99 protein-coding genes (1 of these 99 only partly in view) are annotated in these 114,153 nt (G+C 66.1%); 46 read left to right on the plus strand and 53 right to left on the minus strand.

Translation table 11 applies throughout. The features are described from left to right. From CXZ10_RS19135 to CXZ10_RS19145, 3 genes are all read right to left on the minus strand, one after another. Positions 1–304: HAS-barrel domain-containing protein (locus tag CXZ10_RS19135; RefSeq protein WP_342587954.1), on the minus strand; the 304-nt coding region annotated here is incomplete at its 3' end. Beyond that, the gene (locus CXZ10_RS19140; RefSeq protein WP_425298918.1) at positions 304–864 is read right to left on the minus strand and encodes a F0F1 ATP synthase subunit delta; all 561 of its coding nucleotides are present in this window, start codon (positions 862–864) and stop codon (positions 304–306) included. The genes CXZ10_RS19135 and CXZ10_RS19140, both read right to left, overlap by 1 nt. A 297-nt stretch (positions 865–1,161) precedes the next feature. Next, a complete protein-coding gene (locus CXZ10_RS19145; protein ID WP_180336080.1) occupies positions 1,162–3,396 on the minus strand; it encodes a primosomal protein N' in 2,235 nt (744 codons plus the stop codon). 90 nt (positions 3,397–3,486) lie between these two features. On the opposite strand from CXZ10_RS19145, the gene pdxY reads away from it, so the two are divergent. The 5 genes from pdxY (at position 3,487) to leuC (ending at position 8,303) form a co-directional block, all read left to right on the plus strand. Continuing rightward, on the plus strand, positions 3,487–4,386 hold the full coding sequence (gene pdxY, locus CXZ10_RS19150) for a pyridoxal kinase (protein WP_101291076.1): 900 nt from the start codon (positions 3,487–3,489) through the stop codon (positions 4,384–4,386). Between the two features lie 90 nt (positions 4,387–4,476). Beyond that, a complete protein-coding gene (locus tag CXZ10_RS19155; protein WP_101290976.1) occupies positions 4,477–5,163 on the plus strand; it encodes a carbonic anhydrase in 687 nt (228 codons plus the stop codon). Between the two features lie 88 nt (positions 5,164–5,251). Beyond that, positions 5,252–6,364: a 3-isopropylmalate dehydrogenase gene (gene leuB / locus CXZ10_RS19160; RefSeq protein WP_101291077.1), complete on the plus strand. Its 1,113-nt coding sequence runs from the start codon at positions 5,252–5,254 to the stop codon at positions 6,362–6,364. Between the two features lie 307 nt (positions 6,365–6,671). Further along, positions 6,672–6,797, plus strand: a complete 126-nt coding sequence (locus tag CXZ10_RS21935) for a hypothetical protein (protein ID WP_280178916.1) — start codon at positions 6,672–6,674, stop codon at positions 6,795–6,797. 93 nt (positions 6,798–6,890) lie between these two features. Then, on the plus strand, positions 6,891–8,303 hold the full coding sequence (gene leuC / locus CXZ10_RS19165; RefSeq protein WP_101290977.1) for a 3-isopropylmalate dehydratase large subunit: 1,413 nt from the start codon (positions 6,891–6,893) through the stop codon (positions 8,301–8,303). A gap of 58 nt (positions 8,304–8,361) precedes the next feature. Here the strand turns inward: leuC and CXZ10_RS19170 are convergent, their stop codons facing one another. Next, a complete protein-coding gene (locus tag CXZ10_RS19170) occupies positions 8,362–9,390 on the minus strand; it encodes a DUF2332 domain-containing protein (protein WP_101290978.1) in 1,029 nt (342 codons plus the stop codon). A gap of 212 nt (positions 9,391–9,602) precedes the next feature. Here CXZ10_RS19170 and CXZ10_RS19175 point away from each other — a divergent pair, with 212 nt between their 5' ends. The 4 genes from CXZ10_RS19175 (at position 9,603) to CXZ10_RS19190 (ending at position 17,008) form a co-directional block, all read left to right on the plus strand. After that, entirely contained in the window at positions 9,603–10,085 is a 483-nt protein-coding gene (locus tag CXZ10_RS19175; RefSeq protein WP_101290979.1) for a GNAT family N-acetyltransferase, read from the plus strand. A gap of 106 nt (positions 10,086–10,191) precedes the next feature. Next, positions 10,192–13,503: a transglutaminase family protein gene (locus CXZ10_RS19180; protein ID WP_101291078.1), complete on the plus strand. Its 3,312-nt coding sequence runs from the start codon at positions 10,192–10,194 to the stop codon at positions 13,501–13,503. A gap of 89 nt (positions 13,504–13,592) precedes the next feature. Next, a complete protein-coding gene (locus CXZ10_RS19185) occupies positions 13,593–16,097 on the plus strand; it encodes a circularly permuted type 2 ATP-grasp protein (RefSeq protein ID WP_244617121.1) in 2,505 nt (834 codons plus the stop codon). Beyond that, positions 16,094–17,008 carry a transglutaminase family protein gene (locus CXZ10_RS19190; protein WP_101290980.1) on the plus strand — a complete coding sequence of 305 codons (915 nt, stop codon included), beginning with the start codon at positions 16,094–16,096 and terminating at the stop codon, positions 17,006–17,008. Before CXZ10_RS19185 ends, CXZ10_RS19190 begins: the two co-directional genes overlap by 4 nt. Before the next feature lie 3 nt (positions 17,009–17,011). Here the strand turns inward: CXZ10_RS19190 and hutG are convergent, their stop codons facing one another. The 3 genes from hutG to hutI are packed head-to-tail and all read right to left on the minus strand — an operon-like array spanning position 17,012 to position 20,579. Then, the gene (hutG, locus tag CXZ10_RS19195) at positions 17,012–17,833 is read right to left on the minus strand and encodes an N-formylglutamate deformylase (RefSeq protein WP_101290981.1); all 822 of its coding nucleotides are present in this window, start codon (positions 17,831–17,833) and stop codon (positions 17,012–17,014) included. Next, on the minus strand, positions 17,830–19,380 hold the full coding sequence (gene hutH / locus CXZ10_RS19200; protein WP_101290982.1) for a histidine ammonia-lyase: 1,551 nt from the start codon (positions 19,378–19,380) through the stop codon (positions 17,830–17,832). Before hutH ends, hutG begins: the two co-directional genes overlap by 4 nt. Beyond that, positions 19,377–20,579: an imidazolonepropionase gene (hutI, locus tag CXZ10_RS19205; RefSeq protein WP_101290983.1), complete on the minus strand. Its 1,203-nt coding sequence runs from the start codon at positions 20,577–20,579 to the stop codon at positions 19,377–19,379. Before hutI ends, hutH begins: the two co-directional genes overlap by 4 nt. 246 nt (positions 20,580–20,825) lie before the next feature. On the opposite strand from hutI, the gene CXZ10_RS19210 reads away from it, so the two are divergent. From CXZ10_RS19210 to CXZ10_RS19245, 8 genes are all read left to right on the plus strand, one after another. Then, on the plus strand, positions 20,826–21,596 hold the full coding sequence (locus tag CXZ10_RS19210; protein WP_101290984.1) for an SDR family NAD(P)-dependent oxidoreductase: 771 nt from the start codon (positions 20,826–20,828) through the stop codon (positions 21,594–21,596). 111 nt (positions 21,597–21,707) lie between these two features. Beyond that, a complete protein-coding gene (locus tag CXZ10_RS19215; RefSeq protein ID WP_244617120.1) occupies positions 21,708–22,820 on the plus strand; it encodes an ABC transporter ATP-binding protein in 1,113 nt (370 codons plus the stop codon). A gap of 89 nt (positions 22,821–22,909) precedes the next feature. After that, a complete protein-coding gene (locus CXZ10_RS19220) occupies positions 22,910–24,022 on the plus strand; it encodes an ABC transporter substrate-binding protein (RefSeq protein ID WP_101290985.1) in 1,113 nt (370 codons plus the stop codon). 70 nt (positions 24,023–24,092) lie between these two features. Next, positions 24,093–25,046 carry an ABC transporter permease gene (locus CXZ10_RS19225; protein WP_101290986.1) on the plus strand — a complete coding sequence of 318 codons (954 nt, stop codon included), beginning with the start codon at positions 24,093–24,095 and terminating at the stop codon, positions 25,044–25,046. After that, entirely contained in the window at positions 25,043–25,843 is an 801-nt protein-coding gene (locus CXZ10_RS19230; protein WP_101290987.1) for an ABC transporter permease, read from the plus strand. Before CXZ10_RS19225 ends, CXZ10_RS19230 begins: the two co-directional genes overlap by 4 nt. Before the next feature lie 37 nt (positions 25,844–25,880). Further along, positions 25,881–27,203, plus strand: coding sequence for a histidinol dehydrogenase (gene hisD / locus CXZ10_RS19235; RefSeq protein ID WP_101290988.1), 1,323 nt, complete (start codon positions 25,881–25,883; stop codon positions 27,201–27,203). Between the two features lie 3 nt (positions 27,204–27,206). Next, the gene (locus tag CXZ10_RS19240; protein WP_101290989.1) at positions 27,207–28,499 is read left to right on the plus strand and encodes a hypothetical protein; all 1,293 of its coding nucleotides are present in this window, start codon (positions 27,207–27,209) and stop codon (positions 28,497–28,499) included. Between the two features lie 119 nt (positions 28,500–28,618). Continuing rightward, complete coding sequence (locus CXZ10_RS19245) at positions 28,619–30,292, plus strand: carboxylesterase family protein (RefSeq protein ID WP_180336082.1); 1,674 nt, start codon at positions 28,619–28,621, stop codon at positions 30,290–30,292. Positions 30,293–30,387: 95 nt separating this feature from the next. Here the strand turns inward: CXZ10_RS19245 and CXZ10_RS19250 are convergent, their stop codons facing one another. The 7 genes from CXZ10_RS19250 to CXZ10_RS19280 all read right to left on the minus strand — a co-directional run bounded on the left by CXZ10_RS19250 (position 30,388) and on the right by CXZ10_RS19280 (position 38,208). After that, on the minus strand, positions 30,388–30,585 hold the full coding sequence (locus CXZ10_RS19250) for a 4Fe-4S dicluster domain-containing protein (protein ID WP_101290991.1): 198 nt from the start codon (positions 30,583–30,585) through the stop codon (positions 30,388–30,390). Between the two features lie 162 nt (positions 30,586–30,747). Further along, the gene (locus CXZ10_RS19255) at positions 30,748–31,848 is read right to left on the minus strand and encodes a hydrogenase large subunit (protein ID WP_101290992.1); all 1,101 of its coding nucleotides are present in this window, start codon (positions 31,846–31,848) and stop codon (positions 30,748–30,750) included. Next, positions 31,845–32,471 (minus strand): NADH-quinone oxidoreductase subunit C, encoded by a 627-nt coding sequence (locus tag CXZ10_RS19260; RefSeq protein ID WP_101290993.1) that lies wholly within the window; start codon positions 32,469–32,471, stop codon positions 31,845–31,847. Before CXZ10_RS19260 ends, CXZ10_RS19255 begins: the two co-directional genes overlap by 4 nt. Beyond that, positions 32,468–32,971: a 4Fe-4S binding protein gene (locus CXZ10_RS19265; protein ID WP_101290994.1), complete on the minus strand. Its 504-nt coding sequence runs from the start codon at positions 32,969–32,971 to the stop codon at positions 32,468–32,470. The genes CXZ10_RS19260 and CXZ10_RS19265 overlap by 4 nt, the downstream gene beginning before the upstream one ends. Positions 32,972–32,985: 14 nt before the next feature. Next, positions 32,986–33,423, minus strand: a complete 438-nt coding sequence (locus CXZ10_RS19270) for an NADH-quinone oxidoreductase subunit B family protein (RefSeq protein WP_026790607.1) — start codon at positions 33,421–33,423, stop codon at positions 32,986–32,988. A 10-nt stretch (positions 33,424–33,433) separates the two neighbouring features. Beyond that, positions 33,434–34,393, minus strand: a complete 960-nt coding sequence (locus CXZ10_RS19275) for a respiratory chain complex I subunit 1 family protein (protein WP_101290995.1) — start codon at positions 34,391–34,393, stop codon at positions 33,434–33,436. 20 nt (positions 34,394–34,413) lie between these two features. After that, a complete protein-coding gene (locus tag CXZ10_RS19280) occupies positions 34,414–38,208 on the minus strand; it encodes a proton-conducting transporter transmembrane domain-containing protein (RefSeq protein ID WP_101290996.1) in 3,795 nt (1,264 codons plus the stop codon). 443 nt (positions 38,209–38,651) lie between these two features. Here CXZ10_RS19280 and hypA point away from each other — a divergent pair, with 443 nt between their 5' ends. From hypA to CXZ10_RS19295, 3 genes are read left to right on the plus strand one after another with little or no spacing between them, the layout of a single operon-like run. After that, positions 38,652–38,999 carry a hydrogenase maturation nickel metallochaperone HypA gene (gene hypA, locus CXZ10_RS19285; protein ID WP_101290997.1) on the plus strand — a complete coding sequence of 116 codons (348 nt, stop codon included), beginning with the start codon at positions 38,652–38,654 and terminating at the stop codon, positions 38,997–38,999. A gap of 51 nt (positions 39,000–39,050) precedes the next feature. Further along, positions 39,051–39,305 (plus strand): type II toxin-antitoxin system HicA family toxin, encoded by a 255-nt coding sequence (locus CXZ10_RS19290; RefSeq protein ID WP_101290998.1) that lies wholly within the window; start codon positions 39,051–39,053, stop codon positions 39,303–39,305. Further along, complete coding sequence (locus CXZ10_RS19295; RefSeq protein WP_101290999.1) at positions 39,302–39,643, plus strand: type II toxin-antitoxin system HicB family antitoxin; 342 nt, start codon at positions 39,302–39,304, stop codon at positions 39,641–39,643. The genes CXZ10_RS19290 and CXZ10_RS19295 overlap by 4 nt, the downstream gene beginning before the upstream one ends. A 16-nt stretch (positions 39,644–39,659) precedes the next feature. Here the strand turns inward: CXZ10_RS19295 and hypB are convergent, their stop codons facing one another. The 6 genes from hypB to ubiT all read right to left on the minus strand — a co-directional run bounded on the left by hypB (position 39,660) and on the right by ubiT (position 44,765). Then, positions 39,660–40,373: a hydrogenase nickel incorporation protein HypB gene (gene hypB / locus CXZ10_RS19300; protein WP_101291000.1), complete on the minus strand. Its 714-nt coding sequence runs from the start codon at positions 40,371–40,373 to the stop codon at positions 39,660–39,662. A 23-nt stretch (positions 40,374–40,396) separates the two neighbouring features. Further along, positions 40,397–41,053 carry a Crp/Fnr family transcriptional regulator gene (locus CXZ10_RS19305; protein ID WP_101291001.1) on the minus strand — a complete coding sequence of 219 codons (657 nt, stop codon included), beginning with the start codon at positions 41,051–41,053 and terminating at the stop codon, positions 40,397–40,399. Positions 41,054–41,253: 200 nt separating this feature from the next. Continuing rightward, positions 41,254–42,330: an NnrS family protein gene (locus tag CXZ10_RS19310; RefSeq protein ID WP_101291002.1), complete on the minus strand. Its 1,077-nt coding sequence runs from the start codon at positions 42,328–42,330 to the stop codon at positions 41,254–41,256. Further along, entirely contained in the window at positions 42,327–43,226 is a 900-nt protein-coding gene (gene ubiV / locus CXZ10_RS19315; RefSeq protein ID WP_101291003.1) for a ubiquinone anaerobic biosynthesis protein UbiV, read from the minus strand. The genes CXZ10_RS19310 and ubiV overlap by 4 nt, the downstream gene beginning before the upstream one ends. Before the next feature lie 13 nt (positions 43,227–43,239). Then, positions 43,240–44,229, minus strand: a complete 990-nt coding sequence (gene ubiU, locus CXZ10_RS19320; protein WP_101291004.1) for a ubiquinone anaerobic biosynthesis protein UbiU — start codon at positions 44,227–44,229, stop codon at positions 43,240–43,242. Further along, positions 44,226–44,765: a ubiquinone anaerobic biosynthesis accessory factor UbiT gene (gene ubiT / locus CXZ10_RS19325; protein WP_101291005.1), complete on the minus strand. Its 540-nt coding sequence runs from the start codon at positions 44,763–44,765 to the stop codon at positions 44,226–44,228. The genes ubiU and ubiT overlap by 4 nt, the downstream gene beginning before the upstream one ends. A 196-nt stretch (positions 44,766–44,961) precedes the next feature. Between ubiT and CXZ10_RS19330 the strand changes: the two genes are divergently transcribed. From CXZ10_RS19330 to fabF, 5 genes are all read left to right on the plus strand, one after another. Next, positions 44,962–46,452 carry a UbiD family decarboxylase gene (locus tag CXZ10_RS19330; RefSeq protein ID WP_101291006.1) on the plus strand — a complete coding sequence of 497 codons (1,491 nt, stop codon included), beginning with the start codon at positions 44,962–44,964 and terminating at the stop codon, positions 46,450–46,452. Then, complete coding sequence (locus tag CXZ10_RS19335) at positions 46,449–47,012, plus strand: UbiX family flavin prenyltransferase (RefSeq protein ID WP_101291007.1); 564 nt, start codon at positions 46,449–46,451, stop codon at positions 47,010–47,012. Before CXZ10_RS19330 ends, CXZ10_RS19335 begins: the two co-directional genes overlap by 4 nt. Positions 47,013–47,325: 313 nt before the next feature. Next, the gene (gene leuA / locus CXZ10_RS19340; RefSeq protein WP_244617119.1) at positions 47,326–49,047 is read left to right on the plus strand and encodes a 2-isopropylmalate synthase; all 1,722 of its coding nucleotides are present in this window, start codon (positions 47,326–47,328) and stop codon (positions 49,045–49,047) included. Between the two features lie 108 nt (positions 49,048–49,155). Continuing rightward, entirely contained in the window at positions 49,156–49,575 is a 420-nt protein-coding gene (locus CXZ10_RS19345; protein WP_180336083.1) for a MarR family winged helix-turn-helix transcriptional regulator, read from the plus strand. A gap of 68 nt (positions 49,576–49,643) precedes the next feature. Then, positions 49,644–50,906: a beta-ketoacyl-ACP synthase II gene (gene fabF / locus CXZ10_RS19350; RefSeq protein ID WP_101291009.1), complete on the plus strand. Its 1,263-nt coding sequence runs from the start codon at positions 49,644–49,646 to the stop codon at positions 50,904–50,906. 72 nt (positions 50,907–50,978) lie between these two features. On the opposite strand, the gene CXZ10_RS19355 is transcribed toward fabF, so the two are convergent. Continuing rightward, a complete protein-coding gene (locus CXZ10_RS19355; protein WP_101291010.1) occupies positions 50,979–52,829 on the minus strand; it encodes a [FeFe] hydrogenase, group A in 1,851 nt (616 codons plus the stop codon). A 4-nt stretch (positions 52,830–52,833) separates the two neighbouring features. Next, positions 52,834–54,834 carry an FAD-dependent oxidoreductase gene (locus CXZ10_RS19360; RefSeq protein WP_101291011.1) on the minus strand — a complete coding sequence of 667 codons (2,001 nt, stop codon included), beginning with the start codon at positions 54,832–54,834 and terminating at the stop codon, positions 52,834–52,836. Positions 54,835–55,211: 377 nt separating this feature from the next. On the opposite strand from CXZ10_RS19360, the gene CXZ10_RS19365 reads away from it, so the two are divergent. From CXZ10_RS19365 to CXZ10_RS19375, 3 genes are read left to right on the plus strand one after another with little or no spacing between them, the layout of a single operon-like run. Beyond that, on the plus strand, positions 55,212–56,231 hold the full coding sequence (locus CXZ10_RS19365; protein WP_244617118.1) for an ABC transporter substrate-binding protein: 1,020 nt from the start codon (positions 55,212–55,214) through the stop codon (positions 56,229–56,231). A gap of 3 nt (positions 56,232–56,234) precedes the next feature. Further along, positions 56,235–57,029 carry an ABC transporter permease gene (locus tag CXZ10_RS19370; RefSeq protein WP_101291013.1) on the plus strand — a complete coding sequence of 265 codons (795 nt, stop codon included), beginning with the start codon at positions 56,235–56,237 and terminating at the stop codon, positions 57,027–57,029. Further along, the gene (locus CXZ10_RS19375) at positions 57,026–57,772 is read left to right on the plus strand and encodes an ABC transporter ATP-binding protein (RefSeq protein ID WP_101291014.1); all 747 of its coding nucleotides are present in this window, start codon (positions 57,026–57,028) and stop codon (positions 57,770–57,772) included. Before CXZ10_RS19370 ends, CXZ10_RS19375 begins: the two co-directional genes overlap by 4 nt. A 1-nt stretch (position 57,773) precedes the next feature. On the opposite strand, the gene CXZ10_RS19380 is transcribed toward CXZ10_RS19375, so the two are convergent. From CXZ10_RS19380 to CXZ10_RS19400, 5 genes are all read right to left on the minus strand, one after another. Continuing rightward, complete coding sequence (locus CXZ10_RS19380; RefSeq protein WP_101291015.1) at positions 57,774–60,845, minus strand: efflux RND transporter permease subunit; 3,072 nt, start codon at positions 60,843–60,845, stop codon at positions 57,774–57,776. After that, a complete protein-coding gene (locus CXZ10_RS19385) occupies positions 60,842–61,954 on the minus strand; it encodes an efflux RND transporter periplasmic adaptor subunit (protein ID WP_101291016.1) in 1,113 nt (370 codons plus the stop codon). Before CXZ10_RS19385 ends, CXZ10_RS19380 begins: the two co-directional genes overlap by 4 nt. After that, positions 61,951–63,030 carry an efflux RND transporter periplasmic adaptor subunit gene (locus tag CXZ10_RS19390; RefSeq protein WP_180336084.1) on the minus strand — a complete coding sequence of 360 codons (1,080 nt, stop codon included), beginning with the start codon at positions 63,028–63,030 and terminating at the stop codon, positions 61,951–61,953. Before CXZ10_RS19390 ends, CXZ10_RS19385 begins: the two co-directional genes overlap by 4 nt. A gap of 171 nt (positions 63,031–63,201) precedes the next feature. Then, a complete protein-coding gene (locus CXZ10_RS19395) occupies positions 63,202–65,358 on the minus strand; it encodes a GumC family protein (RefSeq protein ID WP_101291018.1) in 2,157 nt (718 codons plus the stop codon). A 286-nt stretch (positions 65,359–65,644) separates the two neighbouring features. Continuing rightward, positions 65,645–66,076 (minus strand): hypothetical protein, encoded by a 432-nt coding sequence (locus tag CXZ10_RS19400; RefSeq protein WP_101291019.1) that lies wholly within the window; start codon positions 66,074–66,076, stop codon positions 65,645–65,647. Positions 66,077–66,522: 446 nt separating this feature from the next. Between CXZ10_RS19400 and CXZ10_RS19405 the strand changes: the two genes are divergently transcribed. After that, on the plus strand, positions 66,523–67,128 hold the full coding sequence (locus CXZ10_RS19405) for a transglutaminase-like cysteine peptidase (protein WP_101291020.1): 606 nt from the start codon (positions 66,523–66,525) through the stop codon (positions 67,126–67,128). An 80-nt stretch (positions 67,129–67,208) separates the two neighbouring features. Here the strand turns inward: CXZ10_RS19405 and CXZ10_RS19410 are convergent, their stop codons facing one another. Next, on the minus strand, positions 67,209–68,033 hold the full coding sequence (locus tag CXZ10_RS19410; protein WP_101291021.1) for a sugar transferase: 825 nt from the start codon (positions 68,031–68,033) through the stop codon (positions 67,209–67,211). Positions 68,034–68,419: 386 nt separating this feature from the next. Next, positions 68,420–68,932: a bifunctional adenosylcobinamide kinase/adenosylcobinamide-phosphate guanylyltransferase gene (gene cobU, locus CXZ10_RS19415; RefSeq protein WP_101291022.1), complete on the minus strand. Its 513-nt coding sequence runs from the start codon at positions 68,930–68,932 to the stop codon at positions 68,420–68,422. 218 nt (positions 68,933–69,150) lie between these two features. Here cobU and CXZ10_RS19420 point away from each other — a divergent pair, with 218 nt between their 5' ends. From CXZ10_RS19420 to CXZ10_RS19455, 8 genes are all read left to right on the plus strand, one after another. Then, positions 69,151–70,677, plus strand: a complete 1,527-nt coding sequence (locus CXZ10_RS19420) for an amino acid permease (protein WP_101291023.1) — start codon at positions 69,151–69,153, stop codon at positions 70,675–70,677. Positions 70,678–70,832: 155 nt separating this feature from the next. Next, the gene (locus CXZ10_RS19425) at positions 70,833–72,236 is read left to right on the plus strand and encodes an aldehyde dehydrogenase family protein (RefSeq protein WP_101291024.1); all 1,404 of its coding nucleotides are present in this window, start codon (positions 70,833–70,835) and stop codon (positions 72,234–72,236) included. Between the two features lie 84 nt (positions 72,237–72,320). Continuing rightward, positions 72,321–73,172, plus strand: coding sequence for an orotidine-5'-phosphate decarboxylase (gene pyrF / locus CXZ10_RS19430; RefSeq protein ID WP_101291025.1), 852 nt, complete (start codon positions 72,321–72,323; stop codon positions 73,170–73,172). 17 nt (positions 73,173–73,189) lie between these two features. Beyond that, entirely contained in the window at positions 73,190–75,004 is a 1,815-nt protein-coding gene (locus CXZ10_RS19435) for an ABC-F family ATP-binding cassette domain-containing protein (protein WP_101291026.1), read from the plus strand. Between the two features lie 84 nt (positions 75,005–75,088). Beyond that, positions 75,089–77,269 carry a mechanosensitive ion channel domain-containing protein gene (locus tag CXZ10_RS19440; RefSeq protein ID WP_180336085.1) on the plus strand — a complete coding sequence of 727 codons (2,181 nt, stop codon included), beginning with the start codon at positions 75,089–75,091 and terminating at the stop codon, positions 77,267–77,269. A 138-nt stretch (positions 77,270–77,407) separates the two neighbouring features. Then, entirely contained in the window at positions 77,408–78,412 is a 1,005-nt protein-coding gene (locus CXZ10_RS19445; RefSeq protein ID WP_143741569.1) for a putative bifunctional lysylphosphatidylglycerol flippase/synthetase, read from the plus strand. Between the two features lie 118 nt (positions 78,413–78,530). Then, on the plus strand, positions 78,531–79,751 hold the full coding sequence (locus CXZ10_RS19450) for an MFS transporter (protein ID WP_101291029.1): 1,221 nt from the start codon (positions 78,531–78,533) through the stop codon (positions 79,749–79,751). A 46-nt stretch (positions 79,752–79,797) separates the two neighbouring features. Next, positions 79,798–80,727, plus strand: a complete 930-nt coding sequence (locus tag CXZ10_RS19455; RefSeq protein WP_101291030.1) for an ROK family protein — start codon at positions 79,798–79,800, stop codon at positions 80,725–80,727. A 19-nt stretch (positions 80,728–80,746) separates the two neighbouring features. Here CXZ10_RS19455 and CXZ10_RS19460 read toward each other — a convergent pair whose 3' ends face one another. From CXZ10_RS19460 to nifB, 4 genes are read right to left on the minus strand one after another with little or no spacing between them, the layout of a single operon-like run. Continuing rightward, the gene (locus tag CXZ10_RS19460; RefSeq protein WP_101291031.1) at positions 80,747–81,754 is read right to left on the minus strand and encodes a Gfo/Idh/MocA family protein; all 1,008 of its coding nucleotides are present in this window, start codon (positions 81,752–81,754) and stop codon (positions 80,747–80,749) included. 59 nt (positions 81,755–81,813) lie between these two features. Then, the gene (gene nifV, locus CXZ10_RS19465; RefSeq protein WP_101291032.1) at positions 81,814–82,959 is read right to left on the minus strand and encodes a homocitrate synthase; all 1,146 of its coding nucleotides are present in this window, start codon (positions 82,957–82,959) and stop codon (positions 81,814–81,816) included. Further along, positions 82,956–84,113 (minus strand): cysteine desulfurase family protein, encoded by a 1,158-nt coding sequence (locus CXZ10_RS19470; protein WP_101291033.1) that lies wholly within the window; start codon positions 84,111–84,113, stop codon positions 82,956–82,958. The genes nifV and CXZ10_RS19470 overlap by 4 nt, the downstream gene beginning before the upstream one ends. A 15-nt stretch (positions 84,114–84,128) precedes the next feature. Beyond that, entirely contained in the window at positions 84,129–85,583 is a 1,455-nt protein-coding gene (gene nifB, locus CXZ10_RS19475; RefSeq protein ID WP_101291034.1) for a nitrogenase cofactor biosynthesis protein NifB, read from the minus strand. Between the two features lie 357 nt (positions 85,584–85,940). On the opposite strand from nifB, the gene CXZ10_RS19480 reads away from it, so the two are divergent. Together CXZ10_RS19480 and ahpD are read left to right on the plus strand one after the other, a co-directional pair. Continuing rightward, positions 85,941–86,495, plus strand: a complete 555-nt coding sequence (locus CXZ10_RS19480) for a peroxiredoxin (RefSeq protein ID WP_101291035.1) — start codon at positions 85,941–85,943, stop codon at positions 86,493–86,495. After that, on the plus strand, positions 86,495–87,028 hold the full coding sequence (gene ahpD / locus CXZ10_RS19485) for an alkylhydroperoxidase, AhpD family (RefSeq protein ID WP_101291036.1): 534 nt from the start codon (positions 86,495–86,497) through the stop codon (positions 87,026–87,028). The genes CXZ10_RS19480 and ahpD overlap by 1 nt, the downstream gene beginning before the upstream one ends. Positions 87,029–87,087: 59 nt before the next feature. Here the strand turns inward: ahpD and CXZ10_RS19490 are convergent, their stop codons facing one another. Beyond that, positions 87,088–87,567 (minus strand): NUDIX domain-containing protein, encoded by a 480-nt coding sequence (locus tag CXZ10_RS19490; protein WP_101291037.1) that lies wholly within the window; start codon positions 87,565–87,567, stop codon positions 87,088–87,090. A gap of 479 nt (positions 87,568–88,046) precedes the next feature. On the opposite strand from CXZ10_RS19490, the gene CXZ10_RS19495 reads away from it, so the two are divergent. Beyond that, complete coding sequence (locus CXZ10_RS19495) at positions 88,047–88,943, plus strand: metallophosphoesterase family protein (RefSeq protein WP_101291038.1); 897 nt, start codon at positions 88,047–88,049, stop codon at positions 88,941–88,943. Here CXZ10_RS19495 and CXZ10_RS19500 read toward each other — a convergent pair. Next, positions 88,927–89,532, minus strand: a complete 606-nt coding sequence (locus tag CXZ10_RS19500) for a hypothetical protein (RefSeq protein WP_101291039.1) — start codon at positions 89,530–89,532, stop codon at positions 88,927–88,929. The genes CXZ10_RS19495 and CXZ10_RS19500 overlap by 17 nt on opposite strands. Positions 89,533–89,806: 274 nt before the next feature. Between CXZ10_RS19500 and CXZ10_RS19505 the strand changes: the two genes are divergently transcribed. Then, positions 89,807–90,049: an Lrp/AsnC ligand binding domain-containing protein gene (locus tag CXZ10_RS19505; RefSeq protein ID WP_101291040.1), complete on the plus strand. Its 243-nt coding sequence runs from the start codon at positions 89,807–89,809 to the stop codon at positions 90,047–90,049. A 19-nt stretch (positions 90,050–90,068) separates the two neighbouring features. Here CXZ10_RS19505 and CXZ10_RS19510 read toward each other — a convergent pair whose 3' ends face one another. The 5 genes from CXZ10_RS19510 to CXZ10_RS21635 form a co-directional block, all read right to left on the minus strand. After that, positions 90,069–90,746 carry a DUF1223 domain-containing protein gene (locus CXZ10_RS19510; protein ID WP_180336086.1) on the minus strand — a complete coding sequence of 226 codons (678 nt, stop codon included), beginning with the start codon at positions 90,744–90,746 and terminating at the stop codon, positions 90,069–90,071. 220 nt (positions 90,747–90,966) lie between these two features. After that, positions 90,967–91,350 (minus strand): RidA family protein, encoded by a 384-nt coding sequence (locus tag CXZ10_RS19515; protein ID WP_101291042.1) that lies wholly within the window; start codon positions 91,348–91,350, stop codon positions 90,967–90,969. Positions 91,351–91,402: 52 nt separating this feature from the next. Beyond that, positions 91,403–92,008 (minus strand): 3-isopropylmalate dehydratase small subunit, encoded by a 606-nt coding sequence (gene leuD, locus CXZ10_RS19520; RefSeq protein WP_101291043.1) that lies wholly within the window; start codon positions 92,006–92,008, stop codon positions 91,403–91,405. A gap of 26 nt (positions 92,009–92,034) precedes the next feature. After that, positions 92,035–92,982, minus strand: a complete 948-nt coding sequence (argC, locus tag CXZ10_RS19525; protein ID WP_101291044.1) for an N-acetyl-gamma-glutamyl-phosphate reductase — start codon at positions 92,980–92,982, stop codon at positions 92,035–92,037. 147 nt (positions 92,983–93,129) lie between these two features. Beyond that, positions 93,130–93,267, minus strand: a complete 138-nt coding sequence (locus CXZ10_RS21635) for a hypothetical protein (RefSeq protein WP_180336087.1) — start codon at positions 93,265–93,267, stop codon at positions 93,130–93,132. Positions 93,268–93,444: 177 nt separating this feature from the next. On the opposite strand from CXZ10_RS21635, the gene thpR reads away from it, so the two are divergent. After that, on the plus strand, positions 93,445–93,984 hold the full coding sequence (thpR, locus tag CXZ10_RS19530; RefSeq protein WP_101291082.1) for an RNA 2',3'-cyclic phosphodiesterase: 540 nt from the start codon (positions 93,445–93,447) through the stop codon (positions 93,982–93,984). Here the strand turns inward: thpR and CXZ10_RS19535 are convergent. Next, on the minus strand, positions 93,966–94,322 hold the full coding sequence (locus CXZ10_RS19535) for a low molecular weight protein-tyrosine-phosphatase (RefSeq protein ID WP_342212714.1): 357 nt from the start codon (positions 94,320–94,322) through the stop codon (positions 93,966–93,968). The genes thpR and CXZ10_RS19535 overlap by 19 nt on opposite strands. Positions 94,323–94,426: 104 nt before the next feature. Between CXZ10_RS19535 and CXZ10_RS19540 the strand changes: the two genes are divergently transcribed. After that, positions 94,427–95,065, plus strand: coding sequence for a LysE family translocator (locus tag CXZ10_RS19540; RefSeq protein WP_101291046.1), 639 nt, complete (start codon positions 94,427–94,429; stop codon positions 95,063–95,065). Here the strand turns inward: CXZ10_RS19540 and CXZ10_RS19545 are convergent. The 5 genes from CXZ10_RS19545 to CXZ10_RS19565 all read right to left on the minus strand — a co-directional run bounded on the left by CXZ10_RS19545 (position 95,049) and on the right by CXZ10_RS19565 (position 99,736). Then, positions 95,049–95,507: a hypothetical protein gene (locus tag CXZ10_RS19545; RefSeq protein WP_101291047.1), complete on the minus strand. Its 459-nt coding sequence runs from the start codon at positions 95,505–95,507 to the stop codon at positions 95,049–95,051. The two genes, CXZ10_RS19540 and CXZ10_RS19545, sit on opposite strands and share 17 nt — an antisense overlap. Beyond that, on the minus strand, positions 95,507–96,754 hold the full coding sequence (rlmN, locus tag CXZ10_RS19550) for a dual-specificity RNA methyltransferase RlmN (RefSeq protein ID WP_101291048.1): 1,248 nt from the start codon (positions 96,752–96,754) through the stop codon (positions 95,507–95,509). Before rlmN ends, CXZ10_RS19545 begins: the two co-directional genes overlap by 1 nt. A gap of 367 nt (positions 96,755–97,121) precedes the next feature. Then, entirely contained in the window at positions 97,122–97,646 is a 525-nt protein-coding gene (locus CXZ10_RS19555; protein ID WP_244617117.1) for an invasion associated locus B family protein, read from the minus strand. Positions 97,647–97,872: 226 nt separating this feature from the next. Next, a complete protein-coding gene (locus tag CXZ10_RS19560; protein WP_101291049.1) occupies positions 97,873–98,250 on the minus strand; it encodes a YkvA family protein in 378 nt (125 codons plus the stop codon). Positions 98,251–98,281: 31 nt separating this feature from the next. Next, positions 98,282–99,736, minus strand: coding sequence for an ArnT family glycosyltransferase (locus CXZ10_RS19565; protein ID WP_101291050.1), 1,455 nt, complete (start codon positions 99,734–99,736; stop codon positions 98,282–98,284). 175 nt (positions 99,737–99,911) lie between these two features. On the opposite strand from CXZ10_RS19565, the gene CXZ10_RS19570 reads away from it, so the two are divergent. Then, the gene (locus CXZ10_RS19570) at positions 99,912–101,132 is read left to right on the plus strand and encodes an argininosuccinate synthase (protein ID WP_101291051.1); all 1,221 of its coding nucleotides are present in this window, start codon (positions 99,912–99,914) and stop codon (positions 101,130–101,132) included. A gap of 83 nt (positions 101,133–101,215) precedes the next feature. On the opposite strand, the gene CXZ10_RS21640 is transcribed toward CXZ10_RS19570, so the two are convergent. After that, a complete protein-coding gene (locus CXZ10_RS21640; RefSeq protein ID WP_180336088.1) occupies positions 101,216–103,210 on the minus strand; it encodes a methyl-accepting chemotaxis protein in 1,995 nt (664 codons plus the stop codon). A 289-nt stretch (positions 103,211–103,499) separates the two neighbouring features. Here CXZ10_RS21640 and CXZ10_RS19580 point away from each other — a divergent pair, with 289 nt between their 5' ends. Continuing rightward, the gene (locus CXZ10_RS19580) at positions 103,500–104,141 is read left to right on the plus strand and encodes a LysE family translocator (protein WP_101291084.1); all 642 of its coding nucleotides are present in this window, start codon (positions 103,500–103,502) and stop codon (positions 104,139–104,141) included. 5 nt (positions 104,142–104,146) lie between these two features. On the opposite strand, the gene CXZ10_RS19585 is transcribed toward CXZ10_RS19580, so the two are convergent. Beyond that, positions 104,147–105,331, minus strand: coding sequence for a multidrug effflux MFS transporter (locus CXZ10_RS19585; protein ID WP_101291053.1), 1,185 nt, complete (start codon positions 105,329–105,331; stop codon positions 104,147–104,149). Between the two features lie 208 nt (positions 105,332–105,539). On the opposite strand from CXZ10_RS19585, the gene typA reads away from it, so the two are divergent. After that, complete coding sequence (typA, locus tag CXZ10_RS19590) at positions 105,540–107,366, plus strand: translational GTPase TypA (protein WP_101291054.1); 1,827 nt, start codon at positions 105,540–105,542, stop codon at positions 107,364–107,366. Between the two features lie 141 nt (positions 107,367–107,507). Here typA and CXZ10_RS19595 read toward each other — a convergent pair whose 3' ends face one another. The 5 genes from CXZ10_RS19595 to CXZ10_RS19615 form a co-directional block, all read right to left on the minus strand. Further along, entirely contained in the window at positions 107,508–108,632 is a 1,125-nt protein-coding gene (locus CXZ10_RS19595; RefSeq protein ID WP_101291055.1) for a DUF4167 domain-containing protein, read from the minus strand. 432 nt (positions 108,633–109,064) lie between these two features. Continuing rightward, positions 109,065–109,958, minus strand: a complete 894-nt coding sequence (gene prmC, locus CXZ10_RS19600) for a peptide chain release factor N(5)-glutamine methyltransferase (protein WP_101291056.1) — start codon at positions 109,956–109,958, stop codon at positions 109,065–109,067. Then, positions 109,955–111,028: a peptide chain release factor 1 gene (prfA, locus tag CXZ10_RS19605; RefSeq protein WP_101291057.1), complete on the minus strand. Its 1,074-nt coding sequence runs from the start codon at positions 111,026–111,028 to the stop codon at positions 109,955–109,957. The genes prmC and prfA overlap by 4 nt, the downstream gene beginning before the upstream one ends. 19 nt (positions 111,029–111,047) lie before the next feature. Continuing rightward, positions 111,048–113,315: a phosphoenolpyruvate--protein phosphotransferase gene (ptsP, locus tag CXZ10_RS19610; RefSeq protein ID WP_101291058.1), complete on the minus strand. Its 2,268-nt coding sequence runs from the start codon at positions 113,313–113,315 to the stop codon at positions 111,048–111,050. A 287-nt stretch (positions 113,316–113,602) separates the two neighbouring features. Beyond that, a protein-coding gene (locus CXZ10_RS19615) for an aspartate kinase (protein ID WP_101291059.1) crosses the window boundary here: on the minus strand, positions 113,603–114,153 show its 3' end. The gene runs 703 nt beyond the window's last position; only the last 551 of its 1,254 coding nucleotides appear in the window; its start codon lies beyond the right edge, outside the window — the gene reads right to left on this strand; its stop codon occupies positions 113,603–113,605.

Consider the following 114,153-nt stretch of genomic DNA (forward strand, 5'->3'; position numbering starts at 1 on the left):
CGCGGCCGACCGGCACGTCAACGATGGCACCGGTGCGCTTGACCGTATCGCCTTCCTTGATGTCGCGGTCGGAGCCGAAGATGACGACGCCGACGTTGTCGCTCTCGAGGTTGAGCGCCATGCCGCGGATGCCGCCGGGGAACTCGACCATCTCGCCCGCCTGGACGTTGTCGAGACCGTAGACGCGGGCGATGCCGTCACCGACGGAGAGTACCTGGCCGACCTCGGATACCTCGGCATTGCGGCCGAAGTTCTTGATCTGCTCCTTGAGGATTGCGGAAATTTCCGCGGCGCGGATATCCATCAGCCGACCTCTTTCAATGCGATCTTGAGTGCGTCGAGTTTCGTTTTGAGCGACGTGTCGATCATGCGCGAGCCGAGCTTGACGACGAGACCGCCGATCAGCGACGGGTCGACGTCGAGTTCAACATGAACCGACTTGCCGGATATGTCGGCCAGCGCACGCTTGATGTCGGTGAGCTGACCGTCGGAAAGGGGGATCGCCGAGACGATGCCGGCCGTCACCTCGCCACGGCGGTCAGCCAGAAGCTGACGGTAGCGGCGGAACATGTCGGACAGCGCCGAAAGGCGGTTATTGGCGGCGACGAGCTTGATGAAGTTGCCCACCGTGTGGCCGAGGCCGGCGGCCTCGATGACGGCGGTGATGGCCCTCAACTGATCCTCGGTAGAGAAGACCAGCGACTTCATCAGGCGGCGAAGGTCGGCGCTTTCGCGGTGAAGGGTCTCGAAACGGGCGATGTCCGCCTCGACGATTTCGAGCTCGCCGGTCTCGCTCGCCAGTTCAAACAGGGCCGTTGCATACCGTTCGGCGACCCCGAAGACCATCGTTTCCGCTTCGCTCACGTAAGAACCCCTCATCGGTGCGAACCATCAAAGGTTCACCCGTTTGAACGCTTTGAAGAAATTCGCAGAATAGAATACGACGGCGGCACGGCGCACGGCCCCGCAGCGAACTTGGCTCCGTCTATCACAGGACTTTCCCTCACGCAACGCGTTCACTGGATTCAGGAATTCCGTTTTTTGCGCGGATATCCTTAGGTAATTGGCCGCTTGGGACATCCCCTTAAAAAATGCTCATCCTAAAGTCGAATAGTTTATCGTTTTAGATGGACTTTGGCCGGCATTTTCGAGTCGTCGGCCTCATAGGAAGTTCTGCGGATCGACGTCGACATAGGCCTCGACGCCGCGCGTCGGCCGGTCGGCGGCGGCGATCCAGGCCCGCATATAGGCGGAAAGGTCGGTATCGCGCCCTGAATGGGCGATCAGGCGGAAGCGGTGGCGACCACGCACCACGGCGAGCGCCGCCTCGGCCGGCCCCAGCACCTCCACCGCCGGATCGCGCGGTGCCATGCGGGCAAGGTGCCGGGCGTGATCTTCGGCAAGCTCACGGCTCGGGCCGGATACCAGGATTGCCGCGAGGCGACCGAAGGGCGGCATGGCCGATCGCTCGCGCTCGGCAAGCTCGGTACGATAGAAGCGCTCGGCATCGCCCGATATCAGCGCCTCGATCACCGGGCTTTCCGGCGCATAGGTCTGGAGCAGGCCAAGGCCCTTGCCGATGACGCGGCCGGCGCGGCCGGTGACCTGGGCGAGCAGTTGGAAGGTTCGCTCGGCGGCGCGAGGGTCGCCCTGGGACAGGCTGAGATCGGCATCGACCACGCCGACCAGCGTCAGCTTGGGGAAGGTGTGACCTTTCGCGACCATCTGCGTGCCGACGACGATGTCGCACTCGCCCTTGGCCACCGCCTCGAACTCCGCCCTCAAGCGCTGGATGCCGCCCCCGATATCGGACGACAGCACCACGGTCCGTTTGTCGGGCAGCAGTGTCTGCATCTCCTCGGCGATGCGCTCGACGCCGGGGCCGCAGGCGACGAGGCTGTCGAGCGTGCCGCAAGAGGGGCAAGCCTCGGGACGGGGCACCGTGTGGCCGCAGTGATGGCAGACGAGACGCCCCCGGAACCGGTGCTCCACCAGCCAGGCCGAGCATTGGGGGCACTGAAAGCGATGGCCGCAGGAGCGGCAGAGGGTGAGCGGCGCATAGCCGCGCCGGTTGAGGAACAGCATCGCCTGTTCGCCACGCTCGGTCACTTCGCGAATGGCGGCGACGAGGCCTGGTGCCAGGAAGCGGCCGCGCGGCGGACCGGCCTTGCGCATGTCGATGGCATAGAGGCTGGGCAGGTCGCGGCCGGTGGCGCGGGCCGGCAACACGATATGCCGGTAGCGGCCGCGTTCGGCATTGACGCGGCTTTCGAGCGACGGTGTCGCCGAGGCGAGGATGACCGGGATGTTTTCCAGCCGGCCGCGCACCACCGCCATGTCGCGGGCGTGATAGCTCGCCCATTCCTCCTGTTTGTAGGCTGTGTCGTGCTCCTCGTCGACGACGATCAGGCCGAGGTCGGAGAAGGGCAGGAACAGGGCCGAGCGGGCGCCGACAACGACGCGTGCCTCGCCGAGCGCCACGGCCCGCCAGGTCCGGGCGCGCATCTTCGGGCCGACATCGGAGTGCCATTCGGCCGGCAACGCGCCGAAGCGTTCGGAGAAGCGATCGAGGAAGGCACGGGTCAAGGCGATCTCCGGCACCAGGATTAGTGCCTGCCGACCGGCGCGGAGCGCGTCGGCCACCGCTTCGAGGTAGACCTCGGTCTTGCCCGAGCCGGTGACGCCGTCGATCAGAGTCACGCCGTCGTCGCGCGCCTCGCGCAGCTTGGCGACAGCGGCCGACTGATCGGGCGTCAGATCGATGGGATTGAAATCGGGGTCGGGCGTCCGGAACGGCCGCCCAGGCGCAAGTTCCACCTCCGCCAGCGCGCCGGCTGTCACCAGCCCCTCGACAACCGAAGGGGAAACGCCGGCCGCCGCCGCGAGACCGGCGCGTGTCCAGGCCTGGCCTTCGTTCTCCGCGAGCAGCGCCAGCACACGGCGGCGGGCATCGGTGAGACGCTCAGCCGTGGCTCCGGTCGCGACGAGGCCGCGCAAGGGCGGCTCCGGTTCGAGCGCGTCCGGCGCCCGCAGCACCATGCGCATCACCATGCCGCGCGGCGTCAGCGTATAGCGGGCGACCCAGTCGACGAAGGAAAGCATCTCGGGCGTCAGCGGTGGCGCGTCGAAGGCTGCTTCGATGGGGCGGAGCCGGTTCGACGAGGCGGAAAGCTCGGCCGGCTCGGCGGTGACGACGCCCACCACCTTGCGCGGGCCGAGCGGCACCTGGACGATCGACCCCGGCACGACGGCCATGCCGTGCGGCACCCGATAGGAATAGGAGAGATCGAGGCCGACCGGCGTCAATACCTGCACCACCTCGCCGCCGGATGCCGGGCGGACGCTGGCGTCTCCGAACAGATCATGGAGCGAGGAGGTGGGTTTTTCGGTCGGCATCGGCTGATTCGAGATGTACGGAGAACAATCATAGGCTAAACGGAGGGCCGTCGCCTCGCCAAGCCATTGTCCGTATGGAAGCCGCCGACCATGAGCCGTCCCGCCGTCATCGTTCTCTCGTCCTTCGTTGCCCGCGGATCGGTGGGCGCCCGCGCCGCCTTCGCGCTGGAACGGCTCGGCCATCGTGTCTGGACGCTGCCGACGGTCATCCTGCCCTGGCATCCCGGTCACGGACGCGCTCATCGCCTGGCCTTGCCGGAAGCCGACTTCGCAGCGCTCTGCGCTGATCTCGCCCGCGCGCCCTGGCTTTCCGAGGTGGGTGGCATCATCACCGGCTATCTCGGCTCGGCCGGACAGGCGGACGCCGCTGCCGCACTGGTGGCCGCCGTCAGGGCGGCCAACCCCGAGGCCCTGCATCTCGCCGATCCGGTCATCGGCGACATCGGCGCCGGCGGTACCGGCAGTCTTTATGTACCAGAACCGGTGGCCGTCGCCCAACGCGACCGTCTCGTCGCCATCGCCGACATCGCGACGCCCAACCGCTTCGAGCTCGGTTGGCTGACCGGCCGACCGGTCGAGACGCTGACCGAGATTGCCGCCGCGGCGCGGGCGCTGGGTCCGAAACGGGTCGTCGTCACCTCGGCGCCGGCGCTTATGGCCGGCAAGATCGCGGCCGCCCTCGTCACCGCGAGCGAGACCATCGTCGCCGAGAACCAGATGGTCGAGGGCGCCCCCAATGGCACCGGCGACCTGTTCGCGGCGCTGTTCCTGTCGCGGCTGATCGGTGGCGCCTCCGACGAGGCGGCGCTCGCCGCGGCATCGGCCTCCACCTTCGAGGTGATCGCCCGGTCGGTGAAGGCCGGCGCGCGCGAGCTGGAACTGGTGGACCAGCAGGAGGCGCTGGTCCGGCCGATGGCCATGGTCGACATTCGCCGGCTCGCCACGCCGCGTCGACCGGTTCCGCGCCCTTCGGGGATCGAGACCCTGTGAAGCCCGCCTTGATTGACGCTTATAAGTAGACTTCCGTATAACGCGCCGGGTGGGCTCGCCACACCCGTCCCTCCAGCCGGACCTGTAGCCATGACCGAAACGCAAGCTCCCTTCCGCCCGAAGCTGCCCGCCTCCTTCCCGGGGCGCCTGACGACCGGCTACGAAGCCTTCCGAGACGGCCGCTATCCGACCGAAAACGAGCGCTACAAGCGCCTCGCTGCCGAGGGACAGAAGCCGCAGATCATGATCATCGGCTGCTCGGACAGCCGGGTGTCGCCGGAAGTGATCTTCGACGCCGGGCCGGGCGAGATCTTCGTCGTCCGTAACGTCGCCAACATCGTGCCGCCCTACACGCCGGACGGCGAGACGCACGGCACCTCCGCCGCCCTGGAGTTCGCGGTCATGGCGCTCAACGTGCGCCACATCGTGGTGATGGGCCATGGTCGTTGCGGCGGCATCATGGCGGCGCTCGACAGCCGCGACCCGCTGACGCCCACCGACTTCATCGGCAAGTGGGTGTCGGTGCTGGACGAGACGGCCGAGCGGGTGCGCTGCGACCATGCCATCGCCCCCGGCCTGCGCTATACCGCCCTCGAGCATGAGGCGATCAAGTCGTCACTGAAGAACCTCCTCGCCTATCCCTTCGTCAAGACCCGGGTCGAGGCCGGTGCGCTGGCGTTGCATGGCGCCTGGTTCGACGTCGCCGAGGGCGAACTTCACGTGCTCGATCGCGACAGCGGCGATTTCACCGTCCTCTCCGGTACGCTTGCCCCTTGAACCTTGCCGGCAAGGCGATTACGGCTAGCGGCCGATGTTTCGGCCGGAGGAGACCGGCTGCCTTCTTTCAAGCTTCGAGGATGCGACGATGGCAAAGAATTCGCTGTTCCTGCTGCCCGGCGACGGCATCGGCCCGGAAATCATGGCCGAGGTCGAGACGATCATCGCCTTCCTGAACCGCAAGGGCCTCACCGACTTCTCGCTCGATCGCGGTCTGGTCGGCGGTTCGGCCTATGACGCCCATGGCGTCGCCATCTCGGAAGCGGACATGGCCAAGGCGCTCGCCGCCGATGCCGTGCTGTTCGGTGCGGTCGGCGGTCCGAAGTGGGACGGCGTGCCCTATGACTGCCGGCCCGAAGCTGGCCTCCTGCGTCTCCGCAAGGATCTCGGCCTGTTCGCCAACCTGCGACCGGCCATCTGCTACCCGGCGCTGGCCGATGCCTCGTCGCTGAAGCGCGACGTGGTGGAAGGCCTCGATATCCTGATCGTCCGCGAGCTGACCGGCGGCGTCTACTTCGGCGAGCCGAAGGAGATCGTCACGCTGGAGAATGGCGAGAAGCGCGCCGTCGACACGCAGGTCTACACCACGCACGAGATCGAGCGCATCGCCCGCGTTGCCTTCGATCTCGCCAAGGCACGCAACGGCCGCGTTTCCTCGGCCGAGAAGCGCAACGTCATGAAGTCGGGCGTGCTTTGGAACCAGGTGGTGACCAAGATCGGCAGGGAAGAATACGCCGACGTCAAGCTCGACCACATCCTCGCCGACAACTGCGCCATGCAGCTGGTCCGCTACCCCAAGCAGTTCGACGTCATCCTGACCGACAACCTGTTCGGCGACGTGCTCTCCGACATCGGCGCCATGCTGACTGGTTCGCTCGGCATGCTGCCGTCGGCCTCGCTCGGTGCGCCGGACGCTGCCACCGGCAAGCGCAAGGCGCTCTACGAGCCCGTCCACGGTTCGGCGCCGGATATCGCCGGCACGGGCGCGGCCAACCCGATCGCCATGATCGCCTCCTTCGGCATGGCGTTGCGCTATTCCTTCGGCCTGATCGACCTTGCCGGCAAGCTGGACGAAGCCATCGCCCGCGTTCTCGGCAAGGGTCTCCGCACCAAGGACATCGCCCAGAAGGGCGAGGCCACCGTCGACACCCGCGCCATGGGTGCCGCCATCCTGGCCGAGTTCGAGGCGCTGGTCGGCTGACCCTTCGACTTTCGGCGATCGGAGCGGCGCTCACGGGGTTGTTAACTCCGCCGCTCTTGTTTTCCGGGGGTGCCGCACCAAATCATGATCATGACGGCACCGCCCATCAGGCACTGCCCCCCGTCTCGCCAGCGGCGGTGACCGTCGGCCGGGCTCCCCTCCCGGCCCGCGCTGATCCCTAGCGCCGCGCCCAGCCTTCCCCCGAGGCTGGGCGCTTTCATATTCAAGCGATGGGAATGCGGCCCGCAGATCGATGCCCACAGATCGGCGATTGTCGGCGGGCCGGTTTTTCAGTATAGAGCGGGTCATGTACGCGAAGCCGCAGATCACGCGCCTGCCGACGTCGGTCGACTATTTCCCGGCCCACGATCACGCGCGCCTGCCGTGGCGGTTTCTGGCGCGGCAGACCGGCGACAGCCGACTCCGGGCCTGAGATACCGGCCGATACCGTCGGCCTGTTCCATGATTTCCTACATATGTCAGGGCGCGGTTCGCCCGCACCCCTGGAATCGAAAGTCCGATCATCATGACCGCCAAGCCTCGTACCCTCTACGACAAGATCTTCGACGACCACGTGGTCGAGACCCAGGCCGACGGCACTTCGCTGCTCTACATCGATCGCCACCTCGTGCATGAGGTGACCAGCCCGCAGGCCTTCGAGGGCCTGAGGACAGCCGGTCGCAAGGTGCACCAGCCGGGCAAGACGCTCGCCGTCGTCGATCACAACGTGCCGACCACCGACCGCACCAAGGGCATCGAAGACCCCGAGAGCCGCGAGCAGGTGGCCCAGCTCGCCATCAACGCCGCCGAGTTCGGTGTCGAATACTACAACGAGCTCGACCGCCGGCAGGGCGTCGTCCATGTCGTCGGTCCCGAGCAGGGCTTCACGCTGCCCGGCATGACCATCGTCTGCGGCGACAGCCATACCTCGACGCATGGCGCCTTCGGCGCGCTCGCCCACGGCATCGGCACCTCCGAGGTCGAGCATGTGCTCGCCACGCAGACGCTGATCCAGAAGAAGGCGAAGAACATGCTGGTGCGCGTCGATGGCAAGGCGCCGGCCGGCGTCACTGCCAAGGACATCGTGCTGGCGATCATCGGCGAGATCGGCACGGCCGGCGGTACCGGCTACGTCATCGAATATGCCGGCGAGGCGATCCGCGCCCTTTCCATGGAAGGCCGCATGACCGTCTGCAACATGTCGATCGAGGGTGGCGCCCGTGCCGGCCTGATCGCGCCGGACGAGACGACCTATGCCTATATCGCCGGCCGGCCCAAGGCGCCGACGGGTGAGGCTCTGGAACGCGCCATGGCCTACTGGCAGACGCTCTACACCGACGAAGGGGCGCATTTCGACAAGGTGGTGACGCTCGACGCGGCCAGCCTGCCGCCGATCGTCACCTGGGGCACCAGCCCGGAGGACGTGGTGGCGATCACTGGCGCTGTCCCCAACCCCGACGACATCCAGGACGAGACCAAGCGCGCCTCCAAGTGGCGGGCTCTCGACTACATGGGCCTCAAGCCGGGCCAGCAGATGACCGACATCGCCATCGACAAGGTGTTCGTCGGCTCCTGCACCAACGGCCGCATCGAGGATCTCCGGGCTGCCGCCGCGGTCGCCAAGGGCCGCAAGGTGGCATCGTCGGTCAAGCTCGCGATGGTCGTGCCGGGGTCGGGCCTTGTCAAGGAGCAGGCGGAAGCCGAGGGCCTCGACAAGATCTTCATCGAGGCGGGCTTCGAGTGGCGTGAGCCGGGTTGCTCGATGTGCCTTGCCATGAACCCCGACAAGCTGGCGCCGGGCGAGCGTTGCGCCTCCACCTCGAACCGCAATTTCGAGGGCCGGCAGGGTTACATGGGCCGTACGCATCTGGTGTCGCCGGCCATGGCGGCGGCGGCGGCCATCGCCGGCCACTTCGTGGACATCCGTCAGTTCAAGTGACCTAGCGCCTTGGCGCCGTAAAAATATCAAGGGCCGGAGCCAGTCGCTCCGGCCTTTTTCATTCGTCGCCCAGCCAGCGCAGCCATCGACCGTGGAAATCGCCGCGTGCCAGGACGTGATGTTCGCCAGAAGGAAACAGCGTCACCAAAAGGCCGGCGCCTGGCGTCTGGCCGTCCGCCTCGAGCCGCAGCCAGGCCAGCGGCTCCTTTTCGGCGGCCCGCAGCATGGCCGTCTGGATGCGGAGACGAACGGGATCGGCGAGATATTGCCAGAAGATCGAATGGACCACGACGCGCAGCGTTCCTTCTTCCGGCGGCGCGGCCAGTTCGCGGGCGAGGAAGTCGGCCGCGTCGGCTGCTTCCACCCGTTCCGGCCGGGCGGCGGCGTGGGTGAGGGCGGCGGTGAGGCGCGCCTTGCGCTCTGTCTGGTCGGCCCAGACGTAGGAGAGAAGGCGCGTCCGGTGCTCGGCGTCATCGGGGTCGAGGGGCGCCAGGTCGCAGGCCCGGCGGCGTACCACCTCGACGGCGCCATCAAGTGGCGGCGGCGCGTCGCATTCGGGAGCGAGCTCGATGGGCGCCTTCTTGTTCCCCCAATGGGCGGAGCCGTAGCGATAGGCGTAAGCATCCCAGTGAAGGTTGAGGCCGGCGCTGGCGCCGATTTCCAGGATGTCGAGCTTGGGGCCGAAGCGCCGGGCCAGCCACAGGAAGCCGGGCAGAAGCATGGCCGAGCGGCCGACCTCGTTGGTCTGCGGCGGGCTCATCAGGATGTCGTGGAGATCGTGGTCGTGCCGGGCGATGGCGGCAGTCACGGCGGCCACCAGCGTTTCGTCCGAGGCGTCGATCGGCGGATAGGCGGCGGCGAGCCCGGCGTCGCGCCGGGTCAGTACCAGCCGATGCAGGCCGCCGAACAGGCGGAGCGGCACGGCGTCTTCGCCGGCGTGGCCGTTCCAGGCGAGAATGCGGCGGCCGGTCAGGGTCGTCCCATCGAGAAAGCGCGGCGCGAGATCGGCGAGGCGGGCAGTGAAGGAGGAGCCCATGGCACGGCAGGCCTCGGCCTGGCGGCGGAAATGGTCGAAGATGTCGCTCATCGCTTGTCCCCCGGCGTTCCCGTTTCTTTCGACGATAGCGGTGGCGGGGGGCGATGACCAGCCCGGCGGTCGTCACTCCAGTGTGAGCGGACTGCCGTCCGGCGGTTCAAAAAAGAACGCCACCTGTCGTCTCAGCCTTGCCCCGACCGGCCGCATGGGGCAAGTAATGGTAATGTCACGCGTAAGCGTTGCTTTCCGGGGGACTTTTGACCATGTCGCTGACGATTGCCGCCGTCACCCAGGCCGACGCCCACAAGCTGGCGCCGATCATCGCCGCCTATGCCCAGGCGATGAAGCGCGGGGCTCCGCGCCGTCCGGACGAGTATTACGCCGAGCTTCTCGCCGTCGACCCGGCAACGGAAGTGCTGGGTGCCTTCGTCGATGAGGAACTGGTGGGGTTCGCGGTGTTCTTCGACCTGCCCGACACCATGTCCGGGCACCGCGTCGGTCATCTCGAAGACATCTACGTCCTGCCTGCCTTCCGCAATCGCGGCATTGGCCGCAAGTTCGTCGAGGTCCTGAAGATCGAGGGCCAGAGCCGCGGCTGGGATCGTCTGCGCTGGGTGGTGCCGCCGCCGGTCGACGCCGCCGCCACCGGTCTGCCCACCGACAGCGCGCTCTATGAAGAGATCGCCACGCCGTCGACCTCCAAGCTCTACGACATCATCATCGACCCGCTGTCGCGCAAGTCCTGACGGACTGCCCATAAAGCGGGCAGGTGACGCCCAAGCTCAGGGCTTTCCCGGATGGCTGTTTCGCCCTTAAATGCGGTCGCGCTCGACGCGACCGCAGGGAGAGATGATGGCCGTCCTGACCAAGCTGACGCACGTCACCCGCTATGTCTATGACAAGCCGGTCGTTCTCTCTCCGCAACTGGTGCGCCTGAGGCCGGCGCCGCACAGCCGCACCGCCGTGCCGGCCTATGCGCTCAAGGTCACGCCCGAGAACCATTTCGTCAACTGGCAGCAGGACCCGCACGGCAACTGGCTGGCCCGCTTCGTCTTTCCCGAACCGACCAGTGAGTTCTCGGTCAGCGTCGACCTGCTTGCGGAAATGGCCGTCTACAATCCCTTCGATTTCTTCATCGAAGACTATGCCGAGCACTGGCCGTTCACCTATGCGCCGGAGCTGGCCAAGGATCTCGCGCCTTTCCTCGAATGCGAGGGGGAAGGGGAGCTCTTCGAGTCCTATCTCGCAACGATCCCCCGGGACCGCAGGCAGACGACCGATTTCGTGGTGGCGGTGAACCAGGCGCTGCAACAGCACATCGCCTATGAGATCCGGCTCGAACCGGGCGTCCAGAGCCCGGAGGAGACGCTGTCCCGCCGCGCCGGCTCCTGCCGCGACAGCGGCTGGCTGCTTGTGCAGCTCCTGCGCCGGCTCGGCCTCGCCGCCCGCTTCGTCTCCGGCTACCTCATCCAGCTCAAGCCCGACGTCAAGGCGCTCGACGGCCCCTCCGGCACCGAGGTCGACTTCACCGACCTTCACGCCTGGGCGGAGGTCTATATTCCCGGGGCCGGCTGGATCGGCCTCGACCCCACCTCCGGTCTCTTGACTGGGGAGAGCCATATCCCGCTCGCGGCCACACCGCATTACCGCTCGGCAGCACCGATCGTCGGCTCCTACAGCGCGCCGCCGGACACGAAAGCCGAATTCTTCTTCGACATGAAGATTGCTCGGATCGACGAGCGGCCGCGCGTCACCTGGCCGTTCTCGGACGAGGCCTGGGCGCGGCTCGACCGGTTGGGCGAACTGGTGGATGGCGACCTCCAGGCGGGCGACGTTCGGCTGACCATGGGCGGCGAGCCGACGTTTGTTTCCATCGACGACTATCAGTCGGACGAGTGGAACACCGCCGCCGTCGGTCCCACCAAGCGTGGCCGCGCCGATGATCTGATCCGCCGCCTCGCCGCCCGTTTCGCGCCGGGCGGCTTCCTGCATTACGGGCAAGGCAAGTGGTATCCGGGCGAGAGCCTGCCGCGCTGGACCTTTTCCCTCTATTGGCGCAAGGACGGCAAGCCGATCTGGCGCAACCTCGACCTCGTTGCACCCGAGCAAATGCCGACGCCGGCCGATGCGGAGGCCGCCTGCGCCCTGGTGCGCGGCGTCGCCCGCCGGCTCGGCGTATCGGGCCGCTGCGCCGTTCCCGCTTATGAGGATCCGGCCCATTGGATCCTCAAGGAAGCCGAACTGCCAGATAACGTCACCGCCGAGGACAACAAGCTCGACGATCCGGAAGCGCGCGCCCGCATCGCCAGAGTGTTCGAGCGCGGCCTCGGCACGCCGAGCGCCTATGTGCTGCCGATCCAGCGCTGGCAGGGCGCCGCCGCCGGCAACTGGCTATCGGAGGTCTGGAATCTTCGGCGCGGCAAGCTCTACCTCATCCCCGGCGACTCGCCGGCCGGTTTTCGCCTGCCGCTCGCCTCGTTGCCCTGGGTACCGCCGGCCGCCTATCCCTTCCATGTCGACCGCGACCTGATGGGCGAGTTGCCGCCGCTTCCGGACCCGGATCAACTCGCCACTGCCTATGAGCATTCGCGCGAACCGGCGGCCGATGATCCGCGCGTCGATCAGTGGATGACCGAAGGCGGCGCTGTGCGTACGGCCATGAGCGTCGAGCCCAGGGGTGGCCGGCTCTGCGTGTTCATGCCGCCGGTCGCCGGTGCCGACGACTATCTGGAGCTGCTCGCCGCTGTCGAATCCACAGCCGAGGACCTCGGCCTGCCCGTTCATATCGAAGGCTATCCGCCGCCGCATGATCCGCGCCTCAACGTCATTCGTGTGGCGCCGGATCCGGGTGTCATCGAGGTCAACATCCATCCGGCGGCAAGCTGGAAGGATTGTGTCGCCATCACCTCCGCCGTCTACGAGGAGGCGCGGCTGTCCCGCCTCGGCACCGACAAGTTCATGATCGACGGTCGCCACACCGGCACCGGCGGCGGCAACCATGTGGTAGTCGGCGGCGAGACGCCCCACGACAGTCCGTTCCTGCGCCGGCCGGATCTTCTCAAAAGCCTCGTGCTCTACTGGCAGCGTCACCCCTCGCTGAGCTACCTGTTCTCGGGCCTGTTCATTGGGCCGACCAGTCAGGCGCCGCGCATCGACGAGGCGCGGCACGACAGCCTCTACGAGCTGGAGATCGCACTCGCCCAGGTGCCGTCACAGGGCGAGGGATCGGCTCCCTTGCCCTGGCTGGTCGACCGGTTGTTCCGCAATCTTCTGACCGACGTCACCGGAAACACCCACCGCTCGGAAATCTGCATCGACAAGCTGTTCTCGCCGGACGGCCCCACCGGCCGCCTCGGCCTCGTGGAGTTCCGCTCCTTCGAGATGCCGCCGGACGCCCGAATGTCGCTCGCCCAGCAGCTCCTGCTCAGGGCGCTGATCGCCTGGTTCTGGAACGAACCGCAGCAGGGCAGCTTCACCCGCCACGGCACGGCGCTGTTCGACCGCTTCATGCTGGAGCACTTCGTCTGGCAGGACTTCATGGAGGTGATCGCCGACCTCAACAGGGCCGGCTATCCGATCGAGTCAGTCTGGTACGACGCCCAGCGTGAGTTCCGCTTCCCCTATTTCGGCACCGTCACCCGCCAGGGCGTGTCGCTGGAACTGAGGGGCGCGCTGGAACCCTGGCATGTCACCGGAGAGCAGGGGGCGGTTGGCGGCACGGTGCGTTTCGTCGACAGTTCGGTGGAGCGATTGCAGGCGCGCGTTTCCGGCTTCGATCCGGCTCGCCATGTGCTCGCCTGCAACGGCCGGCGCGTGCCGGTGGCGGCGACCGAGCGCAACGGCAGTTATGTCGGCGGCGTCCGCTTCAAGGCCTGGCAGCCGGCCAGCGGTATTCACCCTGTACTGCCGGTCAACGCGCCGCTCACCTTCGAGATCATCGATCGCTGGTCGAAGCGCTCACTGGGTGGCGCCACCTATTTTGTCGCGCACCCCGGAGGCCGCAACTATGAGACCTTCCCGGTCAATGCCTATGAGGCGGAGGCGCGACGTCTGGCCCGCTTCCAGGATTTCGGCCATTCGCAAGGGTTGGTGAACCTGCCGGCCGAGGAGACGCCGGGCGAGTTCCCGGTAACGCTCGACCTGCGCCGGCCGGCCGGTATCTGAACAGACGCCGACCGGCGGCCATCTTGGCGATGCCGCGCCGGTCTGCTTAACTTGGGGCGGTGATGCCCGTCCCTCATGCCGGAAAGCCGATGAGCCAGCTCCAGTCCGATCCGCCTCCTGCCGGACAGAAAGCCGGGTATGGTTTGCTGACGCGCGGTTATAAGCCGCTTGCCGGCACCTATGACGAGATGATGGCGCCGGACGGCACGTTGCGCGGCCCCTGGTCCGCGTTTTTGCAGCGCCTTGCCGCACTGGGCGAGGAGGGCGTGCGCGAAGCCTTCGCCGGCGCCGAACAGCAGCTCAAGAACTCCGGTGTCTTCTTTCGCGTCTATGACGATCCGGCCGGCGCCGAACGGCCGTGGCCGCTGACGCCGGTGCCGCTTCTGATCTCCTCGTCGGAATGGGCGGCGCTGTCGGCTGGCGTCGTCCAGCGGGCGCGTCTCGCCGAGGCGCTGCTTGCCGATGTCTACGGTTCGGGGCGGCTTGCCCGCGACGGGGTGCTGCCGGCGGCCGCCATTGCCGGCAGCCCGGATTTCCTGCGGCCACTGGTCGGCGTTACCCCTAAGGGCGGCCGTTTTCTGCGCTTCTTCGCGGTCGACCTCGGTCGCGGCCCGGATGGCCGCTGGTGGGTGCTCTCCGACCGTGCCCAGGCGCCGTCGGGTGCCGGTTATGCGCTGGAAAACCGCCTGGCGGTAACGCGGGCGCTGCCGGAAGTGGCACGCGGCCTCAACGTCGAGCGTCTCGCTTCGTTCTTCCAAGCTTTCCGCGATGACCTCGCCGCCCTCAACGCCGGCGCCGAGGCACGCGTGGGGTTGCTCACCCCCGGGCGCCTCAACGAGACCTATTTCGAGCACGCCTATCTCGCTCGCTACCTTGGCTTCCTGCTGGTGGAAGGCGGCGATCTGACGGTGCGGGACGATGCGGTTTATGTCCGCACCGTTTCCGGCCTCAAGCGCATCGACGCGCTGTGGCGGCGCCTCGACGGTGACTTTGCCGACCCCCTGGAGCTCCGCACCGCCTCGGCGCTTGGCGTGCCGGGCCTTGTGCAAGCCATCAGAGCGGGGCGCGTCGACGTCACCAATGCGCTCGGCTCCGGCCTTGCCGAATCGCGGGCGCTGATGGGCTTCATGCCGGCGCTCTGCCGGCATCTCCTCGGCGAGGAGCTGACGCTGCCCAACCTTGCCACCTGGTGGTGCGGACAGGAGGCGGAGCGGCGGATGGTGCTCGACGGTTTCGACCGCATGGCGATCGCTTCGGCCTTCTCGGGCCCGCTGCCGGGGCTGCCCTTCTGGAGCAAGCTCGGCGCGGCGATGAACAAGAGCGAGCGGCAGACGGTTAGGACCTTGATCGAAACGCGCGGCCTCGACGTGGTCGGCCAGGAAAATGTCGGCCTCTCCACCATGCCGGTGTGGGACGGCAGTCGCCTCGTGCCCAAACCCTTCGTGTTGCGCCTCTTCGTGGCGGCGGTCGGTGACCAGGATTGGGTGGTAATGCCCGGCGGCTTCTGTCGCATCTCCGGGTCGAGCGACGCCCGTCTCGTGTCCATGCAGCAAGGCGCCGAGACGGCCGATGTCTGGGTGCTGTCCAACGCGCCGGTCAGAGAGGTTTCGCTGCTGCCGCAGCCGGACCGTGCCTCCATCCGCCGGTCCACCGGCACGCTGCCGTCGCGCTCGGCCGACAATCTCTATTGGCTGGCCCGCTATCTCGAACGGGCGGAAGGCACGCTGCGTCTCCTGAGGGCGCTGATCAACCGCTTGGTGGAGGCTGGCGGCGATGCCGAGCAGCCGATTATCAGGGCGCTCATCGACCATCTGCGGTTCATCGGCGCCATCGACCTCGATCGCCAGGGAACGCCGGCCGAACTCGTTGCCGCCGCCCTCGGCGACCCTGCCTCGCCCTCCGGGCTGCCGGCACTGACCGGCGCGGCGCGCGCCGCTGGCTCGGCCATCCGCGACCGTCTGGCACCGGACGCCTTCCGGGCGGTGACGGAAATCGCCGTCCTGTTCGAGAGCTTCGGTCGGCGCCGCCTCACGCCCGGCCAGATGCTTGACGAGGTCAATCACGGTCTCCGCCGCATCGCCGCCTTCGCCGGGCTCGCCGCCGAAAACATGAACCGCGCCATGGGCTGGCGCTTCCTCGATCTCGGCCGCCGTATCGAGCGGGCGCTGGCGACCGCAGCCATTGTCCGCCGCTTTGCGCTGGACATGACCTCAACCGAGGGGCTCGACCTTGCCCTTGAGGCGGGCGACAGCCAGATCACCTATCGCTGGCGCTACGTCATGCGGCCGGCCCCACTGCCGGTCATCGACCTCCTGATGCTCGATGACGCCAACCCGCGCTCCGTCGCCTTCCAGATGGCGCGCATCGTCGAGCACCTTGAGGCGCTGCCGGCCACCCGCCTCGACGGCCGACCTGTGGACCTCCTGCGCCTTGCCCGCAAGCTCGACGCGCGTCTCGCCAACAGCGCTGCCGAGAAGATCGAGGCGCGGGACATCGACAAGATCACCGGCCGGCTGTTGCGGCTGTCCGGCCTCGTCAGCGATCGCTTCTTCACCCAGCGCCCCAGTGAGGCGCGGCCGGAGGAGCTCGAATGATCTACGAACTCAGTCAGGAAACGCGCTACGCCTACACGGCGGCGGTTCCCTATTCGAGCCACGTTGCCCGTCTCTTGCCTGTGGACCGCAAGGGACAGACGGTGCGGCGAGCGACGCTTTCCATTACGCCGGCACCGGCCGAACGACGCGAGACCATCGACTTCTTCGGCAATCGCATCTGCCATTTCGCCTTGGACCGGCCGCATGACCAGCTGATCGTCCGTCTTGGCGCAGAAGTGGAAGTGGCGCCGGCCGAGCCTTATCTCGCCGCGCTGACGCCGCCCGCCGAGGAGGTGCAAGCGCTGGCGGCCGCGAGCGGCGATCCCGGTGCCGACTCGCCCGTGCATGGCCTGTTCCCCTCGCCGTCGGTGCCGCTCGATCCGGCCATCACCCGCTATGCCGCGCTGTCCTTTCCGGCGCGACGGCCGGTGCTGGAAGGGGCGATCGAGCTCATGACGCGGATCAAGGGCGACTTTGCCTATGTGCTGGGCGCCACCGATGCCGACACCAGTCCTTCCGACGCTTTCGTGGCGAAGAAGGGGGTCTGCCAGGACTTCGCCCATGTGATGATCGCCGGCCTGCGCGGCCTGGCGCTGCCGGCCCGCTACGTTTCCGGCTATCTCCGCACCGAGCCGCCGCCCGGCCAGCCGCGGCTCGAAGGTGCCGACGCCACCCATGCCTGGGTCGAGGTATGGTGTGGCGGCGAGACCGGCTGGGTGGGGCTCGACCCGACCAACGGCATCGTAGCCGGCGAGGATCACTTGGTGCTCGCCATCGGCCGCGACTATTCCGACGTGTCGCCGCTCGACGGCGTCATCGTCGCCTCCGGAGCCCACAGCCTGACGGTGGCGGTGGATGTCATTCCCTTGATCGGGGCGTCCGGAAACCGGCCCCTTCGCGTGGTGGAGTGATCCTCACCCTCTCGCGAAGGCGAGGCAGGCGGCGAGTACGGCTCGCAGCGTCAGCCGCGTCGGTCCGGCGAACACCGGGTCAAAGGCGACAGGCCAGTTCGCCTCGCTGACCGGCCCAAGGCTCTCGCGGATATAGCCACGGCAGGCAAGTTCCATCTGCAGCGCGTAAACCCCCGTCTCCGGCTGGCCGTAATGGCGGGTGATGTAGCCACCCTTGAAACGACCGTCGACCACATGGCTGCGACCAGAGCCGGCAAGGATGTCGGATAGGCGCTTTATCAGGTCCGAAGCGGCCGAGGCGCCGCTGTTGGTCCCAAGATTGAACACGGGAAGTTTGCCGGCAAACAATCTGGGAATGGCGGAACGGATGGAGTGGCAATCATAGACGACCACCCGTTCGTTGATGTTGCATAGCCGGCTAATTTCCGCGGTCAAGGCCTCATGATAGGGACGATAGTAGACGTCGGTGCGCGCCTCGATTTCGTCGGCATCGGGTTCAAGGCTTGGGCGATAGAGCGGTTCACCATCGAAGGTTTCGACCGGGCAAAGACCCGTGGTGGCCTGTCCCGGATAGAGCGAGACGCCCGAGGGGTCGCGATTGAGGTCGATGACCGTGCGCGACCAGTGAGCGCGGACGATGGTGGCGTCCATCTCGCTTGCGAAGTCGTAGAGCTGGTCGATCCACCAGTCGGCGTCTTTTCTCGCCAGCCAGGGCGATACGAGCCGCTTCTCGATGTCCTCGGGAATCGCCGTGCCGACATGCGGCAGCGAGAGAAGGAGCGGCGCCTGGCCGCGTCGGATGACCGGGTTCGTCGCCTCGCTCATTCTTGCACCAGGGTCGGCAGGAGGTCGTTACCAAGGGCGGCGATGAGCCGACCGGAGGTGACGAGGCGGGTGGCCGCCTCCATGTCCGGTGCGAAATGTCGGTCATCGGCCAGCGCTGGCACGTCGGCGCGCAGCAGGTCGATGGCTGCGGTGAGCGGCGTCGATGTGCCGAGCGGAGCATGAAAGCCGATGCCCTGGGCGGCGGCGAGATACTCGATGCCGATGACGTTGGCGGCATTCTTTGCCATGGCGAGGAGGCGGCGGGCGCCGTGGGCGGCCATGGAGACGTGATCTTCCTGGTTGGCCGACGTCGGGATGGAGTCGACCGAGGCCGGATGGGCCATCTGCTTGTTTTCGGAAACAAGCGCCGCTGCCGTCACCTGCGGGATCATGAAGCCCGAGTTGAGGCCGGGTTTGGGCGTCAGGAAGGCCGGCAGGCCGGAGAGAGCCGGGTCGACCAGCATGGCGATGCGCCGCTCGGCGATCGAGCCGATCTCGCAGATGGCGAGGGCGATGATGTCAGCGGCAAAGGCCACCGGTTCGGCGTGGAAGTTGCCGCCTGAGATCACTTCGCCGGTGTCGGTGAACACCAGCGGGTTGTCGGAGACGCCGTTGGCCTCATCACTCAGCGTGGTGGCCGCTTGCCTGAGCAGGTCGAGGCTGGCGCCCATTACCTGGGGCTGGCAACGCAGGCAGTAGGGATCCTGGACGCGGCCATGATCATCGAGATGCGAGGCGCGGATGGCCGAGCCCGACAAGAGAGCGCGCAGGCTGGCGGCGACGTCGATCTGGCCCTTGTGGCGGCGCAGGAGGTGAATGCGCGGATCGAAGGGCCCGTCGGAGCCCTTGGCGGCATCGACCGACAGTGCGCCTGTAACCAGTGCCGCCTGGAACACGCGCTCGGTCTCGAACAGGCCGGCCAGTGCCAGCGCCGTCGACACCTGCGTACCGTTGAGAAGCGCTAATCCCTCCTTGGGACCAAGCACGAGCGGCTTGAGACCGTTTGCTTCCAGCGCGGCAGCGGCATCGACCGGCCGTCCCTCGACGAACATCTGGCCGACGCCCATCAGTGCGGCGGTCATATGGGCGAGCGGAGCGAGATCACCGGAGGCGCCGACCGAACCCTGACCGGGGATGACAGGGATGAGGCTGCGTTCAAGGCATGTGCCGAGATGTTCGAGCGTTTCCCAGCGCACGCCGGACGCACCCTGGGCGAGGCTCGCCAGCTTCAGCGCCATGATCAGCCTGATGACGGCGATCGGCAGTGGTTCGCCGACGCCGGCGGCGTGCGACAGCACGATGTTGCGCTGGAGCGTTTCGAGGTCGGCGGCATCGATGCGCACCGAGGCGAGCTTGCCGAAGCCGGTGTTGACGCCATAGACCGGGTCGCCCTTGCCAATGATCGCTTCGATGGCGGCGGCGGCCTTGTCGACCGGGCCGCGTGCGGCGGCGTCGATGGTGGCGCCATCGCCGAAGTAGATGGCGCGCCAGACCGACAGCGGCACCTCGCCGGGCACGAGGCGGTGGAGGATCGGGGTGTCTTTCATTCACCTCTCCAATAGCGGGCGGCGAGCGGGTTGAATCCCATGCGGTAGACGAGTTCGGCAGGGCGATCGACGTCCCAGACGGCGAGGTCGCACCATTTGCCTCTTTCGATCGACCCGGTCTCCCCGGCAAGGCCGAGGGCGGCGGCGGCGTGGATGGTCATGCCGGCAAGGCATTCGGTGACCGTCAGCCGGAACAGGGTCGCCGCCATGTTCATGACGAGAAGCGGCGAGGTCAGTGGAGATGTGCCGGGATTGCAGTCGGTGGCGATGGCGATGCGGGTGCCATGCTGGCGGAACAGGTCGACCGGCGGCAGCTTGGTCTCGCGGATGAAATAGAAGGCGCCGGGCAGCAGCACGGCGACGGTGCCGGCGGCGGCCATGGAGGCGGCTCCAGCCTCGTCGGTGTGTTCGAGATGGTCGGCCGACAGCGCGCCGTGGCGGGCGGCAAGAGCCGCGCCGCCGAGGTTGGACAGTTGATCGGCGTGGAGCCGCACCTTGAGACCGAGGCGCCGGGCGGCGGAGAAAAGGTCGTCCACCTCCTCCGGCGAGAAGGCGATTGTCTCGCAGAAGGCGTCGACGCAATCGGCTACCCCCTCGGCGGCAATGGCGGGCAGCATCTTGTCGCGGAGAAGCGCCAGATAGCCGGCGCGGTCGCCCTTGAACTCGGGCGGCAGGGCATGGGCGCCGAGGAAGCTGGTGCTTACCGTCACCTTCCGTTCGCCGGCGAGGCGGCGGGCGGCGCGCAACTGGGCGCGCTCGCTGTCGAGATCGAGGCCGTAGCCGGACTTCACCTCGACGGTGGTGACGCCCTCGGCAATCAGGTGGTCGAGGCGGGGCAGGGCGCTGGCCACGAGGCCGTCCTCGCCGGCGACCCGGGTGGCGGTGACGGTCGAGACGATGCCGCCGCCGGCTCGGGCGATTTCCTCGTAGCTGGCGCCGGCCAGGCGCAGCTCGAACTCGTGGGCACGATTGCCGCCGTGGACGAGGTGGGTATGGCAGTCGATGAGCCCCGGCGTCACCAGCCGCCCCCCGAGATCGACGACCTCGCCGTCGGGCGGGATTGCCGGCGCGCCGGTCTCGGCGCCGGCATAGACGACGCGGCCGTTGGTGGAGATGATCGCCGCCCGCTCCACCGGCGTGATGTCGAGGGGATCGGCCATCGTGACGAGGCGGGCGTTGCGGAACAGGCGGGTGGCCATCGCGATACCTGATGTGGGTGTTGGTTTATATGTATAGACAACCTCGATCCCGATGCAAGCCATTCGCAGGCCAGGGCCTGCTTGCGGGCGACAGTCGGCTTGCGCAAGACAGCTCGGCAGAATCCGAATGGGCCATCGAATTTCGGCATTACGTCTCTGGACATCATAGCCTGGAAATGATGCATTGCCCGCCGCCGGTCGCTCTCTAGCAGCGTCGGCGCGTCCCCTTGTTGACCGGAGCCTCAGATGTCGCCGCTTGCCCTTTTCAGCCTTGAAGGTCGCAAGGCGCTGGTGACTGGGGCGAGCCGGGGCATCGGCCAGGTCTTGGCCGCCGCGCTCGCGGGAGCCGGTGCCGACGTGGCCGTCACGGCCCGCGATGCGGCCTCGCTCGAGGAGACTGTTGCCGCCATCGACGCCCTAGGGCGGAAAGCCGTGCCGCTTGCCCAGGATGTGCGCGACGTGGCCGGCAGTCGCATTGCCGTGGCGCGGGCCGCCGACGCGCTGGGTGGCCTGGACATTCTCGTCAACAACGCCGGCTACGAGGAAGTGACGCCATCGCTGGATATCGAGGAAGCGGTTTGGGACCGGGTGGTCGACACCAACCTCAAGGGCGCCTTCTTCATGGCGCAGGCGGCGGCGCGGCAGATGCAGGCCGGAAGGGGTGGGGCGATCATCAACCTTGCCTCCCTGACCAGTTACGTCGGCGTGCCCACGGCCGTACCCTATGGCGCCTCGAAGGCCGGCATCATCGGCATGACCAATGCGCTCGCTACCGAGTGGGCGGGCCTCGGCATCCGCGTCAATGCCGTGGCGCCCGGCTATTTTCGCACGGCGATGACCGACGTCTTCTACCGCGACAGTGCCTGGCAGGCGTCCATGCTGGCCAAGATTCCGCTCGGCCGCTTCGGGGCGTTGGGCGATCTCGCCGGCGCGGTGATTTTTCTGGCATCGGATGCATCTGCCTACATTACAGGACAGTGCATTCCGGTTGATGGTGGCTATCTTGCCTCGATTTAAGGCATGCATAGAAACAGCGCTAAAGGCGGGTGACGGCCTGTCTAGGGATGTATATGGTACCGCGGTGCTTGGGGTGGCAGCGCTGGGATTTTGAGGACAGAGAGCAAGGGGATGACGGAAACGACAGCAGCCGATGCGCCGTTCGCGGTGTCGGTCCGCGACGTCAACATGGTGTTCGACGGCGTGCATGCGGTGCGCGACGCAACGTTCGATCTGGAAAAGGGTCGCTTTCTCACGATCCTCGGCCCGTCGGGGTCGGGCAAGACGACGCTGCTCCGGATGATCGCCGGCTTTGGCCGCCCGACCTCGGGGGAGGTGTTCATCAACGGCCTCGCCGTCGGCAGCGTTCCGCCGCACAAGCGGTCGATCGGCATGGTGTTCCAGAAGCTCGCCCTGTTCCCGCACATGACGGCGGCCGAGAACGTCGCCTTCCCCCTGCGGATGCGCCGTTTCGACGCTCGCACCATTCCCGATCGCGTCCAGCGCTATCTCGACCTCGTCAAGCTCGGAAAGCTCGGCGACCGCCGCATCCACGAGCTCTCCGGCGGCCAGCAGCAGCGCGTCGCCATTGCCCGCGCCCTGGTCTTCGAGCCGGACCTGTTGCTGCTCGACGAACCGCTCGCCGCGCTCGACCGCAAGCTGCGCGAGGAGATGCAGCTGGAGTTCCGTCGCATCCAGCGGGAGCTCGACGTCACCACCATCAACGTCACCCACGACCAGCGCGAAGCCCTTGTGGTGTCGGACGAGATCATCGTCATGGACCACGGCCGCATCCAGCAGAAGGCACGGCCGGAGGCGACCTACCGCCAGCCGAAGAATGCCTTCGTCGCCAACTTCATCGGTGTCACCAACTTCATCGACGGCGTGGTGGCGAGCATCGACGGAGAGCGGATCGTCTTCGATCGTCCGGGCTTCATCGGCCGGTCCGGCAATGGCTTCCGTCCCACGTCGGGTGTGGCAGCGCGTGGCGCACTTCGGGCCGAGCAGATCCGGATCGGTAGCGGCCGGGAAGCGCTCGGGGATGTCGACACAGTGTTCGGCGGTACCGTCACCGATGCGATCTTCGAGGGCGAGCGGGTGGTCTACGAGGTGACGGTGGCCGACCTCGGGGATACGACGCTCCGCGTCTTCGACCATGACCCCGTAGCCCATAATCAGCACGACATCGGATCGACCGTCGCGCTGGGATGGAACGTGAAGGATGTGCTGGTCTTCGGGGATTGAGAACCGGCACGACAGCATCGGACCGAAAAGTGGAGTTCGGTTTTCGGTCCGATGAGCAAGACAAGAAACAGAGCCAGAGGAGAACGACAATGAATGGACCGAGCAAGCCCTTCCTCAACCTCGACCGTCGCCGTTTCCTGCAAGGCGTCAGCCTTGCCGGCGCCGCCGGCCTCGTCGGCATGCCGTTCGGCCGCGCCTTCGCCGCCGAACCGGAGAAGCCGAAGGAGATCATCGTCCGGGCCTGGGGCGGCTCCTGGGTCGACAGCCTGAAGAAGGGTGTCTCCGACCCCTTCACTGAGGCGACCGGGATTGCCGTCCGTCACGACCTCACCGAGGATAACGAGATCCAGCCCAAGGTCTGGGCTGCCGTGGCGCAGAAGCGCGTGCCGCCGATCCACATCAACTGGGATACCACCACCAACGCCACCAAGTCGGCGCTGCGCGGCGTGACCGAGGACCTGTCCGATCTCTCCAACCTTGCGGGCGTGACCGAGCTCGCCAAGCCGGTCGGCCTCGACGGCTATCCGATCGTCAACACCTACGGCTACGTCTACGTGCTGGCCTACCGCCCGAGCGCCTTCCCCAATGGCGCGCCCAAGTCGTGGAAGGATCTGCTCGACCCGAAGTTCAAGGGTCGCATCGCTCTCTACAACGACGGCATCGGCTTCCACTTCCCGGCCCAGGTGGCCGGCGGCGGCAAGCTGGAGGACATTCCCGGCAACATGCAGCCGGCCTGGGACTTCATTGCCAAGATCAAGGAGCAGGAGCCGCTGCTGGGTGAGGACCCGGATTTCACCGCCTGGTTCCAGAAGGGTGAGATCGACGCGGCCTGCACCATCTCCACCAACGCCCGCGAAGCCAAGGCCAACGGCGTCGACATCGCCTGGACGGTGCCGGAAGAGGGCGCCAAGTATGACACCGATGGCCTGTGGATCCCCAAGGGCCTGCCGGAGAACGAGCTCTACTGGGCCAAGCAATACATCAACTTCGCCATCACCAAGGATGCGCAGCAGGTGTGGCTCGACGGTCTCGGCCTGCCGGGCGTGGTGCCGGGCGTCAACCCGCCGGCCGATCTGGTCGGCGATCCGTCCTATCCGACCACCGAAGCCGACTTCAAGAAGCTGATCCGCATCTCCTCCAAGGTGCAGGTCGAGCACGAGAGCGAGTGGTTCGGCAAGTTCAAGGAAATCATGCAGGGCTGATTGCCGCTGTTCCCCTGAGGTCCGCCACCTTTTGGGTGGCGGGCCACTCCTCGAAGAACTCGACTGAACGATGCGTCCGAGCCGTACCTCCTACCCCCTCTCCTACCCCCTCTCCTGGCGCCTGATGGATGCCCTCGAAGCGGTGGCCGCCGCCATCTGGCCGAGGAGCTTCTCCGCGGCCGTGCCCTGGCTGATGCTGCTGCCGGCCGTCGTCCTGGTGGGACTTCTTGTCCTCGGCCTCTGGGATATGGCCGACGGCTCGTTCCGGACGCTCGACACCGCGACCTTCCTGCCGTCCGACGACTATTCGCTCGCCAACTACGATCGCGCCTTCAGCGAGAAACTGTTCTTCACGGTGGCAAGCCGCAGCCTGATCGGCTCGCTGATCGTGACGGTGGTCACGCTCGTCTTCGCCTTCCCCTATTCCTACGTCATGGTGCGGACGCGCTCGGCGGCCCTGCGCAAGTTCCTGCTGATCGCCCTGTTCCTGCCCTTCTTCATCGGCCAGGTGGTCCGCGCCTACGGCTGGCTGATCATTCTGGGCTCGCAGGGCATGGTCAACGAGGCGCTCGGCCTCGTCGGAGTGGCGCCGATACGCCTTCTCTACAACTACCCGGCCGTGCTGTTCGGGCTCGTGCAATACATGCTGCCCTTCGCCGTGCTGATGCTGGCGCCGGCTTTGACGGCCATTCCCGAGGAGATGGAGTCGGCGGCCGGCTCGCTGGGCGCCAACTGGGTGCGGACCTTCATCCACGTGGTGCTGCCGCTCGCCAAGCCCGGCTTCATCGGCGCTGGCCTCGTGGTGCTGACGCTGTCGCTCACCGATTTCGCCATACCCGCCATTCTCGGCGGCGGTTCGCAGGACTTCATCGCCAACGCCATCTACGACCAGTTCTTCCGCACCTCCGACCAGGGGATGGGCGCAACGCTGGCATTGCTCCTGGTGGCGGTCGGCTCGATCATGGTCGGCGTGGTGTTCGCCCTGTTCGGGGCCGGCACGCTGGCCATGGGGAGGTCGAAATGAAGGGCGATCGCTCCAAGGCCGTGACGCTCTGGACCTTCGTCGCCATCGCGCTGGTCATGCTATCAGCACCGACGCTGGTCGTGCTGGGCGCCTCGTTCACGGCCGGCAACATGATCACCTTCCCGCCAGAGGGGCTGTCGCTCAAGTGGTACGCTGAGATCGCCGGTGCCACCGATCTCCGCGACGCCTTCCTGCGTTCGCTGATCGTCGCCACCATCTGCACGGCGATCTCCATCCCTACCGGAACGCTGGCCGGCATCGCTCTGGCCAAATATCGCGTGCGGTTTGCCGCGGGCGTGCAGGTCTATCTGCTGCTGCCCTTCACCGTGCCGCTGATCGGCTCGGGCATCGGCCTGATGCTGATTTTCGGCAAGTGGGGACTGCTCGGCCAGCTCTGGCCGGTCGGCGTCGCCTGCGCGGTGATCAACCTGCCTTTCATGATCTGGGCGGTGACGGCGAGTGCCGCCAGCCTCGATCCGGATCTCGAACTTGCCGCCGCCAACTGCGGAGCGCCGCCGCTTTCGACGTTCCTGGCGGTGACCGTGCCGGCGGTGACGCCCGGCATCATCACCGGCGCGCTCCTGATGTTCATCCTGGCGCTCAACGAGTTCCTGGTGTCGCTGCTCCTCGTTGACGCGCGCATCGTCACGCTGCCGGTGCAGATCTACAACTCCATCCGCTCCATCATCACACCCGATCTCGCGGCGATCTCCGTGGTGTTCATCGCCGTGGCGGCGATCGCCATCGCGCTGCTCGACTGGCTGGTCGGGCTGGACATTTTCCTGAAATCGAAATGAAGGCGCGCCAGACGCCCTGCCGCTCAAGGACCGCACCATGACCGACGTTTCCTTCCACGACTACGCCAAGCTCGATGCAGTGGGCCGAGCCGCCCTGCTCAAGCGCTCGGAAACCGACCTCACCTTCTTTCTCGACAAGGTTGGCCCGATCATCGAGGCGGTGAAGACGGAAGGCGACGCGGCGCTCCATCGCTTCGCCCGCGATCTCGACAAGGCTGATGTGAAGCCCGGCGCTCTCAAGGCGACCGAGGCCGAGTTCGACGCCGCCTTCAAGGCGGTGGAGCCGGAGGTGGTGGAGGCGATCCGCTACGGCATCGAGAACATCCGCCGCTTCCATGAGGAGCAGAAGCCGGAAGCGATGTGGCTGAAGGAGATCCGCCCCGGCGCCTTCGCCGGCGACCGGGTGACGCCCATCAAGTCGGTGGCGCTCTACATTCCCCGCGGCAAGGGTGCCTTCCCGTCCGTGACCATGATGACGGCTGTGCCGGCGGTGGTGGCCGGCGTGCCGGATCTCGCCATCGTCACGCCGCCGACGCCGGACGGTTCGGTCGATGCGGCAACGCTGGTCGCCGCCCGCCTTGCCGGTGTCGAGACGGTCTACAAGGTTGGCGGCGCGCAGGCCGTCGCTGCCGTCGCCTTCGGCACCGAAACCGTCAAGCCGGCGTTGAAGATCGTCGGCCCCGGCAGCCCGTGGGTGGTGGCGGCCAAGCGGCTGTTGTCGGGCGTCATCGATGCCGGCCTGCCCGCGGGTCCGTCGGAAGCAATCATATTCGCCGACGACACGGTGCATGGCGGCCTCGCCGCCCTTGACGTGCTGATCGAGGCCGAGCATGGGCCGGACAGTTCGGCCTATATCGTCACCCATTCGCACCGCGTTGCCGAGGAGGCGCTGGCCGCGCTGCCCGAGCACTGGGCGCGCATGACGCCGCAGCGCGTCGAGTTCTCCAAGAAGGTTCTGGGCGGCGCCTTCGGCGGCATCATCCTGACCTCATCGGTCGAGGAGAGCCACGCCTTCGTCAACGCCTATGCGCCGGAGCACCTGGAGATTCTCTCCACCGACCCCTATGCCCATCTCGGCAAGATCACCGAGGCGGCGGAGATCCTGATGGGGCCGTATACGCCTGTGTCCATCGCCAACTTCGGCCTCGGTCCCAATGCCGTGCTGCCGACCAGCCGCTGGGCCCGCACCTGGGGACCGCTGTCGGTGTTCGATTTCGTCAAGCGCTCGTCGATTGGCTACGTCACCGCATCCGCCTATCCAGAGCTCGCCCACACCGCCCGCGTGCTGGCCCGCTACGAGGGCTTCTCCTCGCACGAGCAGGCGGTGTCGTCGGTGCGCGACGCCTATCTCAAGGGCTGAGTGATGACGGCATCGAGCCGCACCGCCGAGATCCGGCGCCTTGCCGCCGGTGACGAGAGCGCGGCAACGGCGGCGCTGACGGCCTTGTTCGCCGATTTGTTCGGCCTCTCGGCCGAGGGCGTCGCCATCAATCGCGACCAGTACAGCCTCAACTCGCTGAACGGTTTCTTCTCGGCCGGTGGTGCCGATTATTTCTTCAAGTTCCATCAGGAAGACGGCGAAGAGGCGATGACCGGCGAGTATTACCGCGCCGACATCCTCGCTCGGGCCGGCCTGCCGGTGGATATGCCGGTGTTCGTCTCCAACCTGCCGGGCGAGCAGGTGCTGGTCTATCGCCGCCGCTCCGATCCGCGCTTCTCCGATGTTCTGAGGGCGCTGGATATCGTCGCGCTCGATGGTCATCGCGATCTCGCCGGTGAGGCGGATGCTGTCGCGGCCGAACGCGCTCTCGATGCGTCGATCGCACGGGTCTATCTCGACAGCCTGCACCCGGTGACGCCCACTCAGGCGGCGGCCGAGCCGATCCATCGCCTCTTTCACGATCGCCTCGTCGACATGCCCGGCCGGCGTTTTCCCGGCGGCCGGCTTTCAGGGTTTTATCTTGGCAAGACCGTACGCTTGCCGGGCGTTGAGCTCGGCTGGGACGATTTCGCAAGCCGCCGCTTGATCATCAACGGACGCGCCTACCGGCGGACGGTCGGCGAACTCTTCGCGGCGGCGGGCGCGCGGCTGCGGCCGGATCTGCTCGCCGATGCCGGCGGCGTGGTGGCGCATGGCGACGCCCACAATGCCAACGTCTGGTACGGCAAGGGACCGGAACTCAGCTTCTATGATCCCGCCTTCGCTGGCGAGCACGTGCCGGCGCTGATGGCCGAGGCCAAGGCAACCTTCCACAACGTGTTTGCCCATCCGCTCTGGCTCTACGATCCGGATGAGGCGACGCGGCGCTTTTCGGCGTCGGTGCGTCTCGCCGAGGGCAGTCTCGCCATCGATACCGACTGGGCGCTGACGCCGGTGCGGCGGGCGCTGCTCTCTGCCAAGGCGGAACTGGTCTGGAAGCCGCTGCTTGTCGCGCTCAAGGCGCGCGACCTGCTGCCGACCGAATGGCGCGAGGTGATCCGTCTCGCTCTGTTCCTCTGCCCGACCTTGGTGATGAACCTCAGGGCCGGAGCGGCGACGCATGCCGAGACCTCCTCGGCCATCGCCTTTGCCGTCGCCGTCATGGTCGGCAGCGAGCCGGAGCGCGACGAGGACGAGATGACGGCTTTCTTCGACGCCATCGATCCGGTCAAATAGGGCATAGTCGGTCAGCCCGCCAATGGGGTCACCCGTCGCCGATCACGGAGGACCTGACCATGGAGTTGCCGACAAAGCCAAGGACTGCACAGTTTGTCGCAGTCTTGACCGGAACATTGTTGTTCGCCGTTCCAGCTTGGTCGGGAGCGGCGATCGGATCGCCGACCTATCATCAAGGCATTGTCCAGTACCTCGAACACGGCAAGGTCTCCGGCCGCGAGGTCAACCACGGCAAGACCCTGCTTTGGCTGGGCATCCCCTATGCCGAGCCACCGGTCGGCGCTCTCAGGTGGAAGGCGCCGCGACCGCTGCCAGCTTCGGTGGGTGACATTGACGCCACCAGGAGCGGTCCTCTCTGTCCGCAGCTCCACGCTGGCAGGCTCGTTGGCAGTGAAGACTGCCTGACGCTCGACATCTACAGGCCCAACAGCCCGGAGACCGACCTGCCGGTGCTGGTCTACATCCACGGTGGCAACAACCAGAACGGCACCAGCCAGGAGTTCGATGCGAGGCATCTCGCGGTGACCGTCAACGCCGTGGTCGTCTCCGTCAACTACCGGCTGGGGCTGCTCGGCTTCAACAGCCTGCCGACGCTCAGGAACGGCAGTGCCGAGGAGAACTCCGGCAACTTCTCGCTTCTCGACATGTCGCAGGCCCTGAGGTGGGTCAAAGGCAACATCGCCGCCTTCGGCGGTGATGGCGGCAACATCACCGTGGCGGGCTTTTCGGCCGGTGGGCGGGACGTCATGGCGATGCTGATCTCGCCGGTCTTCAACGGGCGGTTCCAGAAGGCGATCTCCATCAGCGGCGGCATGACTGTCGCCAACGCCGAAGCGAGCGCCAGGCTGACGGCTACGGCGCTGGCGCCGCTCGTGGTGGCCGACAATGTCAAGGCGGATCAAGAGGCGGCCTATCAATGGCTGCTCGCCGCCTCGCCCGAGGTCGACGACTATCTGCGCGTGTTGGCGGCCGACCGTCTCGCCGGGCTCATGACCAATGCCGGCATCCGCATGGCGGTGTTTCCTCACCTCTTCAATGACGGGGTGGTGCTACCGAAGGACGGCTTTGCCAAGGCAACCTACAACTCCGTGCCGCTGATCATGCTGACCAGCTCGAAGGAGTTCTCGCTCTTTGCCCGCAGCGATCCGGAGTTCGCGGCTATCAGTGACGAGGAGCTGATGGCCGACGCCGAGGGGCTGCGGGCTTACGCCTTCGCGAACGACTACGGCAGCAAGCTCTACGAGCTGTTCAACGCCCAGGATTCGGCGACGGCCATGTTCGCCGGTTACAGGGCACCCATCTACACCCTGCGGATCGCCTGGGGCGGCAATCCCAACATCGTCGGCGAACGCATGGCCACGGTCTACGGGTCGTTCCACGGCGTGTGGATTCCCTTCGTCACATCGGCCACAAGCGGCTTCTCGGCGGGCTTCCCGGCCGTCTTCGACAATCCGGGCGCCCGCGACCTCTCGGGCAAGCTCGGCCATTATCTCGGCAACTTCCTGAGAACCGGCGACCCCAACGGGGAAGGGCTCGTCTCCTGGGAGCCGTGGCGGTCAGAGACCGGCGGCCCGACGCAGCTTGTGGTCGATGCCGACGCCGACAAGGCCATCATCAGTATGACCGAGGAACGGATGCGCTACGATGACGTCCTGGCGGAGATGGAGGCCGACCGGTCGATCCCGGAGGCAGACAAGCGGTACCTGATTGAAAAGGTGCTGAACGGCCGCTGGTTCAGCCGTCGCCTCGACCAGCACTTCGGCAACGCTTCGCCTTGGATCATCGTCGAGTGACTGGGTCGCGAAAAGAAAGGGAGCGGCGCCCATGGGCATCCGCTCCCTTCGTCTTTCGTGGGAAGGCGCCGGCTGCGGCGCCTTCAAAGGCAGCCTCAGGCGGCTTCCGGCATGCAGGAGCCCGACGGGCAGACTTCGGCGCACTGCTGGGTGTCGAAGTGGCCTTCGCACTCGGTGCACTTCTTGGCGTTGATCGAGTAGACCTTGCCCTTGTGGCTGATCGCCTTGTTGGGGCACTCGTCTTCGCAGGCGCCGCAGGAGGTGCAGGTGGAGGTATCAATCATATAGGCCATGGGTGTCACTCCTCTTGGTTGTCCAGCGGGGTCGCGGTTGTCCGTTTATGTGCGGCCCCGATTTCGGTCGCCGGGAGCAAGTGGATTGCACCCTTGCCCTCGGCTCCAGTTTTCCTGTTTTCGTGTCGTCCGAAAAGTCTGCAGCTTCCCGGATGACAGTTTTCAGCGTTCCGTGCAGGAAAGGCAGGGATCGATGCTGTTGACGATCATGGCGATGTCCGCGACCTTGGCGTCCTGCAGCATGAAGCGCAGGCTGTCCCAGTTCATGAAGGTCGGCACGCGCCACTTGACGCGCTCGGGCTGCGGCGTGTCGTTGGTGCGGAGGTAGTAGATCACCTCGCCGCGCGGCGCTTCGCTGCGGGTCACCGCCTGTCCGGGCGGGATGTCCGGGCGGTCGTTGATGTTGACCGGGCCGCCGGGCAGGTCGCGCAGGCAGACGCGCAACAGGTCGATCGAGGTCAGGATCTCCTCGAGGCGGACCATGGCGCGCGACCAGACGTCGCCGTCGGTCAGCGAGTGCACGACGAGCGGCAGACGATCATAGGCGGCATAGGGCGCTTCGCGGCGCACGTCGTAGTCGACGCCGGAGGCGCGGGCCACCGGGCCGACGACGCCGCAGGTGATGGCGTCGGCATGGGTGAGCACGCCCACGCCCTTGGTGCGGCGCAGGATCGAGCCGTTGGTCTTGAAGGTCTTGATGATGTCCTTCGTCTCGGTCTCGATCTTGTCGAGCGCGCCCTTGATGTAGGCGATCGATTTGTCATCGAGATCGTAGCGGACGCCACCGATGCACATGGCGCCGATGTCCTGGCGGTTGCCGAAGATCGATTCCAGCATGTCCTGGCCGATCTCGCGGACCTGCATCATGTGCATGAAGTAGGTCTCGTAGCCGACGAGGTGCACCAGAAGCGCCACGTTGAAGAGGTGCGAGGTGACGCGCTTCATCTCGTCCGCGACGGTGCGCAGGTAGATGCCGCGCTCGGGCACCTCGATGCCGGCGATCTTCTCGGCCGCCATGGCGAAGGTCTGCGGATGGCTGTTGGAGCAGAGCGAGCAGATGCGCTCGGTCAGCACCACGTTCTGGTACATCGAGCGCTTGGTGGTGAGGTACTCGATGCCGCGGTGGGCGTGGCCGGCGTTGATGTCGATGTGGCTGACGGTTTCGCCCTGCACATCGATCTTGAAGTACATCGGCTCCTCGAGGGCCACGTGCAGCGGGCCGACGGGGATGCTGAAGGTCTCGGGTACGTTGTGCGTGCTCATGCTGCACCCTTCTTTCCGGCGGCGGTGAGGCGTTCCCACAGGCCCTTGGTGCTGGCGGCGTTGACCAGCGTGGAGAACGGGATCAGCCGCTCGAGAACGGCGCCGTCGACGGAAGCGTCGAGGAACAGGCGGCGCGGATCGGGATGGTCGGTGACCTTGACGGCGTAGAGCTCCATCATCTCGCGCTCGTGCCAGTCGGCATTGCGGAACAACGGCGTCAGCGAAGGGATGCTGCCACCCTGCGGTACGTAGGCGATAATGGTCAGCGCGTCGCCGGCGATGTCGAAGTGATAGTCGATCTCGTAGGAGGTGCCGTCGAGCGGCGTGCCGCCGAACGTCTTCGGCGTTTCCTTGGGCTCGGCTTCGGCCTTCGCTTCGCCGTCCTCGTTCTCCTCGTCCTCGTCTTCCTCCTCCTCGGGGACGGAGGGCTGGGCGCAGGTGATCATCGACAGGCGCGCGCCCATGTCCTTGAGCAGGGCGGCGACGGGCGACAGATCGGCAGCGCTGGCGAGGCCCAACCAGGCGACGGTGACGCCATACTGGTCGGTTTCGGCCGAGAACTCGACGCCGGCCGGCGCCGCGGCGGTGAGGCGGGCTTCCAGGTCTTGCGGTAGGCGGCTCATGCTGGGACCTTCCGGTTCTTGAGATACTTGGCGCGGCACTTCGGGCAGCGGGCGCGCACTTCGGCATATTCCTCGGTGCTGAGCGGCGGCTTGGCGTTCTTGACCATCGGCGCCGTGTTGAGCGCGGTGGCGCCGCATTCGACGCAGGTCTGATTGGGGATCAGGCCGTGCTCGACCATGTCGAACTTGTCGGCGTTGACGTGGGAGAGGTCCCAGTCGTTGGTCTGGTGGATGGCGTCCGTCGGGCAATAGAACTCGCAATTGCCGCAGAACACACAGGTGTTGTGCCAGCAATCGAAGGTCATGCCGTCGGGCGTCTTGGCGAAGCGGATGGCGTTGGCCGGGCAGACGCGCTCGCAGATGCGGCAACCCTCACAGGTCGCCGCGTTGAACTCGATGCGGCCACGCAGGCGCTCCGGCGTGAAGGCCGGCCCGAGGGGGAAGGCCTCGGTCTGAGGGCCCTGCTTCAGGTTGCGGGCGAAAATCGTCAGGAAGTTCATCTTGGGACCTTTCCTCAGAGACGCTCGCGCCAGATGGCGATGGCCTTGGCGACGCCGGCGATGATCGCCTGCGGCCGGGGCGGGCAGCCGGGCACGTTGACGTCGATCGGAATGTACTGGTCGATCGGCGCCAGCACGGCATAGCTCTCGCGGAAGATGCCGCCGGAGATCGGGCAGACGCCGACCGCCACCGTCACCTTCGGATCGGGGATCTCCTCGTACATGCGCAGCACGGCGTCCTTGACGCGGACGGTGAGCGGACCGGAGATCAGCACGATGTCGGCGTGCTTGGGGCTGCCGCAGTACTGGCAGCCGAGGCGCTCGATGTCATAGCGGGGGATCAGCGCGGTGGTCGCCATCTCCACGTCGCAGCCGTTGCAGGAGCCGGCATTGATCCGGTAGATCCAGGGCGAGCGCGTGGCGATGTTCTTGAAATTGGGTATCAGGCCCATCTTGCCCTCCTCAGACCACGACGACGACTGCAAGGCTCGCCACGGCGAGCAGCAGGGGCCACTTCAGGAAAAACACAAAGGCTTGGTCGATGCGCATGCGGCCCATGGACAGACGGACCGCGGTGATGCCGACCAGCATCATCACTGCCATCTTGACGAGCCACACCAGGAAGCCGCCGACGATGCCCGCCGGGGCCGCCGGGAAGAAGAGCGCGATGCCGAGACCCAGCACGACCACCTTCTTCAGCGCCGACATGATCTTGAACAGCGCCAGCACCGGGCCGGAGTATTCGAGCAGCGGTCCCTCAAGCACTTCGGTCTCGGCCTCGGGGATGTCGAAGGGCACGATGCCGACGTTGGCCGGATAGAAGAAGCAGAAGGCGGCGACTGCTGGCCACATCACCGGGTCGAACAGGAAGGAACCGTGGGCCTGCTGATAGGCGACGATGTCGTTCAGCGAGAAGGTGGCCCAGCCGCCCATTCCCATGCCGGTGCGGATGGCGACGGCGGCGGCGATCAGCACCAGCGGACCTTCGTAGGCGATCATCAGGGCCATCTCGCGGGAGAAGCCGATGGCGCCGTAGGGCGAACCGGAAGCCGAGCCGGCGATCATCAGTACGATGCCGGGGATCATCAGCAGGTAGAGCAGCACCAGGAGATTGCCGATGGCGGCATCCGGCGCATAGACCGAGGTGATCGGCACCAGGGCGGCGGCGACCAGCATGGCGACGACGCCGACGAGCGGGGTGTAGAGGAACACCGTCTCATTGGCGGCGGCCGGCACCATGGTGCGCTTGAAGCCGAGCTTGATGATGTCGAAGAACGGCTGCAACAGCGGCGGTCCGACGCGGCTCTGCAGGCGGGCGGCGACGCGGCGGTCGACACCCTTCATGGCGAGGCCGAAGGCGAGGGCGAAGACTCCACCGGGGAAGAGGAGCACCGCCAGCAAGATAGCGATCTGGTTGGACATTTTGGGTCTCTCCTCTCCCGTCAGTGCTGTTCTTTGGCCTTGGCGGGCTTGCTCGCCAGGAGGCCGCGGATGGCAGCGGTCGGGGACTCGAACAGGTTGACGGCACCGACACGGCCGCCGGCTTCCGGCAGGAAGTCATTGGGCGTGGCGCCGGCGAAGTGCAGGCCGCTCTTCTGGACGCCGCGGTGGGCAAGACGCATCCAGGGGATGAACAGCGCGGCGACGATCAGAACCAGCAGGCTGAGGGCGAGCGGGCTCCAGCCGCCGGCGCCCGGCAGCGGGCCGAAGATCGAGGCGTCGATCGGCGTGAGGCCGAGCTCCACCTGCATCTTGGCGATCGGCACCAGGGCGAGGCCTGGGAAGAAGCCGAGCAGAACACTCGCACCCACCAGCACGCCCATCGGCAGCAGCATGGACATCGGCGCTTCCTCGGCTTCCAGGGCCTTCGCCGTCGGCGCGCCCATGAAGGCGGCGTGGGCGAACTTCAGCACGGCAGCGAGGGTGAACAGCGACGACACCATGGCACCGGTGGCGAGCGCCCAGTGGCCACTCTCGAAGGCGGCGGAGAAGATCATCCACTTCGAGGAGAAGCCGTTGAGCGGTGGAACGCCGGCCAGTGACAGGCCGGCGAACAGGAAGAAGCCGAAGGTGATCGGCATCTTCCGGCCGAGGCCGCCCAGTTCGTCGAGCTGGCTGGCATGGCTCTTCACCATGACGGCGCCCGCCACGAGGAACAGCGTGTCCTTCAGGAACATGTGGTTGACGAAGTGGAACAGGCCGCCGGCGACGCCGAGCGAGGTGCCGAGGCAGAGCGCCATCAGCACGTAGCCGAGCTGGCTGACGGTGGAGTAGATCAGCAAGAGCTTGATGCCGTTCTGAACCACGGCCATGGCGCCGGCGTAGACGACGGTGATGCCGGCGATGATGGCGATGATGTCGATCAGCGCCGGAACACCGCCGATCTCGCCGCCGAGGCGCAGGAACACCGCGCTGCCGCCGAACAGGCTGAACAGCTTCAGAACGCCCCACGGACCCGACTTCAGCAGAACCGCCGAGATGTAGCCGGAGACGGGGGTCGGCGCGAGGGCCGGGTGCATCTGCACGTCGATGCGGACGGGCAGCATGGCAGCCTTCATGACCAGGCCGATGAACACCGGGACGATGCCGATGGCCAGCGTCATGAGCGGCATGTCGAGCGCCTTCTGGCCGATCTCGACGAGATCGAAGGTGCCGGCATGGGCGGCCAGCGCCGCGACGCCCAGGAACATGAAGGAGGCGCCGACGGTGTTGAAGAAGAAGTACTTGAAGCCTTCCCTCCGCGCCTCGTCGTTCTCCTCATGGATGATGGCCGCCCAGAGCGCCCAGCTCGACATCAGCTCCCAGAAACCGAAGAAGGTGAAGATGTCCTTGGCCGCCGTCATGCCCAGGAGGCCGGCGATCATGATGCCGAAGGCGGCAAAGAAACGCGGTTGGGCATGGTTGTGGGCGAGATAGGCAGTGGCGTGCAGCATGTTGAGCGCGCCGACGCCGGCGATCAGCACTGCGAACCAGAAGGACAGCGTGTCATAGGCCGGGGCGGTGAAGATCACCGCGAGGAAGGCCACAACCAGCACCGCCACGGCGAGCCAGCCGGCCTGCTGGACCGACTTGCGGCCGACCAGCCAGACAGCCACGGCGCCCAGGAAGGCGATGGTGGCCGGCAGCGTCCAGGTCATGACGAGGCTCGGCAGCGCCGCCGCGGCGAGACCGCTGCGGGCAGCCACCTCGGCGCCGACGGCACCGACGAGGTTGAGCTGGAAGGACGGAACGAAGCCGCCGAAGACGATCGCGGCAGCGAGAACCCCGACAGCGACCAGCATGGAGAGCGGCGCTTCCTTGACGCCGGCTTCGCCCTTCCAGGGACGGAAGAACAGCATGCCGACGACGCGGAGATAGTAGACCACGGCGATGATGCCGCCGACCAGAAGGCCGGTGGCCACTTCATAGTGGCCGGCCTCGGCCGCTGCGTAGACCATCAGGAACTTCGAGACGAAGCCCGAGAAGGGCGGCAGGCCCATGATCGACACGGTGGCGAGCGCGTAGCAGCCGGCGGTGAAGGGCATGACGCGACCGACGCCGGCGAGGTCGGCGATGTTGCGCCGGCCCGTCTGCATGATGAAGGCGCCGGCTGCGAAGAACAGCAGGGTCTTCATCACGGCGTGGTTGGTGACGTGCAGGAGGCTTGCGTCGGTGGCGAGCGCCGTGCCGATGCCGAGCACCGCGACGATCTCGCCGACCTGGGCGAGCGTCGAGAAGGCCAGCATCCGCTTGATCTCGGTCTCCAAGAGGGCGCGGATCTCGCCGTAGAGGAGCGTGATCAGGCCGAGGCCGATCAGCACCACCTCGAGGCTGAGGCCCCAGCCGGTGAAGGTGGAGAGCGCCGGGACGCCGATGACGATGAACAGCACCTTGACGAGGCCGAACACGCCGGCCTTGGTCAGGATACCCGACAGCGGACCGGAGATGGACGACGGCGCGGCCGGGTGGGCGATCGGCAGCCAGCTATGAGCCGGCCACACGCCCGCCTTCACCGCGAAGCCGGCGAAGAAGCAAAGCGCGATGACGAGGCCGGCGACCGGGGAGATCGTGCCGACCTTTTCGGCAAGGGCGGCGAACTCGAAGGAGCCGATCTCGGCGTGCGTCAGCAGGATGCCGAAGTGCATCAGATAGGCGCCGGAGGCGCACATCATGAAATAGATGAGGCCGGCGCGCAGCGACTTCTGGTTCTGCTCGTGAATGACCAGGAAGTAGGAGGTCCAGGTCATCAGCTCCCAGTAGACGTAGAAGTTGCCCATCTCGTGCGCGGTGGTGAGGCCGAGCAGCGAGCCGATCATCAGGAAGGCGAAGAAGTAGTAGCGGTTGGTCCACTCGGCGCGGGCCATGTAGCCGACCGAGTAGACGATCATCACGGCGGTGATGCCGGCGAACACCAGAGCGAAGACGCGGGAGGCCGGATCGAGGCTGGTGTCGAACACCACGAGGGCCAGCGTCGCGACGGCGAGGATCACGGCGCCGATGTCGCGGGCGCGGGTCGAGACGTGGCCGAGGCCGTAGATCACGAAGCCGCCGATATAGGGAACGAGGACGAGCAGCGCCCAGGGCGACTCGAACTCGGGAACGCCGCCAACGGCGCCGGCGAGGGCCTCGGCCGCATGCTGGAAGGGCAGCGGGAAGACCGAGATCAGCGCGGTGACGGCGGCGAGCGCCCAGGCGATCGGAAGGGCGAGGGCCGGGGGAGCGGCGAGCTCGACGCGGCGGGCCGGATGCTCCAGGCAGACGCGCTGGATCACCACCAGATAATAATAGGCGGCGACGATCGAGGCGGCGGTGCCGATCAGAGCGATGGCCCAGTGGCCCTGCTCGATGGCGGCGTAGAGCACCAGGAACTTGGAGAAGGATCCCTTGAAGGGCGACAGGCCCATCACGGAGAACATGCCGAAGCCGAACAGCGTCGCGGCGACCGGCATGCGGTGTCCGGAGCCGGCGAGGTCGTCGAGGCGCGACGAGCCGGTGCGGCGGATGATGTACCAGCCGGCGGCGATCACCAGACCACGCATGATGACCTGATAGCCGAAATGCATGTAGGCGCCGGTCAGGCCGGCTTCACCGCCGAGGCCGAGACCGATGAGGATGTAGCCGATCTCGGCGATCGTCGACCATATGACGACACGCGTGAGGCTCGGCAGGCTCATGAGGGCGGCGACTTCGCCGAAGAACAGGAAGATCGCGCCCATCCAGGCCAGCGCCATCGGGTCGATCTGAGTTAGGGATAGCATGAGAGGAGATCCTTCCGCAGACATGCATCTTGGCTGTCATGAATGACGTTAATCGGAGCATCCACTAGGGTATGTCGGCTAGCCGACATATACGCATTCGCACGACGCCAATGCTTTGGAGGCGGAAGTAAAACTGATATCTATATTCAAGTTATTATGTTTGCGATAATCGTAGTAATTTCAAAGCGATACCCAAAGACGGGCGGCTATCGGCGGACGGAAACACGGAGTTTTGGGGCGTGTTGACGGGCAGATTTCGGCCATTTTCTAAGTAGTATGTCCGATGCAGCTTAGTGCATTCCCGCCATGCAGAATCCAAGGGATTCCCCTTTGCTGCGAATGGCTTGCAAGAATCGAAGAGAAAATCCGTCATTTCACGGACAAGTATTCCCTTGGCCGCGGCGATTGGAGTAGATGAAAAGACAGAGAAGAAAGGACAGCCGATGCACGAGACGGCGGTGGTCGAGGGGCTGATGCGCATCCTGACCGAGCATGCCAAACAGAATGGCGTTGCCCGGGTCGTCGCCGTGCGGCTGAAGATCGGCCGCCTGCGCGGCATCGACAGCCGGCAGATCCGGCTGGCCTTCGAGATCTTCGCCGAGGGAACGCTGGCCGAAGGCGCACGCCTCGACATCGACGAGGTCGGCGTCACCGCGAAATGCCGGACCTGCGGCGCCACCTTCGAGGTGGAGAAATATCAGTTCGTCTGCTCGGGCTGCGGTGGCTCGGACGCCGAGGTGCTCACCGGACGTGAGCTCTACATCGAGAGCTTCGAGGCGGCGAAGAGTTGACGGGTAGGCGTTACGCTTGTCGGCCAGGTCGAGCGTTGTTATATTGCTAGCATGAATAGCAAGCACAGGAAGGTCCTAGCGGCGGTTTTTGCCGATCCTGTCTCGGGCTCGATCGCTTGGGCCGATATCGAAGGTATTCTTGTTGCTGTGGGCTGCCGCGTGATCGAAGGCGCCGGCTCGCGAGTGAGGTTCGAGAAGGACGGTCTTATCGCCAGCTTTCATCGCCCCCATCCGGAGAAGGAAGCCAAGAGGTATCAAGTGCGGGATGCCCGCGAGTTCCTGTCGAAGCTGGGAGTCGAGCCATGAGCGGCATGACCTACAAGGGGTACCACGCCCGTGTCGAATTCGACGCCGACGACGAGATCTTCGTCGGCCGTGTTGCGGGGCTCAACGATGTCGTCGGGTTCCATGCCGAAACGGTCGAAGATCTCAAGGCAGCGTTCCGCGAGGCGGTCGACGACTATCTCGAAACCTGCCGGACGATCGGCAAGGCGCCGCAAAAGCCTTATTCCGGCCGGGTGATGTTCCGCATCTCTCCGGAAGTTCATGCCAAGGCGGCCACTGCCGCCGAGCTCTCGGGCAAGAGCCTCAACGAGTGGGCGGAAGCGGCTCTTGCAGAGGCGGCGGCAAAACAGGTTGCATAAACGAGACGGTGCCTGATCAGCTCCGGCCCACCGCCTGCCGTCGTTCGCCGAGGCGATCGACGATCCACTGCGTCCAGGCGTCGAGGCCGGCGCCCTTCTTGGCCGATACTTCGAGGACCGGGCCGGGGCCATGGACGCGGCCGATGGCGGCACGAGCCCGTTCGGTCGAGAATTCCTCGATGGCCGGCAGCAGGTCGGTCTTGGTGAGAAGCACCAGGTCGGCCTTGCGGAAGATCACCGGATACTTGTCGGGCTTGTCGTCGCCCTCGGTCACCGAGAGAAGCACCACGTCGTGATGCTGGCCGACGTCGAAGTCGGCGGGACAGACGAGGTTGCCGACGTTCTCGACGAACAGCACGTCGATGTCGTCGAGGTCGAGGACGTGCAGCGCGTCGTGGATCATCACCGCATCGAGGTGGCAGGTGACGCCGGTGGTGATCTGCACCGCCGGCACGCCATGGCGGCGGATGCGGTCGGCGTCGTTCTCGGTTTCGAGGTCACCCTCGACCACGGCAATCCGGATGCCCTTCGGCAGCGCCGCGATGGTCGCTTCCAGAAGTTGCGTCTTGCCGGAGCCGGGCGACGACATCAGGTTGATCGACAGCACGCCATGGGCGTCGAGGTGCTCACGGATGTGAGCGGCGATCCGGTCGTTTTCCGACAGGAGATTCTCGACGACGGGAATGGTGGTGGTGGCGGCCTTGGTGCCGCAGCCGCAGTCGCTGCACATGGGAAACTCCTGAAATGGGGGCGTCAGCGGACGTCGGCGAGCTCGCGGCGCAGGCGGCCGAGATCGGAGATCACCATCGAACCGCCGCCGAAGCGGTAGAGGATGCCCGAGCGGACCAGCTCGGCGATGACGGTTGAGACCGACTGCCGCGTGGCGCCGATCTGCATGGCAAAGTCCTCGGCGTTGGGCAGATGGTCGATGACGATGCCTTCCTCGGCCGGACGGCCGACGCGGTCGGCGGTGTCGCAGAGCACGCGGATGAGCCGGTGCTTGACGCCGTGGAAGGCGATGTCCTCGATCATGCGGACCGATTTCTGCGCCAGACGGTCGAGGGCCGGCAGGACGGCAAGCGCCAGCTCCGGCTCGGCGAGCACGAGCTGGCGGAAAGCGGAGGGCGAGGCGAGCAGGACGTCGGCAGCGGTGCGCACCTCCAGCATGGCGCCGCCATGCAGGTAGACAGCATCGCCCGCCTCGAGCATGTAGAGCGTCAGCTCCTTGCCCTCGAAGGACGTGAAGCAGCGCAACCGGCCGGAGCGGACGATCAGAAGGTCGCCGTCGGCGGCCTCGTCGCCGCCATAGACGATCTGCCCGGCACGCATCGAACGCTGGTTGAACAGGCGGCCGTGGCCGTCCTTCAGAAGGCGTTCGACGAGTGCGCTGAGCGGGTTGTCGGTCAACATCGGCGGTTCCGTGGTCGGTGCTAAGGCGCTTGCTCGACCAGTATCGCAGGGTGGATTTGCGTGTTTCTTACCGAAGAGAATAGTCCGAAGCGGGTCAACTTTTCAAGTTAAGCTATGTTCTTCAAGGCGTTGGTTTTTCAGGGGCTGGGTTGCCGTATTTGCATGGTAAGTGTTTCAACGTCTTTATAAGTTCGTTTTGCTTATACTTTGGTCGCGGGCGGCCAGATGGCGCCACGCAAGGTGAACAGAATGTAACCGAGAAAGGCGACGGCCCAGCTCCAGCGGGCCAGCGGGATCAGGGTATCGTAGAGCTCGAAATCCAGGGCGGCGCCGACGCGGGCGACAGCAGCACCGGCGATGGCCACGTAGACGACGTCGGCGAGCAGCGACGGCATCAGCGACCGCTTGTCCTTCTTGCGGACGATGGAGGTGGCGATGGCGATGGCCAGTGTCGCAAGACCCCCCACCGCAAAGGCGTGGATGACGGCGAAGGGCGAGATGTCGGCGATGCCGAGATCCATCAGCGCCAGCAGGAGAAAGGCCAGCCGCTTCCAGACGAGGCCGACCGCTAGGATGACGCAGCCGGCATAGGGCTTGATGCGCCAGGGTTCTATGTGAACGAGCCAGGCGACGCCGAACAGGAAGGCGGCGAGCGCCGGCCAGCCGGCGTTCCATCCGAGCCCCCAGAGCGCCAGCGCCAGGATGGTGAAGGCACGCTGCGGCAGGGCGACGAGGGCCGGAACGGGTGTGAGCTTTGGGTAGCCGGCGCGCTCGCGCGCCACAGACAGCACGGCGATGCCGATGCGGTTCGACACTTCGATGCAGATCAGCACGATGACGGCAAGGCCGGCCATGGTGGCCTCAGGCCAGCCGCCCAAGAAGGCGGCAACGCCGATCAGCCCATGCAGGGCGGCAAGGCCGAGGATCGGCAGCGTCTCGGCCGTCTTGCCGGGCGGTGTTGTCGAGAGCAACAGCACGACGCCCGATAGCGTCGCCAGGGCGCGTAGGATTCCTCCCAGTTCCAGATCGAAGCAGCCCCAGACGAAAGCGACGGCATGGGCTGCGAGAACGGCCCAGAGCACGGGCGCCGGCGTGATCGGCTTGCCGATCCAGCGCGGCAGCGCCACGGTCAGGAAGCCGAACAACTGGATGCCGAAGAAGCCGAAGATCAGTTCATTTGGATGGGTGGCAATGTCGCCGATCTCGGGACTGATGGCCCTGAGCGCCGTCAGCGCCGCCAGCACGAAGGCGACGCGAAACGGGTCCAGCTTGGTCATGCCATCTCCACGCGGGCGCTTCCCGGCTGTCCGCGCGTGAAGCCATCGACAAGATCGCCGGGAAGCCCCAGCAGCTTGACCGCGGCGAGCGTTTCGGCACGGCCGGCACGGCCGTCGAGCAGCGCCCGGTAGAGGCGGCTCACCGCCACCATGTCGACTGTGTGCGGGGAGAGCCGCAGACGGCGGACGCCGAGCTCGGCGAGCTCGACCGGTGTCGGGCAGAAGGCCTCGACGCCGTTCGACAGCGTCTGGATGCCGTTGATGGCGAGAAACTGCTGGCCGTCCAGCGTGTCGACGGGCAGGCCGTCCGGATCACGATCGCAGACGAACTGGCAGCCGTCCTTGTGCAGGCCGTGCAGGCGGGCGTGATAGCAGCGGCCGGAGAGGGCCAGCGGCAAGCGACCGAAGGCGAAGAGTTCGAACTCCACCTCGGGCAGTGCGGCGGCGATGACGGAAACCGAGGCGATCGGCAGTTCCACCGGCAGGCAGATGCCGGTGGCTCCGCGTCCGGCCAGGAAGCGCGCCGCGCCCTCGTTGTAGACATTGACGAAGGGGCCGACCAGGAAGGGCTTGCCGGCCACGGTGGGCAGGGCCGTGAGGTCGTTGATCTCGGCAAGCTCGCCGGCCTTGCAGAAGTCGAGGACGGAAGCGCGTTCGCGCGGGTTGTAGGGGAGGGCAAGGGTCGACAGCACGACCTCCTTGCCTGCCGCCTGAAGACGCTCGATCAGCTCCGGCCAGATACCATCGGTGAAGGGCTGGCGCTTGCCGCAGACCACCTCGCCGAGGTGGACGCGATCGACCTCGGCCTCGTCGGCGATCCGGGCGTAGAAATCGCGAAGCCGATCGGGCGACCAGTTGAAGAGAACGGGGCCGAGGGTGAGGCCGGTCTTGGTCATTGTCATCTCCGGCTCAGCGCCACGTCTTCTTGTAGGCGCCCGATGTCTGGCGGCCGCCCTCCACGAGGCCGGCGAGCAGACGGCCGACCTCGACTTCGGTGCCACCGGCGTCGATCGCCTCGACGGCGGCGCGGAAGGTGCGCACCACCTCCGTGACATAGCCCTTGCCGCGCTGGCGCCCCTCGATCTTCAGCGCCGTGATGCCGGCCTTGGCCAGCGCCGCGATCAGGCTGGCCGCGTTGAGGCTGACCGGGTCCTCGAAGAGATAGGAGGTCTTGCCGCCGGCCACGAAGCGCCCCTTGCAGAGCGTCGGATAGCCCGCCTGCTCGCCGGCGCCGAAGCGGTCGATGGTGAAGCCGTTGAGGCGGGTCGCCGTGCCGTTCCTGTCCTCGGTATAGGCGACGTGTTCGGGCGGCGAGCAGACGCCGGTGAGGTTGGGCGACTTGCCGGTGGCGTAGGAGGACAGCGAGCAGCGCCCCTCGGTCATCGGGCAGAGGCCGCCGAAGACGAAGGCCTCGGTCTCCACGTTGATCGCCGCGTTGAGCTTGGCGATTTCCTCGACCGAGAGGACGCGCGGCATGACGACGCGCTTGACGCCGAAGGTGTCGGCGTAGAAGGCGATCGCCTCGGGCGTCGCGGCGGCGGCCTGCACCGAGAGATGCAGGCGGAGGTTTGGGTGATGCGTTGCCGCGTGATCGAGTACGGCGAGGTCGGCGAGAATCACCGCGTCGGCGCCGGCTTTCTCGGCGTTGGCGAGCGCCGCCTTCCAGGCATCCATGGCGCCGGCCTTGGCGAAGGTGTTGATCGCCACCAGCACCTTGGCGCCATGCGCATGGGCAAAGCGGACGCCTTCGACGAGCTCGTCGGGCGAGAAGTTGAGGCCGGGGAAGTTGCGGGCGTTGGTCTCGTCGCGGAAGCCGCAATAGACAGAGTGGGCGCCGGCCTCGACTGCGGCCCGCAAGGCCGAGGGCGTGCCGGCCGGGCAGACCAGTTCCAGGCTCATGACGGCTCTCCGGGGATCGGCGAGCCGGTGAAGCGGCGGGCAAGGCCGAGGCCGCCGATCACCGAGCGGTCGACCAGCCGGCCGAGGCCGCCGGTGGCGCCCACGAAGTCGGCCGGCGTCAGCTCGGCGTCCTCGATGGCATTGCGCAGGGCGACCAGCGCGTCGGTGCGGCCGGACACGGCAATGGCACGGTTGAAGAACAGGGCATCGCCGTCGAAGGTGCCGTCGAGCAGGCCGAGGAGGACGAGAAGCGGGCCGCGCACCGTCACGTCGGCGTGCTGGCTGGCCCGGCGGCGCAGGCATTTCACCTCGGCGCGCGTGCCGTCCGGCACCATCAGGAAGCAGACGTCGAGGTCGGACGGCTCGATCAGGAACGAGCATTTGCCGTAGTCGCCGAGCCGGTCGAAGACGGCCGGCTTGCGGCGGGCGAATCGGCGGACGGCCAGCGTCAGCGCCGGTCCGAGCGGCAAGAAGCCGGCCGGCGCAGCCAGCAAGCGGAGGATTTTGGGCAGCTCGCCCCGGAAATGTTCGGCCATCGCAATATCCATTTCGAAGGCGAGAAGCTTAGGACAGTCGGTCGCTCATGTTTTTGTCATAGCTCAAAGACGTGCCGCTTTTTGCCGTGGCAATCTGTTTGATTGGCGAGAAGGTGTTATGTGTCGGCGGTGCCCGGCGCCAGTGGGGAAAAGACCGAAGGTCTGGAGCATCGCGAACGAGAGGTCGGGAAAGAGAATGTTCAGCCGCAGCCTGCCGCGTTTCCCCGATCTCACGAGCTTCCTGTCCTTCCTCGAAACCAAGGGTGACCTCCGTACCCTAACGGCGCCGGTCGACATGCGGCTCGAGGCGACGGAGATTCACCGGCGGGTGATCGCGGCCGGCGGCCCGGTCCTGCGCTTTTCCGCGCCGACCGTCGGCGGCCAGCCATCGGCCATGCCGGTCGTCGCCAACCTGTTCGGCACCCGCGCCCGCGTCGCCGCGGGCCTCGGCACCGACGAGGCCGGCCTTGCCACCCTTGGCCGGATGATGGCCTTCCTGCGGTCGCCGAAGCCGCCGCGCTCGCTTGGCGAAGCGACCAGCCTCTGGCCGGTGGCGCGGGCGGCGCTCAATGCCCGGCCGAAGGTCGTCGGCGAACGCGGCCGCTGGCGCGATTGTCCCATCGACCTCTCTGCTCTGCCGATCCAGACCTGCTGGCCAGGTGACGCCGGGCCGCTGCTCACATGGCCTCTGGTGGTGACCCGCGCGCCCGGCGCCGACGACCTCAACGCCTATAACGTCGGCGTCTACCGCATGCAGGTGCTCGACGAGACGAGCGCCATCATGCGCTGGCTGCCGATGCGGGGCGGAGCGCAGCATCACCGGCAATGGCTGAAGGCCGGCGAGACCATGCCGGTGGCGGTGGTGATCGGCGCCGATCCCGCCACCATTCTCGCCGCCGTCATGCCGGCACCCGAAGGCGTGACGGAACTGTCGCTGGCCGGTCTCATCGCCGGCGCGCGCACGTCCGTCACGCCCTGCCGCACCATTCCGCTGCATGTTCCGGCCTCCGCCGAGATCGTCCTCGAAGGCACCATTACCCCCGGCGACACGGCGATGGAGGGGCCGTTCGGCGATCACACCGGCTACTACAATCCTCCGGAGCGGCATCCGGTGTTCCGGCTGACGGCGATGCGGGTGCGCGAGGGGGCGCCCTATCTCACTACCTTCACTGGACGGGCGCCGGACGAGCCGGCGGTGATGGGCGATGCGCTGGCCGAGGTGTTCAAGCCGCTGCTGATGGAGGCCATTCCGGAGATCCGCGATCTCTGGCTGCCGCCGGAGACCTGCTCCTATCGCGTCGCGGTCATCGCCATCGACAAGCGCTTCGCCGGCCAGGCGCGGCGGGTGATGATGGGCTTCTGGTCGCTGCTGCCGCAGTTCACCATGACCAAGATGGTCATCGTCGTCGATGATGACATCGACGTCCGCTCGTGGTCCGACGTAATGTGGGCGGTGGCGACGCGCGCCGATCCGGCCCGCGACACGCTTGTGCTCAATCGCACGCCGATGGACCATCTCGATTTCGCCTCGCCCCTCGAAGGGCTCGGTGGCAAGATCGGCATCGACGCGACCAACAAGATCGGCGCCGAGACCAGCCGGGAGTGGGGGCGGGTGATGACCATGGACGAGGCGGTGAAGCAATCGGTCGACGCCCGCTGGACCGAACTGTTCGGAGCAGCGCCATGAAGGTCGTCATCGGGATCAGCGGTGCGTCGGGCGCGGCGCTCGGCCGCGAGGTGCTGCGTCAGCTCGGCGCTGCCGGCGTCGAGACGCATCTCGTCATCACCGAGGGGGGCGAGCGCACCATTACGCATGAACTCGGGCCGGACGGGCTTCAGGAGATGCGGCGGCTCGCCACTTTCGCCCATGACATCGACGATCTCGGCGCATCGATCGCCTCCGGCTCCTTCGGCGCCGACGCCATGGCCGTGGTTCCCTGCTCGATGCGGACGCTCGCCGCGCTCGCCCATGGCTTCGGCGACAACCTGTTGACGCGGGCCGGCGACGTGATGCTGAAGGAGCGTCGGCGGCTCGTCGTGTTGCCGCGCGAGGCGCCGCTCACCGAGGCGCATCTCAACTCCATGCTGATGCTCACCCGCATGGGTGCCCTGGTGGCGCCGCCGGTGCTGCCCTTCTACAGCAAGCCGGAGACCATCGACGACATGATCAGGGAGATGGCGGCTCGGGTGCTCACTTGGCTCGGCGTCAATCCCGGTGATGCGTTGACGCGCTGGCAGGGCCTCTGAGGCCTTGTCAGGCCGCATTTCTACGGGTATAGCCCTTTACATGACCACGACGCCTGACATCTCGCGCCATATCTCCGCCGAGGGCACCGCCCCCGGGGACCGTGCACGGATGCTCGGCTCGCTTCTTCGTCTCGGCCTTATCAGCGGTTGCCGGGTCCAGTGAGGGAGCGCCCGGCGGCCGATAGCCCGCCGCTGGCCATGAGCTCTCTCCTTCTCAACCCATGCATGACCAATTGCGCCTTACGCCGCTTTTCGACGTCGCCGGAACGACGCGGCCGGCAGACGGCGCCAGCCAGAGACGAGTGACAGCATCATGACCGATACGTTTCAGAACGGAGTGGGCCGCGACCGGGTAGGCATGCCCATCGCTTCCTCCAAGTACCGTCCCTTCACGCCGATCAATCTCAAGGATCGCACCTGGCCGAGCAAGGTGATCGACAAGGCGCCGATCTGGTGCTCGGTCGATCTGCGTGACGGCAATCAGGCGCTGGTCGACCCGATGGGCCACGACCGTAAGGCCCACATGTTCCGCCTGCTCCTGGAAATGGGCTTCAAGGAAATCGAGATCGGCTTTCCCTCGGCCTCGCAGACCGACTTCGACTTCGCCCGTTGGTGCGTGGAAGAGGGCGGCGCGCCGGACGATGTGTCTCTGCAAGTTTTGGTGCAATGCCGGCCGGAGCTGATCATCCGCACCTTCGAGGCCTTGCAGGGCGCCAAGCGACCGATCGTCCATTTCTACAATTCCACCAGCAGCCTGCAGCGGCGCGTGGTGTTCGGCAAGGACGTCCAGGGCATCAAGCAGATCGCCGTCGATGGCGCCAAGCTGATCGCCGACATGGCGGCCAAGGCCGGCGGCGGCTTCCGCTTCGAGTATTCCCCGGAGAGCTTCACCGGCACCGAGCTGGAGGTGGCGCTGGAGATTTCCAACGCGGTGATCGAGGTCATCAATCCGACGCCCGACAACAAGCTGATCCTCAACCTGCCGTCCACGGTGGAGATGGCGACGCCCAACGTCTACGCCGACCAGATCGAGTGGATGAGCCGCAACATCGATCGGCGCGACTCGGTGCTGATCTCGCTGCACCCGCACAACGATCGCGGCACCGGCGTCGCCGCCGCCGAGCTGGCGCTGATGGCCGGCGCCGACCGCGTCGAGGGCACTCTGTTCGGCAACGGCGAGCGCACCGGCAACGTCGACGTCGTCACCATGGCGCTCAACATGTTCACCCAGGGCGTTGACCCGGGTCTCGATTGCTCGAACATCGAGCACATCCGCGACGTGTTCGAGTATTCCAACCAGATGAAGGTACCCGAGCGGCACCCTTACGTCGGTGAACTCGTCTACACCGCCTTCTCCGGCTCGCATCAGGATGCCATCAACAAGGGCCTCAAGGCCATGAAGGCGTCGAACACCGGCGTCTGGGAGGTTCCCTACCTGCCGATCGATCCGCAGGACGTCGGCCGCTCCTACGAGGCGATCATTCGCATCAACTCGCAGTCGGGCAAGGGCGGCATCGCCTACCTCATGCAGAACGATCACGGCATCAACCTGCCGCGTGCGTTACAGGTGGAGTTCCGCGAGGACATCCAGGCAATTACCGACCGCGAAGGGCGTGAGCTCAGTTCACAGCGCATCTACGAGCGCTTCATGCAGCTCTATGTCGACCAGCCGGAAGGTCGGCTCAAGTTCGTCGACCACCACACCTTCCCGGACACGGAGGTGAAGGGTCGGCGGGTCTGCGTCGCCGAGATCGTCGACGGCGGCGTTTCGCGCACCATCGAGGGCCGCGGCAATGGCCCCATCGATGGCTTCGTGCATGCCTTGTCGGTCTACATCGGCATTCCCGTGTCTGTGGCCGATTATTCCGAGCATTCGCTCCAGCAGGGTTCGGATGCCGCGGCCATCGCCTATGTCGAGTTGAAGCATCCCGGCGGCAAGCTGCACGGTGTCGGCATCAACACCAATATCGTGACGGCGTCGCTCTCTGCCGTGGTGTCGGCGGTCAACCGGGTGCTGGACCTCAAGGTCGGCTGATTGCACCAACCCCAGATGAAGCAAGCCCTCGGTCGTCTGCCGGCCGGGGGCTTTTCTTGTCGGGCCTCCGGCTTGACTTTGGCGGCGCCTCGCATGCAAGCATGGCCCATGTCGCTTCCCGAAGATCTTGCCAACTGCCTCGTTCTCAACACCGTTGCGGCGGCGCGGGCGCTGGTCCGTCGCTATGACGCCAAGCTGAAACCCTTCGGCGTCACCGTGCAGCAGTTCTCGCTGCTCGCCGCCATCCGCTACAATCCCGGCGCCACGGTGGGGACCTTGTCGTCCCGTATCCATCTCGACCGTACCAGCCTGATCCGCAACCTCGACCGGCTCGAAGCGAAGGGTCTGGTGCGGCGATTGGATAGCGCCGGCGGCAACACGCGGGTCAGCGAACTGACCGACGAGGGGGATGCCCTGCTCGATCGCCTGATTGTCGAGTGGCAGGCAGCCCAGGCCGGCTTGATGCGCGGCAGCTCGCCAGAGGAGACCGAGGCCTACCTCAAGATATCCAGACGGTTTTCCCGCTGATCGGAACGACCGGTTGTTTCCCGGCCATATAGTGTATATGCACTGTGCTTGTACACATGGAGGTGAGCATGCAGGAACCGATCGTCGTTACAGGGATGGGGGCGGTGTCGCCCCTGGGCACCGGCGTCGAAGCCATCTGGAACCGCCTCGTCGCCGGCGAGAGCGGCATTCGGCGGAACGATCGCTTCGACACCGACGGCTGGAAATGCCGGATCGCCGGCCTTGTTCCCGGCCGCGACGAGCCCGGCGGCTTCGACCCTGAGGCCGTCATGGACCCGCGTGACCTGCGCCGTACCGACCTCTTCATCCACTACGCCATGGCGGCGGCCTCCGAAGCGCTCGCCCAGGCGGGTTGGTATCCGGAAAGCGAAGCCGAGCGGATGAGCACGGCGACGGTCATCGCCACCGGCGTCGGCGGCGTGCCGGCGATCACCGCGGCGAGCGAGACGGTGCGGACCGACGGCGTCCGGCGCCTGTCGCCCTTCGTGGTACCGTCCTTCCTGCCCAATCTTGCCACCGGCCAGGTGTCGATCCGTTTCGGTTTTCGCGGTCCCTCTGGGGCACCGGTCACCGCCTGCGCCGCTTCGGCGCAGGCCATTGGCGATGCCATGCGCATGATCCGCAACGGCGAGGCGGACATCGCGCTATGCGGTGGCAGCGAGGGTTGCGTCGACCCGGTGGCGATCGGCGGCTTCACGGCGGCCAAGGCGCTGTCGTTCAACTTCAACGACGAGCCGGCCAAGGCATCGCGGCCTTTCGATGTCGATCATGATGGCTTTGTTTTGTCGGAGGGGGCGGCGACTCTGGTCATCGAGAAACTGTCGCATGCCGAGGCACGCGGGGCGGTGCCGCTCGCCGTCGTCTCGGGCTATGGCACGACCACCGACGCCCATCATGTCACCGCCGGCTGGCCGGATGGGAGGGAAGCGGCGCGCGCCATGCGGTTGGCGCTCGGCATGGCCGGCCTCGAGCCCGCTTCCATCGGCTATGTCAACGCGCACGCCACCTCGACGCCGGTCGGCGACGCGGCGGAGCTTGCCGCTTTGGCGTCTGTTTTCGGGCCGGGGGGCGGCGGCGTGCCGGTCGGTTCCACCAAGTCGGCGACCGGCCACATGCTGGGCGCGGCCGGCGCCATCGAGGCCATCTTCTCGGTGCTGGCGCTTCGTCACCAGACACTGCCGCCGAGCCTCAACATCGAGCACCCGATGGCTGAGGCAGAGGGCTTCGACCTCATCGGCGCGGCCCGTCCCGCCGCCGTCGGTCATGTGTTGTCCAATGCCTTCGGCTTCGGCGGCGTCAACGCGGCGCTGGTCTTCTCGCGCTTCAACTGACTGGTCGTCCAAAAGAAACGGGCGGCAGGTTACCCCGCCGCCCGGCTCTCAAGTCTTTCAGAACGCCAGATCTCAGTAGATCATGGTGCTCATCTTGATCTCGCCCCAGATCTCCTTGACCGTCAGTTCCAGCTCCGCCTTGCGGTCGGTGTAGAACGTGTGGAGGAGGTGGTGCGCCTTCTCGGAGTTCGGCGAACCCAGGAAGTCGCGGTAGAGGGCCTTGACCTGTTCGTTGTTGTGCGACTGGCGCACCTTGGCCTTCCGGTCGATGCCGAACATCGTCTCGCGCCGCTTGAGGGCGTAGGGCAGATACTGCTTCTTGGAGCGCAGCGTGCCGCCGCCGTCGACGCAACCGCCGGGGCAGGCCATGATCTCGATGAAGTCGAAGTCGGCCTCGCCGGCCTTGATCGCCTCCATCAGGGCGCGCGTCTCGCCGAGGCCATGGGCCATGGCGATCTTCACCTCACCGATGTTGCCGCCGAGGTCGACGGTGGCCGAGCGCACGCCCTCGAAGCCGCGCAGCTGGGTCAGCTCGATCTGGTCAAGCTCCTTGCCATTGACGACCTTGTAGACGGTGCGCAGCGCCGCTTCCATGACGCCGCCGGTGGTGCCGAAGATCACGCCGGCGCCGGTGTACTCGCTCATATAGGGGTTGTCGAAGGTCGACGGCTCGATGGTATTGAGATCGAGGCCTTCGCGCTTCAGAAGGCGCGCGAACTCGCGCGTCGTCAGCACGACGTCGACGTCCGGCGTACCATCCTCGCCGAGCTGCGGCCGGACGATCTCGTCCTTCTTGGCCGTGCAGGGCATGATGGAGATGACGCGAATCCGCTTCGGGTCGAGACCCATCTTGGCCGGCAGGTAGGTCTTGGCGATGGCGCCGACGACCGCCTGCGGCGAGCGGGTGGACGAGAGCAGCGGCAAGAGCTCCGGATAATGGATCTCGGCGAAGTTGATCCAGGCCGGGCAGCAGGAGGTGATGGTCGGCTTCTTGCGCTCGGCGAGACGGTGCAGAAGCTCGGTGCCTTCCTCCATGATCACCACGTCGGCGCCGAAGTTGGTGTCGAGCACGATGTCGACGCCCAGCTTGCGGGCGGCCGCGATGATCTGGCCCTCGACGTTGGTTCCCGGCGGCATGCCGAACTCCTCGCCGAAGCCGACGCGGATGGCCGGCGCGAACTGGAGGACGGTGGTCACCTCGGGATCGTAGATGTAGTCGAGGACCCGATCGGTCTCGTCCTTCTCGGCAAGAGCGCCGGTCGGGCAGACGAGGACGCACTGGCCGCAGGTGACGCAGGTGGAGTCCTTCTGGTTCTTGCCGTGACGCAGGCCGATCGCCGTGTCGAGGCCGGTGCCGGTGACGACCAGCGCGTCGACTTCCTGGTAGTTGCGGCAGACCGTGACGCAGCGCTGGCAGCGGATGCACTTGGTCATGTCGCGGACCATGGCCGGCGACGAATGGTCGACCTCGCGGGAGGCGACGCGGATCGGGTCGAAGAAGCGGTTTTCCTTGAGGCCGACGAACTGCGCGACGTCCTGCAGCTCGCAGGAGCCGTGGCGGGTGCAGGTGGCGCAGTCCTGAAGGTGGTCGGCCATCAGGAGCTCGACCTGCAGCTTCTGCATGTCGCGCACCTTCTTGGTGCGCGTCTCGATGGCGAGGCCTTCCTTCACCGGCGTGTTGCAGGCCGTCACCATGTGGGTGTTGGCCTGACCGGGCATCTGGATCTCGACGAGGCACACGCGGCAGGTGCCGGGGGTGTGGTCGATGTCCGCGAGCTCGCACAGCGTCGGGATGTAGAAGTCATGCCGGCGGGCGGCCGAGAGGATCGTCTCGTTCGGATAGGCCGTGAGGGCCTTGCCGTTGACCTTGACGTTGATCGTGGCCTCGGCGCCCACGGGGGTGAGGGTTTCGACGTTGCACATGGTCTCACGCCGCTCCTTCGGGGATGGAGTGTTCGGTGATCACGGAGTAGATGCGGTAGCAGCGCATGCAGCGCATGGACTCCTTGTAGGCGTCCTCCGAGCTGATGATCTGCTCGACTTCCCCGAACATGGTCTTGCGCACTTCCGGCGACAGTTCCGGATGGTGGACGCGGTACTCGTTCTTGACCGGCACCTCGATGCAGTCGTTGGAGAACAGCTTGTTGTTCTCCAGAATCTTGCGCATGCGGGAGCGCGGGAAGAAGCGGGTCGAACCGCGGCGCAGATAGTCGTCGATGTTGCGGGCGGCCTTGAGGCCGTCTGCCATGGCGGCGATCAGCGTCGACGGACCGAGGTAGCAATCGCCGCCGGCGAACACGCCCGGCCGCGAGGTGGCGAGCGTCTCCTTGTTGGCGACCACCCAGTTCCACTTGCTCATCTCGACGCCGTCTTCGGGCTTGACCGAGCCGGTGTCGACCTGCTGGCCGATGGCGGCGATCACCACCGAACAGGGCATGACATACTCGCTGCCGGGGATCGGCCGCACGTTGCGGCGACCCTTGGCGTCCATCTCCGTCTGCTCCATCTTGGTGAGCTTGACGCCGGTGACCTTGCCGTTCTCCGAGATGATGGCGAGCGGGTTGGTCAGCACGTGGAACTCGATGCCCTCGGCATGGGCCGCCACGATTTCCTCGTGGTCGGCGGGCATGTCGGCTTCGGTGCGGCGGTAGACGAGGTGGACCTTCTTGGCGCCCATGCGGATGGCCGAGCGGACGCAGTCCATGGCGACGTTGCCGCCGCCGACGACGACCACTTCGCCATCGATATTGTGGGTCTTGATGCCGGCCACGTGGTCGTGGACCTTGAGCAGGAAGCCGACGCCGGACTCGTAGCCTTCGAGGCTGGTGTCCTCGTTCTCACAGCCCATCTTGGTGCCTTCCTGGCAACCGAGGGCGAGGAACACCGACTTGTAGCCCCGCTTCATCAGGTCATCGACCGAGAAGTCCTTGCCGAGGCGCTGGTTGAAGAAGAAGCGGCCACCGAGCTTGGTGATGGCATTCATCTCGTTGAGCAGAACGTCCTTCGGCAGACGGTAGGACGGGATGCCGATGGCGGCCATACCGCCCATCTCGCCCTGGGCCTCGTAGATGTCGACGTGATAGCCGCGCATCAGCAGGTGATAGGCGCAGGACACGCCAGCCGGGCCGGCGCCGACGACGGCGACGCGCTGGTCCTCGGGCAGGACGTTGGCGATCATCTCCTTGGAGAACACCAGCGGGTGCGCACCGGTCTGGTACTCAGCCACATAGCGCTTCAGGATCTTGATGCCGACCGCCTCGTCGACCATCTTGCGGCGGCAGGCCGCTTCGCAGAAGCGGACGCAGACGCGGCTGCAGGTGGCGGCCATCGGGTACTTCTGCAGGATGACGCCGAGCGAATGCTCGGGCTTGCCGTCGCGGATGTAGTCGATGTAGCGGGGAACGTTGACCTTGGACGGACAGGCTTCGATGCAGGGCGCCGTCATGTAGCTCATGGCGTGCTGCTGACGGGCCGGCTCCTTCTTGGCGAGCTCGGCCTCGAACTCGTCGCGGAAGGCGGCAATGGCCTTGCCGAGGGCGGTGCCGCAGGACTGGCCGAGGCCGCAGAGCGAGGTGGCGCGCATCTGCTCGGCCATGGCCGCGATCTCGTCGAGGCTGAGGTCGCCCTCAAGGCCGCGGCGCATGGCGCCGAGAGCGTCGCGAACCAGCACGGTGCCCATGCGGCAGGGGGTGCACTTGCCGCAGGATTCCGCGGCCGCCTTGCTGAGATACTGCCAGAAGGCGTCGAGGAGATTGACCTTCTCGTCGAAGACGAAGAAGCCGCGATCGGCCACGAAGGCGCGGATCGGGTTGCCTTCGTCGAACACCTCGAAGTCCTTCAGGTCGGGAGGCGTCGCGCCCTCCACGGCCTTTCCCTGGCGGTAATCGTGGACGACGCCGTCCCACACGCCATAAACAACCTGTGCCATGCTGCCACCCCCATTTGGTTGGGCGTTCCCCGGCAAGTCTGTCACAGGCGAGCGACCTTCGGGGAAATGTGTCCGTATCATGCGTTCCATAGGCATCTGCCATGCAAACAGCAATGAGGAAAGTCAAACGGGTCGGCCTACGTAGTTGCTTTCTCTCTTTTTCGATTTAGATGCTTCTCGTTCTCAGCTTTCATATTACGCATTATCGCGTATTAGGGTGAATTCCTATCCGTAAATCATCGGAATGTCTTGGTTCCCAGTTCGTTGTTCCTCAAGCATTGGCCTCGCGACTGGCAATTTCCCCGGGCAGCGATTTGGTCTAGTGTCGGACGAATGCCTCTCAGAATGCGGCCGCGCCGCGCAGTCCGGGTTCCGACATGACAGCTTCCTCCATGCCATCAAGCATGAGCCGCCGGCGGTTTCTCGAAGGCGCGGCCCTCGCTGCCGGACTTGTCGCGTTGCCGGCTTGGTCGTCCGCGAGAGCTTCTGCCCTCGATCGTCTGACCGTCTGGGGCATGCCGGCCTCGCCTTCGGTGGTGCTGGCGCGCGCCGTGGCCTCCGGTGCGCTGGCGCCCCTCGTCGGGGAGGCGCGCTTCGATGTCTGGCGCACTGCCGACCAGATGCGGGCCGGCGTGGTTTCGGGCGAGATCGCTCTGTTCGCGACGCCGACCTATGCTGCCGCCAACCTCTTCAACCGCGGCGCCGGCGTCCGGCTCGTCAACGTGATCACCTGGGGGCTGCTCTATGTGTTTGCCGGTCAGGGCGTTCGGCTCGAAAGGGTTGAGGACCTCAAAGGAAAAACGCTGCTGGTCGGTGCCAAGAACGACGCGCCCGACCTCCTCACCCGCTTTGTGCTGAAGTCGGCCGGGCTGGATCCCGAGCGCGACGTCACCCTCTCCTATGTCGGCACGTCGGCCGAGGCGGTGCCGCTGCTCCTGGCCGGCAAGGCGGACGCCGCGGTGCTGCCGGAACCGGCGGCGAGCGCCGCCGAGATCAAGGCGAAGCAAGCGGGGGTTTCCGTCACCCGCGCTCTTGACGTGACCGAGCTCTACGCCGCCCGCAGCGGCCGCCCGGCAGGCATCCCGCAGGCCGGCCTCGCGGTGACCGAGAGATTTCTCGACGCCCATCCCGAGCTGGTCGCGGCGCTGCATGCCGCTTCGGTCGAGGCAGCGGGCTGGGTTGGAGACCACCCGAAGGAGGCCGCAGGTCTCATCGCCGATCCCCTGAAGCTGCCGTCGCCGATCGTCGAGGCGTCATTGCCGCGCTTCCGATTGAAGGTCGCGTCGGCCAGGGAGGCCAAGACCGACCTTGAGGCCTATTTTGAGGCACTGATGACGCTGTCGCCGGATATCGTCGCCGGGCACCTGCCGGAGGCGGCGTTCTACTGGGGGCGCTGAGACATGCCGAAGATCTCCTGGCGCCGGCTTGCCGGTGGCGGCGAACGCCGCTGGGGCATGTTGGGGCTTGCGGCAGTCGTCGCGCTCTGGGAGATGGGGCACAGCGCCTATGGCGATTTCGTCCTGCCCTCGCCGCTATCGACGCTTGCCGCCCTTGGGCGCCTCGCCTCGGACGGTGATCTGTTGCCGGCCATCGTGACCACCATGCGCGATGCCCTCTCGGGCTTTCTCGCGGCGACGCTGGCCGGTTCGGTTCTAGGTGGTCTTGCCGGGCGGTCGATGCCGGTCCGGGCCATGTTGCAGCCGACCGCCACCATGCTGATCGGCGTACCGGCCATCGCCTGGGTGGTGCTGTCGCTGCTGTGGTTTGGCGGCTCCGGCCTCGCCGCGACCTTTTCCGTGGCGGTTGCCGCCGGTCCCGTGGTGTTTGCCGCGGCAACGCAGGGCACCCGCACCGTTGACGGCGGGCTGCGCACCATGGCGCGCGCTTTCCGCGTACCGCTCGGCGCGGTGATCGTCGACGTCTATCTGCCGCATGTGCTGTCCTACCTTCTTCCGGCGCTCGGCACGGCCCTCGCCATGAGCTGGAAGGTGGCCGTGATGGCCGAGCTGCTGTCCGGGGCCGGCGGCATCGGCGACGGCTTGGCCGCGGCTCGTGCCGAGGTCGACACCGCCAAGACCATGGCCTGGGTGATCGTGGTGGTGGCTCTGTTGCTCGTCGTTGATCGTCTGGTCATCGAGCCGGTGCGCCGGCATTTCGAGACGTGGCGGCGTGGTCTGCCGGGAGAGACGGCATGAGCGACGGCGCGCTCGCGGCGAGCGGCATCACGCGCGGCTTTTCCGGTGCCAAGGTGCTCCACGCCGTCGATCTTAGCGTGCCGAAAGGCGGCGTCCTTGCCATTCTCGGACCGTCGGGCAGCGGCAAGACGACACTCCTGCACATCCTCGGCGGTCTTCTTCGCCCCGACGCCGGCCATGTCGAGCTGCCGTTCGAGCGTCCCGCCTTCGTCTTTCAGGATCCGCTGCTCCTGCCCTGGCGGACGGCACGCGGCAATGTCGCCTTTGGTCTCGCCGGCCGGCGGCTCAGCCGTGCCGAGCGGCTCGCGCGAGCGCGGTCGATGCTGGTCAAGGTGGGGCTCGGCCACAGCGAGGCCGGGCTCTATCCGCACCAGCTGTCCGGCGGCATGAAGAAGCGGGTGGCGCTGGCGCGGGCTCTCGTCATCGAGCCCGACCTGCTGCTGCTCGACGAGGCCTTCTCGGCGCTCGACGTCGGCCTGTCGCGCGAGATGCAGCAACTCGTCCGCCTCGACGCGCAGGAACGCGGCGTGACGGTGGTGCTGGTGACTCACGACCTTTCCGAGGCGGTGCGGCTGGCCGACGAGGCGGTTGTTCTGTCCGGCCGACCGGGGCGGATCGTCACTCGCCTTTCCATCGACCGGCCGTCGCGTCTCAGGGACGACGCCTTCGTTGAGGAAGAAATCCGCCGCATCGCCGGGCAGGAGGCCATCCGCGATGCCTTCCGCCCAACGCTGTCGGGCTGACTCAGGCCGCCGGCGTTTCCGTGGGAGCCTCGATCCCTTCTTCCCGGATGCGGAACCAGGTGACGTAGAGCGCCGGCAGGAAGATCAGCGTCAGCGCGGTGCCGACGATGATGCCGCCCATCATGGCAAAGGCCATCGGCTGCCAGAACACCTCGTTGGCGATCGGGATGAGGCCGAGGCTGGCCGCCAGAGCCGTCAGCACGATCGGTCGGAAGCGGTGGCTGGTCGCTTCGATCACCGCGTTCCAGGCGGACATGCCCTCCGTCCTCAACCGTTCGATCTGGTCGACCAGGATCACCGAGTTGCGGATGAGGATGCCGATCAGCGCGAGTACGCCGAGGATGGCGACGAAGCCGAGCGGTGAGCCGGTCGGCAGAAGCGCCGCCACCACGCCGATCAGGGCGAGCGGCGCCACCGCCACAACCAGCACGAGGCGGCTGAAGCTCTGGAGCTGGATCATCAGCACGGTCAGCATGATGAAGACCATCAGCGGCACGACGGCAACGATTGGCGCCATCGCCTCTTGCGATTCCTCGACCGAGCCGGCGGTTTCCACCCGATAGCCGGCCGGCAAGGCGGCGGCGAAGGCATCGATGTCCGGCTTCAACGCGTCAACGATGGTATCAGCCTGCGTCGCGTCGGCGCGCGCCGCCTTGATCGTGACGGTCGGCAAGCGGTTGCGGCTCCAGACCACCGGCTGTTCCAGCTCATAATGCAAGGTGGCGACGGCGGCGAGCGGTACGCTCGATCCGGTCTGGGTGGCGAGCTGCAGGTTCTTCAGCGTTTCGATGGAGTTGCGTTCCTCCGGCACGGCGCGCCCGACGACATCGATCTGGTAGATGTCGTCTCGGATCTTGGTGACGGTGGCGCCACCGATGATGCTGTAGAGCGCGTTGGAGATGTCCTGAGAGGAGACGCCGAGCAGTCGCGCCTTGTCCTGCATGACGTCGACCTTGACGACGCGTCCCGGCTCGCCCCAGTCAGCCACGACATTGTCGACATGGGGGTTGGCCGCGACGATGGCGGCGAGCCGGCCGGAGGCTTCCCGCACGGCTTCGATATCAGGCCCGGACAGGCGATAGGCGACGGGTCGGCCGACCGGTGGTCCGATCTCAAGGAGATGGACGAAGCTGTCGACGCCTGGGAAGGTGCGGCGGAGATAGTTTGAGAACTCCGTCCTGAGGCGGTCTCGTGCGTCCTCGTCGCGGGTGACGACGACGAGCTGACCGAAATAGGGAGCGGCGGGTTCCTGATCGAAGGTCAGCAGGAAGCGCACTGCGCCATGACCGACGTAGGACGACCAGTGATCGACGCCGTCCTTGCCGGCCAGCATGTCGTGCTCGAAGCGGGAGATCACGCGGCCGGTTTCCTCGATGGAGGCGTTCTGCGGCAAGGTGATGTCGACGATCAGTTCCGAGCGGTCGCTGTCGGGAAAGAACTGCTGCTGAACGTGGCCGAGGCCGTAGACCGACGCGCCGAAGGCGAGGAGCGTCAGGCCGATGACGATAAGCCGGTTGCGAAGACCGAGCACCAGCAGTCGCTCGAAACCGCGGGCGAAGCGGGTTTTCTCGGTGTGCTTATGCTTCAACTGCGCCGGCAGCACCGTGACGCCGATCAGCGGCGTGAACACCACCGCGACGATCCAGGACACCAGCAACGACACGGCGATGACGACGAACATGGTGAAGGTGAACTCGCCGGCCATCGACGAGTTGAGGCCGACGGGGATGAAGCCGGCCACCGTGACAAGCGTGCCCGTCAGCATCGGAAAGGCGGTGGAGGTGTAGACGGCCGTCGCCGCCTTCCTGAGCGAGTCGCCCTTTTCGAGGCGCGCCACCATCATCTCGACGGCGATCATCGCGTCGTCGACGAGAAGGCCGAGGGCGATGATCAGCGCGCCGAGCGACACGCGTTGCAACGAGATGGCCGACGCCTCCATCACCATGAAGGTGATGGCGAGCACCAGCGGAATGGACAGGGCCACCACCACGCCGGCCCGGAGGCCGAGGCTGACGAAGCTGACCAGCAGGACGATGGCGACCGCCTCGAACAGCGCCTGCGTGAAGCCGGACACAGCCTTCTCCACCAGCTTCGGCTGGTCGGCCACCTGATGCACGGCGATGCCGATCGGCAGCTCCGCCTCGATCTTGACCATCTCGGCGCGAAGCGCGTCGCCGAACTCCAGGAGGTTGGCGCCGCTTCGCATGCCGATGGCAATGGCGACCGCCGGCTCGCCGTTGTAGCGGAACAGCTCCGTCGGCGGATCGGCGTAGCCGCGGGTGATCGTCGCCACGTCGGACAGGCGGAAGAAACGGCCGTTGACGCGCAGATTGACGGCTTCGAGGCTCTTTTCCGACCGGAACTCGCCTGACACACGCACCGACACTCGCTCGGAACCCGTCTCGATGGTGCCGGACGGGTTGACGGCATTCTGCTCGGCGAGCGTGGTCATCACCGCCTTCTGGTCGACGCCATAGGCGGCGAGCTGGCGCGGCGAGAACTCCAGATAGATCACCTCGTCCTCGGCACCGATGATCTCCACCTTGCCGACATTCTCGACGGAGAGCACGCGGGTGCGGACGGCCTCGGCATAGTCGCGCAACTGGCGCGGCGTGAAGCCATCGGCGGTCAGCGCGTAGATGTTTCCGTAGACGTCGCCGAAGTCGTCGTTGAAGAAGGGGCCGACCACGCCGTCCGGCATCTCGGTGCGGATGTCGGAGACGAGATTGCGCACGCGCACCCAGGTGCCGTCGACGTCGGCGGCCTTGGTGTCGTTGCGCAGATTGACGAAGACCGTGGTCACGCCGGGTCGCGTCAGGTTGCGCGTATAGTCGAGGTTCGGCAGTTCCTGCAGCTTCTTCTCGATGCGGTCGGTGACCTGCCGGGTCATTTCCGTCACCGAGGCGCCCGGCCAATAGGCCTGGATAACCATGGTCTTGATGGTGAAGGAGGGGTCTTCCTCCCGGCCGAGGTTGATGTAGGAGAACACCCCGAACAGCGTGAAGACGATCATGAAGTACCAGACGAGGGATTTGTGATCGAGCGACCAGTCCGAGAGATTGAACCTCTTCACGATGCGTCTCCCCGATCGTCCCCTGAAGCGTCGGGGACGATGACCTTCTGACCGTCCTGAAGGCTGTGAACGCCGGCAATCGCAACCCGCTCGCCGGCGGAAAGGCCGGAAACGACGCGGAGGCGCCCGTCGCCGGCTGGCGCGGTGGTCACCGGCCTCAGGGCGACGCTGCCTTCCCGCCGCGCGGCGCGGCTCGCCTCATCGACGGCTATCACCCAGACGAACACCCCGTCGTCGCGCCTGAGGATGGCGGCCTCCGGCAGGGTGATGGTCGAGCTTGTCTGTCGGTCGGCGCGCACTTCGACGGTCGAACCGAGACGGAACAGATCCGGCGGTCCGGAAAGATCGATCTTGAGACGGCGGGTGCGGGTGAGGGGATCGGCTTCAGGCGCGATCTCGCGAAGATGGCCGACCACCGATTGGTTGGGAGCGATTTGAGGGGCGACGATGAAGGGTGCGCCCGGGGGAAGAGCTCCGGCCATCCAGTCGGGTACGTCGATGATCGCGTCGCGCGGGTCGGGCCTGGCGATGGTGACGACACTCTCGCCGGCGGCCACCGTCTGACCGGGCTCGGCGCCGGTGGCGGTCACCACGCCGTCGAAGCCGGCCTTGATCTCGGTATGTACGAGCGCGTCGCGCGCCTTGGCAAGATCGGCCTCCGCTTGGCGGACGGCGGCACCGGCCGCGTCAAAGGCGGTGCGGGCATCCTCGAGGTTGGCTTCCGGTGCGGTGCCGCTCGCTCGAAGAGCCTCGACGCGCGCGACGGTCGTGGCGGCGTTTTCGCGTTCGGCTCGCCGGTTTCCGAGTGTCGCCTCGGCGGAGCGGACGGCAAGATCAAGCGTGGTGGCATCAAGGGTCGCCAGAACATCACCGGTGTGAACCAGGTCGCCGATGCCGACGGCGCGGGTCATCAGCCGGCCGAGCACCTGAAAGCCCAGATCGGCCTTGTCGCGAGGCTCAACCGTGCCGACGAAGCCCTGCGAACCGGCGTCATCGATGGCGACGCGCGTCGACAGGACGGGGCGCACCGGTGGCGACACCTCGGTTTCCTCCCGGCAGGCGACGAGCGCGACGCCGACGAGGATCGTAAGGGCAAGCCGTCGGATCATGGTGCATCCCCTCCGACGATCTCGACGGCGGCGCCGGGGCGGAGCAGCTTGCCGCCATCAATGACGACACGGTCCCCGTCGCGAAGGCCGGCGTCGATCACGATGCCATCGGTCGTGTAGGCGGCGATGCCTATCGGGCGAAGCTCGGCGCCGGCGCCGTTGGTGTCGAGCACCCAAACCGCCGGGGCACTGTTTCTATCGGTCAGAGCGCTGGCCGGCAGCACGACCGCCGATGTCTGTCGCCCTTCGATATGGCCGGTGACCGGTGCTCCGAGGTTCATCGCGGCGGGAGGGACGCCGATATCGACCTTGACGCGCACCGTGCCGGTCTGTGCCGCGACGGTGGGCGAGATCTCCCGCACGCGACCTGAAGCTGTGACTGACGGATCCTTGACGAGGCTGACAGCAACATCCGGCAGCTCGGGAATGGACAGGAAGAGTTGTTCGTAGACGTCGAAGACGGCATCGCGAGGCCCGTCGGCGGCAACGATGAAGATCGGTCGGGCGGCGGCGGCAATCTCGCCGACATCACCCTTGCGGGTGGTGACGATGCCGTCGGCATCTGCCCGAAGTTCGGTATAGCTGAGATTGGACCGCGCGATATCGAGGGCGGCCTTGGCCGATTCCACAGTGCCCCCAGTGGTTCGCACCGCCCTTAGCGCTGCATCGAAGGCAGATTGGGTGGTGAAGCCCTTGTCCAACAGCGCCTTCTGCCGGTCGAAGGCGGAGGCGGCCTGCCGGGCGCCGGCCTCGGCGGCGGCCAGGGCGGCTTCGGCGTTGGCGACGTCGGCCGCCTGCTGGCTCGGGTCGAGACGGGCGAGAAGGCTGCCCGCCGTCACGTGATCGCCGACGTCGGCGAAACGTTCGGCGATCCGCCCGGAGAGACGGAAGGAAAGCTGGGACGAGACGCGCGCCTGTATTTCACCGGTCAACACAAGTGTCTCGGCATATGGCGCCGGCCGGGCGGTGACTACCCTGACGGTGACCGGGCGACTTCCCGCTTCGGTTGGTGCGTCGGCAAGCGCGGGCGAAAGGGCAAGGCAGCAGACGGCGATCAATGGTAGCAAGAGCTTCACGGGTGGCTCCGTCAAGCGTGAGGATGCCAAGCTCTAGTCTCGACGCAACCGTAGGTCAACGAAGGACCTGGAGGCGGGACGCTCGACGTGTTGCACGGCAAATACGAAAACGGGCGCCCGAGGGCGCCCGTCGTCACAACATGTCCGACAAAGTCGGGCCTCGGGCTCCGGTCAGCTTTCGGGCGCGTAATAGTAGTAGCTGTTGTACTTGTTGCGGTAGGACCCAACGCCGAGCTCGGCCTTGGAGAGCACGGCGGCGATCGGGATATCCTCGCCGGCGGTGGTTCTGAGGTCGTTGATGGCCGAACGGACGTCGCGTTGGGAGGTTGAGGCCCAGTGGACCACCAGCGTGATGATATCGGCGCGCGTGGCGAGATACTGCGCGTCGACCACCGGCAGGATCGGCGGTGTGTCGAGCACGATGATCTCGAAGCGTTCCTTCGCGAGTTCCATCAGGAGATTGAACTGCGCCGTCTCGATGAGGCTGTCAGTCGACGTCCGATGGGTGTTCTTGCCGACGATCATGTCGAGGCCCGGCACCTTGTCCTTGGTGACGAACTGGCGGATCGACTGGGAATCGAGCGACAGCGTCAAATAGTCGGCAAGGCCGTTTTCGGGCGTCAGCCCGAGTGCCGGAGCGATCGAGGGACGCCGGAGGTCGCAGTCGACCAACAGCACGCGCTTTCCCGACATGGCGAAGGCGCGGGCGATGGCGATGGCGGTGGTCGTCTTGCCTTCGCCCGGAATGGCCGAGCCGACCATGATGATGAGCCCACCCTCCCGGCTCTTGTCCTGCAATTTCCGTCTCAGCATGTTCTCGAGGCCGAGGCGGATCCGCCGGATCGACTCGCTGTAGGCAGTGAGCGGGTGGTCGATGAGTTCGCTTGCCACTTGCGACCGCTCGGTGACGGAACGTCCGGCGCGTGACAGCAGCGGGATGGAGGATATGACGGGCACGCCGAGCACCGCCTCGAACTGCTGATCCGACGTGAAGCCGCCAATGAAGTTCTCGTTGAGGAATGCAAGCCCCAGTCCGAGACCTAAGCCGGCAACGAGCGCCAGTGTCAGGATCAGCTTGGTCTTTGGCGCGCTCGGCGCGTCGGGGGGGAGTGCCGAGGAAACGATGCGGCTGTCGGCCAGCTGCAGGTCGGCTTGGGTTTCCACGCCGCGCAGTCGCTGCAGCAGATCCTGGTAAAGCGTCTTGGCGACCGCCGACTCCTGTTGGAGTTCGTAGATCCTGACCATGACGTCGTTGGAAAGATTGCTGGACAGCACGGTGTCGCGGATGGAGGTCCGCAGCCGATCCTGCTCCTGCTGCGCCGTCTTGACGCGCTCCGACAGTGTGCCAATTTCGACGTTGACCTGGTCGGAGAGGCGTTTGTCGAGCTCGGCGAGACTTTCGCGGAGATTGTTCGCCCGCGTCGATCCGGCCGCGGCGTTGCCGATATCGGCCAGCACCTTGTCCCGTTCGGCCTTGATCTGGGTGATGGTATCCGACCGCAACTGGGCGGCGATGCCATCCCAGTCCTTGTTTGCGGCCAGGGTCGAGACGCTCGCCTGCAGCGATTGGGCCGATACGCTCTGCGCCTTGAGCGCGTCGAGGCTAGCGCGCATGGCGGTGATGTCGGCGCGCGTGCTCTCGTTGGAGACCTTCTCTATGTTCTCGTTGACGAAGGCATCGATGCGATTTTCGTTCTCGTTGATGGTCGCCGATGCCTGCGCGAGGCGGCGGTTGAGCGCATCGCGCACGCTGAGCGCATTGGAGATCTTGGCGTCGACCTGGGCGGCAATATAGGTGGATGACAGCGTGTTGGCGATCAGCGCCGCCTTGGCCGGGTCGGCCGAGGTGGCCGAGACGCTGATGACATAGGTCAGCCCTCGACGTGCAATGGTCACGTTGTTGGAGAAGCGCGCCAGCACCGCCCGAAGTTGGGAGTCGGTATCGGCCAGAAGATTCTCCATCGTCTTGATCTTGAAGAAGATCATCAAGCGATCGACGGTGCTGAGCTTGACACCGAACTCCGGGTCCTTGACGAGGCCGAGACGGGAAATTGCCTCGATCTGAGTCGAGGGAGACTTCAGAATCTCGACTTCGCTTTCGACCCGCGCGTTGTCGGTGGGAAGAAGCGACATCTGGCTCTCCGGGTCGAGGGCATTCTTTTGCCGGGGATCAACCAGGATGAGCGTTGAGGCTGTGTAAGTCGGGGTCTGCAGGAAAACATAGACCGCCGCCAAGCCAACGATGATCAGAACCGTGGAGAGAATGAGCCAAATCTGGCGGCGGACGAGACCAATTGCGTTGCGAACATCGAACTCGGATGAATCCATTTGAAGAAAACTTCCTTGTACCTATTTCGGCACGATCACTATGACCGAAATCGCGACGTCAACCAAGCGGGCAAGATGCCTGAGATCGATGACCGTTCCGCGAAGCCGGAGAAAGAAGATATTTGGTTAACCACGGTCGGAAGCGAGCCGATACCGGTCGGTGCGAACGCGAGGGGCCTAACGGTTCCCTAGTTTGTTTCGCAGACTGGAACAGAGAACAACCAACACAAAAAAGCCGTGGCCCGAAAATCGAGACCACGGCCTTTCTTAACGGGATAGGGCCAAATCAGCCACCAGCGCCGGGGCTCGCAGAGGCGTCGTCCAGCGTCGGACCAGCGGTGGTGCCGCCACCGGCCGGATCGGCAGGGGCTCCGCCACCGATCGCACCCGGTCCAACGGCGCCGGTCTGGCCTTCCGCCGGCAGAGCGGCAGACTGAACAGTCACCAGCTCGTTGATCTCATTGACGAGCGTCGGCGACAGGCCCGGCGGGATTGCGTTCAGCAGATCCTGAAGAGCAAGACGGCAGCTCGCGGGAATGTCGGTCGGCCCGCACTGCACCTCAACGTTGTTTACGGCCTGCATGAGACCGGCCGTCACGCCCGGCTGACCGCTCAGGGTGCTGGCGAGGCCGGTGGCCGTCGTGGCCGCAAAACCGCTGGACACCGTGGAAAGGGCCAAGGCGGCGCCAAGGGTCGCGGAGAGGAAAAGTCTGGTCATATCGATTGTCTCCTATCGTGTTGCATGAAATTGGAGCACCGAGCTCCCCACCTGCCGCCACATTTTGAGATAATCTACATTAAGCACTTGTCTGGATGCAAGCGAAGTTTGTTGCCTCGTGCGTATTTTAACGGATTTGGCTGAGTTTGTCACTGTTCTCGATTGCTGCATCCTAAAAAATGGCGGAATTCAGCCAAAATTCACGTACTTCCTAGAGGGAGTTGATTCCCAGGGTGTTGGTCGTGCTGGATGTCAAAATCGGTTCAATTTACGCGCTCTCATTTCATTGCGTAGTTAATGTCCTGCGAGAACAACTTAAAATTTGAAATGTATTTGCTTCAAATTGGCTCCCTGGTGGCCGGTATTTTTTGACTCTACTAACTAACAGAATCTCAAAAGAAATATGGTCAACTGACCCCACTTAAGGTTTGGCGGAGATTGCTGTCATGAACAAGTTGATCCGAGCGCTCGTGGTGTCTGCCGTTCTGGGCTTCGTTCCGCAGGTGGCGTCGGCCGGTTTTCTAAATGTTCCCAAGCAAAGCCTCGATCTACCGGTTGCCGGCAAGGTCAACACTAAGGGCTACACGCTTGGCCCAACCGGCTTCTATGTGATGTGCTCAACCATGCCGTCGGCCTGCAAGGTTCAGCGGGCACGCAATGTTGGAGTGTCGGCCGGCAGCGTACGACTGACCGCCGAGACGCTTGGATTGATCGACCGCGTCAATCGCCAGGCAAATGGAGCGATCCGTCCGAAAGCCGAGTCGGGGAGCGCCGACGTCTGGAAAATCGGAGGCTCATCGGGCGATTGCGAGGACTATGCGCTGGCAAAGCGAGCGGCGTTGCTTCGCAAGGGGTTCCCGAGTTCGGCGCTCCTGATGACCAGCGTGGTGACCCGGCGGGGGGAGTTGCACGCCGTCCTGATGGTGAGGACCGATCGTGGTGACTTCGTCCTCGACAATCTAAGTCCGCTGGTCAAGCCTTGGAGCGCTACCGGATACCGGTTCACATCAATGCAATCCCCGGACAATCCGCGCATGTGGGTTCGTCTATAAGGGGTGCAGCCGAGAGGTGGTTTTGTCGAACGGAACCCTGTCGTCGTAAGGCGGCAGGGCTCCTTCCCGTAACGACATGACTAGAAGCCCTTGCCGCGCATGATCTCGTTGATCACAGTGCGGAAGAGGATGCGGATATCCAGCCAGATCGAGAAATCGCGGATATACTCGATATCGCGAACCACGCGCATCACCGACGGCTCTACCTCGGTGGTCGGGCCACGCAATCCGCTGGCCTGGGCGAGCCCGGTGATGCCGGGCCGCATGGCATGGCGACGTTCGTAACCGTTGACGAGTTCTTCGTAGCGAACGCCGGCCGCCAGCATACCCGGCACGTGCGGCCGTGGCCCAACCAGCGACATGTCGCCCAGCAACACGTTGAAAAGCTGCGGCAGCTCATCGATGTTGGTCTTGCGAATGACGCGCCCAATCGGTGTCACACGCGGATCGTCGGCCACTGTCTGTGCCACGCCGGAAAGGTCGCAGCGGTCGGTATACATCGATCGAAATTTCAGAATCTGAAAAGGCTTGTTGTCCAGTCCAGTCCGTTCTTGGCGGAAAAATATCGGACCGGCGCTGGTGAGCTTGATGATCGCGGCAACTACGATCAGAAGCGGCGACAGCAGGAGAAGACCCAAAGCCGCCCCCACGATGTCAGTCAATCGCTTCGTGGCAAGGTGAATGGGCCGCCAGTTTACCTTGGTATCGGCCTCCTCGTTAGCGAGGACTGCCGTGCTGAAGGAAGATAGCGCCACCGCCGGTCCGGTCGAAAAGGCCGAAGCCGACACCACGCGTGAATTATAACGGACGGAAAGGACGCCATCGGCTTGGGCCAAATCGCGCAAGCCAGACGAACTCTCGGCACCGCCCTTTGAAAAATCATGGGTAAGGTCCGATAGACGCATTACATCCCCCAATTCACAAATTGAAAAATTTCAAAATTCTCGGAAACAGTTCGGCTTGAATCCGCCGCAACGATCACTCCGATATAACAAAACGTTTACCAAACTAGTGGATTTCCCCTATTACCGCAAGCCCAAGCGATTAGCGAAAAAGGCGGGAAGCCCATGCATTCATTGCAAAGGTCAGCCCGTTTGCGGCCAACCAAGCTCCCGCAAGCAATCCTTATGCCATGCGAAACAGAGGTTCTATGTTTCGAAAATGGACATACTTAGGAGGCCCCTCCCGCTCCGTTTGCGTCCTCCACTTAGTTAATTTTGATTAAACTTATATCACAGTCAGCGCCAGCGGCGTCAAAAATGACGATCGGCAGTGACGCGCGTTCGGCCTGCTATTTCAGTCGAAGCGGTAAGCCGGCGGCGACGAACCAGGCTTCGTCGGCAAGGGCGGCGATCTTCTGGTTGAGCCGGCCGGCCTCGTCGCGAAAGCGGCGGGCGAGGGCGTTCTCTGGGACGATGGACAGTCCCACTTCATTGGATACCAGGACGATCGGCCCGTCGGCCGCAACAAGGGCTGCGGCAAGGCGATCACCCTCCGCATCAAGGTCGGCATCGGCGAGCAGGCAATTCGTCAGCCATAGGGTCAGGCAGTCGACGAGGATGGCCCGGTCGTCGCGTGCTTCAGTGGAGAGCGCTTCTGCCAGCCGGTGCGGCGCTTCAATGGTTCGCCAATCGTCGCCGCGCCTAGCACGATGAAGCGCGATGCGGCTTTCCATTTCTTCGTCGCGGCATTCCGCGGTGGCGATGTAGATGCGCTCCGTTGCGGCAAAGCCGCGCGCCCGCTCTTCGGCAAAGCGGCTCTTGCCGGAACGGGCTCCGCCCAGGACGAAGATGATCGGTGCCATCGCTTGCTCCTTCGGCCGCTATCGGCGCCTCGGCTAGCGCGCCAACGGTCCTTGCGCAAGCGAAGATCGACGGGCTATTGGCCGAAAGTAGCATGATCCTTGCAAAGGGAGCCTGAGCTTCAGCACCCACCGTTCGCAGGGCTCCGCCTCGGCGGGAGAACGGGCGTCTCAGAATCGCATCGCGTGTTGAAGCCCATAAAGATGAAAAGGGGAACGCAATGTCCACCTCAGAAGGAAGCGTCAGCTACAAGAAAGCTGACGCCAGCTATTTCGAGCAGCGACACCTGTCGCGCTATGCCGGCATCTGGTCGCTCTGGGCGCTGGGCGTCGGTGCCGTGATTTCAGGCCATTTTTCTGGCTGGAACTTCGGCTTTGCCACCGGTGGCTGGGGCGGCATGCTGGCCGCCGGTGCCATCATCGCCGTTATGTATCTCGGTCTCACCTTCTCGATCGCCGAGATGAGCCCGGCGCTGCCGCATACCGGCGCGGCTTATTCCTTCGCCCGCACGGCGATGGGCCCGTGGGGCGGTTTCATCACCGGTCTCTGCGAGAATGTGGAGTATGTGATCACGCCGGCGGTGATCGTCACGTTCATCACTGCCTACGTGAACTCCATTCTTGGCCTTGATGCTGCCTATTCGCCCATCGTCTGGATCGTTTTCTATGCGATCTTCCTCGGCCTCAACGTGTTCGGTCTCGAACTGTCGTTCAAGGTGACGTTGGTGGTCACGGTGCTGTCGCTGGCCGTTCTGGTCTTCTTCTGGGCAAGCGCCATCCCCAACATGGATTTCTCGCGCTGGGCGCTCAACATCGGCGTTGGCCCGGATGGCGCAGCCATCGAGCTGCCGGAAGGCGGCGGCGAGTGGTTCCCGTTCGGCTTCTCCGGTGTGCTCGCCACGCTGCCGTTCGCCGTCTGGCTGTTCCTCGCGATCGAGCAGTTGCCACTGGCCGCCGAAGAATCGGTCGACCCCAAGCGCGACATGCCCAAAGGCATCATTCTCGGCATATCCACGCTGATCCTGTCCGCCTTTATGATCGTGCTGCTCAACCCGGCGGTTGCCGGCGTCGGCGCCTTCCATCTCGGCTCGTCCCTTGAACCGCTGCTCGACGGTTTCCGCGCCGTCTATGGCGACGGCGGCGTCGTGCTGCTCGGCATCGTGGCGTTGACCGGCCTGATCGCCTCCTTCCATACCATCCTGTACGCGCAGGGGCGTCAGGTCTATTCGCTGTCGCGTGCAGGCTACTTCCCGACCGCGCTGTCTCTCACTCACGCCAAGTACAAGACCCCGCATGTCGCCATGGTCACCGGCTCCATCGCTGGCCTCCTGGTGATGATGGTGATCTGGTTCGCGCTCGGCGCTGCCGAGGGCGGGGCGGCGATCGGCTCGGTGCTGCTCAACATGGCGGTGTTCGGCGCCATGTTCTCCTACATCATGCAGGCGATCTCCTTCATCATGCTCCGCATCAACCAGCCGGACATCGAGCGTCCCTACAAGAGCCCGCTCGGCATTCCCGGCGCCGTGCTGACGATCGTCATCGCGGTGGTCACGCTGTATTATCAGGTGCAGGACCCGAACTTCTCGAAGGGCGTACTGTGGGTGGCCGTGTGGTTTGCCGTCGCGATCGCCTATTTCGCGATCATCGGTCGCCACAAGCTGATCCTGTCGCCGGAAGAAGAGTTCGCCATTGCCCACGCCGGTGGCGGCGTCGGTCCCGGCTCCGAGGAGCCGGCTCCGGCTGAGTGAGTTTGCCCTTCTCTCCGAGCAGAAAGATCGCGGGGCGCCTTCATCGGCGCCCCGTGTCACATTCAACGCCGTCCTTGATTGCCGGGCACCGGCGTGCAGAGATGGGAAGAGGGTTTTTGCCAAATGCCCTGAGTGCCGAAGGGAGCCACTCGACCATGCCCGACGTCATGACGCTCGTCTCCCCCGTGGACGGCTCGATCTATGCCGAACGCCCGATCGCCACGGAAGCGGAGATGAACCGCGTGTTCCGCCTCGCCCGCGACGCTCAGAAGTCATGGGCGAAGCTGCCGCTCGAAACGCGCATCGACTATTGCCTCAAGGCGCTCGACGCCATGCTGGCCATGCGGCCACGCATCGCCGAGGAGCTGACCTGGCAGATGGGGCGGCCGATCCGCTACACGCCCTTCGAGCTCAATGGCGTCGAGCAGCGTACCCGCCACATGGCGAAGATCGCCGCCGAAAGCCTCGCGCCGCTCGACAGCGGCCTTGAGTTCGGCGACCACGGCGCCCACCGCTACATCAGCCGCGAGCCGCTCGGCGTCGTCTTCGTGGTGGCGCCCTGGAACTATCCCTATCTCACCACCGTCAACTCGGTGATGCCGGCGCTGATGGCCGGCAACACGGTGGTGCTGAAGCATTCCGACCAGACGTTGCTGGTGGCCGAGCGCTTCCAGGACGCCTTCGACGCCGCCGGCCTGCCGGAAGGCGTCTTCCAGCACATTGTGCTCTCCCACGACCAGACGGCGGCGGCGATCGCCGGGCGCAAGGCCGACATGGTCGCCTTCACCGGCTCGGTGGCTGGCGGCGCCGCGATGGAGCGGGCGGCGGTCGGCACCTTCATCGCCATCAATCTGGAGCTCGGCGGCAAGGACCCCGCCTATGTGCGACCCGATTCCAAGCTGGACTTCGCCATCGAGAATGTCGCCGACGGCGCCTTCTTCAATTCGGGGCAGTGCTGCTGCGGCATCGAGCGGGTCTATGTTCACGAGCTGGTCTATGACGATTTCGTCGCCGGGCTCGTCGATGTCACCAAGAAGTACGTGCTGGGCAATCCCATGGATTCCGCGGTGACGCTCGGCCCAATGGCGCGCGCCCGCGGGGCGGCGATGGTGCGCGAACAGATCGCGGCGGCGCTTCGTGGTGGCGCCGTCGCTCACGTCGATCCGAAGCTGTTTCCGTTCGACAGGGAGGGAACGCCCTATATCGCGCCGCAGGTGCTGACCTCGGTCAACCACCAGATGGCGTTCATGACCGAGGAAACCTTCGGTCCGGCCGTCGGCATCATGAAGGTACGGGACGACGCCGAGGCGGTCGCCCTGATGAACGATTCCAAATACGGCCTCACCTGCTCGCTATGGACCGAGGATCTCGACGCTGCCGAGGCGATCGGCCGCGAGCTTGAGACCGGCACCGTCTTCGTCAATCGCTGCGACTATCTCGATCCGGCGCTCACCTGGACCGGTGTCAGGGATACCGGGCGTGGTGCGGCGCTGTCGCCGCTCGGCTTCCACGGGCTGACTCGGCCGAAAAGCTGGTACCTGCGCAGGGCGCCGGTGTAAGCGCCGTCGAAAGGCTTTCTCCGGCCGGCAATGCCGGCTATATGGCCTGCCAAGCTTTCAAAGCCTTCACCGGAGAGACCTGCCATGGGTGCCATTCCTTTCGCCGACCGCTTCGAGGCGATCGCCGACCGCCGCTCGCCGCTCACCGTCGGCATCGATCCGGCGCCGGAGGTGCTGAAGGCGTGGGACCTTCCCTACAACGCCGAGGGCGTCCGCGTGTTCGGCTTGGAAATGGTGGAGGCACTGGGCGATCTCGTCGGTGTGTTCAAGCCACAGATCGCCTTCTTCGAGCGGTTTGGCTGGCAGGGCCTCAAATCGGCAGCCGAGGTGATCGGTCATGCCCGCTCGGCCGACGCGCTGGTGATCGCCGACATCAAGCGCATGGATATCGGCCATACCATCGAAGCCTATGCCGGCGCCTGGATCGGTGACGACGCGGGCACGCCGGTCGACGCCATCACGCTTGGCGCCTACATGGGGTCGGGGTCGCTGAAACCGGTGGTCAAGCGAGCTGCCGAGCATGGCGCCGGGCTTTTCGTGGTGGTCCGCCCGTCGAACCCTGACGGTATCCTGCTGCAGACTGCCCGGCAGGAGGACGATCGCACGGTGGCCGACGCGCTCGCCGACGATCTCACCGCCTTCAATCAGGGGGCGCTCGGCAAGACGGGCAACGGCCCCTGCGGTGCAGTCGTCGGCGCGACCCTCGACGACGCCGACGAGGTGCTGGAACGGCTGCCGACCTCGCTGATTCTTGCCCCAGGCATCGGCGCTCAGGGCGCGACCATGGCCGATCTCCGGTCGCGCTTCGGCCGGGCGGCGGCCAAACGGGCGCTGCCCAACGTGTCGCGGCAGGTGGCGGCGGCCGGTCCGTCGAGAGCGGCCCTGCGCGAAGTCGTCGAGCGCCTCGTCGACGAAGCTTTCGCGCTGCGCGGCTGACGGAGACGATAAGGGTCATGGCTTCTCCCCCTGTTCTGTTTCTCAAGAACATTCGCCTTACCTTCGGCGCGACGCCGCTTCTCACTGGCGCCGATCTGACGGTTGGCGAGGGCGACCGCATCACGCTGGTGGGCCGCAACGGCTCGGGCAAGTCGACGCTGCTCAAGATCGCGGCCGGCCTCGTCGAGGCCGACGATGGCGAGCGCTTCTTCCAGCCCGGCAAGACGGTGCGCTACCTGAGACAGGAGCCGGACCTTTCCGCTTTCGCCACGACGCTGGAGTATGTCGAATCGGGTCTCGCGCCCGGCGATGATCATTACCGGGCGCTCTACCTTCTCAACGAGCTCGGCATGACCGGCAACGAACCGACGTCCTCGTTGTCCGGCGGCGAGATACGGCGGGCGGCGCTCGCGCATGTGCTGGCGCCCGAGCCGGACATCCTGCTGCTCGACGAGCCGACCAACCATCTCGACCTGCCGGCCATCGAATGGCTGGAAAGCGAGCTGAAGGGCATGAAGTCGGCGCTGGTGCTGATCTCGCACGACCGCCGCTTCCTCGAGAACCTGTCGCGCACCACCGTCTGGCTCGATCGTGGCGTGACGCGCACGCTCGACCGCGGCTTTTCTCATTTCGAGGCCTGGCGCGACCAGGTGCTGGAGGAGGAGGAGCGCGAGCTGGTCAAGCTCGATCGCAAGATCGAGGCGGAAGAGCACTGGATGCGCTATGGCGTCACCGCCCGGCGCAAGCGCAACGTCCGCCGTGTCGATCTCCTGGCAGATCTCCGACAGGCCAAACGCGAGCATCGCGGACCGCAGGGCGCGGTGAAGATGGCGGCTGCCGAGGCCGAGGCGTCGTCGAAGCTGGTGGTCGAGGCGAAATCCATCTCCAAGTCGTTCGGCGATCGGCCGATCGTCAGGGACTTCTCGATCCGGGTGGCGCGCGGCGACCGGATCGGCATCGTCGGCCCCAACGGCGCCGGCAAGACGACGCTGTTGAGGCTGCTCACCGGCGATCTCGCGCCGGACAGCGGCAGCGTCAAGCTCGGTCTCTCGCTCGACATGCAGACTCTGGAGCAGAAGCGCGACAGCCTCGATCCGGAGACGACGCTGGCCGACGCGCTCACCGAGGGCAAGGGCGACTGGGTGGTGATCGGCGAGGAGAAGCGCCACGTCATCGGCTACATGAAGGACTTCCTGTTCTCGCCCGAGCAGGCGCGGACTCCGCTCAGCGCCCTGTCGGGCGGCGAGCGTGGCCGGGTGATGCTGGCCCGGGCGCTTGCCAAGCCGTCCAACATGCTGGTGCTCGACGAACCGACCAACGACCTCGACCTCGAGACGCTCGACCTTCTGGAAGAGCTGCTTGCCGACTATCGTGGCACGATCATCGTCATCAGCCACGACCGTGATTTTCTCGATCGCGTCGTCGCTTCGGTGGTGATGAGCGAGGGCGAGGGACGCTGGCTGGAGTATGCCGGCGGCTATACCGACATGCTGGCCCAGCGCGGCAAGGGGGTCGAGGCTCGCAAGGCTGAGAAATCCGCCGCCCAGCCGAAGAGGGAGGCCGCGCCTGCCGCCGCTCAGGCGCCGAAGAGCCGGTCCAAGCTCAGCTTCAAGGACAAGCACGCCCTCGAAACGCTGCCCGGCCGGATCGAGAGCCTGTCCGAGGAGGCCAAGCGCCTCCATGCCGTGCTCGACGATGCCAGTCTTTACGCCCGCGATCCCAAGCTGTTCGCTTCGACCACCGAAAAGCTCACCGCCACCGAGGCGGCGCTCGCTGCCGCGGAAGAGGAATGGCTGCGGCTCGAAATGCTGCGTGAGGAACTGGAGGGCTGACGGGGCGTTGCCGTGTCGGCCGCTTGCGCGTCGCCACCTTTTGGGCAAGACAGGAAGCTAACCCGGCCGATCATGATGCGAACCATGCCCATTCTCCGCCTTCTTGCTCTGGTCCTCGCGCTGGTTCTTCCCGCCGCCGCGTCGGCGCAGACGGCGCCGGCCGTCCCTTCCTTGCCGCAACTCACAGCTCCGGCCCAGCCGGCGACGCCGGGAAGCACTGCACCGGCTTCCACGCCCTCGCCGGAAGCGGCCAAGGCGCTCGCCGACATCCTGAAGGACGATGCTGCCCGCGCCGCGTTGATCGGCGAGCTCGAGCGGCTGGCCCAGCCCGTGGCGGCGGGGAACCCGGCCGCGCCTGCCGATGCGGCCAGCACGGAGCCCGCCGACGCGTCGGCGGTACCGCTGGCGCGTGAGATCGGGTCGGTGACCCAGGATCTTTCACGGCAGGTGGTCGATGTCGTGCTGAAGATCGGCCGAGGCCTCGGCAATCTGGCACGGCTCTTCGATGGGAGCGCCGCCGTCAACTGGGAGGGCGTGCGAGAGCAGGGGCTGGCGCTGCTGATCCTCGTCGTTTTTGCCTTCGCGACGCTGAACATCGCCCGCTTCATTGCCCGCTGGCCGCTCGGCGCCGTCGAGAGGGTTGCCAAGGACAAGCCGTTGCCGCGCCGGGTGCTGTGGAGCGGCCTTGCCTTGCTCATCGACTGGGCGGTGATCGGCTTCGCCTGGTTCGCAACCTCGGCCTATGCCATCGCCGCTTCCGGAGGCGGCCGCATCGACCTGATGCAAAGCCTGTTCATCGACGCCTTCGTGGTGATCGAGTTCCTGAAAAGTTGCCTTGCCGCCGTTCTCCAGCATCGCCGGCCGTCCTTGAGGGTCTTCAATCTCGAGCCGACCACGGCCCGCTTCTGGTACCTCTGGCTCAGCCGGCTGATCAGCTTTCTCGGCTACGGCGTGCTGGTCGCCCACCCTCTGGTCAACAAGGCGATCGGCTTTTCGGTGGGCATCGGTTTCCGTCTCGCTGTGGTGCTGCTCACCCTCATTGGCGCCACGCTGCTGGTGACCTTCAAGCGCGACGAGGTACGGAACGGCCTCTTTCCCTTGCTCGAACCGGTGAGGAGTACGGTGCTGCGCACCATACTGGCCCTGCTCATTCACGGCTGGCACGTCATCGTCATCGTCTATCTCGCCGTGGCTTTCGTCCTGTGGGTGAGCCGGCCGTTCGACGCCGTTGACTACATGGCCTGGGCGACTGTCGAGACGGTCTTCGCCATCATCATCGGCGGCATCGTCGACAGCTTGCTTTCCCACGCCATTTCCGGCGGCATCCGCTTGCCGGCCGACGTCAAGAAGACCCTGCCGCTTCTCGAGGCGCGGCTCAACATGATGGTGCCGCTGTTCTTCAGGGCCGTGCGCATGCTGCTGGTGGCGGTCGTCGCGGCGGTTCTGCTTCAGAGCTGGGGCGTCATCGATCTCATCGCCTGGTTCCAGTCCGATGGCGGCACCGAGGCCGTCGGCCGCATCCTGTCGGCGGCGATCATCGTGCTGGCGGCCGGCGGCATCTGGCTGGCCGCCTCGAGCTGGGTGGAGTACCGCCTCAATCCCTCGCTTGGCCGCATCACCAACGCGCGTACCCGCACGCTGCTGTCGCTGTTCCGCAACGCCTTTTCGATCGTTCTGGTCATCATTGCCGCCATGCTGACGCTGTCCCAGCTTGGGGTCGATATCGCGCCGTTGGTGGCCGGTGCCGGTGTCGTCGGCCTCGCCGTCGGCTTCGGCTCGCAGAAACTGGTTCAGGACATCATCACCGGTGCCTTTATCCAGTTCGAGAATGCCATGAATGAGGGCGACGTGGTCACTGTTGCCGGTCTGACCGGTGCGGTCGACCGGCTGACCATCCGGTCGGTCGGCATCCGGGATGCCGACGGCGTCTACCACATCATTCCCTTTTCCTCGGTGACCAGCGTCTCCAACGCCATGCGCGGCTTCGCCTTCGCAACGGCGTCGGTCAACGTCGCCTATGCGACCGACCTCGATGAGGCGAAGTCCGCCATGCGGGAAGCCTTCGATCGGTTGATGGAAGGGCCGAAGGGCGCCGTCATCCTGGAACCGCTCGACATCTGGGGCGTCGTATCATTCACAGCGGCTGGCGTGGTGATGAAGGCGCGCATCAAGACGCTTCCCGGCGAGCAGTGGGGAATCGGACGCCTTTACAACGAGCAAGTCAAGAAAGTGTTCGACGAACGTGGAATAACCTCGTCCTTCTGATTGCCGGGTGCCGCGCCGGCAACGGCTGGCGTCTCTGCCTATTGTTGAAAAAGACATTTGCGTTTGACGGCCGGCGTTCTAAATGAAGGGCCTCAGGCGGGGCAGCGCTCCGCCCTCCCCAGATGGAGATGACAGGACTTGAGCTCTCCCTCCGACGACGACAGCAGCGTGGAAACGCCACCGGGGCGGTTTGCGCGTGCGTTGCGGTGGGTCGGCCCGGTCATCGCCGTGGTGCTGATTGCCGGTGCCGTCTGGGTGCTGTGGGACATGGCGACCAAGATGTCCCTTGCCGACATCCGTACCGCCGTGGTGACACTGCCGGTCCACCGCTTCGTGCTGGCCTTCGTCTTCACCTTCTGCGGCATCGGTGCGCTGGCCACCTATGACCTCCTAGCGCTTCACGCGCTCAATTACACGAGCTCGGTCAGCCTGACGCGAGCGGTGTTCGGCGGCCTCATCGCCAACGTGTTCGCCAACACCCTGGGCTTCCCCTTGCTGTCAGGTGGTGGTGCCCGCTATCGAATCTACTCGATGGTCGGCGTCAGCTTCTCGGTGGTCGCCCGGCTGATCGTCATGAGCTGGTTGACCATGTGGTCGGGAATCCTGTTCGTGCTCGGGCTGGCGCTGACGCTGGAGCCGACGACCCAGTTTCCGGTCTTTCCCCATCACTATATCGACCGGCTGGTCGGGCTTGTCATCTTGGTGGCATTGACCGGGTTCATCGTCTGGCTGGCCAAGAAGCGGCGGGCGATCCGCGTGAGCGGCATGGTGGTGCGGATGCCCAAGGCCAAGCCGGCCTTCCTGATGGTGCTGGCCGGTGCGTTCGACCTGCTTGCCGCCTGCGGCACGCTCTATGTGTTGCTGCCGCCCGATACGGTGCCAGATGCCGCCCGCTATCTCGTCACCTATTCCATCGCTTTTCTGGCCGGCATGGCGGCCAACACGCCCGGCGGCGTCGGCGTGTTCGAGGCGACGGTGGTCACCGGGCTCGGCATCCCCCATCGGCCAGACGTAGCGGCCGCGCTGATCCTGTTCCGCCTCATCTATTTCGTGGTGCCGCTGCTCTTTGCCCTGGCGCTGCTGGCCTTTCTGGAGGGACGTCACCGTCTCGCCGTGCGCCGGGCGCGGCGTGAGGACGTGTGAAATCGTCATCGCCGAATGAGACCGAACCGCGATGTCGTCTGGAAGGCTTGTTCCGCGCTCCATTCCGGATCACAAGTCACCGTCTGCCGCCCCCGAGCCGCGTTGCCCGAGTGCCCCAATGAGCCATCAGCCTTCGCCGAACGCCTTTGCCCACCGGCCCTATCTCCTCTACTGGCTGGCCCGCCTGTTCGCCACCTTCGCCATCCAGATCGTCGTGGTCGCCGTCGGCTGGAAGGTCTACGACCTCACCCGCGATCCGATGGCGCTCGGCTATGTCGGGCTGATGCAGTTCCTGCCGGCCTTCCTCCTGGTGCTCATCACCGGCACGGTGGCCGACCGCGTGTCGCGGCGCCTCATCATCATCGCCTGCTTTGGCATCGAGGCCGCCGCAGCCGTCTGGCTGTTCGTACTGTCGTGGACGGCGTCGCCAAGTGTCGCTCCGATCTATGTCATCCTCCTGGTGATGGGCATCGCGCGCGCCTTCATGGGGCCGGCCATGCAGTCGGTGGTGCCGAACCTCGTGCCCCGAGAGGCGCTCGCCAACGCCATCGGCTGGGTGTCGTCATCCTGGCAGGTGGCGGCCATCGGCGGACCGGTAGCTGGCGGCCTGCTCTATGGGATTTCCGAACTGGTCGCCTTCGGCACGGCGGTCGTGCTGCTCGCCGCCGCGGTAGGATTGATGCTGGCGATGCCGCCGATCACCGTGAAGCAGGGTGAGAAGGAGCCGGCCTGGCAGGCCGTTTCTGCTGGCTTTCGCTACGTCTTCTCCAGCCGGATCGTGCTCGGCGCCATCTCGCTCGACCTGTTCGCGGTCCTGCTCGGCGGCGCAGTGGCGTTGATGCCGATCTACGCCTCCGACATCCTGGTGCTCGGCCCGACCGGTCTCGGCATGATGCGAGCGGCGCCCGGCGTCGGCGCCATCCTGGTGGCGGCGCTCCTGGCCCGGTTTCCGATCCGGACGATGGCTGGCGTCAAGATGTTCCTGGGCGTAGCGGTGTTCGGTCTCGCCACCGTGGTGTTCGGCGTTTCGATAACGCCCTGGCTGTCGATCCTCTGCCTCGGCCTGATGGGTGCCGGCGACATGATCTCGGTCTATGTGCGCGAGACGCTGATCCAGCTTGCCACGCCCGACGAGCTGCGCGGCCGCGTGTCGGCGGTCAACATGGTGTTCGTCGGTGCGTCCAACGAGCTCGGCGAGTTTCGCGCCGGCAGCATGGCGGCGCTGATCGGCACCGTGCCGGCGGTGGTGTTCGGTGGCGTTGGCACGCTCGTCGTTGCCGGCCTGTGGTCGGTGATCTTCCCCGATCTTCGCCGGGCCGAGAAGCTCGACGGCAGTTGATTGGTTCCTCTGCTATCGAGGAGTGCCGGCCGCAAGGAGGAAGCGAATGTACATCGGGATCGACTGGGGTGGGACGAAGATGGAGGTGATCGGGCTCGATGACCTGGGGGTCGAGCTTTGCCGCCATCGCATCCCGACGCCGCGGGAGGACTATGACGCCTCGATCCGGGCGGTGGTCGATCTGGTGGGCCATGTCGAGACAGCGACCGGCGAGACGGGCAGCGTCGGCATCGGCCTGCCCGGCAGCCCCAACCCGCTGACCGGCCTCATCCGCAACTCCAACGCCTTCTGGCTGAACGGGAAGCCGCTCGGCCGCGACCTCGAGGCGGCCCTCGGCCGGCCGGTGCGGCTTGCCAACGACGGCAACTGCCTTGCCGTCTCCGAGGCGGTGGACGGCGCCGGCGCCGGGCTCGACGTGGTGGTCGGCATCATCCTGGGCACCGGCCATGGCGGCGGCATCGCCATCCGCGGCAAGAGCCACGCCGGCTTTCAGGGCCTCGCCGGTGAGATCGGGCACTATTCGCTGCCCTGGCCCAGGGAAGGCGAGTATCCTGGTCCCCAATGCTGGTGCGGCCGGCACGGCTGCCTTGAGATGTTCTGCTCGGGCACCGGCTTCGAGCTCGACTACAAGACCACCACCGGCGTTGCCCGCAAGGCGTCGCAGGTGATCGAACTCAAGCGGACAGGCGACGCCACGGCCACGGCAGTCTATGGCCGCTATGTCGACCGTCTTGCCCGGTCGCTGGCGCTGATCATCGACCTCGTCGACCCCGACGTGTTCGTGCTCGGCGGCGGCATGAGCAACGTCGGCGAGCTCTACGACGACGTGCCCAAGCTTCTATCGGCCCGCACCAACCTCTGGCAGGGCGAGGGCAGTCGCCTTGTCTTCTCCGACAGCGTGGCGACGCCCATCCGCAAGGCCAGGCACGGCGACAGCTCCGGCGTCAGAGGCGCCGCCTTCCTCTGGAAGGAGTGAAAGGCGGCGCGGCGTTTCCTTACAGGCTGACCCAGCGGCCCGTCTTTCCGGACTCGACGATGGCGTCGAGGATTTTCATCATCTTCACCGCGTCGTTCTGGTCGTAAGCCAGCGGCTCGACGCCCCGGATCGCCTTGGCGAAGGCTTCGCCCTGCAGGCCATATTGGTCGCAGGCCGGTAGGCGGATCTCCTCGATCTCGGCGTCGCCGAGCGCCGTGCCGCGATCGAGGCGAATCACCGTCTCCTGCATTGCCGGGGCATTGAACGGAATCAGCACCTCGATGCGGCCGGCGGAGCCGACGACGTTGACGCGCTGGTGCGGCACGGTCTGCGTGCCGACGGTGAAGGTCAGGTGCCGCCCCTCGCCGAAGTCGAGGATGGCGGAGGTCAGCACGTCGGTGCCGAACTTGGGATCCAGCTCGATCAGGCCGATCACCCGCTGCGGCTCGGCGTCGAACACGAAGCGGGCGGTGACGATCGGATAGACGCCGATGTCCCAGAGACCTCCGCCGCCGTTTTCCGGCTTGTTGCGGATGTTGGCGGGGTCATCGAGAAAATAGGAGAAGAAGGACTGTGCGGCGGCGGGGCGGCCGATGGCGCCGGCACGCACGAGTTCGCGCGTCTTCAGCCACTGCGGATGATATCGGACCATGAAGGCTTCGAGATAGACGATGCCCGGCGGCAGAGCGGCAAGACGCTCGGCATCCCCGGCGTTCATCGCCGCCGGCTTCTCGCAGAGCACATGCTTGCCGGCGCGCGCGGCGGCGAGGGTCAGGTCGACATGGCTGTCATTGGGCGTCGGAATATAGACCGCCTCGATGGTCGGGTCGGCGAACAGCGCCTCGTAGGACCCATGGGCCGTGGGAATGCCGAGGGCGGCCGCCGTTGTCTTCGCCGTTTCGGTGTTGCGCGAGGCGATGGCCGCCACCTCCAGCCAGGGCGTTGTGCGGAAGCCCGGGATTACCTTCTCACGGGCGATTCTGGCTGTGGAAACGACGCCGATACGAACCGGCTTCTGCGTGGACATGTGCGCCTCCCTAAGGTTTTGTACGATTTATAGGGGAGGGCCCTCGGGAAGGGAAGCGGTCAGCCGTTGCCGGACGATCGGTCGGGCGAGGCTGTGAGCGCCGCGTGCAAATGAGCGAGCTCGCCGGTGGTCAGCGCCCGCTTCCGCTCGGTGGCCGCCCGCCGTACCGCCTCGATGAGCGGTGCGGCAAGCTGCGGGGTGAGCGCAACGCCGCGACTCGCCAGCACATGCGCGAGCGCCTGGGCGCCGGAATGCTTGCCGACGACCACCGAGTGCTGGCGTCCGAGCAACCGGGGGTCAAGGCCCTGATAGGTCTCGGCTTCCTTGAGAAGCCCGGCAACATGCAGGCCGCTCTCATGGGCAAAGACGTCGCGGCCGACCACGGCCTTTCCAGGCGGCACGCCGCGACCGGATGCGGTCGCGACCATTTCGGCCAAGGATTTCAGCGACGGGAGGTCGATGCCGGTCGAGTGGCCATCGAGGCGGAGGAGGGCGACGGCCACCTCCTCCAGCGCCGCGTTGCCGGCCCGCTCGCCGAGACCGAGCACGGTGACGGAGGCTTCCGCGCAGCCGGCACGCAGGGCGGCGAGCGTGTTGGCGGTAGCAAGGCCGAGGTCGTCGTGGCCATGGAACTCCAGGGCCAGCGAGGTGCGGGCCCTCAAGCCGGCGACCAGCGTCGCCGTGGTGAGCGGATCGAGCACGCCGACGGTGTCGGCGAGGCGAAAGCGCCAGCCGCCGGCGCGTTCCACCGCGTCGGCCATGGCGGCGAGGTGGTCGGGGTCGGCCCGCGAGGCGTCCTCGGCGCCGACTGACACCGAAAGACCGAGGTCGAGAGCCATCGGCACGAAACGGGCGATGCGAGCGAGTGCCTCGCGCCTGTCGATGCCGAGCTTGGCGGCCAGCTGCAGGTCGGAGGCAGGGATCGACAGGTTGATCGCCGGCGCGCCGCTGCGGACGGCGGCCGCGATGTCCTCGTCGCGCATGCGGCACCAGACGGCGATGCGCGTCGGCAACGCCAAACCGACGATGGCGGCGATGGTGCCGACCTCTTCATCGCCCATGGCGGGTGTGCCGGCTTCGATTTCGGCGATGCCGGTGGCGGCGAGCGCTTCGGCGATGGCCAGTTTTTCGGACCGCGTGAAGGCGACGCCCGGCGCCTGTTCGCCGTCGCGCAGCGTGGTGTCGTTGAGGCGGACACAGGTCATGCCACGATCTCCAGGATGCGGGCTTCCCGCGCGATGCCCGGCAGGACGGCGAGAAGGCGGTCGATGTCGGCGTCGGTGTTGCAGCGGGAGAGCGAAAAGCGGATGGTCGAGCCGGCGATATGCTCAAGCCCCATGGCGAGCAGCACGTGGCTCGGCGCGGCCGTGCCGACGGCGCAAGCGGAACCCGAGGACGCGGCGATGCCCAGTTGGTCGAGGCGATGCAGCATCATCTCGGCGTCGGCGCCGGGAAAGGCGAGACAGGCGGTGTTGGCAAGGCGCGCTTCGCGGTCGCCGAGGATGCGTGTGCCGGGGAGCGCTGCGGTGATGCTCGTCTCAAGGCGATCGCGCAGGCGGGCGATGCCGGCCATCTGATCGTCTGCGCGGGCGAGCCGGGCGGCGACGCCGAAGCCGACGATGGCAGGCACGTTCTCCGTGCCGGCCCGGCGGCCGCGTTCCTGGCCGCCGCCGGTGATCAGGCTTCTGAAGGGCGTGCCGCGTCGGATGTAGAGGGCGCCGGCGCCCTTGGGGCCGTGCAGCTTGTGGGCGCTGAGGGAGGCCATGTCGACGCCAGTGGCGGCGATCGAAGGATCAAGTCGGCCGGCGGCCTGCACGGCGTCGGTATGGAAGAGCGCGCCGGCGGCATGGGCGGCCGGTACGAGGTCGGCGATCGGAAACAGCGTGCCCGTCTCGTTGTTGGCGCTCATCAGCGTAACGAGGGCGGTGCCGGGTCCGAGCGCGGCGCGATAGGCGTCGAGATCGAGCCGGCCGGATGCATCGACGGGAAGACGGTGGACGATGAGGCCATCCGTCGCCACGAGGCGGTCGAGCGTTGCCCGGACCGATGCGTGCTCGACGCTCGACGTCACCACCTCGCGCCGGCCGGGCCGGGCGGCAAGCGCCGCGTGAATGGCGGCGACGTTGCTTTCGCTGCCGCCGGAGGTAAAGACGATTTCGTCGGGGCGTTCGGCGCCGACAAGCGCCATTACGTTGCGTCGGGCGGCTTCAACGGCCTGCCGTGCCGCGCGACCGGCGGCGTGGGCGGACGATGGATTGCCCGGCAGGCCCGTGAGCGCCGCCAGCATGGCCTCGGCCACGCGCGGATCGACCGGTGTGGTGGCGTTGGCATCGAGATAGACGATCGCACCGGTGGCCATGACAACCCCAGATGATCAGGCGACGGCGGCGGCGCGGCCGAAGCGCTCGGCGTAGACCTTGCCTACCGCGGTCTCGACATAGTCGTAGGCATGGGCGTCGGTCACGGTGATGCCGGCGGCCAGGAGCGCCTCGCGCGGGCAGTCGCCCACCTTGGCGCAGAGCACTGTGTCGATGCCGTCGAGGGCGGCGATGGTCGGACCGAGCGTCGCATCCTCGCCGAAGCCGCCCATGCAATAGGCGTCGACCTTGCGATGGCCGATAAGCGTGATGCCCTTCGGCCCCGCCTCGTAGACCTGGAACTCGCGGGCGTGGCCGAAGTGTTCGTTGACGCGGGCGCCGCCCTTGGTGGCGACGGCGACGAGGAGGCGGGCGTCGTCGGCCACCGCGTCGATGCACCGGAGGGCATCGTCGCGGGCGGCGCCCCGGTCGCCGCGCTCGGCGGCGACGAAGGCGCGATAGGCGTCGCGGGCAGCGGGGTCGTAGGCGACGGTCTCCGGCAGTCGGTCGAGGATGAACTCCTGGCCGCGATCCTCGCCCAGGAGGCCGATGGCGTCGGCGCGGCACTGTCGGCAGTGGCGCATCAACTTGGCACCGCCCTCGAGCCGGTCCTGCAGGGCCTTGAGTTCGGCCGGCGTCGGCCCGCGCTGGCCGGTAAGCCCGAAATGGGTGCCGTGTGCCGGATCGGAAATCAGCGGCATGACGTTGTGCAGGAAGGCGCCGCGCGCCCGCACCGCCCGATTGACCTCCGGGAGATGATGGTCGTTGATGCCGGGAATCATCACCGAGTTGATCTTCACCAGGATGCCGCGCGCCGTCAGCCTTTCGAGGCCGAGCATCTGGCGTTCGAGGAGGATGGTCGCGGCTTCCAGGCCGGTACGTCGCTTGTGGTCGAAGAAGATCCAGGGGTAGATCCTGGCGCCGATTTTCGGATCGACGGCGTTGATGGTGATCGTCACGTGATCGATGGCCATGTCGGCGATCTCGTCGACATGGTCGGGAAGAGCGAGGCCGTTGGTGGAGAGGCAGAACCTGATGTCGGGGATGACCTTGCGTACCGCCTCGAAGGTGGCGCGGGTGTTCTTCCAGTCATGCAGCGCGTCGCCGGGGCCGGCAATGCCGAGCACGGACAGTTCCGGCACGGCGGCGGCCACCGCCACCACCTTCCGCACGGCCTCCTCCGGCGTCAGGCGTTCGGAGACGACCCCCGGCCGGCTCTCGTTGGAGCAGTCGTATTTGCGATTGCAGTAGTTGCACTGGATGTTGCAGGCCGGCGCCACCGCCACATGCATGCGCGCGAAATAGTGGTGCGCCTCCTCCGAATAGCAGGGATGATCCTTGATCTTTTCCCAGGTCGCAGCATCGATATCGGCGGGTGGGGCCGACGTGCCGCAAGACGAGGATGCACAGCCGCCGCGCCGGGCGCTTGGCGAGGCCGTCAGGCTGTCGAGGGAGACGATCTGCGGGGACATGGGCACTCTCCGAGCGAAACGAGATCGCGCCATGCTCCGCAAGCGATATGCCAAGCCGTAAGCTATTGTTTGTCAGTGTGTTTTTTGGCTGTGCCGTGAAAGCGACATGCCCGGGCGACAGGCTTTGTCGGACTTGCGACACGGCGGCGGCGGGGAATGGGAAGGCTGAAAAGTGTGGGAAATCCAGCTTCGGCGCCTTTTGCATCATTTAGTCAGCAAATATCAGGCAAAACCCTTATTTATCAGTTAGAAGCGGCATACTTTAAAATGCCTCTAAGAAAGGCTTGCAATTCATCCCGGATGTGCCGATAGTGCCGGCCGTCCGTTTCAAACTCACTCGTAACGAGGATAGTCAACATGCTCGGTATTGGCGACAAGCTCCCTTCCTTCACCGTCACCGGCGTCAAGCCCGGTTTCAACAATCACGTCGAAGGGGGCGTCTCCGCATTCGAGGAAGTGACCGAGGCGTCCTTCCCCGGCAAGTGGAAGGTCATCTTCTTCTATCCGAAGGACTTCACCTTCGTCTGCCCGACCGAGATCGCCGAGTTTGCCCGCCTTGCCAGGGATTTCGAGGACCGCGACGCGGTCGTGCTCGGCGGCTCCACCGACAATGAGTTCGTGAAGCTCGCCTGGCGGCGTGACCACAAGGATCTCGACAAGCTGCCGATCTGGTCGTTCGCAGACACCAACGGTTCGCTGACCGACGGCCTCGGCGTGCGTTCGCCGGCTGGCGTCGCCTACCGCGTGACGGTGATCGTCGATCCCGACAACACCATCCAGCATATCTACGGCACCAACCTCAACGTCGGTCGCAATCCGAAGGATACGCTGCGTGTCCTCGATGCGCTGCAGACCGACGAGCTCTGCCCGTGCAACCGCGAGGTCGGCGGCGAAACGCTGAAGGCCGCCTGATGAGCATCGCGAGCCTGCAGGACAGGCTGCCCTCCTACGCCCGCGACGTGAAGCTGAACCTCTCGGCGATTGCCGAGGACGACAGCCTGACGCCGCAGCAGAAGTACGGCCTGTTCGTGGCCTGTGGCCATGCCACGCGCAACGCGGACGTCGCGGCGGCGCTCGAAGGGGAGGCGGCGAGCCACCTCTCCGCCGAGGCGCTGGATGCCGCCCGCGGTGCCGGCGTGCTCATGGGCATGAACAATGTCTACTACCGCTTCCTGCATCTCACCTCGAACCCCGAGTACCGGACCATGCCGGCACGGCTGCGCATGCAGCTGATCGGAAAGCCGGGCGTCGACAAGGTGGACTTCGAGCTGTGGTGCCTCGCCGTTTCGGCGATCAACGGCTGTGGCATGTGCATGGACAGCCACGAGAAGGTGGTGCGCGAGGGCGGGTTGCCGGCCTCGGCGGTGCAGACCGCCGTTCGCTTCGCCGCCATCATCCAGTCGGCGGCGGTGGCGCTCGAGACGGCGGCCGTGGTCGCCGCCTGATCTCGCTCAGCGTTTGAAGCCTTTGCGCCCGGCCGGACATCCTCCGGCCGGGCGTTCCGTTACCACCGGTCGGTGTGTGGCAATCCCTCGAACATCTCCGCGAGGCGCCGGCGCGTGGCGGCGGTGGTTCCCTCCGGGAGATCGTTCGTCGGAAAGAGACCGATCTCGGCGATCTCGCGGTTGGCGATGAAAGCGCGGCGCACCGAGCAGACCGGCACATGATAGAGCGCGACGTGATCGCGACCGGCCATGGCGGGATTGAAGTAGAGGCCGAGGAAGCGGGCTGGCCCCGCGGCTTCGTAGCCGGTTTCCTCCAGCAGCTCGCGGCGGGCGGCGGCCTCGGCCGTCTCGCGGGCGTGTACGCCGCCGCCGGGAAAGTGCCAGCCGGACACATAGGTATGGCGCACCAGGAGCACGCGCCCCTCGTCGAAGGCCATGGCGCGCACGCCCAGCGTGGTGCCGCCCCACAGGCGGACGAGCAGGGATCGGGCTTGCCCGACAAGGGGTTGCGCCGCTTCGATCAGGCGGTTTGCCACCATGAACTCCTCACGCCGCCCCTGGTTTGAAAGTCGACAAACTTCCGAACAGGTGCTTTAGCCTTTCGTCTAGGTCATACTTTGGGTTAACCAGTTTTAACTCAAAGGAAAGCTCAGTGTTTAGCCTCATGGCAAAAACATTGTGCATTTGTTATAGCTTTCATGTGAAAGAGAAGTCGCTCGTGGTTTCTCTCAACAACCTCTGAAGAAGGCCATCATGTTTTCCCTCTTCCGCCGTCGCTTCAACCGTGCCCATCGTTATAGTTGGGTGTCGGCCGTCGACGCGAACAATCCCCATATCGTCGCCGCTGTGCTGACTTTCTGGGGGCGTTAGTCCGGATCGGACGCGCAACGGTTCGAGGCGTGAACCAACTTCGTGAGCATACCATTCGGGGCGGATCGCCGGGCGGCGGTCCGCCCCTTTTCTTGGTCGCCGAGCCATCCGTCTTTACCGACAAGCAGGCATCGGCTACCCAAGGAACATGTTTCGCCTGATCCATATTTCCGATCTGCATCTCGGCCCGCTGCCGGAGGCGCGTCTTCGCGATCTCGCCTCCAAGCGCATCATCGGCTACGTCAACTGGCATCGCAATCGGTCGCGCGCCTTTGGCGACGACGTCGAAGCGGCGCTGATCGCCGCGATCGCCGCCGAGCGGCCGGACCATATCGCCGTGACGGGTGACCTCGTCAACATCGCGCTCGCCAACGAGTATGCCACGGCGTCCGCCTTCCTGGCGCTGATCGGATCGGGTAACGTGGTCAGCGCCGTTCCGGGTAATCACGATGCCTATGTGCCGGGTGCGGCACGCCGGGCGCGCAAGGCCTGGGCGGCCTACATGACGGCCGACGCCGGTGAGGCGGAAGGCTGGCCCTATGTGCGGCGGCGGGGTGATGTCGCCATCGTCGGCGCGTCGTCGGCGGTGGCAACCGGGCCGTTCATGGCAACCGGCACCTTCTCGGAGAAGCAGGAAGAGCGGCTGGCGACGGCGCTTGACAAGCTCGGCCGGGCCGGCCTCTGCCGGGTGGTGCTGATCCATCATCCGCCGGTGAAGGGGGCGACCGCCTGGCACAAGCGGCTGTCTGGAGCCTCGCGCTTCCGCAAGGTGATCGCTCGCCATGGGGCCGAGCTCGTGCTGCACGGCCATACGCACCAGCCGACGCGGCTGTCGCTTGTCGGCCCGAAGGGCGCCGTACCGGTGATCGGGGTTCCTGCCGCGACACAACGGCCGGACGGCGACCATCCGGCCGCCGGCTTCAACCTGTTCGACATCGAGCGAACCGATGCAGGCTTCCGGATGCGTCATCGGCTGATGCAGGCGATGGCGGGGGGCGCCTTCGTCGAAACGCGCAGCGAGGAAATCCTCAGCCCGGCACCATGAACCAGGCATAGGCAACGAGGCCGAGCGCACCGACGGCGAAGCCGGCCAGGAAGACGATCAGCGCCCAGATCAGCGTCGATCCCCGGTCATTCGCCTCACCGGATACCGCGCTGCCGGTCTCGTCACGGTCCAATGCGACGGTCCGCAGCTTGCCAAGAAGCGCGTCGCTCTCCATGGCCCGCTCGCGTTCGATCACTCGCTCGGCGATGTAGTCGATCACCGCGTCGGCGGTGTCGTCGAGGTCGGCGCTCTCATGCAACGTCAGGCGGCCGAGACGGGTATCCTTCAGGAGGCGGTAGGAGCGGCGGTCGCGCGCCATGACGACATGCGTGGTGGGGTCGATCCACAGGCGCGGCGGCGTCGAGCCGGCCACCTTGCAGATGAAGTAGGCATCGTCGGTGGGCAAGTCGGAGAACACGCCGGCGAGTTCCTCGGCCAGCAGCTCCAGGCGCGCCCGGTCGCCTTCGTGCAGGTCGGCATAGGCGTCGGCCCGCTCGCTCTCGGCGATGCGAACGCGGCGCACGGCGTCGGAAAGACGCCGGACCTTGCCCTCGCCGGTCTTGTTGTCGCCTGCCTCGCCGCCAGTCATGGGTCATCCTGCCGATTGGGCCCGGATTCGGACCGATCCTGTAAAAGCATACAGGGATGGCGAAATTAGGACTAGCTTAACCATTCCATTGCCCACAGCGCTTGGCCGGGGACCGGCAAGCGCGCCGACCTCAGTGACGTCAGGAGACCGCCGGCCAATGCTTTAACCTGATCGGCGGAGGCTCAGGTAGGGCTTGCCGACCGGCCACGCGTGGTGTTTGAAGTCTTTCCTGATGCCATGTGCCGCGCGACGGCCGGCGGCGAGGAGGAAGATCATGAAGCCCGTTTTCATCCAGTTGCAGTGCGCCCCCGGCCGGACCTATGCCGTAGCGGATGCCATATATGCTCTTGAGATCGCGTCGGAGCTCTATTCGACGTCGGGCGAATACGATCTTCTGATGAAGGTCTACGTCGATGCGTCTGCTCATGACGACATCGGCAAGTTCATCAACGAGAAGATCTCGTCGATTCCGGGCATCGTGCGGACGCTGACGACGCTGACTTTCCGGGCATTCTGAGGAAGAGCGGGATCGCCGGTCAGCTGCCGCTGCCGCCCTGGAGCGCCAGCCGGGTCGCTCCGATGATCGGGCCGGGCAGTCCGTCTTTCTTGGCTTGAACGATGACTGCGAGGCCGGCGGTCCCTTCGGGCGCCACGTCGGCGAGAGGCAGTTCCAGCGTCATGGCCTCGCCGGACCAGAGGCCCACCACCTGCATGCGGTCGACGACATTGACGTAGGTGACGGCAAGATCACGGTTCTCGCCGGAGGCGATGTCCACCGTTTTGGGCGGCAAGTAGCCGGCAATCCATACCGAAGCCTCGCCGTCATAGTCTCTTGGGGGCAGGGTGACGACGATGCGGTCGTTGCTGATCCGAGTGGTAATGGCAAGGTCGGGTGTCTCGCCATTGTCGCGCATGACGTCGAGCGACGCGCGAATCTCGTCTTCGCGGCTGCCGATCACCGCGTCACGGCCGTTGAGCACCACCTGCGGCGTGAAGACGGCGTGATCGAAGCGGGCCTTGGCATACTCTCGCTGGCGACGGGTGAACTCCGGCTTGGCGTAGGTGTCGCGCCAGCCGAGATAGTCCCAATAATCGACGGCGAAGGTGAGAGCGACGGTATCGGGGTCCTTGGCGAGACGGGCGAGAACCTTATCGGCTGGCGGACAGGCCGAACAGCCTTGGCTGGTGAACAATTCAACAAGGTCGGCTGCCATGGCACTGCCGCTGCCGACTGCTAATGCGACGCAGCATGATGCCATGCCGCGAGCAAATCCGCCGAAGGTCCCCCGCCATAACATGGTATCCAAGGCCAACCTCTTCGCCTTTGTTCTTTGCTGTGGCAAGGAATACGACAGCAGCGAACGACGATCCACTCACGAGTGCTTGACCGAACCAATCGGTCAACGCAACGCTCCGGCCGATGATCTCACCGACTCACGCGGGATTTCGGAGGGCAGTAACCTCGATTTCGATCTTCATTTCCGGGCGAATGAGGCCGGCGACGACCATGGTGGCCGCCGGTCGGATGTTCGCAAACCAGCGCCCGACGACGGAGAACACCGGATCGGCATAGGCGGCATCGGTGACGATGTAGCGGACGCGAACGACGTCGGACAGAGAAAAACCGACCTCGCCGAGCGCCCGGGCGATGGTGGCCATGGCGTTCTCGGCCTGTGCCGAGACGTCGTCCGGCATGGTCATGGTCGCATAATCATAGCCGGTGGTGCCCGAGACGAAACACCAGGGGCCGTCGGCGACGGCGCGCGAATAGCCGGCAACGGTCTCGAAGGGCGAGCCGGTTGAGATGAGTTTGCGCATGGGAGCTCTCGCAGAAAAACGCCCTCCCAGGGGAGGGCGGTTCTGGAAGATATCAGGCCCAGGGATGAACGGTGGCGTTCTTCGCCTCGAAGGCGGCGATCTCCGACGCCTTCTCGAGCGTCAGGCCGATATCATCGAGGCCGTTCAGCAGGCAATGCTTCTTGAACGGATCGATGTCGAAGGACACCGCACCGCCGTCCGGGCCCTTGATGACCTGATTGACGAGGTCGACGGTCAGCGTGGCGTTGGCGCCGCGCTCGGCGTCGTCCATCAGCTTCTTGAGGTCCTCGGGCGAGACCACGATCGGCAGAATGCCGTTCTTGAAGCAGTTGTTGTAGAAGATGTCGGCGAAGCTCGTGGAGATGACGCAGCGGATGCCGAAGTCGAGGAGCGCCCAGGGAGCATGCTCGCGCGAGGAGCCGCAGCCGAAGTTGTCGCCGGCCACCAGGATCTCCGCCTTGCGCCAGGCGTCCTTGTTGAGCACGAAGTCGGGGTTCTCCGAGCCGTCTTCGCGATAGCGCATCTCCGAGAACAGGCCCTTGCCGAGGCCCGTGCGCTTGATGGTCTTGAGATACTGCTTGGGGATGATCATGTCGGTGTCGATGTTGAGGATCGGCAGCGGCGCGGCCACCCCGGTGAGCACGTCGAATTTCTGCATGATCTGTCCTTTCCCGAAGCGAGCTGTCAGGCGGGGATGAGGCCGGTCGCGGCCGGCCGTCCCAGCATCAGGTTGAGGTTCTGCACGGCGGCGCCGGAGGCACCCTTGCCGAGGTTGTCGTAGAGCGAAACGATCAGCGCCTCGTCGCCGGCGGCATCGGTGAAGACAAAGAGGCGCATCTCGTTGGTGCCGTTGAGGGTTCGCGGATCGAGGCCGGGGAGGCGCTCGATCGCCTCGAAGGGCATCACCTTGACGAAGGTCTCGCCGGCATAGCGGTCGGCCAGCAGCTCGTGGATCGCCCGTGCCGTGAGGCCAGGCGCCACCGCCCAGAGGCGAAGCGGCACGAAGGTCAGCATGCCCTGCGCGAAATTGCCCACCGACGGCTGGAACTGCGGCGCGTGGCTGAGGCCGGTGTAGGCGGCCATCTCCGGTAGATGCTTGTGCTTGAAGGTGAGGCCGTAGGGCATCAATGGGGCGGGATCGGCGGCGGAGACGTAATCTTCCACCATCTTGCGTCCGCCGCCGGAATAGCCGGACACGCCGTTGTAGGTCAGCGGCGCGTCGGCGGGCAAAAGGCCGGCATCGATCAGCGGGCGAATGCCGGCGATCAGGCCCTGCGGCCAGCAGCCCGGATTGGAGACGCGCTTTGACCCGGCAATCGTCTCGGCCTGGTCCTTGGCCATTTCGGCAAAACCATAGGCCCAGCCGGGCGTCACGCGGTGTGCGGTGGAAGCGTCGATAACGGCCGTGCGATCGTTGTCGATGAGGCTTACCGACTCTTTCGCAGCGTCGTCGGGCAGGCAGAGAATGGCGACGTCGGCGGCGTTGAGCAGCCGGCGGCGTTCGTCCATGTCCTTGCGCTTGTCCGGGTCGATGGTCAGCAGATCGATGTCGTCGCGGGCGGCGAGACGGTCGCGGATCTGAAGGCCGGTGGTGCCTGCTTCGCCGTCGATGTAGATCTTCGCCCGCGTCATGGTCGTTGCCCGGAACTGGCCGGCTGCTGCCGGCACGTGTTGGAAAGTCCGCCGCGGCGGGGCCGGGCGGAGTGCCGAGAGGCTTTACCATCATCGGTCGCTGCTGTCATGCGCCTTGAACAGCGTCAAGGGCCAGCGCAGCCGGGTTCAGGCCGGCAGGATGTAGGTGACCGCGAGATAGGCGCAAAGGCCGACGGCCAGCACCAGCGCCAACCCGCGTGCGATCTTGCGCGCGAAGATGACATCGGGATCGTCGTTGTCGTTGGCGGGGTCGTCGAACTGCATGGCTCCGGCCCGTGGAGTGGTCTCGCCTGTATATAATCGCCCCGGCGGCCGGGCCAAGCGAACAAAAGGGCTTGCATCGGGGTTGACCTTTGGCCGACCCTTGAGATGCCCCTTCCGCCCGGTCCGGCGATTCCTCTCCGGAGGGCCGTGCCGGACGGCAACGCCGATGAGGTTGCCATGGCCAGGCTGTTCACCGCCCTCGAAATACCCGCCACGGCCGGCTTCCACCTGTCGCTCCTGAAAGGCGGCCTGCCCGGCGCGCGCTGGATCGACCCGGCCAACTATCACGTGACGCTGCGCTTCATCGGCGATATCGATCACCGCACCGCCGACGAGGTTGCCGCCGCGCTCGACCGCGTCTATCGACCGCCCTTCGAGCTCAGCCTCAGGGGGCTGCACTGCTTTGCCTCGGGGCGCGTGCCGCACTCGCTGGCCGTCAAGGTGGAGCCGACCGAGCAGTTGATCGAACTGCAGGCCGAACACGAGCGCATCATCCAGCGGCTCGGCCTGCCGGCCGAAGGGCGGCGCTACATTCCGCACGTCACCCTGGCCCGCTTCAAGGGCACCACCTCGACCGACGTCGCCCGCTGGCTGTCGGAGCATGGTGACTTCGTCGGCCCGCGCTTCCCGGTCGACCGCTTCGTGCTCTATTCGTCGCGCGCGTCGGTGGGCGGCGGCCCCTATCTCGTCGAGGAAGCCTATCCGCTGGCCGCCTGATCCATTTCAGGCGCGCAGCTTGTCCACGAAGCCTTCGGTGCGAGGCGGCGGAGATCTGCGACATTCTGTCGGTCCATGCCGACGATCAGGTCGAAGTCGGAGAAGTCGGCTGTCCTGACCTGACGGGCGCGTAGCGGCATCAGGTCGACGCCATGCTTGCGCGCGGCGGCGATGGTGCGGCGATCGGGCGGTTCGCCGGCATGCCAGCCGCCGGTGCCGGCGCTGTCGACGCGGATGCGGTTGGCGAGGCCGGCGGCCGCGAGATGGTTCAGCATCAGCCCTTCGGCGGTGGGCGACCGGCAGATGTTGCCAAGGCAGACGAACAGGATGGAACGCAACGGTCTCGGTCCTCTTTGGGAGAGGGGGTTTTCGCCGCGCCGTGGCTTGCGGTCAAGATGATCCCGACCAATAGTCGGCATTCCCAAGATCGGAGTGTGCCGACATGGACTTTCTGCCGACGATGAGCGTGCTCGTCGCCTATACGCTGGCGGTTCTGGCGCTCAACTACACGCCCGGGCCCGATATGGCGATGTTCGTCGGCACGGCGATCACCCGCGGCCGGCGGGCGGGCATCGCGGCCTTTCTCGGAACCAGCACCGGCATTCTCGTCCATACGCTTCTGGTCACCTTCGGCCTTGCGGCGCTGCTGGCCGCCTCGCCCCTCGCCTTCGACGCGCTCAAGGTGATCGGCGCGCTCTATCTGTTCTACGTCGCCGTCGGCGCCATCCGTCACGGCAGCCGCTTTGCGCCGGAAGGCGGAGCGTTGCCGCCCGAGCCGGCCGCCCGGCTCTATCTGAAGGGGCTCGCCGTCAACGTGCTGAACCCCAAGGTCGCGCTGTTCTTCCTGACCTTCCTGCCGCAGTTCGTCGAGCCGGGCGACCCAGCCGCTCGTGGCAAATTGCTCTTTCTCGGTCTGTGGTTCCTCCTGGTGTCGACCTTGTCGACCCTGCCCCTGATCCTGGGGGCGAGCGGCGTCGCCGCCTTTCTCAAGGCGCGGCCGCGGGCGATGCGGACCATCGACTATGTTTTCGCCGGGGTGATGGGCGCCTTCGCGGTGAAGCTCGTCACCGCCCGTCTTTAGGCTCACGTGGCCGGGTCAGGAAGACGCCGTCGACGCCGGCCATGCGGCCGGCCACCAGCCAGTAGACGAAGCCGCCGACAAAACCGGCTGCGACGAGAATGGCGATCTGTCGCGGCTCGCCTTGCAGCGACCGCATCATCGGCGCCAGGCCGAGGGACGGCAGGAGACCGAGAAAGCCACCGGCAAGCAGGTAGATCAGCGCGGTGCGCAGGCGAAACACCTCGGTGACCAGGATGACCACCGCCCACGGGGCGAGTGCCATGGAGCCGAGATAGCTGGCGGTCATGGCGGCACTGATGCCGAAACTGCCCCAGAACCATGCGCTATCGGCCGGGTCGGCGGGCATGAAGCCGACCGAAGCGGTCAGCATGAACACGGCGGCGGCGGCCACCGCCAGGATGAAGCCGATCAGCGCGGCAAAGATCCGGCCGATCGCCCGCATCAGTCCTCTCCGTGGCCGGCCACCATGGCGCGCATGGCAAGGTCGGATTCGCTGAGGCCCATTTCGAGCCTCAGACGCTCGGTCTTCCTCAAACGCTCGCTCTCGCTCTTCAACTGGCCACAGGCGGCGGCGATGTCGCGGCCGCGCGGCGTGCGGATCGGCGAAGCATAGCCGGCGTCGTTGACGAACTGGGCGAAGGCCTCGATCGTTTCCCAGTCGGAGCACTCGTAGGCGGTGCCCGGCCAGGGGTTGAAGGGGATGAGGTTGATCTTGGCCGGAATGCCCTTGAGCAGCTTCACGAGGTCGCGGGCGTCTTCCAGGCTGTCGTTGACGCCCTTCAGCATCACATACTCGAAGGTGATGCGGCGCGCATTCGACAGGCCGGGATAGGCGCGGCAGGCGTCCATCAGCTCTTTCAGCGGATATTTCTTGTTGATCGGCACCAGGACGTTGCGCAGGTCGTCGCGCACGGCATGCAGCGAGATCGCCAGCATGCAGCCGATCTCCTCGCCGGTACGAGCGATGTTCGGCACCATGCCGGAGGTGGAGAGCGTGACGCGACGCTTCGATAGCGACAGTCCGTCGCCGTCCATGATGATGTGGAGCGCCTGCTTGACGGCATCGAAATTGTAGAGCGGCTCGCCCATGCCCATCATGACGACATTGGACACGAGGCGCCCCTCGCTCGGAATGGCCGCTTCGGCGTTGGGTGCCACGTCCGGATAGTCGCCGAGCCGGTCGCGGGCGATCAACACCTGCGCGACGATTTCCTCGGCGGTGAGGTTGCGTACCAGCATCTGCGTGCCGGTGTGGCAGAAGGCGCAGTTGAGCGTGCAGCCGACCTGCGAGGAGACGCAGAGCGTGCCGCGACCCTCTTCGGGAATGTAGACGGTCTCGACCTCCACCGGCTTGCCGGCGCCGCGCGAGGGGAAGCGCAACAGCCACTTGCGCGTACCGTCGGCCGAAACCTGTTCGGTGACAATTTCCGGCCGGCCGACCACATAGGCGGCGTCGAGGCGGGCGCGCAGGTCCTTGGCGACGTTGGTCATCGCCGAGAACTCGCGCACGCCGCGCACGTAGATCCAGTGCCAGAGCTGGGTGACTCGCATCCGGAGCTGCCGCTCCTCGACGCCGATGGCGAGGAGGGCTTTCGCCATCTCGACGCGCGTCATGCCGACGAGCGACGGCTTTTCCGTCGCGACGGCGGGCGAGGCGGCAACAGGGCTGTGGTCGATGAGGGTCGACATGGGCGTTCGGTCGGTCCTGATGAGGTTGGAAGGCGAAAAATGTCCGCCTCAAAAGCAAGAACGGCCGCGGACGTCACCGTCCCGACCGTTCCCGGTTATGCGAAGCTATAGCAGAAACCAGACCGGAACCCAAGCCAGCGGCGGCAAAGCAGCCGTCCTGCTGACGCAGGACTCTATTTACGGCCTCAATCGCCGGCGGGCGTCCCGCCCTTGGCTCTCGCTCCGCTTCCGTCTTTCGGGCTTTGCCACGAAAGACCCGCTACGCGCGGCGCCGCTTGGCGCCGGAAGCCGCCGATGGCGGCTTCGAGTTCATGCTGGCCTCAGTCGCCGGCGGGACTCCGCTTGGCGCCGGAAACCGCTTCGCGGCTTACTGGCACTCGCCGTCGATGCGCTTCAGGGCGGCGCTGACGCCCTTCAGCGAATAGGTATCGGTGGTGACGGTGCCACGGCGCGACGTACCGGTGATCACCATCTCCGAGCCGCCACGCATGGCGGTGATGAAGCGGTTTTCCTCGGCGGGGTTGTCGACCCAGGCGCCCTGGTCCTTGGTGTACATGCTGAAGGTGGCGTCGCCGATCTTGACGGTGGTCTTGGAGCCTTCCTTGTAGGGATAGCCTGTTATCACCGAGATCTCATGCTTGACGCCTTCCTTCGGGCGATTGGTGATGAACATGAACACCGGGTCACGGTTGACGCCCTGCGGCAGCGTGGTGGTCGGCTGCGTCGCCGCGTAGCAAACCTTGGCGCCGGCATTGTTGTAGGTGTAGGTGGCCCAGCTCTCGAACGTCTGGAGCGGCGTGGGCGCCTTGGTCTGCTGCTGCTGGGCGCCGGCGAGGGTCGTCGCGCCGAGCAGCAGTGCGACGGCCAAGCCGAGGGTGCGTGCGTTCGTCATCTAATCACCTTGGGTCTTGTCGTGGGACACGGATGCGCCCACCGAGGCGGTCCGCATGAAGCCTAAGGGAAACGTTAAGGCGTCATGGTTACCAAAGTGTTGCTCCGGCGTTTCGATCTGTCGGGCAAGGACGGCCATGGGCGCTTCACGTTATCGCGGCGCGAGGCTTGGCTGGAAATCGGGCGACAATGCGGCCGGTCGTCCGTTGCCTTTCCGGTTCCACGAGTTATCCGGTTTTTTCAGCCGCGAGACGGTCGAGCGCGGCGCGGGCGGCGACACGATGCCGCTCGCCGATGTTGCGCCGAACCAGCCCGATTGCCGTGACGAGCACGGTAATGTCATCGGAGAAGCCGAGGCCCAGGACAAAGTCCGGCAGGAAGTCGAGCGGCACCACGAAATAGGCGAGCGCGGCGAACAGCGTCGCCCGCACCGATGCCGGCGTTTCCGGATCGAGGGCGCAATAATAGGCGGCCACCACCTCATCGATGAAGGGAATGGCGGTGATGGCCTTCCTCACCGTCTTCCAGAAGCGCGAGCGGACACGGGCCTCGTGGCCTTCGGCCGGGCCGATGATTTCAGGGTCGGGGTAATGGGCTTTGCGCATGGCGTCGAAATGGGAAGCGGGGCGGCCCCTGTCAACGGTCGAGCCGGTAGATGGGCATGCGACCGTCCCTTGCCGTGAAGATCCGGGTTTCAAGGGCACCGAGCGGTTCGATGCGATCCGGGGCGATGCCGAGCGCCGCCGGATCGACTTCCGTGACCAGAAGCGCCGGGCCGTGCTCGGTGGGGTCGTAGGGAATGGTCATCTGGAACTGATCGGCCGGCGCCGCACCGGGCGCGACATGGGCGCGAACGGTAAGGCCGCTGTCGCGCAACTCGTAGAGCGTTTCCGACGTCATCGGACGCCCGACGGTGACCACGGTGGTGACGCCGGCCGCCCGGGCGGCGGCGGCGAGCTTGTCGCCATAATCGGCCCAGTAGAGCAGGCGATGCATCTGCCGGGGCTTCTCGGGCAGCGGCACATGGCCGACGAGGCCGACGGCGACGGCCAGCGCCACCGCCGCTGTTCCGTTGAGGGCTGCCGACAGCTTCATCAGGCCGCGCCAGCGGCTGTCGCACAGCACGGCGCTCGCGAAGATGACGAGCGCCGGGAAAGCCGTCGCCGCCCAGTTGCCGTGGAGTTTCGCGAAGGCGGCGTTGACGCCGATGACGATCAGGATGGGCAGGCTCAGCCACAGCATCAGCCGGTCGGCGGACGGCTTTCTCGACCGCCAGCCGAAGACGGCGGCGACGATGGTAACGACGAACAGGATCGGGCCGGGGATGGCGGCCTGCCCGCCGAGATACTCGAGGATCTTGCCGAACTTGAAACCGATCGCCTCCCAGCCGGCGTTGTCGCCGGTGTGGTGGAAGGTGACGAAGCCGTTCTGGGCGTTCCAGATCAGATTGGGCAGGAAGCCGGCAAGGCCGCCGAGGAGAGCCACCCAGGTGGCGCCGGTGCGCAGGAACAGGCGCCGGTCGGCCGTCGCCAGGAAATAAACGAGCAGCGAGGCCGGCAGATAGATCATCGCGTATTTGGCATTGAGGCCGACGGCGACCGTACCGGCGAGATAGAGCGCGCGGGACAGCGAGGCCTTTTCGAGGAACAACGCCGTGGCATGCAGGCCGACGCACCAGAAGAACATCAGCGGCACGTCGGTGTTGAGGAGCAGCGACGACAGGCTGACCGCCGGCATGGCGATGTAGGCGAGGGCGCTCCAGAAGGCGATGCGGCCGTCATAGAGACGGCGGGCCGCAAGGAAGACGAACCAGGCGGCCGCCGCGTGCAGGATGGGGGCCGGGGCGCGGACACAGGCGACGCCGTCGCCGCAGATCTCGGTGGTGCCGCGGATCAGCCAGGCGATGAGGCCGGGCTTGGTGAAATAGCCGAAGGCAAGATGCCTGGACCAGGCCCAGTATTGCGCCTCGTCGTAGCTGAGCTCGAAGCCGCTCAGGAGGAGGGCGGCAAGGCGGAGCAGCAGGAACGCGGCGATGACCAGGAGGGTCGGCTTCGTCCAGTCCCGGTCGGGGGTCGTGTTGAGGTCGGTCATGCTCGGCTCGGCTGGCGGCGGGGTGGTGGCGGTTTATCAGGCGCGATCGTGGCCGGCAAATGACCAATCTCCAGCCTTGCACGGCCGGCGCAGTCGGTTAAATTGCCGGCGATCCTTTCGAGCCGCCGGCCAGCCTCCTAACGACCGCAGCGGTTTTCACCTCCACGGAGTTTCCATGAAAAAGGGCGAAGTCAAGAAAGTCGTGCTGGCCTATTCCGGCGGCCTCGACACGTCGATCATCCTGAAGTGGCTGCAGACCGAACTCGGCGCCGAAGTAGTGACCTTCACCGCCGACCTCGGCCAGGGCGACGGCGATCTGGAGCCGGCCCGCAAGAAGGCCGAGATGCTGGGCATCAAGGAGATCTTCATCGAGGACGTGCGCGAGGAGTTCGTCCGCGACTTCGTCTTCCCGATGTTCCGCGCCAACGCCGTCTACGAAGGCGTCTACCTGCTCGGCACCTCGATCGCCCGGCCGCTGATCTCCAAGCATCTGATCGACATCGCCCGGAAGACCGGCGCCGACGCCATCGCCCATGGCGCCACCGGCAAGGGCAACGACCAGGTGCGCTTCGAGCTTTCCGCCTATGCGCTCAACCCGGACATCAAGATCATCGCCCCCTGGCGCGACTGGACGTTCAAGAGCCGCACCGACCTGATCGACTTTGCCGAGAAGCATCAGATCCCGATCGCCAAGGACAAGAAGGGCGAGGCGCCCTTCTCGGTCGACGCCAACCTCCTGCACTCGTCCTCCGAGGGCAAGGTGCTGGAGGATCCCTCGCAGCCGGCGCCCGAGTACGTCCACATGCGCACCATTTCCCCTGAGGAAGCGCCGGACAAGCCGACCGTCATCACCGTCGGCTTCGAGAAGGGCGACGCCGTCTCGATCAACGGCAAGCGCATGAGCCCGGCCGAGCTGCTGACGGCGCTCAACACATACGGCCATGACAATGGCATCGGCCGCCTCGATCTGGTCGAGAACCGCTTCGTCGGCATGAAGTCGCGCGGCGTCTACGAGACCCCCGGCGGCACCATCCTGCTCGCCGCCCACCGGGCGATCGAGAGCATCACGCTCGATCGCGGCGCCGCTCACCTCAAGGACGAGCTGATGCCGCGCTATGCCGAGCTGATCTACTACGGCTTCTGGTTCGCGCCCGAGCGCTACATGCTGCAGGCGTTGATCGACAAGAGCCAGGAAAACGTCGAGGGCGAGGTGACGCTGAAGCTCTACAAGGGCAACGTCATCGTCACCGGCCGCTCGTCGCCGAAGACGCTCTACTCGTCAACGCTGGTCACCTTCGAGGACGACCAGGGTGCCTACGACCAGAAGGACGCCGCCGGCTTCATCAAGCTCAACGCCCTGCGCCTCCGCACGCTGGCCAAGCGCGATCGCGGCTGAGCTTCCAGGCGCTGCTCAAAACCAAAGGCCCGCTCCGGTGTTCGCCGGGGCGGGTCTTTCTTTTGGGATCGCAGGTACGGCGTCTACGCCGCGCGCAGGCTGTCGACGAACTTGCCCACCTCGCTCTGGAGGTCGGCGGACTGGTGCTCGAGGTCGGCCGACAGCGCCATCAGGTGGGTCGAGGCGCGGCCGGTCAGTTCGGCGGCTTCGCCGACGCCGGCAATGGAGCCGGTCACCGTCTGCGTGCCCTCGGCGGCCCGCTGGGTGTTCTGGGCGATCTCGCCGGTGGCGGCACCCTGTTCCTCGACCGCACCGGCGATCGAGGCGGTGACCTCGCGGATCATCGAGATGGTCGAGGTGATGCGGCCGATGGCCGTCACCGTCTCGTTGGTTGCCTCCTGGATCTCGCCGATCTTGGAGCCGATCTCGTCGGTGGCCTTGGCCGTCTGGGCGGCGAGCTGCTTGACCTCGGAGGCGACGACCGCGAAGCCCTTGCCGGCGTCACCGGCCCGCGCCGCCTCGATGGTGGCGTTGAGGGCCAGAAGGTTGGTCTGCTCGGCGATCGCCCGAATGAGGTTGACCACGTCGCCGATGCGGACGGCGGCATCGGTCAGCGCCCGCACCTTGGTTTCCGTACGGGAGGCTTCGGCGGCGGCTTCCTCGGCGATACCGGCCGACTTGGACACCTGGACGTTGATCTCGCGGATCGAGGCGGTAAGCTCCTCGGCGCCGGCCGCCACCGTCTGCACGTTGGAGGCGGCGGTTTCGGCGGCGCCGGTCACCGACTGCGCCCGGCCGGATGTGGCGTCGGCGGTTTCCGACAGTTCGCGGGCGGCCTCGGCCACTTCGGCCGACGACCGGACGAAGCGGTCGGCCAGCGCGCCCATGGTCGACTGGAAGGCGTCGGCGAGCGCCTGCCGCTCCTGGAGTTGCCGGTCGGCAGCGAGGCGGTCGCTCTCGCCCTGCTCGGCCCTGAGGCGTTCGGTTTCCGACAGGCCCTTGGCGAAGACGTCGAGCGTCCGCGCCATGTCGCCTACCTCGTTGCGATGGTCGGCGTAGGGAATGGTCACGTCGCGGTCGCCGGCGGCCACCGCCTTCATGGCGGCGGTGATGCGGGCGATCGGCTTGACGATGCCGCGCGCCAGAAGCAGGCCGAACACCAGCGTCATCGCCATGATCCCGCCGAAGATCATCATCAACTGATCCCTGGCATCGCGCCGGGCGCGGATTTCCGAAGTGGAGGCCGAGGTGTCGATGCTACGGATCATCGAGACGAGATTGTCGAGCTGCGGTTCCAGCGCCTTGTAGCCATTGGAAAGCTGCTGGTAGCTGCTGAGGAACTTCTGCTGCAGCGTCACCCACTGGCCGACATTGGCGGTGTACTCCTCGAATGCCTTGCCGAGTGCCGTCTTGGCGTCGGCCGGAAGCGAGCTGCGGGCGAGTGCGCGGGTCAGGTCCATGGAGGTCTTGCCGAAGGCGGTGAAGGCCTGCGGGTCGCTCTTCAGCATGAAGTCCTTTTCCTGGGTCCGCATGGTGGCGAACAGCGCGGCGAGTTCCGGCGCCGGATTGGCGGTCAGAAGGTCGTTCACCGCCTGGCTGGACTTCAGCAGCGCCCCGTTGACGCCCTGCTGCGGGTAGAGGCCGAGCTGCTTCTTGATGTCCAGGATGGCCTTGAAGGACGTGCCGTATTCATCGAGCCCGGCCTTGATCAGGGCGACGTTCTCGGCCTTGGCCGGATCGGTCGCCTTGATGCGCGCTTCGAGCTGCTGGATGGTGGAGCCGATCATGCGGCTGATGTCGCCGTGCAGGCCGGAGTAGCGCTCGTTGCCGGTGAAGAGGAACTCGATCTCGGCGCGGCGGAGCTGCAGCGTGGTGGTTTGCAGCGTGCCGGCGAGATCGGCATTGATGCGGGCGCTCGCCGCACGCTGCCGGTAGGCGTTGGCGTTGATGTCCTGCATCATGTAAAGCCCGCCGACCGCGGCGAGGGCCAGGAGCGAGAAGAGCCCGAAGGCGAGCACCTTCGTGGCTATGCGGAAACGCGATCCGATCGCGAATCCCTTGAGCCTGAACTTCGGCATGCGGAAACTCCCCCAACAAACCGGTTCGGCGCAACGCCAAGCGGCGCCCGACTCCTCCCGACCGGTCTCTATCCCGACCAGCATCGCCTTCTCGGATTAATTGCGCGTAAAGCGAGTAGTGGAAAATGCCGAGAACCGGCACGAGCTCTTGATGGTCCCGATGGAGACGCCTCTGCCGGCTTGTTTGTCAGGAGACCGGCTGCCCAGCTTATCGGCAGAGGGGCGATTGCGCGGGGCGGCGAATTGCGTGAAGCTCAACCGTCTCCTGCCAGAAGGCCTGTCATCTTTCATGCCCCTTTCGCTTCTTCTTTCGGCCTTCGTCGCCGCCTTTCTCTATGTCGTCATTCCCGGTCCGGCCTTCATCGCGTTGCTCGGCATCGGCGCCGGGCAGGGGCGGGGCGCCGGAGCGCGCTTCATCGTCGGTCACCTGGCCGGCGACACGCTATGGACGAGCCTCGCGCTCATCGCCCTGGTCGGCGCGCATGTGGTGGGACCGATGGTGTTCGATCTGCTCGGCTGCGTCTGCGGCGCGTATCTGGCCTTCATCGGCTGGCGCGCCTTCCGCGCCCGGCCGAACGGCGAGGGGCGGGCGGTGATGGCCGTGGAGCGGCCGTTCCGCCGCGGCCTGATCTTCGGCCTCACCAATCCCAAGGGCTATCCGGTGGCGCTCGCCACCTTCACGGCCCTGGTTGGCGGCGTCGCCGACACGCTGTCCTTTTCCAACCTGCCGGCGTTGCTCGCCGCGTCATTCCTGGGCTTCCTCGTCGCCGACGTTGTGATGATCGCCATCATCGGCGCCGGCGCCGTGCGCCGCTTCTATCGGGCGCACGAGCTCGCCATCGTCCGGGGCTCGGGCCTGTTGTTCATGGGCTTTGCCGCGCAGGCCTTCTGGCATTCGGTGCCAGGCCTTCTCGGCGTCCGCCGCGCCTGACGGGGTCAGTCGCGCTCCCGCTCGGCGAGGCCGAGCAGCAGCGCGGCGAGCGTGACGGCCGGGATCACCGTGGCGAAGGCGAGTGGTGGCGAGCCGATCAGCGCCACCGCGCCGGAATCGACAAAGCCGCTGCCCATCTGGGCGAAGCCGAGGAGCGCGGCGGCGGCGCCGGCCTTCTCCGGAAAGGCGGCCATGGCGCGGGTGGTGAGGTCGGGCGTCAGCAAGGCGAGCGCAAAGGCGAACACGGCGACCGGCGCCATCACCGAGGGGTAGGACGGCGGAAACAGGGCAATCGATGCCGTCATCGCCAGGGCGCCGGCCGTGGCGAGGCCAAGGCCGGGCAGCACCAGTCGGCGGGCGGGGATATGCCGGAGCAGCGCCTTGGTGACGATGCCGCCGACGATATAGGCGCCGGTCTGGGCCAGCATGCCGAAGCCGAAGGCCTGCGGGCTGAGGCCGGCGATGTCGATCAGGAGGAAGGGCAGCATCGAGCTCAGTGCGTAGAAGCCGCCGAGAACCAGCCCCATCATCAGCGCCGGGAACAGGAAGCGGCGGTCGCCGCCGAGCGCCACATAGGCGCGAGCAAGGCCCGTGGGGCTGGCGCGCGCCGGGTCGGGTGCGCGGTTGGTCTCCGGCAGGAAGCGGTAGACGGCAACGAGCAGTGCGCCGCCATAGCCTACCATCAGCAGGAAGATCGCCCGCCAGTCGAAGGCCAGCATGGCGAGGCTGCCGAGCGTCGGCGCGATCGCCGGGCCGATGGCGAGAAAGATGCCGATGGTATTCATCACCCGCGCCGACTGTTCGCCGGTGAAGTTGTCGCGCACGATGGCGCGAGCCACCGAGATGCCGACGGCGGCGCCGATGCCCTGCACCAGCCGGGCGACCGTCAGTGCGTGGATGGACGGCGCCAGCATGGCGCCGACCGAGCCGATGGCATAGAGCGCGAGGAAGGCAAGGGCCGCGGGGCGCCGGCCATAGGCGTCCGACAACGGTCCGCAGATCAGCTGGGCCAGGGCAAAGCCGGCAAAGTAGGCGGCGAGTGTCGCCTTCACGGCCGGATAGGTGGTGGCGAAGTCGGTCACCAGCTCCGGCATCGCCGGGGTGTAGAGGGCGAGCGATACCGGACCGAGCGCGATGAGAAGGGAACCGATCGCCGCGACATGACGCTCGGTCATCGGGGCATGCTGCATGGGATGTCCGGGAGATGAAGGCCGAAGGCGGCGCTTTTAGCAGAGATAGGCCGACAGTGTTAAGTGTCTCCGCCCTTTGCATGGCTGATCATCGCAGCAATAATCAGGTTTTTCTTGCTCCTGTCACAATCATTTGTATAGTGCGCGCCAGAATGACGGTCCGGAGGTTCGCTTCGGGCCGTCTGTCTTTTCCAAACCGAGTACGCCCATGCAAATGCGCAACATCGCCATCATCGCGCACGTCGACCATGGCAAGACCACGCTCGTCGACGAGCTTCTGAAGCAGTCCGGCACTTATCGCGAGAACCAGAAGGTGGCCGAGCGCGTGATGGATTCCAACGACCTCGAGAAGGAGCGCGGCATCACCATCCTTGCCAAGGCGACTTCGGTGGTCTGGAAGGACGTGCGGATCAACATCGTCGACACCCCAGGTCACGCCGATTTCGGCGGCGAGGTGGAGCGCATCCTCAACATGGTGGACGGCGCCATCGTGCTGGTCGACGCCGCCGAGGGTCCGATGCCGCAGACCAAGTTCGTGGTCGGCAAGGCGCTGAAGGTCGGCCTGAAGCCGATCGTTGCCATCAACAAGGTCGACCGGCAGGACGCCCGCATCCACGAGGTGGTGGACGAGGTGTTCGACCTGTTCGCCAACCTGGACGCTACCGAAGAGCAGCTCGACTTCCCGATCCTCTATGGCTCGGGCCGCAACGGCTGGTTCTCGACCTCGCCGGAAGGCGGCGAGGCCGAAGGCATGAAGCCGCTGTTCGACCTGGTGCTGCGCCACGTCGAACCGCCGCATGTCGAGCAGGACGCCCCGTTCCGCATGATCGGCACGTTGCTGGAGGCCAACCCCTTCCTCGGCCGCGTCGTCACCGGCCGCATCACCTCGGGTTCGGTGAAGACCAACCAGACCATCAAGGTGCTCGATCAGGATGGCAAGGTCGTTGACCAGGGCCGCGTCTCCAAGCTCCTGGCCTTCCGCGGCCTCGAGCGCACCGCCATCGACGTCGGCGAGGCCGGCGACATCGTGGCGATCGCCGGTCTGACCAAGGGCACGGTGGCCGAGACCTTCTGCGCCCTGGAAGTGACCGAGCCGCTGCACGCCCAGCCGATCGATCCGCCGACCGTCACCATGACCTTCCTCGTCAACAACTCGCCGCTCGCCGGCACCGAGGGCGACAAGGTCACGAGCCGCATGATCCGCGACCGCCTCTTGCGCGAGGCGGAAGGCAACGTCGCCCTCAAGATCGAGGAAAGCTCGGAGAAGGACTCCTTCTTCGTCTCGGGCCGTGGCGAACTTCAGCTCGCCGTGCTGATCGAGACCATGCGCCGCGAGGGCTTCGAGCTCGCCGTGTCGCGGCCGCGCGTCGTCTTCCGCAAGGACGAGACGACCGGCGAGACGCTGGAGCCGATCGAGGAAGTGGTGATCGACGTCGACGAGGAGTATTCCTCGGTGGTCGTGCAGAAGATGAGCGAGCGCAAGGCCGACATGGTCGAGATGCGCCCCTCCGGCGGCAACCGTCTGCGTCTGGTGTTCTTCGCGCCGACGCGCGGCCTGATCGGCTACCAGTCGGAGCTTCTGACCGACACGCGCGGCACGGCGGTGATGAACCGGCTGTTCCACGACTACCAGCCGCACAAGGGCGAGCTGCCCGGCCGGCGTAATGGCGTGCTGATCTCCAACGACATCGGCGAGGCCGTCGCCTACGCGCTGTGGAACCTCGAGGATCGCGGCCCGATGATGATCGAGCCGGGCTGGAAGGTCTATCAGGGCATGATCGTCGGTGAGCATACCCGCGAGAACGACCTCGAGGTCAACGTGCTCAAGGGCAAGAAGCTGACCAACGTCCGCTCGGCCGGCAAGGACGAGGCGGTGCGCCTGACGCCGCCGATCCGCATGACGCTGGAGCGGGCGCTCGCCTGGATCCAGGAAGACGAGCTGGTCGAGGTGACGCCGAAGTCGATCCGCCTCAGGAAGACGACGCTCGACCCGATCGAGCGCAAGCGCGAGCGGTCGCGCGACGCAGCCGCCTGATCAGCGTCTTGATGCATTCGAAAAGGGCGGTGCTGCGGCGCCGCCCTTTTTTCATGGGGCCGCTTCGCTTATTGAAAACAAAAAGGGCCGCGTCGCTGCCGACGCGGCCCTTCTCATTCCGTGTTCTCGTAGAACGAAGACTCAGCCTTCGCCGCCTTCCGAACCGCTGTCGCTGGTCGTCTTGGTGCGGCGGGTACGCGGGCGGGTGGTCGCGGCGATCGGCGTGCCCAGCGTGGTAGCGCGGCGGCGCGGAACGCGCTTGCGCGGCGCCTCTTCGCCTTCGGCCTCGGACGAGGCGGCTACCGGTTCCGGCGATGGCTCGCGGGCCTGTTCGGCAACCGGAGCGGAACGCTCGGCAGTCCGGGACGGACGTTCGGCGGCTGGCGCAGGGCGCTCGATGCTCGGCGCGGGGCGCTCGGCGACCACGACTGGGGCGGGCTCGGAAACGCGCGGCTGGCGGTCGAGCAGGAAGGCGGGAAGGCCGGCTTCGGCTGCGGCCGGCGCCGGACGCTGCTCGCGCTCGGCACGGACGGCCGGCTGCGGCGTGTCGGGGAAACTGACGTCGGGCTGCGGCGCATCGGCCAGCGTCGGCATCATGGTGGGCTGCGGCTGGCGCTCGCCACCGCGGTTGTCCTGATTCTGACCCTGCCGGTCGCCACGGTTGTCGCGGCCGAAGCGATCGAAGCGCTGGCGGCGGTCGCGGCGGTACTCGTTGCGGTCCTGCTGACGGTCTCCGTTGTCACCGTTGCGATTGTTGTCGCCGTTGTTACGGTTGTTGTCGCCACCGCGGTTGTTGTCGCCGTTGCGATTATAGTCGCGCTGCTGACCGTCGCGGTTCTGGTAACCGCCTTCGCGTTGCTCGCGCGGTTCACGCTGCTCGTTCGGCTGGCGGTTGTTGTTGTCGAACTGGCCGGGCTGGCGGATCTCGATCTGGCGCGGCTCGAAGCGGTCGGAGCCGATCGGCTCGAAATCGTCGTCCTCGTTCTCGTCCTCGCGCCCCGCGGCAGCGGCAGCCTGGGCAGCCTGAGCGGCGGCGATGATGCGGTAATAGTGCTCGGCGTGCTGGAGATAGTTCTCCGCCATCACGCGGTCACCGGCCGAAGAGGCATCGCGGGCGAGCTGGGTGTATTTCTCGGCGATGTGAAGGGCGGTGCCCCTGATCTTGATGTCCGGGCCGTTGGAATCGAACGACCGGGTCAGCGGATTGGGAGCCTTGCGGTTGGGCCGGCCGCGCATCCGTTGCTTGTTCTGCTGGTTCTGCCTCATATGTCCGCTATCTCTTGCCTTCGCGGGTCAAAAAAGCACGAGGCGCGAGGCCGCGGGTCTCGTTGACTGCCGGCTTTCCCATGAGGGACCGGCGAAGTCGCGGCGCCTGGTGCACACATATCATCCATCAAGAACGACCGTCAGCTCGGGCGCTTGCAGCCCATGACGGTATCGCCTCAGCATCCTCTACGTTTGATCGTATCGAGAACGGGTCTGAGCGGGATCCTGGCCCACGCCTTGGCTCTGCCGGCAACCGGTCTTCGTGAGCTAGCTCCGACTGCTCATTCGCCAGGGCAAGAGGTCATGCCTCCCGAATACGGCTTTTCGACGGTGACGTCAAATACAGCCGATTCTCTACGAAGGGACCCTAACTGCTTCGGTGCGACTTTCCAAGCTGAATTTTGGCTTCATAGTCAATAAAGCGAGGGAATTTCAGTCGAATTGCGCGCTGCGCCGCCCCAAGACCACCCGGTCGCGGCCGCCGAGGTCGCGGTGGACTTCGATTTCCATCAACCCGGTTGTCCTGAACAGCGCACCGACGGCTTCGCCCTGATCCCAGCCGATCTCGACGGCAAGAAAGCCGCCGCGGGCGAGATGGTCACCGATGCTGGCGAGGATGGACCGGTAGGCGTCGAGCCCGTCGGGGCCGCCGTCGAGAGCGAGGCGCGGATCGTGAAGGCGCACCTCGCGGTCGAGACCGGCGATGACGTCGCTCGCTATATAGGGCGGGTTGGAAACGATGAGATTGAAGCTGCCATCGACCGCGGCGAAAAAATCGCCCAGCGCGAAGTCCAGCCGATCGGCGACGCCGTTGCGACCGGCGTTGTCCTTGGCCACGTCCAGGGCGCCTGAGGACAGATCGGTGGCGACGCCGTGCGCCCCGGGCAGCTTGGCGAGCAGCGTCACGGCGATGGCGCCGCTTCCGGTGCCGAGATCGAGCAGGCGGAGGCCGGCGCCATCGGGTGAGACGCCAGGGATGCGGCCCGTGCGGACGGCGCCGAGCGCCACTTCCACCAGCACCTCCGTGTCGGGGCGTGGCTCCAGGGTGTCGGGGCCGAGCGCGAAGTCGAGGCCATAGAAGGAGGCAGTGCCGAGAATGCGGCCGACCGGCTCCCCGGCGGCGCGGCGGCTGATCCAGTCGTCGAGGCGGGCGGCGGCGTCTGCAGCGACCGGGCGATCCGTTGCGGCGAGAAGATCGAGCCGGCTGGCCCCTGTGGCCGCTTCCACCAGCAGGCGGGCATCGATGGCCGCCGTGTCGATGCCGACGTCGGAAAGGCGCCGGCGGGCATTGGCGAGCAAGGTTCCCAGGGTGAGGGCGTCGTTCATGCTTCGGCTTCGGCGAGCAGTCTCGCCTGATGGTCGGTGATCAGAGCGCCGACGATGTCATCGAGGTCGCCTTCCATCACCTGCGGCAGCTTGTAGAGCGTCAGGTTGATGCGGTGGTCGGTGACGCGCCCTTGCGGGAAGTTGTAGGTACGGATGCGCTCCGACCGGTCGCCCGATCCAACCTGGCCGCGCCGGTCGGCGGCGCGAGCGCTGTCGGCCTTCTCGCGCTCGATCTCGTAGAGGCGGGCGCGCAGCAGCTTCATCGCCTTGGCGCGGTTCTTGTGCTGCGACCGCTCCTCCTGGCAGGCGACGGCAATGCCGGTGGGAATATGGGTGATGCGGATGGCGCTGTCGGTGGTGTTGACGTGCTGGCCGCCGGCGCCCGACGAGCGGAAGGTGTCGACGCGGAGGTCACTTTCGCTGATGGCGATGTCGACGTCCTCGGCCTCCGGCAGCACCGCCACCGTGGCGGCCGAGGTGTGGATACGGCCCGAACTCTCGGTCACCGGCACCCGCTGCACCCGGTGGACGCCGGACTCGAACTTCAGGCGGGCGTAGACGCCGGCGCCGTCGATCGAGGCGATGATTTCCTTGTAGCCGCCGAGCTCGGCCTCCGACAGGCTCATCACCTCGACGCGCCAGCCGTGCGCCTCGGCATAGCGCTGGTACATGCGGAAGAGGTCGCCGGCAAACAGGGCGGCCTCGTCGCCGCCAGTGCCTGCCCGTACCTCCAGGATGGCGCTCTTGTCGTCGGCGCGGTCGCGCGGCAACAGCGCGATGCGGACGTCCTGTCTCAGCGTCTCGACCTTCTCGGCCAGCTCGGGCCGTTCGGCCTCGGCGAGGGAGCGCATGTCCGGGTCGGTGGTGGGGTCGCCCAGCATCGCCTCGATGTCGGCGAGTTCGCGATCGGCGTCGCGCAGAGCGCGGATGCGGGCGATCAGCGGTTCCAGCTCGGCATAATCGCGCGACAGGCGGACGAAGGTGTCGGCGTCCGGATTGCCGGCGAGCCGTGCCTCGATAATGGCGAAACGGTCGAGGAGGGCCTCGAGACGGGCGTCGAAAGGGGTCATGCGGTGGGCGGGAACCGGGTCAGTTGAGCGGGATGTCGCGGGATTCGGCGAAGTCCTGCAGGAGCTTGCGGATCGGCGGCCCATCGGGGCGGTTGAGGGCCGGGGCAAGCAGGGCTTCGAGCTCGCCGAGGTTGACCGAGCGGATCATGTCCTTCACGGGGCCGACCGACGTGGCGGCCATGGACATCGAGCGGAAGCCGACGGCCATCAGCGCCATGGCGGTGAGCGGCGTGCCGCCCAGCTCGCCGCAGAGCGTCGCCGGCTTGCCATATTCGGCCGACTTGCGGGCGATGGTGCGCAGCGCGCGCAGGAAGGACGGGGCGAGCGGGTCGAAACGCTGGGCCACCTTGGCGTTGCCGCGGTCGACCGCCAGCATGAACTGGAACAGGTCGTTGGTGCCGACCGACACGAAGTCGACCACCGACAGGAGTTCGTCGAGCTCGAACAGCAGCGCCGGCACCTCGATCATCGCGCCGAGCTTCAGCGACGAGGGCAGGGCATGGCCGTGCTTTTCGAGGAAGCGCTGCTCGCCCTTCACCAGTTCCTTGGCCTTAATGAACTCGTCGACCGTCGAGATCATCGGGAACATGACGCGCAGTTCGCGTCCGCCGGCGGCCTTCAGCAGCGCGCGCACCTGCGTTCTCAGGATGACCGTGCGGTCGAGCCCGATGCGGATGGCGCGCCAGCCCATGGCCGGGTTCTCTTCCTGCACCGAGCGGGTGAGGTAGGGCAGCACCTTGTCGCCGCCGATGTCGAGCGTGCGGAAGGTGACGGGCCGTCCGGTGGCGCCGTCGAGGATCTTGGAATAGAGCTCCGCCTGCTGCCCCAGCTTGGGGAAGGTCGGCGCGATCATGAACTGCAGCTCGGTGCGGAACAGACCGATGCCGTCGGCGCCCGACTCGTCGAAATGCGGCAGGTCGAACAGCAGGCCGGCATTGGTGTTCAGCGCGATGCGCACGCCGTCCAGCGTCACCGGCGCCTTGAAGCGCAACTGGCGATAACGCTCCTGCCGGCGGGCACGGAAGCGCACCTTGGTGACATAGGCCTGCTCGACGTCGGCCGGCGGCCTCAGGTGCACGTAGCCGCTTTCGCCGTCGATGATGATGCTGTCGCCATTCTCGGCCAGCGACACGACGTTGGCGAGCTGGCCGACCGCCGGGATGGACAGGGCGCGGGCGACGATGGCGACGTGGCTCGTGGTGGTGCCTTCCTCGAGCACCAGGCCGCGCAGCTTGGACCGGTCGTAGTCGAGGAGCTCGGCGGCGCCCATCGAGCGGGCGACGACGATGGCGTTGTCCGGCAGCTCGCTGGACTTTTCCTTGCCCATCAGCTCGCGCAACAGGCGATAGGTGAGGTCGTCGAAGTCGTGCAGGCGCTCGAGCAGATAGGGGTCGGTCTGCCGCTGCATGCGGGCGCGAGTGTCGGACTGCACGCGCTCCACCGCCGCCTCTGCGGAAAGGCCCGAGCGGACGATCGCCTCTTCCATGCGGCGCGTCCAGCCGCGGTCGTAGGCGAACATGCGATAGGCTTCGAGCACGTCGCGATGCTCGCCGTGGTGGGCGACCTCGCCGCTGTCGATCATGTCGTCGATAGAGAGGCGCAGGTTGGCGATGGCAGCCGTGAGGCGCTTGACCTCCTGCTCGGGGTCCTCGGCGATGAAATTGGTGACGACGACGCGTGGCTCGTGCAGCACCACGTGACCGAGGCCGACGCCGTCCGACAGCACCACGCCGGGCACGTGCATGGGACGGTTGAGGTCGAGTACCGTCTGCTGGGCGGCGGCAAGGCCCAGCACCTCGCCGGAGGCGATGATCTCGGCGATGATCATGCCGGTGGTCTGGAGCGCCTCCTCCTCCTCCTCGGAGTAGGTCTTGCGGACGCGGTTCTGCACCACCAGCACGCCGAGCGTGCGGCCCGAACGCAGGATCGGCACACCGAGGAAGGAGTGATAGGCCTCTTCGTCGGTACCGGGAATATAGGAGAAGGCCGGGTGTTCCTGGGCGTCGGCGAGGTTGAGCACCGCCGCCTCGGCGGCGATCAGACCGACGAGGCCCTGGCCGATGCGCAGCGAGGCCTTGTGGACGGCTTCGCGGTTGAGGCCTTCGGTGGCGAACAGTTCGAGCACGCCATCGGCGCGCAGGACGTAGAGCGAGCAAACCTCCGCGACCATGTTGGCCGCGATGGTGACGACGATCTTGTCCAGTCGCTCCTGGGCGCTGATCGGCTCCGCCATCACCTCGCGGAGGCGGCGGAGCAGAACGCGCGGTCCGGAAAGGCCTCCCCGCATCGTCGGCTTCCTGCTCTCTCCCGCGGGCCGGAACGGCGCCAGGCCGGCCGACGGGTTCATCCACTCCATTATGCCAGCCCTAGCGCGTTTTGCGGCCGGCTTGAAGCCATCAATATGGCAGCATGACCTTGTGGACCGCTGCCCGGAAACGGACGGGCTCCAGCACGTTGATAGGGCTTCGCCTTGGCTCCGGCGAGGCGCTTTTCCGTGAGAGCCCGACAAATCGGCGTGAGCACGCCGATGGCGGGAAGCCGGCGCCTGGACCTCTCCGGCGCCGGCGAACCGCGTCAGGCCTTGTCGAGGCCGTAGGCCGAATGCAGGGTGCGGACGGCGAGTTCGGTATAGGCCTCGTCGATCAGCACGGAGATCTTGATCTCGGACGTGGTGATCGCCCGGATGTTGATGCCCTTGTCCGACAATGCCTTGAAGGCCTGAGCGGCGACGCCGGCGTGGCTGCGCATGCCGACGCCGATCACCGACACCTTGCACATGCCGGTGGTGCCCTCGAAGGTCTTGTAGCCGATCTCGACCTTCTTGTCGTTGAGCACGGCGGTGGCGCGCTCATAGTCGGTGGCCGGCAGCGTGAAGGTGATGTCGGTCTCGGCGCCGTCGGCCGAGATGTTCTGGACGATCATGTCGACGTTGACGTTGGCCTCGGCCAGCGGTCCGAACACGGCGGCGGCGACGCCCGGCTGGTCCGGCACGCGGCGGATGGAGATCTGCGCCTCGTCCTTGGAGTAGGCGATACCGGTGACGACTTCCTGTTCCACGATCTCGTCCTCATCGCAAATGAGCGTTCCGAACGGGTCGCCGTTCGGCATGGTCTTGGGGTTGTTGG

The organism is Pleomorphomonas diazotrophica (assembly GCF_002844595.1).
Classification (GTDB): Bacteria; Pseudomonadota; Alphaproteobacteria; order Rhizobiales; family Pleomorphomonadaceae; genus Pleomorphomonas; species Pleomorphomonas diazotrophica.

Bases quoted from the DNA above. Each gene is read 5' to 3' on its own strand.
- CXZ10_RS19490 (WP_101291037.1), bottom strand. From the start codon at position 87,567: ATGGTGGCAAACCGCCTGATCGAAGCGGCGCAACCCCTTGTCGGGCAA.
- CXZ10_RS19260 (WP_101290993.1), bottom strand. From the start codon at position 32,471: ATGAGCCGCCTACCGCAAGACCTGGAAGCCCGCCTCACCGCCGCGGCG.
- hutH (WP_101290982.1), bottom strand. From the start codon at position 19,380: ATGAAAGACACCCCGATCCTCCACCGCCTCGTGCCCGGCGAGGTGCCG.
- CXZ10_RS19270 (WP_026790607.1), bottom strand. From the start codon at position 33,423: ATGGGCCTGATACCCAATTTCAAGAACATCGCCACGCGCTCGCCCTGG.
- ubiU (WP_101291004.1), bottom strand. From the start codon at position 44,229: ATGAGCCTGGAACTGGTCTGCCCGGCCGGCACGCCCTCGGCCTTGCGG.
- CXZ10_RS19460 (WP_101291031.1), bottom strand. From the start codon at position 81,754: ATGTCCACGCAGAAGCCGGTTCGTATCGGCGTCGTTTCCACAGCCAGA.
- hutI (WP_101290983.1), bottom strand. From the start codon at position 20,579: ATGGCCACCCGCCTGTTCCGCAACGCCCGCCTCGTCACGATGGCCGAT.
- CXZ10_RS19265 (WP_101290994.1), bottom strand. From the start codon at position 32,971: ATGAACTTCCTGACGATTTTCGCCCGCAACCTGAAGCAGGGCCCTCAG.
- CXZ10_RS19580 (WP_101291084.1), top strand. From the start codon at position 103,500: ATGCCCCTTTCGCTTCTTCTTTCGGCCTTCGTCGCCGCCTTTCTCTAT.
- leuB (WP_101291077.1), top strand. From the start codon at position 5,252: ATGGCAAAGAATTCGCTGTTCCTGCTGCCCGGCGACGGCATCGGCCCG.
- CXZ10_RS19455 (WP_101291030.1), top strand. From the start codon at position 79,798: ATGTACATCGGGATCGACTGGGGTGGGACGAAGATGGAGGTGATCGGG.
- fabF (WP_101291009.1), top strand. From the start codon at position 49,644: ATGCAGGAACCGATCGTCGTTACAGGGATGGGGGCGGTGTCGCCCCTG.
- CXZ10_RS19365 (WP_244617118.1), top strand. From the start codon at position 55,212: ATGACAGCTTCCTCCATGCCATCAAGCATGAGCCGCCGGCGGTTTCTC.
- pyrF (WP_101291025.1), top strand. From the start codon at position 72,321: ATGGGTGCCATTCCTTTCGCCGACCGCTTCGAGGCGATCGCCGACCGC.
- prmC (WP_101291056.1), bottom strand. From the start codon at position 109,958: ATGAACGACGCCCTCACCCTGGGAACCTTGCTCGCCAATGCCCGCCGG.
- CXZ10_RS21635 (WP_180336087.1), bottom strand. From the start codon at position 93,267: ATGCAGTTCGACGACCCCGCCAACGACAACGACGATCCCGATGTCATC.
- CXZ10_RS19355 (WP_101291010.1), bottom strand. From the start codon at position 52,829: ATGTGCAACGTCGAAACCCTCACCCCCGTGGGCGCCGAGGCCACGATC.
- ptsP (WP_101291058.1), bottom strand. From the start codon at position 113,315: ATGCGGGGAGGCCTTTCCGGACCGCGCGTTCTGCTCCGCCGCCTCCGC.
- CXZ10_RS19470 (WP_101291033.1), bottom strand. From the start codon at position 84,113: ATGGCCACCGGTGCGATCGTCTATCTCGATGCCAACGCCACCACACCG.
- CXZ10_RS19240 (WP_101290989.1), top strand. From the start codon at position 27,207: ATGACGGCATCGAGCCGCACCGCCGAGATCCGGCGCCTTGCCGCCGGT.
- CXZ10_RS19280 (WP_101290996.1), bottom strand. From the start codon at position 38,208: ATGCTATCCCTAACTCAGATCGACCCGATGGCGCTGGCCTGGATGGGC.
- hypB (WP_101291000.1), bottom strand. From the start codon at position 40,373: ATGTGCAGCGACTGCGGCTGCGGCACCAAGGCCGCCACCACCACCATT.
- ahpD (WP_101291036.1), top strand. From the start codon at position 86,495: ATGAGCATCGCGAGCCTGCAGGACAGGCTGCCCTCCTACGCCCGCGAC.
- CXZ10_RS19145 (WP_180336080.1), bottom strand. From the start codon at position 3,396: ATGCCGACCGAAAAACCCACCTCCTCGCTCCATGATCTGTTCGGAGAC.
- CXZ10_RS19480 (WP_101291035.1), top strand. From the start codon at position 85,941: ATGCTCGGTATTGGCGACAAGCTCCCTTCCTTCACCGTCACCGGCGTC.
- CXZ10_RS19495 (WP_101291038.1), top strand. From the start codon at position 88,047: ATGTTTCGCCTGATCCATATTTCCGATCTGCATCTCGGCCCGCTGCCG.
- CXZ10_RS19210 (WP_101290984.1), top strand. From the start codon at position 20,826: ATGTCGCCGCTTGCCCTTTTCAGCCTTGAAGGTCGCAAGGCGCTGGTG.
- CXZ10_RS19185 (WP_244617121.1), top strand. From the start codon at position 13,593: ATGAGCCAGCTCCAGTCCGATCCGCCTCCTGCCGGACAGAAAGCCGGG.
- typA (WP_101291054.1), top strand. From the start codon at position 105,540: ATGCAAATGCGCAACATCGCCATCATCGCGCACGTCGACCATGGCAAG.
- CXZ10_RS19400 (WP_101291019.1), bottom strand. From the start codon at position 66,076: ATGACCAGACTTTTCCTCTCCGCGACCCTTGGCGCCGCCTTGGCCCTT.
- CXZ10_RS19505 (WP_101291040.1), top strand. From the start codon at position 89,807: ATGAAGCCCGTTTTCATCCAGTTGCAGTGCGCCCCCGGCCGGACCTAT.
- CXZ10_RS19360 (WP_101291011.1), bottom strand. From the start codon at position 54,834: ATGGCACAGGTTGTTTATGGCGTGTGGGACGGCGTCGTCCACGATTAC.
- CXZ10_RS19255 (WP_101290992.1), bottom strand. From the start codon at position 31,848: ATGAGCACGCACAACGTACCCGAGACCTTCAGCATCCCCGTCGGCCCG.
- CXZ10_RS19250 (WP_101290991.1), bottom strand. From the start codon at position 30,585: ATGGCCTATATGATTGATACCTCCACCTGCACCTCCTGCGGCGCCTGC.
- hisD (WP_101290988.1), top strand. From the start codon at position 25,881: ATGACCGACGTTTCCTTCCACGACTACGCCAAGCTCGATGCAGTGGGC.
- CXZ10_RS19405 (WP_101291020.1), top strand. From the start codon at position 66,523: ATGAACAAGTTGATCCGAGCGCTCGTGGTGTCTGCCGTTCTGGGCTTC.
- nifB (WP_101291034.1), bottom strand. From the start codon at position 85,583: ATGTCCCCGCAGATCGTCTCCCTCGACAGCCTGACGGCCTCGCCAAGC.
- CXZ10_RS19585 (WP_101291053.1), bottom strand. From the start codon at position 105,331: ATGCAGCATGCCCCGATGACCGAGCGTCATGTCGCGGCGATCGGTTCC.
- CXZ10_RS19275 (WP_101290995.1), bottom strand. From the start codon at position 34,393: ATGTCCAACCAGATCGCTATCTTGCTGGCGGTGCTCCTCTTCCCCGGT.
- CXZ10_RS19570 (WP_101291051.1), top strand. From the start codon at position 99,912: ATGAAAAAGGGCGAAGTCAAGAAAGTCGTGCTGGCCTATTCCGGCGGC.
- argC (WP_101291044.1), bottom strand. From the start codon at position 92,982: ATGACGCGGGCGAAGATCTACATCGACGGCGAAGCAGGCACCACCGGC.
- CXZ10_RS19540 (WP_101291046.1), top strand. From the start codon at position 94,427: ATGGACTTTCTGCCGACGATGAGCGTGCTCGTCGCCTATACGCTGGCG.
- CXZ10_RS19560 (WP_101291049.1), bottom strand. From the start codon at position 98,250: ATGCGCAAAGCCCATTACCCCGACCCTGAAATCATCGGCCCGGCCGAA.
- hutG (WP_101290981.1), bottom strand. From the start codon at position 17,833: ATGAGCGAGGCGACGAACCCGGTCATCCGACGCGGCCAGGCGCCGCTC.
- CXZ10_RS19345 (WP_180336083.1), top strand. From the start codon at position 49,156: ATGTCGCTTCCCGAAGATCTTGCCAACTGCCTCGTTCTCAACACCGTT.
- CXZ10_RS19425 (WP_101291024.1), top strand. From the start codon at position 70,833: ATGCCCGACGTCATGACGCTCGTCTCCCCCGTGGACGGCTCGATCTAT.
- rlmN (WP_101291048.1), bottom strand. From the start codon at position 96,754: ATGTCGACCCTCATCGACCACAGCCCTGTTGCCGCCTCGCCCGCCGTC.
- CXZ10_RS21640 (WP_180336088.1), bottom strand. From the start codon at position 103,210: ATGCCGAAGTTCAGGCTCAAGGGATTCGCGATCGGATCGCGTTTCCGC.
- CXZ10_RS19305 (WP_101291001.1), bottom strand. From the start codon at position 41,053: ATGTTGACCGACAACCCGCTCAGCGCACTCGTCGAACGCCTTCTGAAG.
- CXZ10_RS19295 (WP_101290999.1), top strand. From the start codon at position 39,302: ATGAGCGGCATGACCTACAAGGGGTACCACGCCCGTGTCGAATTCGAC.
- CXZ10_RS19450 (WP_101291029.1), top strand. From the start codon at position 78,531: ATGAGCCATCAGCCTTCGCCGAACGCCTTTGCCCACCGGCCCTATCTC.
- CXZ10_RS19170 (WP_101290978.1), bottom strand. From the start codon at position 9,390: ATGAGCGACATCTTCGACCATTTCCGCCGCCAGGCCGAGGCCTGCCGT.
- CXZ10_RS19215 (WP_244617120.1), top strand. From the start codon at position 21,708: ATGACGGAAACGACAGCAGCCGATGCGCCGTTCGCGGTGTCGGTCCGC.
- hypA (WP_101290997.1), top strand. From the start codon at position 38,652: ATGCACGAGACGGCGGTGGTCGAGGGGCTGATGCGCATCCTGACCGAG.
- CXZ10_RS19310 (WP_101291002.1), bottom strand. From the start codon at position 42,330: ATGACCAAGCTGGACCCGTTTCGCGTCGCCTTCGTGCTGGCGGCGCTG.
- CXZ10_RS19515 (WP_101291042.1), bottom strand. From the start codon at position 91,350: ATGCGCAAACTCATCTCAACCGGCTCGCCCTTCGAGACCGTTGCCGGC.
- leuA (WP_244617119.1), top strand. From the start codon at position 47,326: ATGACCGATACGTTTCAGAACGGAGTGGGCCGCGACCGGGTAGGCATG.
- ubiT (WP_101291005.1), bottom strand. From the start codon at position 44,765: ATGGCCGAACATTTCCGGGGCGAGCTGCCCAAAATCCTCCGCTTGCTG.
- CXZ10_RS19395 (WP_101291018.1), bottom strand. From the start codon at position 65,358: ATGGATTCATCCGAGTTCGATGTTCGCAACGCAATTGGTCTCGTCCGC.
- CXZ10_RS19595 (WP_101291055.1), bottom strand. From the start codon at position 108,632: ATGAGGCAGAACCAGCAGAACAAGCAACGGATGCGCGGCCGGCCCAAC.
- CXZ10_RS19500 (WP_101291039.1), bottom strand. From the start codon at position 89,532: ATGACTGGCGGCGAGGCAGGCGACAACAAGACCGGCGAGGGCAAGGTC.
- CXZ10_RS19510 (WP_180336086.1), bottom strand. From the start codon at position 90,746: ATGGCAGCCGACCTTGTTGAATTGTTCACCAGCCAAGGCTGTTCGGCC.
- thpR (WP_101291082.1), top strand. From the start codon at position 93,445: ATGGCCAGGCTGTTCACCGCCCTCGAAATACCCGCCACGGCCGGCTTC.
- nifV (WP_101291032.1), bottom strand. From the start codon at position 82,959: ATGACCTGTGTCCGCCTCAACGACACCACGCTGCGCGACGGCGAACAG.
- CXZ10_RS19290 (WP_101290998.1), top strand. From the start codon at position 39,051: ATGAATAGCAAGCACAGGAAGGTCCTAGCGGCGGTTTTTGCCGATCCT.
- CXZ10_RS21935 (WP_280178916.1), top strand. From the start codon at position 6,672: ATGTACGCGAAGCCGCAGATCACGCGCCTGCCGACGTCGGTCGACTAT.
- CXZ10_RS19555 (WP_244617117.1), bottom strand. From the start codon at position 97,646: ATGACGAACGCACGCACCCTCGGCTTGGCCGTCGCACTGCTGCTCGGC.
- CXZ10_RS19545 (WP_101291047.1), bottom strand. From the start codon at position 95,507: ATGCGGGCGATCGGCCGGATCTTTGCCGCGCTGATCGGCTTCATCCTG.
- CXZ10_RS19330 (WP_101291006.1), top strand. From the start codon at position 44,962: ATGTTCAGCCGCAGCCTGCCGCGTTTCCCCGATCTCACGAGCTTCCTG.
- cobU (WP_101291022.1), bottom strand. From the start codon at position 68,932: ATGGCACCGATCATCTTCGTCCTGGGCGGAGCCCGTTCCGGCAAGAGC.
- CXZ10_RS19225 (WP_101290986.1), top strand. From the start codon at position 24,093: ATGCGTCCGAGCCGTACCTCCTACCCCCTCTCCTACCCCCTCTCCTGG.
- CXZ10_RS19190 (WP_101290980.1), top strand. From the start codon at position 16,094: ATGATCTACGAACTCAGTCAGGAAACGCGCTACGCCTACACGGCGGCG.
- prfA (WP_101291057.1), bottom strand. From the start codon at position 111,028: ATGACCCCTTTCGACGCCCGTCTCGAGGCCCTCCTCGACCGTTTCGCC.
- CXZ10_RS19565 (WP_101291050.1), bottom strand. From the start codon at position 99,736: ATGACCGACCTCAACACGACCCCCGACCGGGACTGGACGAAGCCGACC.
- CXZ10_RS19180 (WP_101291078.1), top strand. From the start codon at position 10,192: ATGGCCGTCCTGACCAAGCTGACGCACGTCACCCGCTATGTCTATGAC.
- CXZ10_RS19385 (WP_101291016.1), bottom strand. From the start codon at position 61,954: ATGATCCGACGGCTTGCCCTTACGATCCTCGTCGGCGTCGCGCTCGTC.
- CXZ10_RS19175 (WP_101290979.1), top strand. From the start codon at position 9,603: ATGTCGCTGACGATTGCCGCCGTCACCCAGGCCGACGCCCACAAGCTG.
- CXZ10_RS19335 (WP_101291007.1), top strand. From the start codon at position 46,449: ATGAAGGTCGTCATCGGGATCAGCGGTGCGTCGGGCGCGGCGCTCGGC.
- leuC (WP_101290977.1), top strand. From the start codon at position 6,891: ATGACCGCCAAGCCTCGTACCCTCTACGACAAGATCTTCGACGACCAC.
- ubiV (WP_101291003.1), bottom strand. From the start codon at position 43,226: ATGACCAAGACCGGCCTCACCCTCGGCCCCGTTCTCTTCAACTGGTCG.
- CXZ10_RS19230 (WP_101290987.1), top strand. From the start codon at position 25,043: ATGAAGGGCGATCGCTCCAAGGCCGTGACGCTCTGGACCTTCGTCGCC.
- CXZ10_RS19420 (WP_101291023.1), top strand. From the start codon at position 69,151: ATGTCCACCTCAGAAGGAAGCGTCAGCTACAAGAAAGCTGACGCCAGC.
- CXZ10_RS19370 (WP_101291013.1), top strand. From the start codon at position 56,235: ATGCCGAAGATCTCCTGGCGCCGGCTTGCCGGTGGCGGCGAACGCCGC.
- leuD (WP_101291043.1), bottom strand. From the start codon at position 92,008: ATGCAGAAATTCGACGTGCTCACCGGGGTGGCCGCGCCGCTGCCGATC.
- pdxY (WP_101291076.1), top strand. From the start codon at position 3,487: ATGAGCCGTCCCGCCGTCATCGTTCTCTCGTCCTTCGTTGCCCGCGGA.
- CXZ10_RS19440 (WP_180336085.1), top strand. From the start codon at position 75,089: ATGCCCATTCTCCGCCTTCTTGCTCTGGTCCTCGCGCTGGTTCTTCCC.
- CXZ10_RS19435 (WP_101291026.1), top strand. From the start codon at position 73,190: ATGGCTTCTCCCCCTGTTCTGTTTCTCAAGAACATTCGCCTTACCTTC.
- CXZ10_RS19155 (WP_101290976.1), top strand. From the start codon at position 4,477: ATGACCGAAACGCAAGCTCCCTTCCGCCCGAAGCTGCCCGCCTCCTTC.
- CXZ10_RS19375 (WP_101291014.1), top strand. From the start codon at position 57,026: ATGAGCGACGGCGCGCTCGCGGCGAGCGGCATCACGCGCGGCTTTTCC.
- CXZ10_RS19220 (WP_101290985.1), top strand. From the start codon at position 22,910: ATGAATGGACCGAGCAAGCCCTTCCTCAACCTCGACCGTCGCCGTTTC.
- CXZ10_RS19410 (WP_101291021.1), bottom strand. From the start codon at position 68,033: ATGCGTCTATCGGACCTTACCCATGATTTTTCAAAGGGCGGTGCCGAG.